The organism is Rhodococcus sp. Ni2 (assembly GCF_021352185.1).
Classification (GTDB): Bacteria; Actinomycetota; Actinomycetes; order Mycobacteriales; family Mycobacteriaceae; genus Rhodococcus_F; species Rhodococcus_F qingshengii.
In genome coordinates, this window is sequence record NZ_WOXZ01000001.1 from 1,199,077 (window position 1) to 1,314,419 (window position 115,343).

Here is a 115,343-nt window from a genome sequence, read left to right on the forward strand (position 1 = left end):
GCATCGGCATTCCAGTCACTCATTGTCCTTCTCCTTCTTCGGTCGACGTTGCTTCAGCTCACGTAGACGCTCGTCGAGGAGGTCGAAGCGTTCGTTCCAGCGTCGCCGGTGTTCGTCGACCCAGGCGCTGGCGTCGTCGAGACCCTCTGCGCGAAGGGTGCACGTGCGCCATTGCGCGGTGGCGGTTCGTTCGATGAGACCGGCTCGCTCGAGCACCTTCAGATGCTGAGAGATGGCAGGTCGACTCATTTCGAACGGCTCGGCCAACTCACCGACGGTCATCGAACCATCAGTGAGGCGAGAGAGCATTTCACGCCTCGTCGGGTCGGCCAATGCGCTGAACACTGCATCGAGTCGGCCACTTCGCTCGTCCATGTAAGCAACTCCTTAATTAAGGAATAGCTTAAACATAGGACTCGACATCTTGCGCGTCAACCCTTTCAGCTCCAGGTATATCGAAGCCGCTCGACGGTTGTCGCCTCGTCCATCTGGGAGAAAGTCTCGCGCTCAACTCCCTTCACTGACACCATCGCTTCGATGATCGGCTCCCCGAAGATTTCCTTCGCCACCGAGGAGGAGTTGAACTTCTGCACTATCTCGCGCAGATCGGTGGGGACTCGGGTCACCCCGCGCTCATCACGTTCCGCCTCCGTGAGAGTCGACGGGTTCACCACAATTTCCGGCGGCAATGGCGAGGCATTGCCGATACCGATATGCGAAAGGCCAAGTATCGCAGCGGTCGCCAGATACGGGTTGGCCGATGGATCGACGATTTTCACTTCGGCGTTGGCGCCGTGTGGATTCGACGGTGACTCGGCGCAGAACCTCAGTGCCGCTTCCCGGTTCTCGAGCCCCCAACAGACGTAGGCCCCCGACCAATTGTCCGGTCGCAGCCTGACCTCGGAGAGCGGTGAGGACGCAAAGATGGCCGTGAATTCCGTGAGGTGAGAGAGGATTCCACCCAAAGCTGACGATCCTTTGTCGGTCATCCCGTACTCCTGCCCGCCACCGGAGAAGACGGGTCGCCCACCTGAGTTCAATGAAAAGTGCTGGTGTGCACCGTTCCCTGCACCTCCGACCGTAGGTATCGGTGAAAACGAGGCCGCCAATCCATGGGCTCTGGCAGTGCGGCTGATCAAGATCCGGGCCAGTATCACCAGGTCGGCAGCCTGAACAGGAGTTGCCGGAGCGATGGAGATCTCGAATTGATCCGGTCCGTACTCTGCATGCACTTGCTCGATATGAAGTTGTGCGCGTTCGGCATTGCGCAGAAGGTCCTTGAGGAAGTCCTCGCGGCGCAGGACTGCACCTAACCCGTACGCCGACCACGCTCCGTCACACGCATCACCGAAAAGAGTGAACTCGATCTCGTGACCCACCCGAGCTTCCAGTCCGTCGGCGGCAAGCCGCGCCACGACGGCAGTGAGTGCGGACCGAGTACACACGGCAGCCGTCGCACCGTCTTGATCGTGCAACGTCGCCGGCGCCCACGACACGCCCCCTCCGAGATCACGGAGGTCGGAGCGGTCGATACGCAACCGGAGATCACCCACGACGGAAAAGGAATCGGTGAAGGCAATCCGATCGTCGCTACAGAAGACGTTCCAGCTCGGTGAGACTCCCGCACCGGCTTTCTCGAAGACACCGGTTCGGCCGGCCGGCATCACCTTCGCGCGCGCGACACCCGCCATGTCGACGATCGAGCCGATGGTCAGAGCCGGTACTTCCCTCATCCAAAGGCAAATACCCCACCCGGTGACGCGCCAACCCGTCAGATCAGGTTGTCCTCCACCGGCAGTCCGAACGCCGCCCGGCCGTAGAGCGCCAACGCGCGCTCGGGTTCGTTGGCAACGTGAACGCTGCCCGCATGAACGTCACGCCACGCACGCTCGATCGGGTTTCCGCGAGAGAGGGAGTTCCCGCCTGCCGTCTTGAAAAGCATGTCGATCGCTTCCACCGAGCGTTCCGTCGCACGAACCTGATCACGACGCGCACGCAGCCTCATCGAGAGTGGGAGCTCCTGACCGGCCACAGCAAGTTCGTACATCTCCCGGATATTGCGATCCATCTGCAAAATCGCAGCATCGATCTCCGACGACGCACGTGCGACGGCGACCTGAGCGAACTGATCCTCGCTGAACCGTCCACCACCCAAACTCAGACGGACGCGCTCACGCATCACGTCCAGGTACCCCTCGTAACAACCGGCGACGATGCCCACACACGGCGCGGCAACCGTCGAGGTGAAGATGCTCCCGAACGGAAGTTTGTACAGCGGGCCAGGATTGACCGCTTGGCCAGGCCCACGCAGTTGTGCGGTCTCGTAGTTGCGCTTCAATCGGTGCTCGGGAACGAAGGCCTTCTCGACCACGATCTCGTTGCTCGCGGTGCCCCGCATACCCACGACATCCCACACGTCACGGATTTCGTAATCGGTGCGCGGCACCAACACCGTCATGAAATCGACGGGACGACCATCCATGCCGACCACCATCGCTCCCAGCAACGCCCAACTCGCGTGGTCGCAACCGGAGGAGAAACCCCACTGGCCCGATAGCTCGTAGCCTCCGTCCACCGCCGTCAGTCGACCGACCGGCGCATAGGCGGACGAAATGAGCGTCGTCTGATCCTCTCCCCACACGTCGGCCTGCGCTCGGTCGTCGAAAAGTGCAAGATGCCACGGGTGCACCCCCACCACCGACGCGACCCAACCGGTCGAGCCGCAGGCAGCCGAGATGGCCCTGACCACTTCGTAGAACTGAACCGGGTCGCTCTCGGCACCTCCGTATCTTTTCGGCGCCAGCATGGAGAAGACGCCGGCTTCGGACAGCTCCCGGATGGTCCGTTCGGAGATCTTGCGCGAATCGTCGACCTTCTGAGCGCGGGCCGCGATCTTCGGGAGCAGATCACGGACTGAACTCAGAACCTTGTTGACCATGGGAGACACTCCTCGCACCGAACCGTGAGGGAGCGGATCGGCAGATAGACATAACGGCTGCCCCGTCACGATATGTCGGTCACGCGTTCCGGTGATCGGAAGTCCCGGAGGCCGGGATCAGCCGCCGGATCCTCGCGCTCGCCGCTGGTCCCGGCCAGTGAGACGAGACCCCAGAGGCAATTCACGCTCCCCTAGCGTCGGGCGTCGACACTGCCCCTGGAAAGGACGGGACTCATCGTGACGATCACTCAGTCCGACAACGACGAGGTTCGCGAGATCCAAGCTGGAACCGCGCCTACACGCTTTGCGCGTGGATGGCACTGCATTGGACTCACGGAGTCCTTCAAGGACGGCCAGCCGCACTCCATCGAGGCGTTCGGCACCAAACTGGTCGTCTTCGCCGACAGTGAAGGCAACGTCAAGATCCTCGACGCGTACTGCCGTCACATGGGTGGCGACTTGAGCCAGGGCACCATCAAGGGCGACGCCATTGCCTGTCCGTTCCACGATTGGCGCTGGGGCGGCAACGGCAAGTGCCAGAAGATTCCGTACGCACGCCGCGTCCCCCCGCTGGCCAAGACGCGCGCCTGGCAAACCCTCGACCAGGACGGCATGCTCTTCGTCTGGCACGACCCCGAGGGCAACCCGCCGACCGACGACGTGGCTATCCCCCGCATCGAAGGCGCGCTCAGCGACGAGTGGAGCGACTGGGTCTGGTACACCACGACCGTCGACACCAACTGCCGCGAAATCGTCGACAACATCGTCGACATGGCGCACTTCTTCTACGTGCACTACTCCTTCCCGACGTACTTCAAGAACGTCTTCGAAGGCCACGCCGCAACGCAGTACATGCGCGGCGTCGCTCGCTCGGACATGCGTCCCCACGCAGCAGGCACCCCGAAGATGGTCGGCAGCAACTCGGTTGCCACGTACTTCGGCCCCTCCTTCATGGTCGACGACCTGACCTACGAGTACGAGGACTACAACGTCGACTCTGTGCTCATCAACTGCCACTACCCGGTCAGCGCTGACAAGTTCGTGCTCCAGTACGGCATCATCGTCAAGAAGTCGGATCGCTTCCAGGGTGAAGCCGCCGACGCGATGGCCGCGAACTTCGGCACGTTCATCGCCAAGGGCTTCGAGCAGGACGTCGAGATCTGGAAGAACAAGACTCGCATCGAGAACCCGCTCCTGTGCGAAGAAGACGGCCCGGTCTACCAGCTCCGTCGCTGGTACGAACAGTTCTACGTCGATGTCGCGGACATCGCTCCCGAGATGACCGAGCGCTTCGAATTCGAACTCGACACCGCGCGACCCGTCGCAGCCTGGCAGAAGGAAGTCGAAGACAACCTCGCTGCAAAGAAGGCAGACGAAGATGCAGCCTCTTCAGTGCGCTGAGTGCAAGGCTCAGGTCCTGGTCCAGAAGAACAGTTGGGAACACACCACCGTTCAGTGGAGTGACCAGGCCCGCGCCCAGTGCCTCGAAATCGCCGACGACCGTGAATTCGGGCAGCGAGAGGGACGACCCGGTGCCCCTCGCAAGCAGTGCGGCGCCTTGATCGCGTCCATCGTGAACGCTGCAACAGCGGGCGAACTCGAGATCCTCAACGACGAGCCGGTGCCTCAGCCGATCGTCGACGACAGCGAACCCGTACCGACTCCGTTTCACTAGTCAAGCCAACATCTTTCGAAGAAGGTAGTAATGATCGATCCTCAGTACTACGGCCCGTGGGCAGTCATCGCCGGCGGTTCAGAAGGTGTCGGCGCAGGGTTCGCCGACGAGCTCAGCAAGATCGGCATCAACCTCGTTCTCATCGCCCGCAAGCCGGGCCCGCTCGAGGAGACCGCGGCCAAGGCCCGCGCCAACGGCGTCGAAGTACGCACTCTCGCATTGGATCTGCTCGTTCCGGACGCGCTCGATCAGATCAAGGCTGTCACCGACGACGTCGAGGTTGGTCTCCTCATTTTCAACGCCGGCGCCAACAGCTACGGCCACGAGTTCGTCACCGGAGATCTGACGGGATTTGCCGGAGTCATCGAGCTGAACATCAACAAGCAGCTCGAACTCTCGCACCACTTCGGCGGATTGATGAAGGATCGCGGACGCGGCGGCATCATGCTGCTCGGTTCGCTGGCCGGATTCATGGGCTCCGAGCACCAGAGCATCTACGCGGCGTCCAAGGCATTCGGGCGCATCTTCGCCGAAAGCCTGTGGCTCGAACTCCAGCCGTACGGCGTTCACGTCGTCGAGTTCATTCTCGGTGTCACTCGCACACCCGCTATGATTCGCGCGGGACTGAACTTCGACATCCCGGGCATGAACGTCGCAGAGCCCGAAGATGTTGCACGTGAAGGTCTCGAACACCTTGCCGACGGCCCGATCTGGGTGGCTGCAGGAAACTACGAAGGCGCCAAGAAGCGCAGTGGCTTCCCCCGAGACAAGATGGTCAAGGGTGCTGCCGAAGCGATGCGCAAGCTGCTCAACCGCTGACATCTGCTGTGCGCCTTTATTAACCCCCCGACGTTAAGAAAGGCGCACAGCATGAGCATCGACATCACCACTCTTCTCGACGAACGCGAGATCACCCGCTCCATCTTCGAGTTCGCCCGAGCCATGGATGCGCGAGAGTGGGATGAACTCCACCGGATCATGACGCCGGACGCTACGGCAGAATTGGGCACCGGAACTCTGCGCGGACCCGCCGAGGTAGTGGCGTCCATCCGCTCGTTCCTCGACGAGTGCGGTCCCACCCAACATCTGATCGGAAACGTGCTGGTCGAGGTGGTCGGCGATCTCGCCACCAGCCGCTCCTATGTCAGCGACATGCATGTGGGCACCGGGAGCAAGGCTCACCTGAACTTCTTCACCCTCGGCGACTACCACGACTCATGGGCGCGGATCGACGGAAAGTGGCGAATGACGCACCGCACCAAGCATTCACACGCCAGTCAGGGATCCATCGAGGTTCTGGGCGCCGGCCCCAGCGGTTGGCGGAGCTGATTCAGCTCAACATCGACGAACGGCCGGTCGCGAGCGGACTCTTGCTGGTGAGTCCGCCGTCGACCACCAGGGTCTGCCCCGTCATGTAGCGAGATTCGTCCGAAGCCAGGTAGACCATGGCATGCGCGATGTCTTCGGGTTCGCCGAGGTAAGGCAGGGCGTTTGCCTGCTTCATGCCGTCGATGACATCAGCGGGGATGTTGTCCACGAGAGCGGGTGTCATGATCGCGCCCGGCGCTACGGCATTGCACCGAACACCGTTTGCTCCGTACTGGACTGCGATGTACTGCGTCAGACGAATGACTGCCGCTTTGGCGGATCCGTAGGCAGACTGCAGGGAATCCCCGATCAATCCACCTACCGAGGCCGTGTTGACGATCGATCCTCCACCGGCACTGTTCATGTGCGGAATGGCAAGTCGTGAAGCGACGACAGTGCTGCGGACGTTGAGCGACATCACGCGATCCCACTCGTCCAAGTCCATCCGGAGCAGGTCGAGATCCTTGCGCGGGTTACTACCGCCCACGTGATTACACAGGACGTTGATGCCGCCGAATTCGGTGACCGCCTTTTCGATCATCGCTGCCAGAGAGTCCTCGTTCATGACATCGACGCCGAAACCCACTGCATTGCCACCCGTCTCGCGAATCGCCACCGCCGCTTCCTCTGCACGCGCAGGATCGAGGTCGGCGACCAGCACCTTGGCGCCCTCTGCCGCCATGAGTTGTGCTGCTGCACGCCCGATTCCACTTGCGGCGCCTGTAATCACTACATTCTTGCCTTCGAGCCTGTTCATATCTGTTCCTTTCGCGGAGAATCGCCGTACCCGGATCTCACGTGCCCGGAGTTGACAGCTCGGCGATTGCCCGATCACTACCAGTCAACGCAGGATCGACAGCCTCGTCCAACTTTCTTGAATGAACTCACAAGTACGTGACCACGGCCCGCGCACCTGCTACACCGCCGAAATCGAGTGGCGACGGAAGACCTCACTGTGCTGAAGTGGCACTATGCAGAATTCTGTTCGACCGCTGTCCATCGACGACCTCGACCGTGCCGCCGAGGTTCTCGGCGAGGCGTTTGCCGACTACCCCTGGACGAACTGGTGCGTCGCCGAAGACTCCCACGTGGAACGCGTCGCGACTCTGCAACGGATCTACCTCGAACACCTGGCACTACCGTTCGGGCGTTCCTACATAGACGATTCCGGCAACGGCGTCATCGCAGTCCTGCCGCCGGACACTCCAGAGCCTGATGAAGCGACCGTCGAGAAGATCGTCGAACTGCACGGAGATCGGTTCGAGCGCGTTCTTCAGGCTGACGAACAACTGTCTGCGCTTCCCGTCCCCGACAACGCGTGGTCGTTGGCAACGATCGGTACGACGCCGCGCTCACGCGGAACCGGATTGGGTTCTGCGCTACTGAAACATGCTTTGGCGGAACTGGATCGAACCGAACAGAATTGCTGGCTCGATACGTCGACCGAACGAAATCTACCGCTGTACCAACGGTTCGGTTTCACGATCGTCGGCCAGACCTCGCTCCCCGACGGACCGGACGTATGGCGGATGCATCGACTTCAGGGCTGATTGTTCGACTTCAGCACTCGCCGAATCATTTTCGACAACGACGCGTATTGGGTGATCGTGTTGACGGCGATCCACCTCGAGACCGGCCACGTCCGGGTCCACGAGAAAACCCCGACCGACAGCAGTTGATCGTCGTCAAGGGCCTCGATGTAGTTGCGCAATATCGCAACAGCAGCTCCCAAGCGGTCACGAAGCTCCTGAGCCGGAATGTCGATGCTCGCGTCGACAACCGACTGGTTCAGTGCGGGTGTTTGCGTCCACTTGTAACCCGCCGCCGGCGTCTGCGGAGCCTCGTCTCGCAGCCCGGCACCTATCCACTCTGCGACGGCCTCTGCCCACCAGACACGCACAGCGAGTATGTCGTGCACCGTCCACGCGTCGACGGCAACGGCGTCGAACGCATCGGCCTCGGCGACGCCGTCGAGTAACGCTTCGAGTTTCGAATACGCCGAGTCCAGCTCGCTCACCAGTTCTTCGCGTGACCAGGTCTGCGCCACAATGCCTCCGAACGATCAGTGGAGAAGAAAGAAGCGGGACCATCTCGACTCGATGGCCCCGCCTTCAACTTTAACGTCCTCCCGGATTCAGTTCAGCTCACCCAAGAACCTTCCGAGGTTCTCGGCGATTTCCTTCGACCTGGTGTGGTGCAGGTAGTGGTCTCCGTCCAGCAAGATCACCTCTCCGTGATCGACGGAGGCTGCCTGCCCCTCGTGCAGCTCTGTCCAGCCCTGAACTTCTGAATTGTTCACGGCGAACAACAGAATCGGAAGATCGGCTGGGAACGTCTTGCCGATTGCTTCAGCGAAGTTACTGGAAAGATGATCCATCTCGTTGAGATAGGTATCGCTGAAGTTGTTCTTCGCAGTCAACTGTCGCATCTCGTCCTTTGCGGCGGGATCGAGGTACTCGTCCGAGGCTTCACCACCGACGACCTTGGACAGCAATTCCGCCAAGCCCAATTGCCTTCCAACTCGGAGTGCGTCGATCGGGAATTTGGTATCCATGTTCGGCTGCCCTGGAACACTGCTGTCGATACCCACGAATGCGGTGACCTCGTCACGGTACTTCGCGGTGTAGTCCAGCGCATAGAGACCAGTGATCGAGTGCCCCATGAGGATGTATTCGTCAATTCCCAGCGACTGTACTGCCGTATGAATCTCTTCGACGATGTTCGCAGTCGTGCGGTCCTTGTCCGTTCCGTCACTGTAGCCGTAACCGAAGGGCTCGATCGTGACGACGCGGTAGTCGGGTGCGAGCTCGTTGACAAGCGGTGTGAAGTCGAGAATCGGTGCGGACGTTCCGAACCCGGGTAACAGCACTATGGTCTGATCGCCGTTGCCGCGGATCGAGTAGCTCATGTTCTTTCCGTCGACGGACACGAACTGGTTGCCCGTCTCCCCGGCCGGAACGCTCGCTTTGCTGGAGCCGACATTGAATACGAGCGCTATCGATACCAGCACAACCAGAACTACGGACACCGAAGCAACCAGCTTCAGTGCAACGGTACGAATCTTCTTCATTCTCATCCTCATCTTCTCGGGCGTCGATACGGCTAGGAAAGGCTCGACATCGAGGCCGCGCTGGTCTCGTCGAGCACACGCAACACGTTGTTGCCCATCAGCTTTGCCAAGTCCTCCGCGGACCAACCGCGTTCCGCCAGACGGTCTATCAACACCGCGAAACCGGATACGTCCTGCATACCGTCCGGAAAGTCGTCGAACCCATCGTAGTCACTGCCCAAACCGATGTGGTCGATGCCCGCGACGTCTCGGGCATGCTCGACGTGGTCGGCGAGATGGTCCACTGTCATCGCCGGTCGTGGGCCGACTCGCCCGCCTTTGAACCACTCGTTGTACTCGGCAGAAAGGAACATGGGTACAAAGGCGATCATGATGACCCCGCCGTTGTCCGCGAGCAGTCGCATGACGTCGTCGGGAACATTACGGGGGTGACCGCATAGCTGAGAGCACGACGAATGGCTGAAAATCACCGGCGCCGACGACGTCTCGATGGCATCTCTCATCGTTTCCACCGAGACGTGCGACAGGTCGACGAGTACGCCGAGCCGATTCATTTCGCGCACGATCTCGCGACCGAAGTCGGTCAGCCCGCCGTGTACTCGAGTGTCCGTCGCGGAGTCCGCCCACCCGGTGTTGTCGTTGTGCGTCAGCGTCATGTACCGAAGACCAAGGCGCGCCATCATTCTCAGGACACCGAGCGAGCTGCCGATGCTGTGACCGCCCTCCGCGCCCAACAAGGACGCGACCTTGCCCTCGCTCCAGATGCGACGCACGTCGTCACCTGTACGCGCGAATTCGAAAGTATCCGGATATCGCTCGATCATCCGGTACACGTAGTCGATCTGTTCGAGTGTGTACTGAACCGCCTCTGGCTCCGTCCTGTCACACGGGGTGTAAACCGACCAGAACTGCGCACCGACGCCGCCGCGACCGAGTTTGTCGATGTCGGTTTGGAAGATGGAATCCTTCTCGAGATTCTCCACCGAGTATGCGGCAGTTTCGCGAGCCGTCCAGGCCAGATCGTTGTGACCGTCGATGACCGGCGCAAGGCCGTAAGCATCCAGTGCCGCGGGGTGATTCACGTCCGGAAAAGGAGCGAGAGGTTTCATCATGAGTTTTCCTCGAAAAGTAGTGCGGGCAGGTCGAGGGCCCTCATCGCCTTCGACCTGCCCGAGATTTCATTCAGCGGAGAGAATCATCTCGCCGCGACTAGTCGGAAATCTTCTTGAAAAGCCTTGTCATGTAGAGATATTGCTCGCCATCGATCGTGAGATGAGCCATCTCACCCGAAGCGCTCTCGTTACTGATCAAGAACCTGGAGGCGGACAGAGGTACGACCTTGGTGGGCGGAGCCGGCGGCTCGCCGTCGATCTCGACCTTGGCGAAGTTCTGCACCTGGAATCCGCCGTCCTCGCCGCGCGTGAGTTCGATTCGCACGGTTGTCGATTCATAGGTTCCGAGAATGTGCGACAGGTCGATGTCTTCCGCATTCGGCTCGGACTTCGGTTCCGGCAGAACGAGATCGAGCTCCTGGGCGATCTCCTTCTCGATGTCGTGGGCCAGGGCGCCGCCGCCACGCGAGTTGGTCACCACGGCCATGGCGAGACCGAGCTCGGGGAAGGTGTGAAAACGAGTGATCTGGCCGATCGTCGCACCACCGTGCTGCGCGGACGTCACGCCGCCCCAGTCGGACAGGATCCAGCCGAGGCCCCAGGCCTGATCGACGCTCGAGACCGCGGTCAGGTCGAATTGCGGAGTGCGCATCAGGCGCGCGGATTCTTCGGACAGAATGCGTTCACCCGTCAATGCGAGTCCGTCACGCATGTGTGCAGCACCGAAGGTCAGGAGCGAGCTGACCGATCCGGTGATGATCCCGGCCGGACCGATACCGCGCGGAAGCAGCCACTGCTTGGTCGGAATCACCTTGTCCGGCGACGTCCGATCCGGGTTGGCCACGTGGCCGACGGCCGTGCGGAACAGCGGCGCGTCCTTGGCCTTGGTGATGATGTGCGTCAATCCGAGTGGCTTCCAGAGATATTCGACCAACGCCTCGTCCCACGTCATCTCACGAAGGACCTCGACGATGCGGCCGGCAACGGCAAAACCCGCGTTGCTGTAACTCAGATGCCCGCCGGGCTCGGTGACGCTGATCGCGGTCGCGAGTTCGTCGACGTACTTCTCGACGCAGTCGTCACCGTCACCGGTGTCGTTGAACAGGTCTCCGTCGATACCGCTTGTGTGCGTGAGCAACTGGCGGATCGTGATTTCCTTCGTGTTGGAAGGATCCGCGATCGTGAACTCCGGAAGCACCTCCACCACCAGGGTGTCCAGCGTCAGCTTGCCCTCGTCGACGAGCTGCATGATCAGCGTCGTCGTCCAGATCTTGCTCGCGGATCCGTACTGGAACAGGGTGTCTGCGTCGACGTCAACGCGCGTGTTCAGGCTCGTCACTCCGGTGGTGATGACACGGATGTCCGCTGCGCCGTCTTCGCCCAGCGCGATCACACCGACCTGCGCGCCCGGTACCGAATGCTTGGCTGCCAGTTCGTCGAGGCGTTCCTGCCACTTCGGGGCGACAAGTAGGTCCTTGGGCAAGTCGGTCACAGGTCGAACTCCTTCGATCATGGAAGCGAGCGGCGTAGACGGCGTTGCTGGGATCCGCTCAGGTCTCACTCGTCGGGAAGTGAGGTTGCGGAAGCAATAACCGTCCACCCATGATCTCAGTGTGCTCGCAGTCACGTCCTGGTCGATTGCACCGAAGTCGGCCCCGAAAATGGTGCAATCCGACGAGCGAGTGTTCAGGATTCGCCATTCGAAACGATCAACGCTCGAAGGTTCCTTCCAAGCGATTGCGTGAACCCGGATGGATCAAGCGCGCCGCGCTGACCAATCCGTTAGCCGACCACGTGCGGCGGCGAATCAGCAGGCACGGTTCCCCGCGATCGATGCGTAACAGCTCGCATTCGTCCGGGCTACCCAACACCGCTTCCACGACATGCTCGCCGCGAACCAGAGGCGCAACGTCACTCAAGTAGTTGTTGGGGGTGATCGCGGTGAAGTCCTGGCGCAGATAGTCTGGCGCCTCGTTCGGATTCACGAATCGGTCTTCCACCTGAATCGGAGTTTCGTCCTCGAAGTGCACCATCAGCGAATGGAACACCCGTTTGCCCACCGATTCACGAAGGAACGTCTGCCCGTGGTCGGTTTCTTCCTCACGAACGAAGACGACCTCGGTTCGATGACGGTGGCCGCGGCGCTGAATCTCGTCGGCGATGTTCTTGACTTCGAACAGCGGGGACGCGGTCTTCGTGGCGGCGACAAAAGTACCGACCCCCATCATCCGCACGATCAGACCGTCGCTGGTGAGTTCGCGAAGCGCTCGATTGATCGTCATTCGTGACAACCCCAGCGCACTGACCAGTTGATTCTCCGAAGGCAGCTGATCGCCTTCGGTCCACCGACCCGAGTTGATCTGCGAGACCACGAGGTTCTTGACCCGTTCGTAGGCAGGGGCGGACTCGCCGCCTGCCTCGTTGAACAGCACGGCGAGTTCTGCGTCCACTTCGGCAATCGCCATCGCCACCACCCGTTCGTCGAAAACCACCGAGTCGGTTCTCCCGTTCGGCCTCCGAAGTCTATCCGCCTCGTGCACCTTTCCGATCCATCCGCGAGCGTCCGCGCCGGACCTAACCCACCATGCGCCGCAATTGGCTCGTCGCAACCGAAAGCGCAGCAAGATCGTGTTGCCCGGACGCCTCGATCTCTGCGAGCGCGAGAGTGGACCTCTCGATTCTCGACGCATTCCTTTCTTCCCACCTCGAGAGTTTTTCCGCTGTCGTGTCACCCGCTTCCGCGTCGGCCAAGACGTCGAGGGTCAGGGCCCGCACCGTCGAGTACAACTCGTCCCGCAACGACAACCTCGCCAACGCGTTCCATTTTCCGTCCTTGCTCAATGCCGACACTCGATTGAGCATCGGGACGAGCCCAACATGCTCACCGAGCCGGAAATAGAGTTCGCCGGTCTCCGAGATCGTCCGATCGGCAAGGTCCGCGATCTCCACCACGTCGAGCAGTCCGAACTGATCGAGCAATATCTCCACTCGCCTGACCAGGTTCTCCGGCGCGCCCTTGTCCGTGATGAGGACCGTTCGCGCAGCCAGGTTCCGCTGATCTGCGCCTACCAGCCAGTCATCGAGCTCTGCCGACGCCTCCGCGATGCGATCACCGAATCTGCTGATCTCGGCCCCGACGGCCAGCGGTTGCGGACGACGTGTCAGCATCCACCGTGACGCCCGGTCGAGCAGTCGCCTGGTGAGCAGGATCAACTCGTCGGACACTGCGGTCGAGAGCGAGGCTTCGCTGATGTCGTGCCACAACTTCCACAGTCCGAACACCTCGGAGACCACAGTGAAGGCACGTACTGCGTCTTCCGGATCAGCGCCGACTTCTTCACCGAGCCGATACACATAGGTGATGCCGCCTCGATCGATGACGTTGTTCGTCAGCACTGTCGCGACGATCTCGCGACGAAGTGGGTGCCGGTCGAGGGCGTCACCCCCTGCAACTCGAACGCCCTCCGGAAAATAGTTCGCCAGCACCTGGCGGTAGATCTGGTTGTCGATCGAGCTTCCCGCCAACAGCGTGGATTTCAGATCGAGCTTGACGTGGGCCATCAGTGTGGCGAGTTCCGGCGACGTCAGCCCCGTTCCCGACTTCTCGGCCGCGGCGAACTGCTTCTTGGTCGGAAACCCTTCGATGACACGGTCGACGATCCCGCGCGATTCGAGGTTGGAAATCACTCTGCCGTGCACACCGATCATCGCCCCCGCATCCGCCCGCGTGGTACCCATCAGTTCGTTCTGCGAACGGTTGTCTGCGAGAACGAGTTCTGCGACCTGGTCGGTCAGCGATTCGAGTAGTGCGTCACGACGTGAGTCCGTGACGACGCCTGAGCTGATCAGGGAGTCGAGAAGGATTTTGATGTTCACCTCGTGGTCGGAACAATCGACTCCGGCCGAATTGTCGAGGGCGTCTGTGTTGATCCGTCCACCGCCGCGTGCGTATTCGATCCGTCCGGCCTGGGTGAGGCCGAGATTGCCTCCTTCACCGATCACTCGGGCACGCACTTCGTTGCCGTTCACCCGAACGGCGTCGTTGCTCTTGTCGCCGACTTCGAGGTCGGACTCACCGGAGGCCTTGACGTACGTTCCGATGCCGCCGTTCCACAACAGATCTGCCGGGGACCGCAAAATCGCCCGAACCAGTTGCGGTGGAGTCAGGTCGGTGACGTCGTCCTCGAGGCCCAGTGCCTCTCGTATCTCGTCACTGATCGGAACGCGCTTCGCCGAGCGTTCCCACACTCCGCCGCCGGCACTGATCAAGGTCGGGTCGTAGTCGGCCCACGAGGATCGGGGGAGCGCAAAGAGACGTGATCGCTCGTCGTACGAGCGCTCAGGCGACGGGTCCGGATCGACGAACACGTGCCGATGATCGAACGCCGCGATCAGGCGAATGTGCTTGCTGCACAACATACCGTTGCCGAAGACGTCGCCACTCATGTCTCCGATCCCCACCGCGGTGAAGTCATCGTGCTGGGTATCGACGCCGAGCTCACGGAAGTGCCGCTTGACACTTTCCCAGGCGCCCTTCGCCGTGATACCCATGGCTTTGTGGTCGTAGCCGACCGACCCGCCGGACGCGAAGGCGTCGCCGAGCCAGAATCCGTACTCCGCGGCAACCTCGTTCGCGATGTCGGAGAACTTCGCAGTTCCCTTGTCCGCGGCGACAACAAGATACGTGTCGTCTCCGTCGTGGCGAACGACCCGCCGCGCCGCGACAACGGCCCCGCTCTGCTTGTCGACGTTGTCGGTCAGATCGAGTAGTCCGCGAATGAAGGATCGGTAGCAATCGATCCCGGCCGCCAACGCGGCTTCTCGGTCTGCGTCTGCGCCCAGCCCTGGAACCGGTGGGCGTTTGACGACAAATCCGCCCTTCGCTCCGACAGGCACGATGACTGCGTTCTTGACTGCCTGCGCCTTCACCAATCCCAGTACCTCGGTGCGAAAGTCCTCTTTCCGATCCGACCAGCGCAAGCCGCCGCGAGCCACCGTACCGAAACGAAGGTGCACACCTGCTACATCGGGTGAGTACACGAATATCTCGAACTTCGGTCGAGGGAAAGGCAATACGGACAGCTTCTCCGAATCGAACTTCAACGAGAGCGCGCCGAGCGATTGAGTGGGATACACGAAATAGTTGGTACGCAACGTGTTACGGACCAGTTCGGACAATGCGCGCAGGATCCGATCGGCGTCGAGTCCTTGCACCTGCGCCACGGCCGTTTCCACGTCCGCTGCTGCACGTGCACCTCGATCTCCGTCGACGACGCCAGGATCGAAACGGCTCTCGAACAATTCGCACAATCTGCCGGCGATCTCGGGATGATCGGCAAGTACCTCGGCGACGCGACCGGTGCTGTAAGGAAATCCCGCTTGCTGCAAGAACTCCGCGTATGCCCGCAGCACCACTACCTGTTTCCAGCCGAGTCCCGCGATCGCGACCAATTCGTTGAACGAGTCCGGCTCGGCGTCACCGTTTCGAACCGCGGCAAACGTCGCCGCGAATCGCGCGGCAAAGTTGTCGAAGCCTTCGACCGGAGCACTCGGATAGTCGAGCGTGAACTCGTAGATCCTGGACTGTTCGGTTCCCACCGGTGCGATCTCGTACGGACGTTCGTCGACCACTTCGACGCCCAGGCTCTGCAATACGGGCAGCACCTCGCCCAGCGAGAGCGGATCACCCGAGACGTACAGCCCGAGACGGTGAGTACCCGGTCCGTCGACAGATCGGGCCAACCGTGGACTTACTTCTCCGGGCGCGAGGCCCTCGAACACCGCCATGTCCTCGGCGGCTCGGACAGCGTCGAAATCCTGCTTGTATGCCGCCGGAACTCGCTCGGCGAACCGAGCACGCCTGCGCCGCTCGTCGTAGTGCGAAGCATCCAGAACGAATCGTTCGTCCCACGTCAGGCACGCGTCGACGACGAGGTCCCGAATCTCCCGTGCTTGTCGCGCCGACGCGAAGTTCGCGCCGCCGCCGACTGTGGCCGTGAAATGTACGACGGCCAAGGGGGATTCCGAGACTCGACTGGAGAACTCGATATTGTGGGCACCGAGTGCGTCGGCGAGTACCGACTCGGCCGTTGTTCTGATCGTCGTACTGAATTTCTCGCGCGGAACGAAGAGCAAAGCCGACAACTCTTGATCTCGCCCTGTCGCCGGGGAACTTCCCACCGGTTGCAAGAACAGATGGATCGATGTGCGGCCGTCCACGGAAGTGAGTTCGTCCAGCGCGTCCGCGATTCGGGCCGGCTCGGCCGCCAGGAGCACTGTGACCGGAATCGACTGAATCACTGCCAGCATCGATTGTCCGACAAACGAATCGACGGTGGATCCTGAGGCCTCGAAGATGTCTGCGACGCGTCCTCGCACGAGCGGGGTTAGCCTGACGTCGGCGACGATACCGGTCGCGGTGAAGAACCCGACGAATCGGTACGCACGGTCGCCGACGGACACGTCGATCTCGGTGGCGTATTCGGATCCACCGAACCCTTGCCGGAGGTACACCACTGCAATCGCGAGGGGCGCCGCTTTCGAATCCGAAGAGCCGGTTGGATCGGGGAGCACGCCGATGGCGTACGGCTCGTCACTGTCGACAGTTCGCGCACCACCGATGACACTGAAGTTTCCGGCGCTGCACCACCGGAGAAAGTCAGCTTCTTCGGCGTAGCCGTTCGAGTCCAGTTGCTCGCGCGCCTCGTCGACGAGGTCCCGCAGGGGCACGGAATCGCGGAAGGCACGCGCGATACGGTCGAGGATTCCGGCGACGTCGTCCGCGATCACCTGCGCCTGCGCGTCCGAACAGTGTGCGGGTAGTCCTATGTGGATCCATGATTCGGTGCGCTCCCCGGCCCGGGCGTCTTCGGTGCTGTGCGCCGGTTGTACGGCTGTGCGAAGCACGGGGTGCACCACGAATTCAGGTTCCACGCGGGCACGGGCAAGTGTCGCCAAGACCGCTTCGACGAGCTGCGGCATGTCGTCGCCGACGTATTGAATCGCGGGGCCATCCCCTAACTCCCCGGCCGGCGCGAGTCGCGAGATCGACGAGTTGTGTCCTCGTCGACGCGAAAGGTCCATGTGCGCGGCGACAATCGCCAGCTTGCGGTCTTCGGCGAGCGCAGCGTATCGATCCGCCGACAAGCCCTCGAAATACGTACTGGACACCCTCCTCACATTCTCGGAGTCCGGTGTCGTGTCGACTGAAACGAGGCTCATGTCAGCACCTTCCGTCGAAAGCCACGCTGCTTCCGACTTGTAGTGGGTTCGATCCGCAATCAACTTGTCTATACAGGCTTAGACAAGTTGATCATTGCAGAACGTGAGCCGCGACACAACAAATTCACCCCTGGACAAATTCGCCACCCTCGGCCATAGTCAGTCCATGCCAACTAGTGGCAATTAGATTTCATTAGATGAAATTCGTAACTATTCCGCCTCGAAGGAGCCCCCGTGACTACCCAGACCGCGCCCGACACCGACAGCGTCGATCTCGCAGAGTTCCGCAGCACTGTCCGAGCCTTCGCCAACGCCGAGATCCACCCAGGAGCAGCCGCACGCGACGAGTCCAAGGAGTTCCCGGCGCAGCTGGTCAAGCGCCTCGGGCAGCAGGACCTCATGGGCATTTCCGTGCCCGAGGAATTCGGCGGCCTGGGTCTGTCGACACGAACCCAACTGGTCGCCATCGAAGAAGTTGCACGCACCGACGCCGCGCTGGCATCGATCTACACCGCCCACTACCTGGGCCTCGAGCCGATTCTCGTCGGCGGCTCCGAAGAGCAGAAGCATCGCTGGTTGCCCCAGCTCGCGTCGGGCGAACTACTGGCCGGCTTTGCACTCACAGAACCCGATGCCGGCTCCGACATCGCCTCGATGCGTACCGTCGCCCGACGCGAGGACGACGGCTGGCATCTCTCCGGATCGAAGACGTACATCTCCAACGCCAAGGAAGCCGACCTGGTCGTGCTCTTCGCCAAGACGGACCCGAGCGCAGGATTCCGAGGCATCACCGCCTTCGTAGTCCCCAAGGGAACTCCGGGAATCAGCTACTCGGAGCCGCAGGACAAGATGGGAATTCGTTCGGCCCCGACGTACACCGTCTACCTCGACGACGTCGTTCTGCCGCTCGACTCCGTGATCGGCACCGAAGGTCGCGGCGGCAACATTGCCTTGACCGCCCTGAACCGAGCACGCATCGACGTAGCGGCAATGGCAAACGGCATCGCTCTGCGCGCTTGGGAACTGGGACGCGAGTACGCAACGGAGCGAAAGCAGTTCGGCACGCCGATCTTCGACTTCCAGGCAATCCAGCTACTCCTCGGTGGCTGCGACGCGCAACTTGTCGCATCACGCGTCACCGCAGACTGGGCCGCCGACGTCAAGGACGCCGGTCAGGACATCCGCCGCGCCGCATCGATTTCGAAGTACGTCGCCACCGAAGCCTGCTTCTCGATCGTCGATCAAACCGTACAGATCCACGGTGGCGCAGGTTTCATGCGCGAATCGGAAATCGAACGCCTGTACCGCGATTGCCGCATTCTCCGCATCTTCGAGGGCACCTCGCAGATCCAGTTGCTCACCATTGCCGGCAATGCTCCGTCGCCGCGTTCCACCGAGTTCTGAAAGGCGCGGACATGACTGCACTTCCCCCACTCGACGGCATCCGGGTCATCGACCTCTCGCGCGTCCTTGCCGGACCCTACTGCACCGCACTGCTTTCCGACGCCGGTGCGGACGTCGTCAAGATCGAATCCGAACACGGTGAAGACTCTCGGCACCTCGGCCCGTTCCGCGACGGCGAGAGCATCTACTTCAACGTGCTCAATCGTGGCAAGCGTTCGGTGGCACTCAACCTCAAGAACGACGAGGACCGTGAGGCGCTGCTGACGCTCATCGAGACCGCCGACGTCGTCGTCGAAAACTTTCGCCCCGGCGTCACCAAGCGCCTGGGAATCGACTACGAGGCTGCGCGGGCTCGCAATCCGCGCATCGTGTACGCGTCCATCTCCGGTTTCGGACAGGACGGGCCCATGTCCGGAGCCGCCGCCTACGACCTTGTAGTCCAGGCTCTTTCGGGAATCATGAGCATCACCGGTTCGGAGGAATCCGGGCCGACACGGTTGGGTGAGTCGTTCGGAGACCTGGTCGCCGGGCTGTTCGCCGCCTGGGGAATCAGTACCGCCCTGCTGAGTGCACGGGCGAGCGGACTCGGGCAGCACCTTGACGTCGCGATGTTCGACAGCATGCTCGCCATGCTGCCGACAGCACACAGCCAACTGCAATCCACCGGGCTCACTCCCCCACGCGTCGGCAACCGTCATCCGGTGTCAACACCGTTCGACACCTACAAGGCCGACGACGGACTCTTCGTCCTCGCAGTTGCGAGCCAGTCGGGTTTCGAGAAGCTGGCGCAGACGATGGATCGCGTCGACCTGATCGCAGATCCCCGATTTGCCGACGACACCGCCCGGACCGAGAACGAACCGGCACTGCGCAAGGAGATCGAAAACTGGGCTGCCGGAAAGACCGTCACCGACGTGGTCGGTATTCTCGGCGACGCGGGCCTCGCCGGCTCGGAAATCTGGGACGTCCAGCAGGCACTCACCTCCGCGCAGGCCGAGTATCGCGGAGTCGTCGAATCGTTCGAGCACCCGGTAGCAGGAAAAATCTCCTACGTACGACAACCCGTCGTGTTCGGTGATAGCCGACGCCCCGATGTCCGCCGCAGTCCCCTGCTGGACGAGCACCACGGTGAGGTACTGCCGGGCTCGCGATAGATTCAGCGCAGACATCCCTCGGCACTTGGAGTAGGACATGGCCCCCGGCGACGTGACCCGCAGCGCGAATCGCACGTTCGAACTTCTCGGTGCGATCGTCGAGCACGGCGGGTTGACGCTCGGCGACGCCGCCAAGGCAACCGATCTGGCAACCAGTACCGCGCTTCGCCTGATCAGAAGCCTCGAACAAACCGAGTTCGTCGTCCGCGGCGAGGACAACGTCTATCGCGTCGGCCCGCGGCTACTACAGATCGGGGCTCGCGCACTCGGTGACAATCAACTGTTGCCGAGAGCGCGGCCCGCGATGAAGGCCATCGCCGAAACCACGAGAGAGTCGACCTACCTGTCGACGAAGGGACCGAAAGACACTGCGCTGTATCTCGATCAGATCGAGGGCACGCACGCGATCCGCCACATGGGGTGGGTGGGCCAGAGCGTTCCCCTGGACGGCACCGCCGTCGGCGCAGCGTTGAGCGGCAAGGTAGGCGAGAGCGGGTACGCCATTGCGCACGACACCATCGAGGATCACTCGACCGGAGTTGCCGCGCCGATCTACAACGCGGTCGGTCAGATAGCCGGAGCGCTCAGCGTCGTGGGCCCGACCTTCCGTCTGACGGACGAGGTCTGCGCCAGCCACGGCCGCGTCTTGGTGGAGCACTGCGCCCGGTTGTCCGCGGAACTCGGCAACCAGACTCCCTGACCACCCCGAGCACTTGGCGATTCAGTCTCGTATCCGAGCACTTGGCGATTCAGTCTCGTATCCGAGACAATGTGGTTCCCCGCTCCCACCTCAGCCCTACCCGTAAGGACACACCCCATATGACGACGAGCCGCGTGAAATCTGCTGAGCGCGTGCTCGACGTGCTCGATCTCCTGGCCCGCCGGGGTGTGCCGCTGGCGACGGCAGAAATCTCCAGCGCCCTCGAGCTGCCGAAGAGTACGACGCATCACCTCCTCAATGTCATGCGGGATCGACGGTTCGTCTCGTACTGGGCTGATCAACGCGCCTGGACCCTGGGTGTCTCGGCGTTCGAAGTCGGTGCGTCGTACATGCGGTCCGGCCCACTTCACCGTGAGGGCCAACGATTCATGCTGGCACTCACTCAGTCGACCGACGAGACCTCCCATCTGGCGGTACTTCAGGGTTCTGACGTCATCTACCTCGACAAACGTGAACCTCTGAAGCCCGGCGTTCGGTTGGTGACCGAGATCGGGACCCGCCTTCCGGCGCATCTCACCGCAGTCGGGCGGGCGATTCTGAGCCGTCTGGATGCGGAACAGATCAGCGCGCTCTACGAGGGGTACACCTGGCCGACGCGGACCGGAACGGGTCCGTCGACGCTCGCCGAACTGCGAGAACTGCTCGCCGCAGCACGTGAGAGCGGATATGCGGTCGAAGAGAATGCGACGACATCCGGGATCAACTGCATCGCCAGCCCCGTGATCACACGGGACGGTCGTCCGGTCGCAGCTCTCGGCGTCACCTTCCTCTCCGGCTCCAAATCGGCCGAGGAGAGTGCCCTGATCGCCGACCGAGTGCGCGCCGTCAGCGCCGAGTTCTCCGCCGATCTCGGAGATCGAATGGTGGAGACCCCGACCGCAGACATGTAGCCAATTTCTCCGTTCCGTACTTTGCGGGCCTTGTTTTCGTCTCATATTCAAGACTAGAGTCTCGTATACAAGACTTTGTTAGATAGCCACGCATCATCATTGGAGTCCCATGAACGCCACCCCTGCCACCCAGACAGCCACCCGAACCATCGAGGTCGGAATCGGCGCTGTCACCATCGCCGACGTCGTCGACGTCGCGCGCAACGGATACGGCGTTGCATTGACCGCGGAATCACTGGCCGCGATCGCCGAAAGTCGTGCACGCATCGAAGCGCTGGCCGCAGACCCCACACCGGTCTACGGAGTTTCCACCGGATTCGGCGCACTTGCCACCCGGCACATTCCGGCGCATCTGCGGACACAGTTGCAGCGCAGCCTGATCCGCTCACATGCGGCAGGTTCGGGACCGGAAGTCGAACGCGAAGTGATCCGGGCCTTGATGCTTCTGCGTCTGTCGACGCTCGCCACCGGGCGAACCGGAGTGCGCCCTGTAGTCGCACAGGCGTACGCCGACCTACTCACCGCAGGCATCACCCCGGTGGTGCACGAATACGGCAGCCTCGGATGCTCGGGAGATCTGGCACCACTGGCGCATGTGGCGATGGCAATCATCGGTGAAGGTTCCGTCCGCACCGCCGACGGTGAACTCACCGATGCGGCAACGGCATTGGCTGCCCATGGTCTCGAACCGGTGGTTCTGGCCGAGAAGGAAGGCCTCGCCCTGATCAACGGTACCGACGGGATGCTCGGTCAACTGGCCCTTGCGATCACCGATCTCGATCATCTGCTCAAGTTGGCCGACATCGCTGCCGCCATGAGCGTCGAGGGCTTGCTCGGCACCGATCAAGTGTTCGCCGCCGATCTTCAGGCGCTTCGCCCCCACCCCGGACAGGGCGCGGCCGCCTCGAACATGGTGCGCTTGCTTGCCGACTCCCCGATCGTCGCCAGCCACGCGGGCCCTGACTGCACCAGAGTTCAGGACGCGTACTCACTGCGGTGCGCACCGCAGGTCGCCGGCGGCGCACGCGACACCGTCGATCACGCCCGACTGGTTGCCGGGCGCGAATTGGCCAGTGCTGTCGACAATCCCGTCGTCACTCTCGACGGAAGGGTTCGGTCGAACGGTAACTTCCACGGAGCTCCCGTGGCTTACGTCTTGGACTTCCTCGCCATCGTGACCGCGGATGTCGCGGGGATCAGCGAACGCCGAACCGACCGCTTCCTCGACGTAGCACGCAATCACGGTCTGACCCCCTTCCTCGCCGACGACCCCGGTGTCGACAGCGGACTGATGATCGCGCAGTACACACAAGCTGCCATCGTGTCCGAACTCAAGCGACTCGCGAGCCCGGCCAGTGTCGATTCGATTCCCTCCTCGGCCATGCAGGAAGATCACGTCTCCATGGGATGGTCGGGTGCACGCAAGCTCCGCCGGTCCATCGACGGTCTCACCCGAGTTCTCGCGATCGAGATACTGACTGCAGCAAGAGGAATCGATTTGCGCTCCCCACTCGAGCCCTCCCCCGCCACCGGAGCCGTCCTTCGGACCCTGCGCGAGAAGGTGCAGGGGCCGGGTACCGATCGCTTCCTGTCCCCCGAGATCGAGGCCGCGGTGGACTTGGCGGCATCGGGTGCACTTGTTGCGGCCGCGGAGAACGCGATCGGCGCCCTGGCATGAGCGCGCCCGGTGCGCTGAGGCCTCGCCCCCGACCCGAAATCGAAGCGCTCCCTCGATACTCCAAAGCCGCCGGCCTCGAGCAGGTTCGGTGGCGGGCGTCGAGCAACGAGTCGACGGTTGCACCCTCGGCGGCCATTCTCGAGGCCGTCAATCTCGCGGCCTCACACTCACACTTGTATCCGTCGCTGTTCGGCGACACACTGATAGCCCGGTTGAGCGACCGTCTGGGCGTGGGCGACGACCAGGTACTGGTCGGCGCCGGGTCGTTGGCACTGCTCCAGCAGGTATTGACCGCATACACGGGCCCTGGCACCGAAGTCGTCTACCCGTGGCGCAGCTACGAGGCGTACCCGATACTGATCGGAATCGCCGGGGCGAGCGGTGTACCCGTCGCACTCGATTCCGAACATCGGCACGATCTGAGTGCAATGTCGGCAGCCGTGACTCCGCGGACCCGCGCAGTACTCGTCTGCAACCCCAACAATCCGACCGGAAGCGAGTTCTCGACCGCCGAGTTCGTCTCGTTCGCCCGCTCGATCCCGGGTGACGTCCTCATCCTTCTGGACGAGGCTTACCGGGAGTTCGCGACCAGCGATGTCGACGGCGTCGACCTGTTTCGAGCCTTTCCCAACATCGTCGTCTTCCGAACCTTCTCCAAGGCTTACGGATTGGCCGGACTTCGTGCCGGCTATGCCGTCACCAACTCGGCGATCGCAGCGGATCTTCGCAGCGCTGCACCGCCCTTCGGGCTCAGCGCCGTTGCCGAGGCCGCAGCCTGCGCGGCCCTGACCGATCCGGCACACACCGATTCGATAGTCGAAACGGTGACCGCGGGTCGCTCTCACCTATGTGAGCAATTGGCTCTGCGCGGCGTCGAGACGGTCCCGAGCGGTGCCAACTTCGTGTGGATCCCTCTCGGCAAGAGAGCTTCTGCACTCGAAGCGGCCTGCGTCGCGCAGGGTGTCTCGGTCCGGATGTTCCCCGGCGAGGGTGTGCGGGTGACCGTAGGTGAGCGGGCAGCAGAAGACGCCGTGATCGCCGCTGTGGATGCACTCGCACACAACCATTGACCGACTGGAGAAAAGAATGTCCGTCCACGAACTTGCTCGGTCGATCGGTTCGAGTCGCCTGATCACCGACCCTGCGGTAATGGACTCGTACCGCCGTGACGAGGCCCATCTCGCCGAACCCGGCCATCCGGTAGCCGTCATGCTCGCCGAAACTGCGGCCGACATTTCCGAGGCTCTGAAATGGGCTACTGCTCACCGTGTCCCGGTGGTAACCCGCGGTGCGGGAACCGGTTTGGCGGGCGGCGGGGCAGCCGTCGAGGGCTGCCTGGTCATCTCGACCACTCGTATGCGCTCGATTCTCGAGGTCAATCCGGACGATCAGCTCGCTGTCGTGGAAGCCGGGGTGATCAACGCCGACATCAGTCGAGCAGCAGACGAGTACGGGCTGATGTACGCCCCTGATCCGAGCAGTTTCGAGATCTCCACGATCGGCGGAAACATCGCCACCAACGCCGGTGGACTGCGTTGCGTGAAGTACGGCGTCACCCGCGATTCAGTCCTGGGTCTCGAGGTTGTGCTCGCCGACGGTCGGATCGTGCGGACAGGCCGAAGGACCGTCAAAGGTGTTGCGGGATACGACTTGACCAGTCTTCTCGTCGGTTCGGAGGGAACACTCGGAGTCGTCACGAGTGCCACGCTGAAGTTGCAGCCCAAGCCCAAGAGAGCACCGGTCACCGTCGTCGGCAGTTTCGATTCTCTCCGCTCCGCAGCGGACGCAGTTGCCGCGGTCGTTCGCGACGGGATCGGACCGAGCCTGCTGGAGCTGATCGATCGAGCAACGCTGCGCGCAGTCGACGACTGGAAACGAATCGGATTGGAAGACAACACCGCCGCGATGCTGATCGCACAGGCCGACGGGGTCGATGCCGACGCAGCAGCCGCGGCGATGCAGAAACACTTCGAGAGGGCGGGCGCCGATTTTGTCGCCGTCTCGCAGGACGCGGCAGAAGCCGCACAGCTACTCGAGATTCGCCGACTCGCCTATCCGGCTTCCGAACGACTCGGGCAATGTCTCGTGGAAGACGTCGGGGTCCCGCGGTCGAAACTGCCCGACATGCTCGAGAGTATCGACCGAGCGGCCGCCGAGCACATGGTCAAGATCATGACTGTCGCGCATGCTGGTGACGGCAACGTCCATCCGACCTTCGTCTTCGACCGCGCTGCCGACGGCTCGGTCCCCGAAGCCGTGTGGACCGCCGCGGACGAGGTCTTCCGGCGTGCTCTCGAACTCGGCGGAACTCTGACCGGAGAGCACGGCGTCGGCGTTCTGAAGCGTCGCTGGCTCTCTCTCGAGCTCGGTGAGGACAGCATGCAACTGCACCGATCGATCAAGGCTGCCTTCGACCCGCTCGGAATCCTCAACCCGGGTAAGGGTTTCTGATTTCTCGCGCGGTGTTACACAGCATTTACGCGAAAACGGGTCCCGGGTATTGACGCCTGTATATACAGGCATATACATTTATCCGCAGTGACAGTGACCCAGCGCACAAAGCACAAGGCGCAAAGCACCAAGCACGAAGAAGGTGGGCAATACCCCGACGTCGATTCCGTCGCTCGACGGGCTCGCAGCAGAAAGACAGGCCTATGACTCACGATGGACCGGCCGAGGTCATCCTCACTCCGGAACGACGCACTATCGACGTCGTCCCGGATGCAGAACGACACGGCACCCCGCGCAGCCAGTTCACTCTCTGGTTCGGCGCCAACATGCAGATCACTGCAATCGTCGACGGCGCTCTCGCCGTCGTATTCGGCGCGGACGCCATCTGGGCGATCGTCGGACTTCTGATCGGCAACATCTTCGGTGGCGCTGTCATGGCGCTTCACTCCGCACAGGGCCCGCGTATGGGTCTCCCCCAGATGATCTCGAGTCGCGCCCAGTTCGGCGTCAAGGGAGCAGTCGTACCGCTTGTTCTCGTCATCCTGATGTACCTCGGCTTCGCTGCCACCGGCACCGTGTTGGCCGGACAGGCCGTCAACAAGATCCTGCACATCGACAGCCCCACCGTCGGCATCGTCGTCTTCGGTCTCCTCACCGCATTCGTCGCGGTCACCGGCTACAAGCTGATCCACATCGTCGGCAGGATCGCCACCGTCGTGGGCATCGTCGGATTCTCCTACCTGGCCGTTCGACTGTTCCTCGAGTACGACGTCGCCTCGTACGTCGGCATCAAGGGCTTCGACATAGTCACCTTCCTGCTCGCGATCTCGCTGGGTGCCGGTTGGCAGCTCACCTTCGGCCCGTACGTCGCCGACTACTCGCGTTACCTGCCGCGCAGCACTTCCGAGAGCACCACGTTCTGGTCGACGTTCCTCGGTAGTGTCATCGGATCGCAGTGGTCCATGACCTTCGGCGCTCTCGTCGCGGCCTGCGCCGGCGACGCGTTCCTGGGTAACCAGGTCGGCTTCATGGGAGATCTGGCCGGACCCGCTGCCATTGCCTTCCTGATCTACTTCGTCATCCTGGTCGGCAAGCTGACGGTGAACGTGCTCAACGCCTACGGCGGATTCATGTCGATCCTGACCACCGTCACCGCCTTCAACGGACAGTCGCGAATCTCGAGCACCGCGCGCACCCTCTACATCCTCGGTTTCACTGCGGTCTCGGTCTTGATCGCCATCGCCGCCAGCGCCGACTTCCTGGACAACTTCAAGAACTTCGTCCTGGTGTTGCTGATGGTGTTCACGCCGTGGAGTGCGATCAATCTGATCGACTACTACCTGATCTCCAAGGAACGCATCGACATTCCGGCGCTGTACGACGTCAACGGTCGATACGGTGCATGGAACTTCACCGCATTGGCTTGCTACGCCGCCGGCGTTCTCGCCCAGATCCCGTTCCTCGCCCAGAAGATGTACACCGGCCCCGTCACGGACATGCTCGGCGGCGCCGACATCTCGTGGCTGGTCGGCATCGTGTTCACCGGGCTGATCTATTACCCACTCGCCAAGCGCACGAGCAATCCCCCTTCGTCGATGATCTACCCCGATCACACCGCGATGACCGACTCTCGCGTCTGATCCCCCAACGTCTTTCGAACTTCAGCAAGCTAGGAGAACACAATGGAAATCAGCACCCCCGGCCACGAGCCGCGCCCCGTCCGCGCTCCCCGCGGCCCCGAGCTCACGACGCTCGGTTGGCAGCAGGAGGGTGCCCTGCGCATGCTCATGAACAACCTCGACCCCGATGTTGCCGAGCACCCGGACAGCCTCGTCGTCTACGGCGGAACCGGTCGCGCAGCGCGTAGTTGGGCTGCCTTCGACGCCATGGTCGCCACGCTGAAGACGCTGAAGAACGACGAGACCATGCTGGTGCAGTCCGGCAAGCCGGTCGGTGTCTTCCGCACCAACGAGTGGGCACCGCGAGTGCTGATCGCCAACTCCAACCTGGTCGGTGACTGGGCGAACTGGGAAGAGTTCCGCCGTCTCGAAGACCTCGGCCTGACCATGTACGGCCAGATGACCGCAGGCTCCTGGATTTACATCGGCACCCAGGGAATCCTGCAGGGTACGTACGAGACCTTCGGCGCCATCGCGAAGAAGCGCTACAACGGCTCACTCGCCGGAACGATCACCCTCACTGCGGGTCTCGGCGGCATGGGCGGCGCTCAGCCTCTCGCCGTCACTATGAACGACGGCGTCGCGATCTGCGTCGACTGCGACATCACCCGCATCGACCGTCGTATCGCCCACAAGTACCTCGACACCAAGGCAGACAGCATCGAGCACGCGCTCGAACTGGCGACCGCGGCACGCGATGCCAAGAAGCCACTCTCCATCGGCCTCGAAGGCAATGCGGCAGAGATCTTCCCGGCGCTGCTGGAGATGAAGGCCCCCATCGACATCGTGACCGACCAGACCTCGGCGCACGATCCCCTCGCCTACCTGCCGATCGGCATCGACTTCGGCGACATGAAGACCATGTCGGAGAAGGATCCGCAGAAGTTCACCGAAGATTCCCGCAACGCGATGGCCGCACACGTCAAGGCCATGGTCGGATTCATGGACGCCGGCGCCGAGGTATTCGACTACGGCAACTCCATCCGCGACGAGGCCCGCAAGGCCGGCTACGACCGTGCATTCGACTTCCCCGGATTCGTTCCCGCCTACATCCGTCCGCTCTTCGAAGAAGGCCTCGGCCCCTTCCGCTGGGCAGCGCTCTCGGGTGATCCCAAGGACATCGAGGCCACCGACAAGGCCATCCTCGAACTCTTCCCCGAGAACGAGCACCTGCGCCGCTGGATCACCATGGCCGGCGAAAAGGTTGCCTTCGAAGGCCTTCCGGCTCGTATCTGCTGGCTCGGATACGGTGAGCGCCACCTCGCCGGCCTCAAGTTCAACGAGATGGTGGCCTCGGGCGAGCTCTCCGCACCGATCGCCATCGGCCGCGATCACCTCGACTCCGGATCGGTCGCCTCGCCGTACCGCGAAACCGAATCGATGATCGACGGGTCCGACGCGATCGCCGACTGGCCGCTGCTCAACGCCCTGGTCAACACCGCGTCCGGCGCTTCGTGGGTTTCACTCCACCAAGGCGGCGGCGTCGGGATGGGGCGCTCCATCCACGCGGGACAGGTGTGCATCGCCGACGGCACCGAACTCGCAGCCAAGAAGCTCGAAGCAGTTCTCACCAACGATCCCGGGATGGGTGTCATCCGGCATGCGGATGCAGGATACGACCACGCCATCGACACGGCAGCCACCCGCGGCGTCCGCATCCCGATGACCGAGAACTGAAACAGCTCCACGACCTCACCCTGAGTTAGGAATTACATTGACCACGAATGGTTCTCGAACCACCGTTCTGACCAACATCGGAACCCTCGTCACCAATGACCCGACTCTGGGTGAGGGCAAGCTCGGCGTACGACACGACGCGGCAATCGTTTTCGACGAGGGCGATGTTGCTTGGGTCGGCGATTCCGCCGACGCCCCGGCTGCCGATATCGGTCAGGATATCGGCGGTCGGGCCCTGCTCCCCGGATTCGTGGAGAGTCACTCGCACCTGGTGTTCGGTGGCGAGCGGGCCGAGGAATTCGCAGCTCGCATGGCGGGCGAGAAGTACGCGGCGGGCGGTATTCGCAACACCATCGAAGCGACGCGCTCGGCCACCGACGAACAATTGCAGGCCAATGTTCGACGCCTACTCGACGAATCCCTGCGCTCGGGCAGCACAACCGTCGAATGCAAGACCGGATACGGGCAGAACACCGAGAGCGAACTACGCAGCGCACTGATCGCCGGACAGTTCACCGACGAGGTCACACTGCTGGCCGCCCACGTTCCACCACCCGAATATGCCGGCCGCGCCGATGACTACGTCGCCATGGCGTGCGACGAGATGATCCCTGCCTGTGCGCCACACGCGAAGTGGATCGACGTCTTCTGCGAACGAGGGGCGTTCAACCGCGAACAGGCACATGCAGTCCTGAGCGCAGGCGTCGCCGCTGGACTGATCCCCCGCGTCCACGGCAATCAACTCGGCGAAGGGCCAGGAGTTCAGCTCGCCGTCGAGATGGGAGCCGCGTCCGTCGATCACGTCACCTACGTCACCGCCGAGGACATCGACGCCCTGGCTCAGAGTTCCACCGTCGCAACACTGTTGCCCGGCGCCGACTTCTCCACCCGCAACAAGTACCCCGACGCCCGCGCACTGCTGGACGCCGGCGTCACAGTAGCTCTCGGCGCCGACTGCAATCCCGGCACCTGCTACACCACCAGCCTCCCGTTCTGCATAGCAATTGCGGTGCGAGACATGCACATGACACCCGCCGAGGCAGTCTGGGCAGCCACTGCAGGAGGCGCCCGGGCGCTGCAGCGCACCGACGTCGGAACCCTTTCTCTCGGAACACGTGCCGACGCCATCGCGCTCGATGCACCGTCGTACCTCCACCTCGCCTACCGCCCGGGCGTCCCTCTGGTGCGCGAGGTCTGGAAAAACGGCGCACTCGCCACAAGCTACTGAAATACACTCACCGGGAGGCCGTCGTGGCACATCAGATCGCAGTCGACATCGAACCCAAGCCGTGGACCGGGCGCTCCGACGGCACCACTGCCGAGCATCTGCGGTGGCATCATGCCGTGCAACCGTATTCAGCCGAAACAGCTCCCGGCGACTGTGTTCTGATCGGATTCTCCAGCGACGAAGGAGTCCGCCGCAACAAGGGCCGCCGCGGTGCCGCGGATGGCCCCGACGCTTTGCGAGCCGGGTTGGCTTCCATGGCGCTGGCCGAACCACTGCAGATTCAGGACGCCGGAACCGTTGCCGTGTCGGGTGAAGAACTCGAGGCCGGTCAGGCTGCACTCGGGAACGCCGTCAGCGCTGCGCTTGATTCGGGACACTTCCCCGTGGTTCTCGGGGGAGGACACGAAATCGCCTACGGTACATACCTCGGCGTCGCGGGCTCCGAGTTGCGAACCGCTGGAGCCAAACTCGGAATCCTCAACTTGGATGCGCACTTCGACCTGCGGGGCGATCCGATACCCAGCTCCGGCACACCCTTTCGTCAGATCGCCGAGGACGAAGCCGCGGCAGGCACCTCGCATCAGTACAGCGTGATCGGAATCAGCCAACCGAGCAACACCACGGCACTGTTCGACACGGCTCACCGCCTCGGTGTTCGCTATCTGCTCGACGAAGAATGCGGAGCGATCGGCCGAGGCGTCGTGGATCAGTTCCTCGCAGACTTCCTCGACGACGTCGATCTGGTCTACCTGACCATCGACCTCGATGTCCTGCCTGCAGCTGTGGCGCCGGGCGTCAGCGCACCTGCGGCCTACGGAGTCAGCCTCGAAACCATCCAATACGTATGTGACCGAGTCACGTCCAGCGGAAAACTCGCGGTTCTCGATGTCGCCGAACTGAACCCGAGCCTAGACGTCGACAATCGCACTGCCCGAACGGCTGCTCGTCTGATCCACCGGATAGTCACGAAGCACGTGCCGGTTCAGCGCTAGCCTCGGCGCGCCTCGAGCGCATCGAGGATGAGATCGAGACCGTAGGCGAACTCATTCGTGTGGTCGTAATCAGGACTCAGACCGTGATCGACGATCATCTCGTGAAGGAAGGGCAACTCTTCAGCCGGAAGGCGCTCGAGGATGTCACTCGCAACTTCTTCGACGTCGCCGGGTGCGCTCATCGGTAGATTCGCCTCCTGGAGAACATATCCGCCGATATAGCTGTCGATCAGCGAGGCTCCGTGCGCGGCCATCGGGAGTGTGAACCCGGCCTTCCGGAGCACTCCGAGCACAGCGTCGAGATGACGCAGGGTCGCCGAGCCAGGGCTGCGTCGCGAATCCAGCAGACCGAGAGCCCAACGGTGCTGCGACAGGACTGTGCGAGCGGAAAAGGCGCGTCCACGGATTGCATCTCGCCAATCCGCACACTCACTGTCGGGCAGGTCGATCGCCTCGAAGACCGCATCGACGAGGCCGTCGAGAATCGCATCTTTGTTGGGCACGTGGTGGTAGAGCGACATCGCCTCGATGCCCAGCTCCTGGGCCACCCGTCGCATCGTGACGGCCTCGACACCACCCGCGTCGGCAACGCGGATCGCACCCTCGATTACGCGAGTCCTGTTCAGCGACTGTCGCGGTTGCCGTGACACACAGACTCCCCTCGGCGGAACGAATACGTTGACAACCTTACATGCGTAAGTCACCCTTACAGGTGTAAGCCAGCCTTACGTTCGTAAGGCGCTCGCGAAGGGAGATCGCAATGCCGATGCCGAGATGGTGGGGACATGTCAACAAGCGAGTGTTCAACCCGCGTGCAATTTCGAGCGGTAAATGGCCGGTACTGACTCACGTCGGACGCACATCCGGCACGACCTACCGGACGCCCCTCGACGCCTATCCGGTCGAGGGTGGCTACGTCTTCATTCTGGTGTACGGATCAGGCTCGGACTGGGTGCAGAACGTCTTGAGAGCGGGAAGCACTCGACTGTCCGTCGACGAGACGGAGGTGAGCCTCGGCACCCCGCGCCTCGTCGCGAAAGGCGAAGCATTTCAAGCACTTTCCTCAGACGTGTCCGAGCCTCCGAGGCTGCTCCGCATCACCGAGTACCTTCGGATGGATCTGATTACGGCCTGAGGCTGCCACTCACGCGAGGACCTCACGCACGGCGGACCTGACTTCGTCCATGCTGCAACCGGATTCGATCAGTTCGGTACCCGTATGCACCAGCGAGTTGATCAACTTGGCGGTGAGCTTCGGGTCCGACACGCCACGGAGGCGGAGGGCCTCGACCAGCGGAAGCACAAGACTGTCGTGCATTTCCATGATCCGCGAATCTCGAAATGTTTGCGGGGTCAGTGTCGCCAGCGCTCCGACTATCGCATGCTCTCCGTCGGCAACCAGTTGGAGGTTTGCCTCGACGTACGCCCATACCGGATCGTCTGCGCCTGCCATCGCCTCGACGATCTTGTCGTTCCAGCGCGGGAACATGTCTTCGACGACGGCACTGAGGAGATCTTCCCGGGACCGGAAGTAGTGGTAGGCACTCGACCTGGCGAGCCCTGCCTTCGCTGCCACCTCACCGAGCCCCGGCGGCCGGTCCGGGGCCTCGGACAGAAGAGCGTGTGCAGCGTCGAGGAGGGCACGGCGCTGAGCAGCACGATGCTCGACCACAGTGGGCGCATCGATCCTCGGCACCGAATCTCCTCCAGTCCCCTCGCGGGCTTACTCGCTCTGACGCAACCGACCGTCAACCATTTCGAGGATGCGGTCGCAGTGCCCGAGCACGTCGTGATCGTGGGTCACCATGATCGTAGCGACGCCTGCCTCGTGAGTTTCGCGCGAGAGCAGTTCGACCACCTCATGGCTGCGTTTGCGGTCGAGAGCAGCCGTCGGCTCGTCGACGAGCAGTAGTGAGGGATTGCTCATCAATGCCCGAGCGATACCGACGCGCTGGCGTTCACCGCCGGAGAGTTGACCGGGTCGACGATCTGCACGGTGACTCATACCGACCGAGTCGAGCAACTCCTCGGGATCGCGACCCGGCCGCCCCGTGAGCTTGGGAATCAGCCGAAGCTGATCGCGCGCCGTCAGCGCTGGAATCAGGTTGCCGGACTGAAAGACGAAGCCGACCTTGTCTCGTCGAAGTTTGGCGAGAGCACGGGCCGGCATCGCCGACACGTCCACGCCGTCGATGACAATCGTTCCACTCGACGGCCGACCGAGTCCGCCGGCCACAGCGAGCAAGCTCGACTTTCCAGCGCCTGACGGTCCGACGATCGCGACAAGTTCGCCGCACGAGACCTCCAGGTTCACGTTGTCGAGGGCGAGCACGGTGGAGTCACCGTCACCGAATCGAAGACTGACAGCGGTCAATACCAATCCGGTTGTGGTCTTTTCGACTGTGGTCATCGGTTTTCTCCCAATGCGGTGAGCGGGTTGACACGGGTAACACGGACGATGGCAACGGCTGCGCCGACCAGCCCGAGTACCGCCAAGAGCACTGCGCCGTTGACGACTGGGCCGGACTCGAGGGCGAACGGCATCCCCCCGCCTTCGAGCCCCGAACCGAGCCCCAAGCCCAGCAACACACCGAGGCCGATGGAACCAAGCAGCACTACCAGTGCCTGCGCCATGCCGTCACGAAGCAGGAAGCCGGTAGAGGCTCCCATCGCGCGCAACACTGCGAGTTCACGACCGCGCTGAACCGTCCAGATACTGAAGAATGCACCGACCACCAGGGCCGAAATCGCGTACAGAAACGCCTTGATCATCGACATAGTCATCATTTCCGCGGAGAACCCTGGTGAGGAGTCGAAAGATTCCTCGAGCGTCTTTGCGGACGTTCCCGCCGCCGCATCGCCCGACACGAGATCCGGTAACGCGCCACCAATGCCCCGAATCGCAACAACACTTGCTTCGGAATAGGCACTGGCATTGGCGGTTTCGCCGATCTTGGCACCGGCGTGAACCTCCTGCCAAGTACGCAGGGGCAGGTAGGCGACGTCGACGTGACCGAAAGTGCGCTTGTCTTCGGTGAATCCGACAACTGTCAGCTCCGTACCGAGTCGATCGAGTATCACGGTGTCACCGATCGCAACACCGTCGTCACGGAAGGTAGAGCTGACGATGATGTCCGTGTCGGCTTGCAGCCCCCTCCCGTCGGCGGAGACGGGCTCGAGGAAGGAGCCAGGTTCGATGCCGAAGAGCGTGAGATCGACAGGCGTGCCACTGCGAGTTTTTGCATTGACGATCATGTTGCCGAAGAGCTCGGCATCTTGGACATCGGGTTGCATACGCCATGCCTGCGCCTGCTCCTCGGTGACGACCGAGCGCGAAAACGCCGAGTCGGCTTTGGTGTCCGGCGCGAAGGCAAACGCCTGAATCGGCGTCCGCTGCAAAGCGGAGACACCGTCATTTACCAGTCCGGACGAGAGGCCGGACAGAATCACCATCAGGATCGAGATGAGGGCAACCACGGCACCCATCAAGAGGAATCGATTTCGCGCAAACCACAGTTCACGCAGGGCGAGGAACATTCGGGAAGCTCCAAAGTCGTCGATACGAGTCACGCCGACTTTTATCGACGCCTTGTCGAAATCATATCGACAAGGCGTCGAAAAGCTATGTGAGGTGCGTTACTACTTCCCGTAGTAGACACTCGAGGCGCTGAGCGTCGTATCAGCCCCCGACGCCCACCGGTCGATCCCCGACAATCGAGATTCGATCCATCACACGACGAGCCGGGAAGTAGTCACTGGCCGCGTAGTGCTGGCAGGTCCGATTGTCCCAGAAGGCAACAGTATTCGGCTCCCACTTCAAACGGACCTGAAATTCCGGACGATTGACGTGGCGATACAGCATCGTGAGAAGTTCGTTCGATTCTTCTTCTGACACACCCAAGATCCGTTGCGTGAAGGTCATGTTGACGAACAACACCCGCCTGCCACTTTCCGGAATGATCCGAACCACCGGATGCTGCACAGCGGGGAACTTCGGACGCAACATCTCGACCGCATCCACCGGCATCGACCTGCCGAACGAGTTGATCCAATCGTGTTCTGCAACAAGCGGGTCGATACGCTTCTTGATGTCTTCAGGAAGCAGATCGTAGGCAGCTGCAGTATCGGCCCACAAAGTGTCACCACCCACCTCCGGCACCTCCACCGCACGAAGAACTGCTGCGAACGAAGGAAACTCGTGCCACGTAACGTCGTTGTGCCAGTTGTTCTCGACTCCGCCGACCATCGCATCCTTCGCCAGTGTCGTGACATCGACGTCCGTCTGCCCGGGCTGCGTGTACTTGAAGAACGGATGCTGTTCGAGATCGCCCCAACGCTCGGCAAAAGCTCGATGTTCCGCTCGGTCGAGGTCCTGATCGCGGAAGAAGAGGACTTTCCATTCGAGGAGAGCTCGGCGGAGTTCCGCAATCACGGCATCAGACAGACCCCGGCCGAGTCGAATACCGGAGATTTCCGCTCCGATCGTCGGCGCGACCGCCTTGACCGCAAGGTGTTCGTACGGTGCCGGAACTACCGACTCGGGATTCCGGCGAGCAACGAGTGGACCGTACGCAGCAAGCGGGTCGGTGGGGATCGGAAAGATTGTTGCCGCAGGAAAAAGGGTAGCCATCAGGGCACTTCCTCGAAATCGACGATGTCGTAAAGGACAAAGGTCAGATTAAGTTCGCCTCCTTAAAGTGTCAACGGTCACGTTCTCCGGCGCGAATCTTGACCCTGACGCCGCGTCAAGGTTGGAGAATGGTTTTCACAGACGGAATCCGATTCGATCACGGGAGGGCAGGGCGATGATGACCATCGGCGAGCTGGCCAAATTGGCCGGCACCACCGTCAGATCCGTGCGCTACTACCACTCGAACGGCCTTCTCGAAGAACCACAACGCCAACCCAACGGCTACCGCATGTACCGGGCGGTGGACCTGGCACGACTGAGTCGCATCCGCCGCCTGCGCGATCTTGGGATTCCTGTCGCCAAGATCGCCGAACTACTCGACGGCGACGCTCACGACACTCGGTCCGCACTCGATGCCCTCGACAAGGAATTGGCGACGAAAGCCGAACAGATCGCTGTTCAGCGTGCGCACATCGAGTCGCTACGCCGCAATGCCGATCCTGAACTACCCGACGCGTTTTCGGAAGTGCTCGCACAGTACGTCGTTGCCGGTGCGCCGACAGCGTGGATCGACAACGAGCGTGAACTTCTGATCCTCGCACTCACGGTCTCCGGGGGCGATCCCGAGGTCTGCGATTCACTCCTGTCCGCCCATCGCCGGGTATTGGCCGAGCCGAACCGCGAGCAGGCCATCGAATTGATAACTCGCATGTATGCCCTCGCCGACGCACCAGCAGACGCGGACACGATTGCGGCCCTTGCCATTCAGTTCTGCGACTTCACCGAGAGCGTGCTACCCGAACAGGCTGCACCGGAGGACGCTTCCCCCACCCGACTGGTAGCGGTACTGCGCGAACACCAAGCGGATCGACGAACCGTCACCCAGGAAAGATTCGCGAAGGCCGTGGCCGCGGAGTTCGCCGCCCGCCAATCCCGAACCTGAAAACCCCTGATCAACCCCCACATTCGAAGTGGGGTGACCAACACTGCCCGAAAATGGGCTCAACACAAGGACACGACAATGACTGGATTCACCATGCCCAGATCACGCATGCCTCGACCACGAAGGTGGCTGGCTACCACAATCGCCGCTGCCGCACTCGCCGTACCTGCATTGGCGGCGTGCTCGGATCCTGCTACTCCGCAGGAAGATCCACAATCGAATCTCAGCGCGTTCTACGAACAGGATCTCGAGTGGGGGCCATGCGCCACAGATACCGGAACGTCGACCGCAAGTGAATGCGCCATGGTCACAGTACCTTTGGACTATTCCGCCCCTGGCGGCAAGACGATCGAAGTGGCGATCTCGCGGGTCGCATCCACCGACCCCGCACAGCGACGCGGGATCCTGCTCACCAACCCTGGTGGCCCGGGTGGCCGAGGACTGGGATTGCCCGAGATTCTGAATGCGGGCATGACACCGGAAGTCGCAGCGGCATACGACGTCATCGGCATGGATACCCGAGGACTCGGCAAGAGCACACCGATCGACTGCGGCGTCGAACAGATGACATGGATGCGGTCACCGGGCACCACGGACGAGGGATGGAACGAGAGTGTTGCGCTCGCACGCAAGGCCGCTGACACATGCTGGGACAAGTACCCGGACTATCTGCCGCACATCAATACTCAAAACATCGCCCGCGACCTCGACGTGATTCGTGGCGCCCTCGACCAGGAGAAGGCGTCGTACTTCGGGTGGTCGTACGGCACATACCTCGGTGCAACCTATGCTCAAATGTTCCCGGACAGGATCGACCGTGTGGTTCTCGACAGTGCACCGGATCCGAAGAAATACGGATACGAGATGTTCCAGGACATGGGCCCGGCCAACGAGAAAGCGATCGACGGATTCTCGCAGTGGGCAGCAGAACACAACTCCACCTATGCACTCGGATCGACGCCCGCCGAAGTTCGCGCCCTCATCGAGAAGCTGATCTCGGACGCGGCCACCACTCCGATACAGATCGGTGATCATGCCGTCGACGATCACGTCCTTCCATTCCTGATGTACGTCAACGGAACCGGCGACACCGAGAAGGAAAGTGAGGCATTCGCACAGGTATTGGTTCAGTTGCGCGATCTCGCCGCAGGCAAGACCGTCGAGAACATCCATCCCCAGCTGACGGGATTGATGCAGGCATGGTTCCAGACCGAACTGGGAACCGGTCCTGACTATGCCGGGACAATCGCCATCGTCTGCGGAGACGTATCGATGCCGAGCGATCCCCAGTGGTACCGCAACAAGTTGGAGGAGCACCGTGATGATCAGCCGATCTTTGCCGGCACACACAACACGATCATGCCGTGCGCGTTCTGGCGCAGTGAGGCCCCTACGCGGATCGACATCGACAACAACGTTCCGGCATTGCAGATCCAGGCAACCGGTGACACCCGCACGACGTACGACGAAGGCCTCGGCATGCATGAAGCGATGAAAGGCTCACGGCTCGTGACAGTTCCAGGCCGCACTCATGCGGTGTTCCCCGGCTACGCGAATACTTGCGCGAACGCCGCCGTCAACTCGTACCTGCTCGACGGCTCACTGCCGGCCGAAGACGTGGTGTGCGAGTCGTGACCTCAGCCCGTCAGCTCGCTCTTGATCTCGTTCTTGAGAACTTTGCCGACCTTGGAGCGAGGTAGATCGTCCCAGACGATGACTTGCTTCGGAGTCTTCACACTTCCGATGCGAGCCTTCACGAAAGCCATCACCTCGGCGCCGTCGATGTCGGCGCCGAGGTGCGGTTGCACCACTGCCACAACGCGTTCGCCCCACTTGTCATCCGGCAACCCGATCACTCCGCAGTCCTGAATCCCCGGATACGCCATGAGTGCCTGCTCCACCTCGACCGAATAGACGTTGAAACCGCCGGTGATGATCATGTCCTTCGCACGGTCGACGATGAACAGGAAATTGTCCTCGTCCAGGTATCCGATGTCGCCGGTGTGATGCCAGCCGTGGGCTGACGCTTCCGCGGTTGCGTCGGGGTTCTTGTAATAACCCGCCATCACCAACGAACTGCGAATCACCACCTCACCACGCTCGCCACGTCCGAGCAGCGTGCCTTTGTCGTCCATGATCCCCACGGTCACCAGCGGCGACGGTCGACCGGCCGAGGAAAGTCGTGACGTTGCGACAGTGCCGTCCGGGCCGAAGTGCTCCTTCGGTGACATCGTCGAAATCATCATGGGGGCTTCACTCTGCCCGAACAGCTGAGCCATGACCGGGCCGATCTTGTCGATCGCTTCCTCTAGCCTGGTCGGGGAGATCGGCGCCGCTCCGTACCAGAAGCATTGCAGCGAGCTACGATCCGTTACCGCGAGGTCCTCGTGCTCGAGCAACATGTAGATGAGCGTCGGCGGCAGGAAGGTGTGAGTCACCTTGTGCTTCTGAACGTTCGCGAGGAAGTACCCGAGGTCGGGCTTCGGCATGATCACTACTTCGCCGCCGAGGGCCATGATCGGGAAGCACAGAACACCGGCGGCGTGAGTCAGCGGTGCCAGCGCCAGATACACCGGGCGCCCCTCGAACGGATAACTCATCAAGGTGATTGCGGTCATCGTCTCGATGTTGTGCCCGGTCAACATCACTCCCTTTGGCCGTCCAGTTGTACCACCGGTGCCGACCAGCATGGTGACGTCGTCGGGCGCCGCGGCGTCGAGTTCTTCTTCCCCGAGCCAGCTTTCGAGGGACTGTGCCGAATCCCACTCGCCGTCGATACAGACGAGCGTCACCAACTGGGGAAGAGCATCCTTGATCTGGTCGACGAGCGGCGCATAGGACTTCTGGAAGAACAGAGCGCGACAATCGAACAGATCCAACAGGTCTCGGTTTTCCGCAGCTTCGTTGCGAGGGTTGATCGGGCACCAGACTGCGCCAGCCCTACTGATACCGAATACGCAGGAGAACGAGATCGGGTCATTTCCGGACAAAATCGCGACCTTCTCGCCCGCCGCGATGCCCGAAGCCGCGAGCGAAGCTGCGAAGCGTCGGCTGAACTGTTGCACCTCGCCGTAGGAGAGAGTGCGCTCCCCCATCGTCAAACACGGTGCAGTGGAACCAAGAGAGGCTCCCTTGTCGAGATAGTCGGTCAAACGCATGGGGAGCCTCCAGGGCGGGGCCCCCGGCGTGCTACACGCCGGGAGCCGTGAACATGATGACGAGGACGACGAGTTAGGCGTTGATGGTTACTTCCGGCTCCAGAGCCAGCCCGAAACTACGTAGCGCGCCGAGCAGTTCGCGATGGCCGAACGCCTGGCAAGCCGAGGCAAGCCCGGTCCGCTTCGGCGCCTGCTGGAGCAGAGAATGCGCTGCATAGGCGTGCAGGAGGCCCGTCTGCTTGTAGTTACAGTTTCCGTGGATCACGACGTGCGAGCGACCCAGCGGGCCCGACGCGTATACGGAGTCGAGTGAGGTGTTGATGCGCGGATTTTCACGAGGGGGCATACCGGCCTGAACCGATCCGGCGATCTCGGCCAAGGCGGCTTCCTGCTCGTCGGCGGGCAGGGTCTTGATCTGCTCCTCCACGATCTTCTGCGTCGCGACAACGCCTTCCATCACGGTGCGGTCGAACACTCCGCCCGCAGCCTTGACGTTGGAAACTCGCGGATCGTTCTTGAACCACACCGGGTGGCATGTTCCGCCCCACGGCAATGCAAGCGCAGTTTCGTGCTGGCCCGGAACGACGACGTCGAAAGTCTGGCCGGGCGCCCACTGCACGTACTTGTTCTGCTCGAGGTAGTACCAGTTTGCCTTGAGGATGGTGAAGATCGTCTGAGTGGACGCGTAGGTGGGAAATCCCTTCCACAGCACGAGGATGTCGAGCGTATCGAGGCCCGGTGTTTCCAGTGCGATATTGGCCGCGATCTCACCGGTGGTGTACATCTGCGCGATACCGGGCGAGAGGAGCAGGCCCTTCTCCTGGTACTTGTCGCTGAACTTCTCCTGGACGTCGAGTACCCAGTCCTGCTCACCGGTTGTGTCCATGTAGTGGCAACCGGCATTCAACGCGGCCTCGACGACGGTCCCGCCGAGCTTGATGAACGGCCCGACCATGTTGCTGACAACCTGTGCACCGGTGAACAATTCGGTGAGAGCCTCGACCGTGTGCTCGACCTCGACGACTTCGTGATCGACGGTGTCCAAACCGGGGATCTTGTCGAGGACCTCTTGGATGCGAGCGGCGTCGCGGCCGGCTGCGATGAACGGGATGTTGAACTCGCGCAGGTATTCACACACCAGACGGCCGGTGTACCCGGAGACGCCGTAGACGATGACGGGCTTCTTTTCGGACATGTTCGTGGAACCTTTCGAAGACGTGAGAAGGGTGTACGTACGAATGAAGGGCGAGCTACATGCCCATGCCACCGTCGACGGGGAGGCCGATACCGGTGATGAATCGCGCGGCGTCGGAGGACAAGAACACAACGGCGTCAGCCATGTCGTTCACTTCACCGAGGCGGCCGAGCGGGGTGAGGCCGATGACGTCTCCGACTGCTGCTTCGGCGCTGGGCCAGAGACCGAGCTTCTCCATGTCCGCCGCGAGTCCGAGACCCATCTCCGTGGCGACAAGACCCGGGTAGATGCAGTTGACGCGGACTCCGTAGCCGAGCTTGCCCGACTCGGCGGCGGCAACTCTGGTGAAGCGATCGACCGCGGACTTGGTCGCGGAGTATCCACTGATCCCGGGAAACGGAATGGTGGCGGCCACTGAAGAGATGTTGATGACGGAACCGCCGGTTCCGGCTACGCCACCCGGACGCATGCTGCGCAGTCCGTGTTTGGTTCCGAGCGCCGTTCCGAGGATGTTGACCTCACACATACGGCGGATGTCGTTCGGATCGAGGTCGACCACCAGCGAGGAAATCTCGATGCCTGCGTTGTTGACGAGGATGTCGAAGCCGCCGAGAGTCTCCGCGGTGGCGGCGACTGCCTCTTCCCAGTTGGCGTCGTCGGTGACGTCCAGCTTTACGAAGCCGGTTTTGACTCCGCCCGAACCAACAGCCTCTGCGGTGGCACGACCCTCGTCTTCGAGAACGTCGCCGATCATCACTGACGCCCCCGCCTTCGCCAACGCCTCAGCCATTCCGGCTCCGAGCCCCTTGGCACCACCTGTGACCAGTGCTTTTCGTCCCTCGAGATCAAACACGCTCATTTTCGACTGCCTCCATGACTGAAACGACTCTCGCGATGCCACCGTTCACAGCGACGCTGCCAAGTGGTGTGAGTCACAGAGTATTCAACTTTGGACGAGTGTCAAGATAAATCTTGACGACTGTCAAGATTTTGTTACACGCTCGTCAAAGACCAGGGGTTACACTGATTCGGACGCGGTGATCGTGCCGCTGTGGAAACCGCAGGGAACAGGACGTGCCATCGTGACCACGACAGTCGAGAAGCCTAGTGAGGCAGGGAAAAAGGCTGCACCTAGCTCACCGGGCCAGCAGTCCGACTCCGCCAAGCGGTCCAACGCAGACAAGGTGTCGCGTCGCCAGGTCGACAAATTCTCCGAGCGACGTGATCAACTCGCCGAGGCCGCACTGCAAACCCTGGCCGAATTGGGCTACGCACGCACGAGCCTGCGCGAAATCGCCCAGAATTCGGAGTTCTCCCACGGCGTCCTGCACTACTACTTCAGCGACAAGGTCGATCTCATCACCCACTGCGTGCGCCACTACAAGGCACGCTGCGTCACCCGCTACGACGGCATCGTCGCCACCGCGAAGACACCGGAGGAACTGAAAACCGGTTTCGGCGCACTGCTCGCCGAGACCATGATCGAAGAACCCACGATGCACCGCCTCTGGTACGACCTGCGCGCGCAGTCGATGTTCGAGGAGTCGTTCCGAGCCGACGTCGCCGCGATCGACGAGAGTCTCGAAAACATGATCTGGCGCATTGTTTCTCGCTACGCCGAGCTTCTCGACGTAGAGGCATCGGTCACCTCGGCGGCGATGTACGCAATCTTCGACGGCCTGTTCCAGCAGAGCCTGCTGCGCCATCTGTCCGGCGATCAGACTGCCGCAAACTATCTTTCGGTGAGCGTCCAGCAGATGCTGCCCCTGGTAGTGCCCACTCCCTGATCAGCGAGCAGCGATGCCTTCCGCGACGTACCTGGCTCCGCGATCGAATTCTCCGACCACGTCGTAATCGGCGTCTTGCCGCCAGAAGCGGACCAACGCTCCGTACGTACCACCGATCATCTGTGCGAGAAAGAGCGGCGGGTAGTCCGATCTCACTTCGCCGGCTTCGATACCGGCAGTGACGATCCGCAGAAGTTCCACGTGGAACCGATGATCGTGGGCCGCCCCCGCTCCGGAGGAGGCGAAGTCGCGCTCGAGTTCTGCAGTCACCATGCGCAGATAGCGCGGGTGCATGATCGCTTGCTGCGCAAAGTCCTGAAAAATCCGGGAGATCCGATCAGAAGTCGGCATCGGCGATTCCATGAGCTGATCCACCAGTGCCGCAAGCTGATCGAGATGATCACTGTGCAACGCCTCGAGAACCGAGTCCTTGCCCTGGAAGTAATTGAAGAAGGTGGCTCGCGACACCTCGGCTCGCTCGGCGATGTCGTCGACGGTCGTGCTGGCGAAACCCTGCGCCGAGAACAGAATTCGAGCAGCCGAGAGCAACCTGTCGTTGGTGTCGCGCTTGTTCTGTTCTCGTTTGGAAATCACGTCGACCTGCCCTTCTCCGCCTCAGAACACAGTCTTCGCCACAGTCCGGAATGTGTCCAATGTCCGTCCCGTCAGGTGACGCACCTCCGCCTCCGATAGGTGGACTACAGTCCAATTATGTCGACTGTTTCCACCGAACGCCATGACCGCGTTCTCATCGTCAGGATCGAACGCGAAGAACGCCGTAACGCGATCAACCGTGAGACTGCCGAGGGAATCGAAGCCGCGCTGAATCTTCTCGACGACGACCCTGATCTGTGGGTCGGCATCATCACCGGAACCCCCAACATCTTTTGCGCCGGAACCGATATCCGAGAGCGGGCCGACCTTCGCATGCCTCGCGGCGGTGAGTACGGCGTCATTCGGCGCCGGCGGAACAAGCCCCTGATCGCTGCAGTCGAGGGCTATGCGCTTGGTGGCGGTTTCGAAATTGCACTGACCTGCGATCTGATCGTCGCCTCTGCCACAGCGCAATTCGGCCTTCCCGAAACCAAACGCGGTCTGGTTGCGACGTCCGGCGCACTCTTTCGGGCTCCTCGCGCGCTTCCGATCAACGTCGCCCGTGAACTCTTGATCACCGGCCGCACACTCGATCCCGAACGGGCAAAGGACCTCGGCGTCGTCAATGCAGTCACTGCCCCTGGTAAGGCACTCGACGAGGCACTGGTGATGGCAGCGGAGATCTGCGAGTCCTCCCCCACCTCCGTGAGTCTGAGTCTGAAGGCCATCGAGGCTCTCTACGCCGACGCCGACGCCGACGGATGGAAGGTCACCGACGACGCCAAGGACGCAGTGTTGCGCTCTCCGGACATCGCCGAAGGACTCGACGCTTTCGCCAATCGTCGGACACCCCGGTGGAGCGGACTGCCGCCCGCATGACAGACCACAATCCGAGACAGATTTCCTATACGTCTGGTCGGAAAGGGTATGAACCGGTTACAGTCTCTCCTGTGACGGGAATCGGCGCATACGAGACGGGCACGCTGCTGACGCGGCGGCGCCATGTCGACTTTGCGCATGTCTGTACATCCGGGTGTCCGATCTACTGATCGGACCTACGACGTGAGCGCCGCTCACGTCGATACTCGTATGTACACCCAGATCAGGGGACATTTCTGTCATGACCACCGCCTCCATCTCACACCTGAGTTCCGTCGTAGCAGCCAACGCCGACGCCATCGACAAAGACGCCAGCAAAGCGCACGTCGTATTCAAGGCTTCCGCCCAGGCGCACGACGCCGTTGCCAGCACCATTTCTCTCGGTAAGTACAGCGTCGAGGTCGACGAGCCGCCGGCCCTCGGCGGCGAGAACACCGCAGCCAATCCTGTCGAGTACTACCTTGCTTCCCTGCTCTCCTGCCAGGTGGTCACCTACCGCGTCTGGGCGGACAAACTCGGTATCGCTCTCGACGACATCTCGGCCAGAGCCGAAGGTGACCTCGACGTTCGTGGATTCTTCGGCTTCGACGACGCCGTCCGTCCGGGATTCTCCGAGGTCCGCGTGGTCGTCACCCTGACCGGCCCCGAAACCCGCGAGCGCTACCTGGAACTGCAGGAAACGGTCGACGCCCACTGCCCCGTACTCGATCTCACCCGCAATCCCGTCCCAGTGCATACAGTCGTCGAAACCGCCTGACCCGCACCAACCCACCTTCACCACGGAGTATGAATTCATGAGCGAGAACACCCCCGTCGATACCGATCCGACCGCCGATTGGTCGTTCGAAACCAAGCAGGTCCACGCCGGACAGGGCCCGGACAGCGCTACCAACGCTCGGGCGCTTCCGATCTACCAGACCACCAGCTACGTCTTCGACAACACCGACCATGCGGCGGCGCTCTTCGGCCTCGCCGAGCCGGGCAACATCTACACCCGCATCATGAACCCGACGCAGGACGCCGTCGAGCAGCGCATCGCCGCCCTCGAAGGCGGAGTCGCGGCTCTGCTGGTTGCGTCCGGTCAGGCCGCCGAATCCTTCGCGATCCTCAACCTCGCCGAGGCCGGGGACCACATCGTCTCAAGCCCTCGCCTGTACGGCGGCACGTACAACCTCTTCCACTACACGCTGCCCAAGCTCGGTATCACCGTCGACTTCGTCGAGGACCCGGACAACCTCGATCACTGGCGTGAGGCAATCCGTCCGAACACCAAGGCGTTCTACGGCGAAACCATCTCCAACCCCAAGAACGACGTGTTCGACATCCCCGGCATCAGCGCAGTCGCCCATGAGCACGGCATCCCGCTCATCGTGGACAACACGGTCGCAACTCCGTACCTCATTCAGCCGCTGAAGCACGGCGCCGACATCGTCGTCCACTCCGCCACCAAATACCTTGGCGGACACGGCACCGCGATCGCCGGCGTCATCGTCGACGGTGGCACCTTCGACTGGACCCAGGGACGCCACACCAACTTCACGACCCCCGACCCCAGCTACCACGGCGTCACCTTCGCCGATCTCGGCGCACCCGCCTACGCCCTCAAGGCACGCGTTCAGCTTCTGCGCGACCTCGGCTCGGCCATCGCACCGTTCAACGCCTTCCTCATCTCGCAGGGTATCGAGACACTGAGCCTGCGCATCGAGCGCCACGTGTCCAACGCCCAGAAGGTCGCGAAATTCCTCGAGGGCCGCGCCGAAGTCACGTCGGTCGCATACGCCGGACTGGAATCCTCGCCCTGGCACGAGCGCGGAAAGCAGCTGGCTCCCAAGGGAACCGGCGCCATCGTCGCGTTCGAGCTCGCCGGTGGAGTCGACGCAGGCAAGAAGTTCGTCAACGCACTGACGTTGCACAGCCACGTCGCCAACATCGGCGACGTTCGCTCACTCGTCATCCACCCCGCGTCGACGACGCACTCGCAGCTCACCCCCGAGGAGCAGCTCGCTTCGGGCGTCACCCCGGGGCTCGTCCGCCTTGCGGTCGGCATCGAAGGGATCGACGACATTCTCGCCGACCTCGAAACCGGTTTGGCCGCAGCAGCTTCCTGATCTATCGCACGAAAAAGCTCGGCCCCGATATGCATTGGGACCGAGCTTTTTCGTTGCGTAAGAGCTAGCTCTTGGGAGTGAACGCGGCCAGCGGTTCACTCTCGGACCAGTCATGGCCCCAGTAGCTGTCGGCCGTGATTTCCTCAGCGGTGTAGAAGGCTTCGTCGACAAGCATGCCTTCGCAGCCGAACTCCAGATCCCATCCACCCGGTGCGCGCACGTAGAACGACACCATCTTGTCGTTCGTGTGGCGACCCAACGTCGAGGAGATCGAGAAGCCGAGCTTGGCAACACGATCGAGAGCCTGACCGACGGCGTCGAGAGTCTCGGCTTCCATCATCAGGTGCACGAGACCGGGCTCGTCAACCGGCGGCGCCGGGCACAACGCCAGGCTGTGGTGGCGCTGGTTGACACCCATGAAGCGAACGCGGCGAGCCGGCGGCGGCGCATCGATACCGCCGAGACGGATGGAACCGCGCGGGAGGAATCCGAGCACCTCGGTGTAGAAGGTGTATGCCTCGTCGAAACGCGTAACCGGAAGCACCACATGGCCGAGGCCCTGATCGCCGGTGACGAAACGGCCGCCGTGCGGGGTGACCAACGGGCTGTGGTCGAGTACCGGTCCGAAGAAGACCTCGACTCGGTTGCCGTTGGGATCGTCGAATGCGATGACCTGCTCGGCATCGCGGTAGCTGGCGTCGACCTCGGAAAGAACCTCGACCTCGACTCCGGCCTTCTCCACTGCTTCACGAACACGCTGGAGCGCGAACTGATCTCGCACTTCCCAGCCCACTGCGAGAGCCTTGTCCGTCTCACCGGGCAGGACGATCAGTCGCGCACGACGCTCGTCCAGGCGCAAGTAGAGGCCGTCGGCTTCCGGGCCACTACCGACCGCGAGGCCGAGTCCGTCGACCACGAGCTCGCGCCAGCGAGCCACGTCCTGCGTTTGGATCCTGAGATACCCCAGGCCCCGAATTTCAGTCATGCCTAACCGTCCTTGCTTCGAAAGTATTTGTGGGACTAGATCATCGAGCGGTGGATACCCTGCGGTTCGCCACCGAGCTGCGAGAGCGTCGACGCATGGAAAATGGAACCGGGTACGTGGATCGCATGCGCGAGACCGGCATGAGCGTCACGCCAGAACCGCTGCATCGGCGTGTTCAACTGCAAAGCCCCACCACCGGAACGAGCAAAGATCTCGTCCACCGCACGCACCGCCCGCCACGCAGCAGCAGTCTGCGTACGCCGACCGATCGCACGAAGCTCGAACGAAACTTCCTGCCCCTTCTCCGTCATGTCCCAGAAACGATCCACCGTCTCCAAGATCGCAGCCCGAGAAGCAGCGATCTCGGCCGCCGCCTCACCGATCGCGAACAGCACGTACGGATCTTCCTTGATCGGAACACCACTGACCGTCACCCGCTCACGCTGCGCCGCCATGTTGCACGCCAGCGCACCTTCGGCGATACCGATCAACGACGAGGTGATCCCCAACGGGAAAATGCACGAGAACGGGAACTTGTACAACGTCTCCGTACGACCCGCTTCCTTCCACGCCGTCCCGTCGTACACCTTTCCGGCGTCGATCGTGCGGTAGGTGGGCAGGAACGCGTCCTTGACGATCAGGTCCTTCGACCCGGTTCCGCGCAGGCCCACGACATTCCAGCTGTCCTGGTCGATGTCGTAATCGGAGCGCGGCAGCAGTACGTGCAGGTGCTTCGGCGGCATCAACGGCTTGCCGGACTCGTCACCGACCATCGCGCCGATCATGATCCAGTCACAGTGATCGGTGCCGGACGAGAACGACCAACGACCGTTGAGGATGTACCCACCCTCGACCGGCCTCGCCACGCCCATCGGCGCATACGGTGACGCCATCCACGTATCGGGATCGGTTCCCCACACCTCTTCCTGAGCCTTGCGGTCGAAGAACGCAAGCTCCCACGGATGCACACCGACGATGCCGCTGACCCAGCCCGTGGCACCGTCCATCGCGCCGATAGCCATTGCCGTCTCGGCGAATTCACGCGGATGCGCCTCGAGGCCACCGAACTCCTTCGGCTGGAACATCCGGATGACGCCGGAGTCGCGCAAGCGCTTCGCGCTGCCGTCCGTCAAGCGCATCAGCTTGTCACCCTCGACTCCGTCGGCGCGGATCTCGTCGGCGAACTGTGAGATGTTGTCCAGAACCTGACCCATGATTTTTCCGGCTTTCTGGTTTCGCTACCCGGCGAGTGCCTGGGCAGAATGAAAATCTGTTGGTGAAACGGTGGCAGGTAGCCCACCGAAGTGCAGAAACGCTTCCCGGTGAGTGGGAGCACCCCTGTGCGCCTTTTTGGTAGTGGGGGCTACCAGAAAGGCGCACGGGCCTTACTTGCCTTCTGGACGCGTCAGAAATGCCAGAACGGACGCGACCCAGGCGTCGCGAGCTTCGATCATCGTCCAGTGTCCGCAGTTGGGGAAGATGTGAACTTCGCCGTTGGGGATGTCGCGCATCGGCAGAATCGCCATGTCCACGGGGCTGACGCGGTCGTCGCGTCCCCAGGTCAACAGCGTCGGCGCCTTGATCTTGTTCAGCTGCGCCCAGTACGGCACGGCGGTCGACGCAGCGGCAGCCGCGCCCATGGCGGCCATGGCCTTGCTGCTGTACATACGACGGGCGATCTCGAGCGTCGTCGGCTCGGTGGCCAGGGCCCAACGCTCTTCGATGAGCTGCTCGGTGACGACGGCACGGTCGAAGACCATCGAATGCAACCAGCGGACCAGAGCTTCGCGGGTGGGGTTGTCGGTGAACTCCATGAGGAGTTTGATGCCTTCACCGGGCCCCGGCGAGAAGGTGTTCTTTCCCATGCCGCCGATGGTGACGAGCTTGCTCACCCGGTGCGGCTCGTCGATCGCGACCTTGGTGGCGACGATGCCGCCCATGGAGTTACCGATCATGTGGACCGGGCCGAGGCCGAGGCCGTCGAGGAACATCCCGACCGACGCCTGCGCCATCATCATCGGATGGTCGGGGCCGGGATCGCTGACGCCGAATCCGGGGAACTCGAGAACGTAGCAGTGGAAGTGCTTCGCGAAGTCCGCGAGAACGCCGCGGTAGTTACGCCAACCGGTGACGCCGGGGCCCGATCCGTGCAGCAGCAGGAGCGGCGGGCCGTCGCCGGCTTCGTGGTACCGGAGCACACCGAGATCGGTCTGCAGTTCCTTCAGAGTTCCCTCGTAGCTCAGTTCAGTCGTCATGGTCCGAACGGTGCCATCAGTACCGCTGAGCTGCTATGACTCGTCCCGATCAGCGAGACAAGTCGATCAAAATACGTCAGATCCAGTGGTCGGACGACGCTGCCAGCAGGCGATCCATCGTCTCCGCCGAGAACGTATTGGTCGGAACGGGAGGCGTTTTGCGGCCGCGGCGAGGAGCACCCAGTTCGGGGTACAGCGTCCGTGAGACCTCGCGAGCCGCGTCGACGACCAGCGGAGCAACTCGCTCGAGCTGAGCGGTCCGCATGTCACCACACAACGCGATGCTGCCGACGGGACCCTCGTGTCCGCGAATTGCCGAAGCCACACAAGCGACTCCACGCGCTGACTCCCCGCGTTCGAAGGCCAGTCCCCGACGCTGACGGATGCGGTTCAGTTCCTGGTGGAGCACAGCGACGTCGGTGATCGTGTTCTCGGTGCAGCGGGGAAGAGAAGCCCCGAACAGAGCGTCGACGCGCTCGGGGTCGATCCACGCCAGCATCGCCTTGCCACCAGCCGTCGAATGAGCGAGCACTCTGCCGCCGACGCGGGACGGGAGCGCCGCGGCGAATCGTCCGCCGACCTTGTCGAGATAGACGCTCTCGCGTCCGTCGAGCACCGACAGGTGAACGACCATGCCGGTCTGCAGGTGCAGTTCGTGCAGAAGCGGTGCAGCGGCTTCGCGGATCTGGCTGTGGCCGCCGTCGCCACCACCGAGGCCGAGCGCGCGACGCCCGAGGCAGTAGCCGAACGATGCGTGATCGACCCAGTCCAGCTTGACCAGCTGATCGAGAATGCGGTGGACCGTGGAGCGCGGCAACTGAGTACGGCACGCGACCTCTTCCAGCGTCAGCCGCGCGGCGCGGCCGTCGAATGCGTCGAGAATCAGTGTCATCCGCTCGACCATCGACGGCGGCAGATCCTTCTTGGGTTGCCCACCGGCAGTCTGGACGGTGGACAGTGTGTCGTTCATGTCAACAATGGTCATGGACGCCTCCCGAAAACTGGAATTGATTCTACCGACTATAACCCAGGTCACAGTTTCTGGAAAGTGAATCGATCTTTTCGATCCCGATCAGCGGTAATTCACCTGCCGCTGGGCGAGTGGGGACGCTATAAACGCCCGATGCACCTGGGAATCGTCACGCCGGTCCTGATTCAGCACCCGAGCACGCGCTCGGAGTGGGAGGCAAGTGCTGACATCGGCGAGATCGCCACAGTGGCCGCCACGGCGGATCGACTCGGTTTCCATCATCTGACCTGCAGTGAACACGTGGCGGTCCCCGAGGAGATTGCCACCGAGCGCGGCGGAACCTACTGGGATCCGCTCGCCACCCTTGGTTTTCTCGCCGCGCGTACATCACGAATCCTGCTGGCGACCCAGGTGCTGGTGTTGGGCTACCACCACCCCCTCGAGATCGCCAAGCGTTACGGAACGCTTGATCGCGTCAGCAATGGACGCCTGATACTCGGCCTCGGGGTGGGGACTCTGAAACAAGAATTCGATCTCATAAATGCTCCATTTCCCGACCGAGGAGCGCGCGCTGACGATGCCTTGGCCGCACTTCGGGCATCACTGTCGACGCCGACTCCGGAGTATCACGGCGAGTTCTACGACTACTCCGGATTTGTCGTCGAACCCCACGCCGTCCAGAAACGGGTGCCGCTGTGGATCGGCGGCCGGACCAAGAGATCGCTGCGCCGGGCCACCACACACGGCGACGGGTGGGTGCCGTTCGGGCTGCGATTCTCCGAACTGAAGGAAATGCTCGACGCCACGACGCTCCCCGACGGATTCGACGTGGTGCTTCCCGCCGGTGCGCCGCTCGATCCTCTCGGCAATCGCGAATCCACCCTTCGCGCCTTGACTCGCGTCCGTGACGCCGGGGCGACCATCGCCAGCTGCTCGGTCGGCGCTCGAAGCGTCGAGCACTACTGCGAACAACTCGAAGAACTTCACCGAATCGCCCTCGCCGAGGGCTTTTCTTTCACCACTTCCTGATTCCCCGACAATTCAATGCAAAGGACGTACCGATGACCGACTCGACCGCCCTGATCGAATCCCTGCTCGCCCGAGTGGAATTGCTCGAGGACAAGCTCGCGATCACCGAACTGCTGACCACATACAGCCCTGCCGTCGACAGCGGATCAGCCGACGAGGTCGCGAACCTGTGGCTCGAGGACGGCGTCTACGACGTCGATACCGGTGCGATGCACGGCCGCGGCGAACTGCGCGCGATGGTTCACAGCGCCTCGCACCAGAACTGGATCATGAACGGCGCGGCCCACATGATGACACCCGCGCACATCCGCATCGACGGCAACAAGGCCGTCGCGACCTGCCATTCGCAGTTGGTCATCAAAGACCCCGAGAACCCGACGGGATTCAAGGTCCTCCGCATCACCGCGAACCGCTGGGAACTGATCAAGACGGACGGCGAGTGGAAGGTCGAACTGCGTACCAACGCCCTCCTCGACGGCCGACCCGAGGCTCGCGCTCTCCTGGCTGCCGGCGTGACGGCCTAACCGGCCTGTGCGCGGTTAGGGACCCTCTGCGGTCGCTAACCGCGCACAGCTGTTGAAAGTTCGGCTCCCCGAACTCTATAGTTCACTTATTCGAACCAACAGGTCCGAGTACGTGTGACCAGGAGACCGATGAGCACCAGTACGCAAGAGCCGACGACTCCGCGCCGACGACCCACGGGGAGATCCATCGCCCTGCTCGGTCCGGCGTTCGTCGCGGCAATCGCGTACGTCGATCCGGGCAACGTCGCCGCCAACCTCACCGCCGGCGCCAAGTACGGCTACCTCCTCATCTGGGTACTCGTACTCGCCAACGCGATGGCCGTCCTCGTGCAGTATCTGTCCGCGAAACTCGGTCTCGTCTCCGGCAGATCCCTGCCCGAAATGCTGGGTCAGCGCCTGCGTAAGAACAACCGCCGCGCCTTCTGGCTCCAGGCCGAGATGATGGCGATCGCGACCGACGTCGCCGAAGTCATCGGCGGCGCCATCGCACTCAACCTGCTCTTCAACATCCCGCTCTTCCTCGGCGGACTGATCACCGGATGCGTGTCGATGGTCATCCTGACGATCCAAAGTCGGCGCGGACAGCGCACTTTCGAGTTCGTGGTCATGGGATTGCTGGCCATCATCACCATCGGCTTCCTGACCGGGCTCGCCTTCACCGACGTCTCCGGCAGCGAGGCCGTCGCCGGACTGGTCCCCCGCTTCGAAGGAACCGAGACCGTACTGCTCGCCGCCAGCATGCTCGGAGCAACGGTCATGCCGCACGCGATCTACCTTCACTCCGCATTGGCACGTGATCGCCACGGCCACATCAAACCCGGCCCACGGTTGCAGCGACTACTCAAAGTCACCCGTTGGGATGTCGTCGTCGCGTTGATCATCGCCGGTGGCGTGAACATCGGCATGCTGCTTCTGGCCGCTTCGGCGCTGCGCGGAGTACCCGGCACCGACACCATCGACGGCGCGCATGCCGCGATCGAGAATTCGCTCGGCCCGGGCGTAGCCGTGGTGTTCGCGATCGGCCTCCTCGCCTCCGGACTCGCGTCGACCTCCGTGGGATGCGCGGCCGGCGCCGAGATCATGCATGGTCTTCTGGCCATTCGGATTCCGGTGATCACACGCCGGATCGTCACGCTCATCCCGGCACTGATCGTGCTCGGACTCGGCGTCGACCCGACGCTGGCGCTCGTGCTCAGCCAAGTGGTCTTGAGCCTGTGCATCCCCTTCGCGATCATCCCGCTGGTGCGAATGACCTCGGACCCCGAACTCATGGGCGACGCGCGCAATGCCCCGCTCACGACCGTCGCGGCGTGGATTGCGGCGGGCTTGATCGTTGCACTCAACGTCGCTCTGCTGGTTCTGACGGTGACAGGCTAGAGCACCGGAGCCACCCAACGCGTCCCTCACAAACGCGCTGGACGGCTCCGGCCGGACTAGGAGACTTGCTCGGCGAGAGTGGCCTTGGCCCAGCGATAGTCGGCCTTTCCGCTGGGAGAACGCCTGATCGACGGAACGTTCATGACGGTGCGCGGCACTTTGTACCGAGCGACCTGCGACGCGCAATGCTCACCGATCTCGGCAGCGTCCGGGACGTCGAAGCCTTCGCGGGTCGTGATGACCGCAGCGACGCGCTCACCGAACTTCGCATCCGGAATTCCCGCGACCAAAGCGTCGAGCACCGCCGGGTGACTCTTGAGCGCCTGCTCGACCTCTTCCGGATACACCTTCTCCCCGCCGGTGTTGATGCACTGAGAACCACGTCCCAGCAAGACGATCGAGCCGTCGGCTTCCACGCGTCCGACGTCGCCGAGCACCGACATCCGCACCCCGTCGATCACCGGGAACGTAGCCGCGGTCTTGACCGGATCATTGAAGTAGCCGACCGGCACGTGACCGCTGCGAGCGATGTAGCCGGTCTCGGGCGATCCCGGCTCCAGCGGCCGCATCCTTTCGTCCACGACGCGGGTCTCGTCGCGAGCGGCGATGCGCATCAGGCCGTCTTCGCCGATCTCCAGATTGCCGTCGACGCCCGACTCCGAGGAGCCGAATCCGTCGCGGATCACCAGGTTCGGAAGCATCGACTTGAGCTGCTCCCGCAGTGAGAGCGAGAACAAGGCTCCGCCGGACGAGACCATTCCGACCGTGCTGAGGTCGTAATCTGCTGCGTTTGCTGCCAATTCGTCTGCGAGCGGACGTGCCATCGCGTCTCCGACGACGGTGATGGAGACGGCCTTCTCACTTCCGGCGAGCTGCAGCGTCGCCTTCGCGTCGAACCGCGCCATGAGAATTGCGTTGGCGCCCATGAAGAATCCGGTGAACAGCGAGTACGACGCCGCACCGTGCATCAGGGGTGCGGTACTGAGCATGTTCATCGCGGGAACGTTCGGCACCGCGGCGAACAGAGCCTCAGCGGTCGTATGCGGCGGACCGAACGGATTTCCGCCGGTGAGCGCCGCGAAGTAGAAGTCTTCATGACGCCACATGACACCCTTGGGCATCCCCGTCGTGCCGCCGGTGTAGATGACAAAGAGGTCGTCGTTGCTGCGGGGCGCGAAGTCACGAGTAGCGGGCTGCTCCGCGGCAGCGTCGGCGTATCCAACGACGTCGACACCTTCGATGTCGCGGACCACGGACTTGCCGACGACAACGACGTGTTTGATGCCGGGCGCGGCCGGGAGAACCGTCTCCACGACGGAAACGAACTCCTCGTCCACGATCAGTGCCACCGACTGCGAATCGTTGTACAGATAGGTCAGTTCGGCGTCGACGTAGCGATAGTTGACGTTGATCGGGACCGCGCGAATCTTGAGGCACCCGAGCAAACTCTCGACGAACTCGATGCTGTTGCGCATGTGCAGAGCAACGTGATCGCCGGGCCCGACACCGACACTCGCCAGGTGGCGGGCGATGCGATTCGAGCCCTCGTCCAGCTCGACGTAGGTGCGACGACGGCCATCGCACACGAGCGCCGTGCGGTCCGGAATCAGATCCGAGATGCCCTCGTACAGATCTGCCAAATTCAGTGACACTGCTGGTGCCTTCCTTGATGTCCGGCCCGGTGAATTCGGGGCCGACCGTACTGCGTTTTCGGTGAGAACTATCCGACCCTGGAGCCGACGAATGCGGCCGAGAACTGAGCGGATCGGTGGTGACGCAAACGCGTACGCGGTGGGATCGCCGCGTCGACCCAAGGTGACATGCAGCGCTCGTGACCCAGATCACCGCTCCCGCTGAGTGAGACTCCTCCTCAGTCGGCCAAACTTCTGTTCAAAACTAGAACTAATTCTGATTTCGCTCGAATGATTTTTTCGGAACGACTACCGAACTCTCGACTTCAAATTAGAATGAATACTAATTTTGCAAGACGTACCCGACCGCCCGGATCGAAGGAGCACGACATGACGCAATCACTGAGCTTGGAAGGCAAAGTTGCCGCCGTCACCGGCGCCGGCGCCGGCCTGGGTCGCGCCGAAGCACTCGGACTCGCGGCTGCCGGTGCAGCCGTCATCGTCAACGACATGGGTGCAGCGGCCAACGACGTGGTCGACGAGATCAAGGCCGCAGGTGGACAGGCACTCGCCATCACCGGCGACGTCTCCGACTGGTCGCTCGGCGGGCGCATCATCGAAGAGGCTGTCAAGAACTTCGGATCCTTCGACATCCTCGTCAACAATGCAGGCATCCTGCGCGACAAGATGATCTTCAACCTGACCGAATCCGATTGGGACGACGTCATCCGCGTGCACCTCAAGGGCCACGCGGCCACCTCGCACGCAGCCGCAGTCCACTGGCGCGCAGCCAGCAAGGCAGCCGACGCACCGGTCTACGGCCGCATCATCAACACCTCTTCCGAGGCCTTCCTCTTCGGCAGCGCCGGACAGCCCAACTACTCGGCAGCCAAGGCCGGCATCACCGCTCTGACGCTCTCGAGCGCAGCAGGTCTCTCCCGCTACGGCGTCCGCACCAACGCGATCTGCCCTCGTGCCCGCACCGCCATGACGGCAGAAGCCTTCGGCGAGAACAACACCGGCGTCGTCGGCCTCGATCCGCTTGCACCCGAGCGCGTCGCGACCCTGGTCAGCTACCTCGCATCCCCGGATTCCGACGAGATCAACGGACAGGTCTTCGTCGTCTACGGCAAGATGGTGGCGTTGATGGAAGCACCCAAGGTCGAGAACCGTTTCGACGCAGCCGGATCCGCGTTCACCGTCGAAGAACTCGGTGGCCAGCTCTCGTCTTACTTCTCCGGCCGTGGGCCGTACGAGACCTACGCCGCCTACAGCATCGCCGGCCTCGAAAAGATTGCACTTGCAGTCGACGAGACCGCAACAGTTTGAGCAGCACTTACAAAGAGGAGCGTTTCATGAGGTTGAACGGCAAGGTAGCGATCGTCACCGGCGGCGCCGGTGGAATCGGTCGTGCCATCACCCGAGTCTTCGCCCGTGAAGGCGCGAAGGTCCTGTTCGTCGACATCAACGACGAGCAGGGCCAGGCCCTCGAACAAGAACTGGCCGGCTCCGGCAAGTTCCTGAACGTCGACCTTGCTGCCGCCGGTTCGGCCGAGCAGATCCGTGACGCCGCGCTCGAGGCTTTCGGCAAGCTCGACATCCTGGTGAACAACGCTCACGCGTCCCGTCAGGCTCCGTTGCTCGAAACCACGCAGGACATGTTCGACCTGTCCTTCAACACCGGTTTCTACCCCGTTGTCCACCTCATGCAGGCGTGCCACGACGAACTCGCGAAGACCAAGGGTTCGGTCGTCAACTTCGCGTCGGGTTCAGGTTTGGACGGAATGCCGACCCAGACGTCCTACGCTGCGGCCAAGGAAGCTGTGCGAGGCCTGACGCGCGTCGTCGCCAACGAGTGGGCGCCGGAAGGCATTCGGGTCAACGTGGTCTGCCCGTTCGCCGCCACCGAAGGCGTCGTCAAGTGGCAGGAAGCCTTCCCTGAGCGCGCAGCCGCATCGGTTGCCAAGGTGCCTCTCGGACGCATCGGTGATCCCGAAACCGACATCGCTCCCGTCGTGGTGTTCCTGGCGAGCGACGATTCCAAGTATATGACCGGACAGACGTTGATGGCCGACGGCGGCAGCATCAAATTGCGATGAGCGAAATACTTCTCGGTGGGCTCAGCTCACCGAGAAGAGTTTCGCAGCGTTGTCGTGCACGACGGCTCGCAGCCATTCGTCTCCGAGATCGAAGCGCGTAACCGCTTGCAAGGCTGTGAGATACGGGTACGGAATGTTCGGGAAGTCGCTACCGAACAGAATCCGGTCCTGCATGTCGACGAGCCGTGATACGTCCGCCTTCGGGAAGGCACACTGCTCTTCCGTGAAGTCGGTGAACGCCATGGTCGTATCCAGGCGGACATTACCGTAAGCCTCTGCCAGATCGAGGAATTCGCTGTACTCGGGCATCCCCATGTGGGCGACGATCAACGACAGGCGCGGGTACCGTGCGAGCAGCGAAGCAATGCGATCAGGTCCCGTGTACTCCCCCGGCGCCGGTCCCGATCCACAATGGATCACGATGGGCGTCTCGGAGTCCTCGAGCTGACCCCAGACCTTGTCGAGCAGAGGGTCGTTCGGGTCGTAGTTTCCGACCTGGATGTGGGACTTGAAGATTCGCGCGCCCGAATCCAGGGCCTTTCCGACGTACGACGCCGCCGACTCCTCGGGATAGAACGTGGCCGTGTGCAGGCAATCGGGCGTTTGCGCGGCAAATTCGACGGCCCACTGATTGAGCCACTCGGCCATCGCGTGCTTGTGCGGGTAGATCATCGACGTGAAAGCCCGGACACCGAACTCGCGGAGACGGTGTACCCGCTCCTCCTCGGCAAGTCGGTAGGCGATGGGCCAAGGACGACCGATCATCGGTCCCGCCGAATCGAAGTAACCCCACACCTTGTCCATGACGCTCTTCGGCATGAAATGGGTGTGGACGTCGATCACGCCAGGAACACCCAACTCGCGCCAAAAAGCCCGAACCTCGGCGATCTCCTCCGGTCCGGTCGATGGGACCTCTTCGGTACACACGTCTGACACCCCTTTCGTTCGCTCGACCATACCGAGTGCCGTCGCGCTCACCGGGACAGGTCGTTGACGGCCCGCCCGGAGCACCCGAATGTGAACCCATCTTGCCGATCACCGTTGGAGGTTGAATGTCTCAGGCCGAGTCCGAAGTGGGGTCGATCAGTGCCGTCGAGGAACTGCTCGCAATCGAGGAAATCAAGCGTGTGTTCGCCGCGCGCCTACGCTGCATGGACACCAAGCAGTGGCACGTCTACCCAACCCTGCACACCGCAGACGTCGTCAGCGAGACGTGGGGCGGACTCCCGACAGACAAGCAACCCAAGACCGGCGACACCTCGAACCAGGTAGTGGGCATCGACAAACTCACCGCGGCAATTCGGAACATGCTCGACGGCGACATCCCCCTCACCACGGCGCACCACGCACACACTCCCGAAATCGTGCTGACCTCGCCCACCACCGCAACCGGCATCTGGGCGATGGAGGACATGCTGTGGTGGAACGACGGCGAGAAAGAACTGCACCTACACGGCTACGGCCATTACCACGAGAAATACCGCAAAGAAGACGGCAAGTGGCTGATCAGCTACCGAACCCTCACCCGGCTCCGTGTCGACCAGGACCCCGGATTCTTCCGATTCATGAAAGCGCTGTGACGAAGTGACCAACCCGCTGTTCCAACCGCTCCGCATCCGTTCGCTCGAACTGTCCAACCGCATAGTCATGTCGCCGATGACGCGCACGTACTCCATCGAGGGCGTGCCCGGCCGCGACGTTGCCGACTACTACCGCCGACGAGCTGAGGGCGGCACCGGACTGATCGTCACCGAAGGCGTCGCGATCGATCACGAGACTGCTGTCGACCACGCCAACGTCCCCAACCTCCACACTCCCGCTGCTCAGGCCGGATGGCGGAAGGTAGTCGACGACGTGCACGCTGCGGGCGGCAAGATCGTGCCTCAACTCTGGCACGTCGGACCTCTGTGGGGCGCGATGACGCAGATGGACCCCTCACTCAAGCCGATGCGCCCCTCTGGCGAATGGGGCCCGCTCGGCGTCACCTCGTACTCCGCTGCCTACGTCGAACGCGCACAGGCGAGCACCGAAGCGATGACCGAGCAGGACATCCAGGACGTCATCGACGCGTACGTCCGTAGCGCGAAGCACGCCGTCGAACTCGGCTTCGACGGCATCGCGATCCACGGCGGTCACGGCTACCTCCTCGATTCCTTCTTCTGGGAGGGCACCAACCAGCGCGACGACGCGTGGGGAGGCGACCTGGAGCGTCGTACCAGGTTCCCGGCCGCCGTCGTCGCCGCGATCCGCGCGGCCATCGGACCGGATCTGCCGATCATCTACCGTTTCTCACAGCACAAGCAGCAAGATTTCACCGCGAAGATCGCCGAAACCCCCGAAGAGTTGGGCGTCATCCTGGGCGCGCTGGTCGACGCCGGAGTCGACGTTCTCGACGCCAGCATCAGGCGTTTCGACGTGCCGGCCTTCGAAGGCAGCGATCTCTCGTTGGCGGGTTGGGCGAAGAAGCTGACCGGCGCCGTCACGATGGCCGTCGGCAGCGTCGGTATCGGAAAGTCGCTGCGGGACAGCCGCATCGAAGGCGTCGCACCTGTAGTCGACAACATCCCACAGCTCGAGGAGCGCATCGGCAGCGGAGAGTTCGATCTGATCGCGATCGGCCGTCTCCATCTCGCCGATCCTGCATTGGCAACTACCCTGCGCGCCGGTGGCCCGCTACCGGCGTTCGATCGAGCGGTGCATGAGGGCAGCTTGATCTAGGGGCTCCGCCCCTGTGCGCCTTTCCGGTAGTTCGCACTACCAAAAAGGCGCACAGGGCCGAAGGCCTTTATGTTCGACCCATGACTACTTTCAACGCCTGGGTCGCCCGCGACAGCGACGGCACCATCGACTTCGCCCCCGAAACCGTCGACGAATCCTTCCTCCCGGCAGGTGAGGTCACCATTCGCGTCGAGTATTCGAGCGTCAACTACAAGGACGCGCTCGCGGTCACGCCGAAAGGCGGGGTGGTTCGCGAGTACCCGATCGTCCCCGGCATCGACGTCGCCGGCGAGGTCATTGCCTCCGAGTCCGACGCATTCGCCCCGGGAGACAAGGTCGTCGCACATGGCTACGAGATCGGGACCGCCCGCAACGGCGGCTACGCCGAGATCGCCCGTTTGCCTGCCGAGTGGGTCGTGAAGCTCGACGGCATTTCCACCGCCGACGCTGCCGCGATCGGCACGGCAGGATTCACCGCGGCCATGAGTGTCCAAGCCATTCTGGCCAGCGGAGTGAAGCCCGCCGACGGTCCCGTCCTGGTGACGGGTGCGAGCGGCGGAGTCGGCACCGTCAGCGTCGACCTTCTGGCAAGCGCAGGCTTCGACGTGGTCGCCTCCAGCGGTAAGCCAGGCGCGGCAGACCTTCTGACGTCACTCGGTGCGTCTTCGGTGATCGGCCGGCTCCCCGAGGATCCCGACGCCAAGCCTCGCCCGCTCGGAAAATCTCAGTGGGCGGCGGCCGTCGACTGCGTCGGTGGAAAGACCCTCGCTCACGTTCTGAGCACGATCAACTACGGCGGTGTTGTGGCCGCCAGCGGATTGACCGGCGGCGCCGCGCTGCCTACGACCGTGCTGCCGTTCATTCTCCGCGGAGTCTCACTGCTCGGCATGGACTCGGTATTGATGCCGATCGAACCCCGTCGCGCGCTGTGGGCCCGTCTGGGCTCCGACTTGGCCCCACGTCATCTGAAGGAGATCACGAACCTCGTTGCCGTCCGCGACGTCGTCTCGGTGATCGATCAGGTCCGCGAAGGCAAGTACACCGGCCGGGCGCTGGTTCAGGTTGCCGACGGATTCTGAACCGCTCAGAAAAGTGTGAACAGATCTGCCGGTTCTTCGACCGTCGTGGACTTCTCCTTGTAAGGAGAATTCACGGCGGTCGGTTCTTTCTTCACCGGGGCAGCAAGCGGGACCGATGCGATGTCCCCCGAGACGATGGCGCGTGCGGCTTCGCCGGCCAGCTTGTCCGCCATTTCGTTGTAGTGGTTGCCGACGTGCCCGCGCACCCAGCGAAAGCGCACCGGTCCGACACGATCGGTGATGGCTCGATCGATACTCTGCACCAGTTCGAGGTTCTTGACCGCCCCGCCGCTCGCGGTCTTCCAGCCCTTGCGCTTCCAACTGGGCAACCATTCGGAAGCGCACTTGATGGCGTACTGCGAGTCGGATTCGATGAGCAGAGGATCAGCACCGGGATGGGCGACGACGGCCTCGAACAGAGCACGCAACTCGGCAATCTGGTTGGTGCCGGACGCTTCTCCGCCGGACATGCTCGGACCCTCGTGATTGACCCACGCCCAGCCGATAGCCCCACCGGGGTTTCGCAGACAGGATCCGTCGGTGCTCACGATGATCATGGCTCGGACAATACGTTGCGCCACCGACACACGCCTTAACGGAGGATGGACGGTGGCGATACGCTGACCTCGATGACGCCGCTATCTCCGGTCGACGAAGTCACGGTGACTTCTCAGCGACCACTCGATGCCGCGCTGACGCTCAGCCCGCATCAGCGCGGACCCGGCGACCCCGCACATCGACGGTCAGCCGACGGAGCGATCTGGCGAGTTTCCCGCCAACTTTCGGGTCCTGTGACCTACCGCATCACCCAGTCGGATCGCCATACGGTCCGGGTACAGGCCTGGGGTCCCGGCGCCACGGAATTCCTGAACGGAGCCGAAGCGCTGCTCGGTCTCGACGACGAAGCCGAAGATTTTGCCCCCGAACATCCCAAGCTCGCCGAAGCTCATCGACGCTTCCCTCATCTGCGCATCGGCCGCACCGGCCGCGTCATGGAAGCTCTCGTTCCCGCGATCCTCGAGCAACGAGTCCACGGCATCGACGCATTTGCCGCGTGGCGCCGCCTGCTGACCAAGTTCGGGGAGCGCCCACCCGGCCCCGCGCCCGACGGAATGCGAGTTCCACTCACCGCGGACCAATGGCGTCGAATGCCGTCATGGGAATTCCATCGCGCGAACGTCGATCCAGCGAGGTCCAAGACGATCGTTCAGTGCGCTCGCGTCGCCGACCGCCTCGAGCAGGCATCCACGTTCCCCAGGACCGAGGCGACCAAACGGTTGCGAGCGGTACCCGGCGTCGGGATCTGGACTGCCGCCGAAGTGGCTCAGCGTGCATTCGGCGATTCCGATGCACTCTCGGTCGGCGACTACCACCTCGCTGCCGTCGTCGGGTGGTCACTGCTGGGTGAACCGATCGACGACGCCGAGATGGTGCAGTACCTCGCTCCCCTTCAACCGCATCGATACCGCGCCGTGAGGCTCCTGCAGGTCAGCGGGCAAGCCGTCAAACCCAAGTTCGGTCCGCGAACTGCCGTTGCCGACCACCGTTGGCACTGAGCATCAGGAGTTGGAAAATGTCGACCCGATACGCACACATCGCCTTCTCCCCCGCTGCGGTGGAGCGTCAGCGGTCGACCGGAAGTTTCACCGTGTACGGTTCGAAACTCGATCAGCCCGACGAAGGCCCGATGGAATTCGATTTCCGCGCGCAGGGATTCGTGAAATCCGTGGATTCCTTCTTCATGTCCACGGTGACGCCCGACGGTTGGCCGTACGTCCAACATCGCGGCGGCCCGCGCGGATTCCTGCATGTGTTGGGCCCGAATCGAATCGGATTCGCCGATCTCCCCGGCAATCAGCAATTCGTGACGCTCGGCAATCTGGAAGAGAACAATCGCATCTCGCTGTTCGTCATCGATTACCCGACGCGAACGAGATTGAAGATCTACGGGCGTGCGCAGGTGATCGAAGCGGACGAGGACCCTGCACTACTGCAACAGCTCTTGCAAGTCCCCGGCGGCACCATGACGGCAAAAGCCCAGCGTTCCATCGTCATCGACGTCGAAGCGTTCGACTGGAACTGCAGTCGAAACATCACGCCACGCTTCGACAAGGAGCGCATGGACGAATCCCTCGCTCTGGCACGCCAACCCCTGCAAGCCGAGGTAGATCGGCTTAGTGCCGAGGTCGAAGAATTGCGTGCGCGGTTGTCGAAAAACGAATGAGACTAGGCGGTTTCAGGGCACTCGGAGTCGGGTAGCCACCAAACACGGCCCGTCGCGCGGAGACGACGGGTCCCGTTGTGCCCGAGGAGGTCCGCACGATCGATCCAGACGGTGGAGTTCTGGTTAACGAACTGCACCGCCACCATTCACGACTGGTTCCACACAGACAGATTGGCCGTCCCCATGAAACTGTCCCGAACTCTCACCATGTCCGTTCTCGTCGTCGCCGCAGTCGGCGCCGGAGCCGGCACCGCGGTCGCAGCGCCCCCGAATGCGGGCTTCGATCCGTCCCAACCCCTACTGACACCGACCGCAGAGTCGAACAGCCAGGCGGCGTTGATGCTCTTCCCCGGTAACGATCCGAAGCAGGCCGCGTTCGACACGATGGCCAACGAGGTCAATATCGGCTGGAACAACGGTGGTCTGCAGTCGACCCTGATCGGAGCCAACCTCGGCGTCGGAATCGGCTGCCTGTCGATCTTCCCGAACTTTATCGCCGGCTGCATCGTCGGTGGAGTCATCGGCACGGTTGCCGGAGTCGGCGCAGGAATCACCAACGGAAACCCGAACGCTGCGCCGGCCGTCGAGAAGTTCTTCGCGACTCCTTGAGTAGCGCTCAGCTGTGCGTGTGCCCGGGGGTGGGTGTCTCGTCGTGAAAATGTGTGGCGCCGATCGAATGCAGCAGCTGGTGAACGGTGTCGTCCGCCAGTTGGTATCGCATCGATCGGCCGTCGCGGGTCGCGCTCACCCACCCCTGGCTACGCAGTAGCCGCAGCGCATGTGAGACGGCTGTGCCGCTCATCCCCAGCGCCACGGACAAATCCGTGACGCAGATACCCGGTGCGTGATGAAGGCAGAGCAACAGACGCAGACGATTGGTGTCGGAGAGAAGCTCGAAGCGACCGGACCAACTGGTGACGTCCAAACCCTCGAGTGCGGCCCTGGCGCGACGAACATCCTCGACGCTCAGCGCGCCACTGGTGTCTGCTGCGCCTGCATTCGTCAACCGACTGCCTCCGTAGAACTTCCGATCCCCCGCCGCAAGTGTACCCAGAAGCGAACCTCGTCAGGCAGACTCCACCACGGCCGCCATACCCTGGCCACCGCCGATACACATGGTCAACAGCGCTTTTCCGCCGCCGCGTCGGCCGAGTTCGTGAAGCGCGGTTGTTGCCATACGCGCACCCGTCGCTCCCACGGGGTGCCCGAGCGAGATGCCGGAACCGTTGACGTTCAGGCGATCGAGGTCCTCGAATCCCCATTCCTTCACGACGCCGAGAACCTGGCACGCAAACGCCTCGTTCAGCTCGACCAGATCGAAATCGGCAAAGCGTGCCCCGGTGCGAGCAAACAGTTTCGAGACGGCGGCAACCGGCCCGAGGCCCATCAGCGCCGGTTCACAACCGGCCGCGGCCCAACTGTCGAGGAACCCGATGGGTTCCAGCCCCAGCTCGTCCAGACGATCCTCGGCGACAACCAACATCGCTGCCGCAGCGTCGTTCTGCTGGCTGGCGTTACCGGCGGTCACGACGCCTCCCTCGGTCACCGCACGCAGCCGTGCCAGGGTTTCGAGTGAGGTATCCGGACGAATCCCCTCGTCAGCACGAAACTGTGTGACGTTCCCTTTTCGATCCGTCAGTTCGACGGCGACGATTTCGGCATCGAAGCGGCCGGATTCTCTTGCCAGTGTTGCCTTTCGGTGACTGTCGACGGCGAAGGTGTCCGACTCTTCCCGCGTGATCCCGCAGCGTGTCGCGACGTTCTCGGCCGTTTCGATCATTCCGCTGATCCGACCGAATCGCCACTCGGGTTGCGAGCGCTCGCGGCCACGATCGAGGCGGTCGAACAGTTGCAGCCCACCGGATCTGGTGCCCCACCGCGCTCCGGTGGTGTAGTGCTCGATCCCGCTCATCGATTCGACGCCACCCGCGAGAACCACGTCGGCCGCACCCGTCTGGACCATCATGGCCGCGGAAACGATGGCCTGCAGACCCGTTCCACATCGGCGATCCGTCTGGAAGCCGGCTACCGAAATCGGCAACCCGGCCTCGAGCGCCGCCCACCTTCCGATGCACGGTGCCTCCGAATTGGCATACGACTGCCCCATCGCGACGTCGTCGATGCGGGACGGATCGATTCCGCTACGACGCACGGTCTCCTTGACGACGGTGGCAGCCAGACTTTCCGCAGGCACGTCACGAAGTGCCCCTCCGAAACGGCCCACCGCGGTTCTGACCGGCGCGACCAATGCTGCTCGTTTCACAACTGACCTCGAATCTCGTTCTGGAAGAATGGAAAAGGATTCAGGAGACCAACAGGCGCACGGTATCCGCTACCAGCGCAGGTTTACCCGCTCCTTCGATTTCGATCGTGTACCGCACGACTATCGTCGCGCCCTTCGCGGTGCGCTCGAAGGAAAGAATCTCCGCACCTGCCCGCACCGAAGAACCGACCTTGACCGGTTCGGGGAATCGCACCTTGTTGCTTCCGTAGTTCACGGTCATGGAGATTCCGTCGACACGCATCACCTGAGCGCCGAGCACCGGCAACAACGAAAGAGTCAGATAGCCGTGGGCGATGGTGCCGCCGTACGGACCCTGCGCTGCGCGCTCGGGATCCACGTGAATCCACTGGTGATCCTCGGTGGCGTCGGCGAACTTGTCGATCCGATCCTGTGTGACCGGGAACCACGCGCTGTAGCCCAAGTGCTCACCGACAGCCGTCTCTACTTCGTCGATTCCGTTGAAAATTCGCATAGTTCTCTCCTGAAAGGTGTTGAACAGCAAAGAAAAGTGCAGCGCTAATGTGCGCCGCGGCGCAGCGTCAATGTGCGCCGCGGCGCAGCGTGACCCGATACGTGTACTGCTCCGGCAAGAAATAGCTCACCGACAACTCGTTGGCAACGCCCTGCGCGTTGGAGTACAAACGGTCCACCCGCAACATGGCGTGGCCGATTTCGCAATCGACGTCCCTGGCAACGTCCGCCGTGGCCGGGGACACCGTGATCGATTGTGCTGCTTCGACAATCGGACTGTCGATCAGCGGTTCCAGCAAGCCGATCACCGTATTGGCGCTCACCGCACCGGCCGCCATGGCGGGCAGGTCGATGATCTGCCGCGCGATCGCCTCCGGCAGATGCGCCGTCGTCTGCACGAACGGAACTCCCTCGTGTATCCGCCGGAAGACCACGGTGTACACGACGTCGGTGTCGAGCCGAAGCCGACTGGCCGCCTCGATGTCCACGCGCCGTTGCAGCGGTGACACAACTTCCATCGTCGTGTCCCGCGAAAGGTTCATGAGATCTTCGATGGATCCGAGATGACGGAGATAGCGGCCGCTGTTCTCGGTCACGAACGTTCCGCGCCCGGGTACTCGGTACACGATGCCCTCGGCAACCAGATCGTGAAAGGCTCGGCGGACCGTCTGCCGACTCACGCCGTGATGCTGCGCCAGTTCGGATTCGGTGGGCAGTTGAATGCCGTCGCGGTAGGTACCGGCAGAGATCTGCTGACGAAGCTCACGAGAGAGGCGTTGGTACGCCGGCTCCGTCTCTCTTTCCTTACCGCTCATAGCGACATGATCCTACTTGCTCACCGGTCCGTCACAGACCGCCGCGGGCAACCAGCTGCGAAACGATCACGTTGCGCTGAATTTCGTTGGTTCCCTCCCCGACGATCATCAGTGGTGCATCACGGAAATACCGCTCGACGTCGTACTCCGTCGAGTAGCCGTAACCGCCGTGGATGCGGACGGCGGACAAAGCGATTTCCATCGCCACCTCGGAGGCGTACAGCTTGGCCATGCCTGCCTCCATGTCGCACCGCTCGCCGCTGTCGTACATCTGCGCCGCGTGCCACGTCAGCTGCCGTGCGGCCGTCAGCTTCGTTGCCATGTCGGCGAGGTAATTGCCGATCGACTGGTGCTTCCAGATCGGCTGGCCGAAGCTCTCGCGCTGCTGCGCGTAGGCAAGTGAATCCTCGAGTGCGGCCGTGGCGACGCCCAGTGCGCGGCAAGCCACCTGGATACGGCCGGTCTCGAGCCCCTTCATCATCTGCCCGAAACCCTTTCCGGGAGTACCGCCCAGAATGGCCGACTCGGAGATGCGGTAATTGTCGAAGGACAGTTCACAACTCTCGACGCCCTTGTATCCGAGCTTCGGGAGGTCGCGGGAGACGGTCAGCCCTTCGCCGTGCTCGACGAGAACGATCGAGATGCCCGCATGACGAGGGCTTGCGCTTGGATCGGTCTTGCACAGCAAGGCGATCACGCCGGATCGGCGGGCATTGGTGATCCATGTCTTGGCGCCGTTGACGACCAGATCTGTGCCGTCGCTCTTGGCGTTGGTTGTCATGGCCTGCAGATCGGAACCTCCGCCGGGCTCGGTGAGGGCCATCGTTGCCCGGATCTCGCCGGTTGCCATTCGCGGCAGGTACTTCACCTTCTGTTCTTCGGTACCGAACAGCGAGATGAGCTTGGCGACCACAGTGTGCCCGCCCATCGCTCCCGCCAGGGACATCCATCCGCGCGACAGTTCTTGCGTCACCTGCGCATAACAGGGCATGGACACCGGCGATCCGCCGTACTCCTCGGGAATCGCGAGCCCGTAGATCCCGATCTGCTTCATCTGATCGATCCACTTCTCGGGATACTCGTTCGCGTGCTCCACCTCCTGGACCGTGGGCTTGACCTCTCGGTCGACGAACCGGCGCACGGTTTCGATCAGGAATGTCTCTTCGTCGTTGAGCTTGAGCATGAATCCGCCTCGACTTGAAATAAGTTTGTACGGCCATATTTCGATATTGTTCGCGCAATGTCAATACCGCGCCTTGACATCGATACGCAGCAACTGCCAGCATCGAGGCAGTTCGGTGCACATCAACGCCGTTCACGGCAGCTCATCCACTTCACAACTGGCCGTACATTTGATTTCCAGATCGAGGTAATAGACACACTATGGACGAGAACCACTACCGCGCCACCAGACGTCGCGCGTCCCTGGTCGCGCCGGGTTCTGACGAGCGCAAGGCACGCAAAGCACTCTTCTCGAACGCAGACGAGGTGATTCTCGACCTCGAAGATGCCGTCACTTCGGCGAACAAGGACCTGGCGCGAACCCTCGTGAGCACCTTGGTGCACGAGTTCGGTAGGGCGCGCACCATCTCGGTCCGAATCAACGGCCTGACCACACCATGGGCCCGCGACGACCTGATCGCCTGCGGCGCCCTCGGAGAATCGCTGACGAGCGTGATCGTCCCGAAGGTCGAGTCCGCCGACGAACTACTCGAGGCCGAGCACATCCTCTTCACTGCCGGTGGGCACCACACCACCCTGCAAGCCCTGATCGAAACTCCGCTCGGCGTCCAGAATGCCGACTCCATCGCCCGCGCGACTCCTCGTCTCCAAGCCGCAATCATCGGATACGCCGATCTCGGTGCAGCGCTCGGCCGTTCACGCTCGGCACTGCCTGAACACTGGCTTGCCGTCCAGGACAGAATCCTGATCGCCTGCCGCGCAGCCGGCGTCGCAGCCATCGACGGGCCCTTTCTCGGCATCACCGACGACGACGCTTTCCGCCGCGCCGCGCACTGGACCAGCGCTCTCGGGTTCGACGGCAAATGGGTCATCCACCCGGCGCAGATCGACTCGGCCACTACCGCATTCACTCCTTCGGACGACGCCGTCAATGACGCCCGACGGGTACTGACCGCACTCGAAGAAGCCGAAACCCTGGGTTCGGGTGCCGCCCAACTCGACGGCCAGATGCTCGACGAAGCTGTGGCCGTGGCAGCGCGTCGTACGCTTGCCCGAGCCGAAGGAGTCACCGTATGAGCGAGCACTACGTGGGAGGCCCGTACTTCGACGAGCTCACCCATGGTCAGATCTTCGACGAAGCCCCCGCGGTGACGTTGACCAGTGGACTCGCCGCCTCCCATCAGGCGATCCTCGGTGACCGCATGCGCTTGCCTCTCGACGCACACTTGTCGTCGAGCGTCACGGGTTCCGGTGCACCAGTGGCAAATCCAGGACTGGTCACCGACATCGCCATCGGCCAGTCAACCGTGGTCACACACCACGTCAAGGCGAACCTCTTCTACCGTGGACTGCGATTCCACCGTTTCCCGGTACTCGGCGACACCCTGTATACGCGCACCGAGGTTGTCGGTCTACGCGAGAACTCGGCCAAGCCGGGACGCGGCGCCACCGGACTTGCCGCGCTACGGATGACGTCTGCTGATCAGAACGGCAACACGGTCCTCGACTTCTACCGCTGCGCCATGCTCCCCCTGAGCCCCGACCCGATCGAGGCGAGAACTCGCCACGCCGACGACCTCGGGGCGATCGGTCCGTCCGAACCGGCTCCGTACGTATCACCTGACGGTTGGGACCTCGACACGTATCGAGAGCGGGTACCCGGCAGGCACTTCGATTCCGATTTGGTGGGCTCCGTCTTCCACAGCAGCGGCGACGTCGTCTCCAGCGCACCCGAACTTGCCCGGCTGAGCTTGAACATCGCAGCGACGCACCACGACGATCGCGTCGGCGCCCACGGTCGCCTCGTCTACGGCGGCCACACCATCGGGATCGCACTCGCCCAGGCGACTCGCGCTCTGCCCAACGTGGTGACGGTTCTCGGGTGGCACTCGTGCGATCACACCGGACCCGTTCACGAGGGCGATACCCTCACGAGCGAACTGCACGTCGAAAACTCGTCGCCCCTCGAACACGGAACCGCAGTGCAACTGCGTTCGCTCGTGTTCTCCCACAATGCTTCTGCAACACAAACTCCGGTTCTCGACTGGCGTTTCACCGTGTTGATGGCATGAGCACACACTCTTCTATCACGGAGGACCACACATGACTCAGAGCCCAGGCCCGCTGTCCGGGCTTCGCATCGTCGAGGTCTCGAGCTTTGTCGCTGCGCCGCTGTGCGGACTGACGCTCTCCCAACTCGGCGCCGAGGTGATCCGGATCGACCCGATCGGAGGTGCCTCCGATTACAATCGCTGGCCCGTCACAGACAAGGGCGAGAGCATCTACTGGACCGGACTCAACAAAGGCAAACGGTCACTGTCAGTGGACATGCGCGCCGAACGCGGCCAAGAACTGATACGCCGACTGGTCACGGCGCCGGGACCTGGCGGCGGAATCCTGGTCACCAACGCCGGCGGCCGTAAGTGGATGAGCCACGACTCCCTGGCCCAGTTGCGTAGCGACGTCATCACCCTCGAGATCCTCGGACGCCGCGACGGCAGCCCCGGAGTCGACTACACGGTCAACGCCGCCTTGGGATTTCCACAGATCACCGGTCCCGCCGACTACGCCGGAGTTGTCAACCACGCACTGCCCGCCTGGGACGTCGCATGCGGGCTCTACGCCGCCCTGTCGATCACTGCCGCAGTGCGCCAACGTGACTCGACCGGACATGGATCTCGGATCACGCTCCCACTCGAAGACGTCGCATTGGCCACCGCGGGAACCCTCGGTTACCTCACCGAGGTACAAGTGAACGGTCGCAGTCGCGAGTCCGGCGGAAACGCCGTCTACGGCACGTACGGAATCGATTTCGTCTCCAGCGACAACGAACGGTTCATGATCGTTGCACTCACTACCCGCCATTTCCGCGACCTTGCGTCGGTCACCGGCACCACGGCGGCTGTCGACGCTGTCGAATCTGCGCTCGGAGCCGACTTCTCCACCGAAGCGGATCGCTACCGTCATCGAGAGGTACTCACTGCTCTGTTCTCACATTGGTTCCGGGAACACAGCGGCGCCGAGATCGCTGCAGCGCTGGACACATCGTCGGTTCTGTTCGAGAGGTACCGCAGTTTCGAGGAAGTGGTGAAATCTGGCGAACTGGAGAACAACCCGATGTTCTCCGCACTCGATCAACCTCGAATCGGAAGCTACCTGGCTGCCGCCAATCCTGCCTCGTTCGACGGCGCACACCTGGGTACCGGACCCGCCTCCGAGGTCGGCGGCGATTCGATCGCGGTGCTCGCCGACATCCTCGGAACCAACGCCGATCACGCCTCGACGCTGATCGCGGACGGCGTCGTCGGGGTTCCGGCGAACTGACCTACCCGGAAGATGTTTTCGGCCTCGGAACATTTGTTCCGAGGCCGAGAACATGTCGAGAGTGCGTCAGAGACCAAGATCCTTCGCGATGATGGTCTTCATGACTTCACTTGTGCCACCGTAGATTCGTGTGACACGCGTGTCTGCGTAAAGACGCGCGATGGGATACTCGGTGATGTAGCCGTACCCGCCGTGCAATTGGAGGCACTTGTCGATCACTCGACCTGCCGCCTCGGTGCAGAACAGTTTCGCCTTCGCTGCGTCGGGAATCGTCAGAGTGCCGCGGTCATGACATTCGAGTGCGTTGTCGGACACCAGCTGGATGGCATCAACCTCGGTAGCGCATTCGGCCAGAACGAATTTGGTGTTCTGGAAGGCCGCGACCGGCTTGCCGAACACCTTGCGGTCCTTGACGTAGTCGATGGCAAAGCGAAGCGCTGCACTGGCAGTGGCGGCCGCTCCGAACGCGATGGTCAACCGCTCCTGAGCCAGGTTGTGGGTCAGATAGCTGAAGCCGTCGCCCTCTTCTCCGAGTCGGTCCTCGACGGGCACCTTGACGTCGACAAACGAAAGCTCCGCAGTGTCGGAGGTCTTGAGCCCGATCTTGTTGATCTTGCGCCCCACCGAGTATCCGGGCGACGACGTATCGATCACCAGAATCGACAACCCCGTGCGCCGGTTCTCCGCTGTGCTGGGCGCGGTACGGCACACCACCAGGACGCGGTCGGCAAGTACTCCACCGGTGATGAACGTCTTGGAACCATTGACCACGTAGTGCGTACCGTCCTCCGACAGCTTGGCCGTGGTCGCGATGTTCGCCAGATCCGATCCTGTTCCCGGTTCGGTCATCGCAATCGCGAACATCAGATCTCCGGAAGCGAAGCCCGGCAACCAGCGGCTCTTCTGTTCTTCGTTCGCGTACTCGAGCAGGTAGGGCAGGATCAGGTTCGTATGCACCGACTGCGAGCCGAATGACGCCCCGGCGGCAGCAACTTCCTCGGCGACGACGACGTTGAACTTGAGCGACTTCTCGCCGCCTCCGCCGTATTCTTCCGGCACCTGAATTCCGAGTACGCCCAGCTCTCCGAGTCGTCGGTAGAAGTCACGGGGCGGGTGACCGTCCTCTTCCCACTTCTCGTGGACCGGGGTTACTTCCTTCGCGATGAAATCGCGAACGGTTGCCCGGAATGCCTCGTGATCCTCGTTGAACACGGTGCGCTGCATGTATGAACTCCAGTCGGTCAAGGGGACAGGGTGATCCTGATCTCACCTTGCCTCAATGTTCCGCATTCGATCCAACACTCATCGGCTATGCGTCCGATAGGGCGTACCAATATGGCCTGACCTGCGATACATAGGCAACCGCTATCGTTCCGATCATCGACGCGACATTGCTCAAAGTGATCCAGAACACGTTGAATGAGTCAGCCGGCAAACACACCACCATCGATCGCTTCGAGGCCGCGCTTCGAGCACGATCGCATCCGCCCACCAGTCTCGAAGGGACGCCACGTGACCCCCATCGCGCCACAGCGTAACGACGTCCAGCCCGAAGCAACAGCAACGCCAGATTCGTCAGCAGTTCCCGTCTTCGGTACCCGCAAGCGTGCGTGGACGATGACCGGGCTCGTCGTTTTCCTCTACATCGTCAACTACGCGGACAAGGCAGTCCTCGGAATCATCGCTCAGCCCCTCGCTCGTGAGCTCGGACTGAAGTCTTCGCAAATCGGCATGGTCGGCTCGCTCTTCTTCCTGATGTTCTGCATCGGTGGATTCCTCGCCGGACCGCTCAACAAGTACCTGACCCTGCGTTGGGCGCTGTTGATCCTGGCCGCAATCTGGTCCGTGGTCATGCTCCCCCTCGTTCTCGGCGCCAGCCTCGCGATGTTGATCGTCTCGCGCATGCTCCTCGGATTTGCCGAAGGCCCCAGTTCGGCGCTGATGCACACCGCGGCGTACTCGTGGCACCCGCCGGCCAAGCGCGGCCTTCCCGGCGCAATGCTCGCCGGATCCGCCTCTGTCGCAAAGATCGCCCTCGCGCCGGTACTGACCTTCATCGCCGTTCATTACGGCTGGCGCGCAGCAGTTCTCTCGCTCTCCGTTCTCGGTCTCGTGTGGATGGGTTGCTGGCTGGCCGGTTGGTCCGAGGGCCCGTACACGAGCAAGGCCGTCAAGGCGACCAAGACTGCAGATACAGAAGCAACCGAGGCAGCCGGGACAGCCACGAAGGCGGTCACCGAGCCCAACGTGCCGTGGCGCAAGATCCTGCTCTCCCGCACCTTCGTCAGCTGCTGCTTCCTCATCGCGACCATCTACGCGCTGACCACCGTCGTCCTCACCTGGTTGCCGTCGTACTTCGAGGTCGGCCTCGGATACAGTGCGATGCAGGCCGGTTCGATGTTCGCGCTGCCCTCGATCGTCGGTCTCGTCCTCATGATCACCTCCGGTTCCGTCACGGACAAGTTGATCGGCCGCGGCTTCACCTCTCGTACGGTTCGCGTCATCGTTCCCTGTGTCGGCGTTCTGATCTGCGGATCGATTCTCCTGTTCCTGCCACAGATCTCCACTCCCATCGTCGCTGTCGCCATGGTCTCGATCGGCTACGGGTTCTCGGCAATCACCTTCCCGCTCATCAACGCTGCGATCTCGGAGCTGTGCCCGCCGCAGCAGACTGCCGGAACGATGGGATTCTTCCTCGCCATCATGTCGATCGGTGGCCTGATTGCTCCTTACGCAACGGGAGTCATCGTGGACAACGCTGCAACCCCGGCCGACGGTTACGCCCAGTCCTTCCAGGCAATCGGCGTCATCGGAGTGATCGCCGCGGTTCTGGTCCTCGTCTTCGCCAATCCCGAGCGCGATCGCAAGCTCATCCGAGGCTGAGTACTCCACGTATAGCCATTCGCTAACAAAGCCATTCACCGAAAGACATTGCCGGGTCGACCCGCTCGTGATCGACTCGAGACACGCCCCGACCGCACAGTCGCAGAACCGGGCACGAACAGCAGGAGAGATACATGCGAGATGCCGTCATCGTCGACGCAGTACGTACACCGATCGGCCGTCGCGGCCGCGCCCTCTCGGAGATCCATCCGGCCGAGTTGTCCGCCCATGTACTGCGTGCGCTCGCTGAACGGACCGGACTCGACGCGGCGACGGTCGACGACGTGATCTGGGGTTGCGTCAGTCAGGTCGGCGAGCAGGCCGGAAGCATCGCCCGCACAGCGGCACTCGCTGCCGGCTGGCCCGACAGCGTTCCCGGCGTCACACTGACCCGGGCCTGCGGATCGAGCCAGCAGGCAGTTTCCTTTGCTGCGGCCACCGTCATCTCCGGTCAGAACGACGTGGTCGTAGCCGGAGGCGTCGAATCGATGTCACGAGTACCGATGGGTACCGCCAGCAAGAACGGTGAGCATTTTCCGGCTTCGGTACTCGAACGCTACGGGGTGGACGGTTTCAGCCAGGGGACCGGCGCCGAGATGATGGCCCGCAAATGGGCACTCACACGAACAGCTCTGGACGAATACTCCCTCCGCTCACACGAACTCGCGGCCCGTGCCACCGATGAAGGGGCATTCACCGGGCAGATCACTCCGATCGCGGGCTTGTCCCAGGACGAAGGCATTCGGCGAGGCGGAAGTGTGGAGTCGCTCGCGAAGTTGCCCCCGGCCTTCGACGCCGACGGTGCCATCCACGCCGGCAACTCTTCTCAGATCTCCGACGGGGCGGGCGCCACACTCGTCACGACCAGCGAGTACGCCCGGGCACGCGGGTGGAAGCCGCTCGTTCGTATTCACACCGCAGTGGTCGCAGCCGACGACCCGGTCATCATGCTCACCGGTCCGATTGCCGCCACCGCAAAGGCATTGGATCGCTCCGGATTGTCCATCGACGACATCGGCGCCTTCGAGATCAACGAGGCATTCGCCCCCGTCCCGCTTGCCTGGCAGGCTGAAACCGGCGCAGCCATCGATCGTGTGAATCCGCTCGGCGGCGCTATCGCGGTCGGCCACCCACTCGGCGGATCAGGTGCGATCTTGATGACTCGCCTGGCACATCACATGCGTGACAACGGAATTCGCTACGGTCTCCAGTCGATGTGCGAGGCCGGCGGCATGGCCAATGCGACCATTCTCGAATTGATCTGACCCGACAACGCTTTCGGGCCGACACGTCATCCAGCAGGAAAGAAGAATTGATCCATGAAACTCGAGGGACTTTCCACCGCGATCACCGGCGGCGCTTCAGGCCTCGGCCTGGCAACCGCTCGACGGCTGCTCGACGCCGGAGCGCAGGTCACGTTGATCGATCTGCCTTCGTCCGACGGTAAGCAGGTGGCGGCCGATCTCGGTGCTGCCGCACAATTCGCCCCGGCCGACGTCACCGACAGCGAACAATTCGCCGAAGCACTCGACGCGGCGCACGAGCGCGGCGGCCTCCGCGGCGTCGTCCACTGCGCGGGTGCCGGGCGTCGTATGCGCATTCTCGACAAGGACGGAAAAGCCGGATCGGTCGAAGATTTCGAGTTCGTCGTCAAGCTGAATCTTGTCGGTTCGTTCAACGCACTCCGTCTCGGCGCCGAGCGGATGGCGGAACTCGACGCCGTGGACGGTGAGCGAGGTGCCATCGTCATGACGGCGTCGGTCGCAGCATTCGAAGGTCAGATCGGTCAGATCAACTACACAGCGTCCAAAGCCGGCATCGTCGGTATGACGGTCACCGCTGCCCGCGATCTCGCCAGCCGCGGAATTCGCGTCAACACCATTGCTCCCGGCATCATGGACACTCCCCTGCTGGCGCGCCTACGCGAAGACGTGCGCACGGCCCTCGAAGCCTCTGTTCCCAATCCCTCACGACTGGGTCGTCCGGACGAGTTCGGCCAGCTCGCCGTCTCGATGCTCGAGAACGGCTACCTCAACGGCGAGACCATCAGACTCGACGGCGCTATCCGAATGGCTCCCCGGTGACGGGCACCAGCGTGATCGCCAATCCACAACTGCGGCACAACATGCAATACCCGGATACCACCATGGCGTACTGGGCGCCCAGCATGGCGGCGCTCTACGGTGACCGCCTCGCCGTCGTGGACGGCGAGCGTACGTGCACCTTCCGCGAACTCGGTCAGCGCAGTGCGCAATTCGCCGGCGCACTGCGGCAAGCCGGGGTGGGCGTCGGCGACGTGGTGTTGATGCACCTCGGGAACTGCGTCGAGTTCCTCCAGGCTTACTACGGATGCCTACAGGCCGGGGCGACAGTCACATTGGTCAACCCACTGCAGCCAGAGCTCGGCCTGCGCAAGCAGATCGAAGAGACGTCCGCCGTTGCTGCAGTGACTCAGAGTTCGCAGCTGCACGTACTGCTCGCGGCCGCTTCAGGAACCTCCGTGCGTACGATCGTGATGGTCCAGGACACCGAGGGCGCGCTCGACACACCGGAGTCGGTCGTCGCATTCGACTCCTTCATCGCCGATCTACCCACCGAATTCACCCCTGCCTCGGTTCGTAGCGACGACATCGCACACATCGCGTTCACCGGCGGAACCACCGGAGTCTCCAAAGGTGTTCGTGTTCTTCACCGCAACGTCGTCGGCAACATCACGCAGATGTGTGGGTGGAGAACCGGTCACGAGTTGGAAGCAGGTCCTGACGGTCTCGTCACGCCTCGACGCATCGACGGCCTCGACGTGCTCGGTCCGACGCCCGGGACCGGGGCGACCATCGTGGTCTCCCCTCTCTTCCACGCACATTCGTTGCTCAACACGTCGTTCCTGTTGATTTCCGGTCTCACCCAGGTGTTCGCCGGTCGGTTCGAACCCGGCCGGATGCTCGAGCTGATCGAAAAGCACGAGGCCACCTATCTCACCGGGTCTCCCGCCATGTGGCACGCACTGTCGGTTCATCCCGACGCTACGGTGCGCAACACCGACAGCGTGTGCGTCGTGTCTTCGGGTGCCGCCCCGATCGACAGTGTCACGCTCGCCGCACTCCGCCGGGCATTTCCCAAAGCGCTCGTCGTCGAAGGGTACGGGCTGACCGAGGCCACCTGTGTGGTCACGGCCGCTCCGCTGATCAACGGCTCGGAATATCGGCAGAGCAGCGTCGGCCTCCCGATCTTCGACACCGAAATCCAGATTCGCGATCAGCTCGACCGGAAGACCGTTCTAGGCGAGAACGAACGCGGCGAACTCTGGGTGCGTGGACCTCAGGTCACCGACGGCTATCTCGGACACCCGGAAACCACCGCAGAACAGTTCGTCGACGGCTGGTTGGATACGGGAGACATCGCGTACCTGGACTCGGACGGATACCTCTTCATCTGTGACCGGGCCAAGGACATGCTCATCTACAAGGGGTACAACGTCTATCCGCGTGAACTCGAAGAGATTCTGGTCTCGCACCCGGCGATCTCGACTGCCGCGGTTGTCGGCCGCGAAGTGGGGAGCAACGGCCAGGAGCCCGTAGCCTTCGTCGTGATGATTCCGGGCGCCGAGTTCGACGCCGAGCAGATCAAGGCGTTCGTCGCCGAGCAGGTGCTGCCGTACAAGAAGATTCGCGAAGTCGTCGAGGTAGAACTCCTTCCGACATCGGCTGCCGGTAAGGTCCTCAAGACCGACCTCCGCTCGAGACTTCTCGAATCCGTCGATCAGAAAGGCGGTTCCAGGTGACAACCTTCGCAGACCTGACGTCGCAACTGCGTGTCCCGGTTCTCGCTTCACCGATGTTCATCATCTCGACCCCTGACCTCGTCATCGCGCAGTGCACCTCTGGCATCATCGGGTCCTTCCCGGCACTGAATGCTCGTCCGCAGTCAGCACTTCGGGATTGGCTCAAACTGATCACCGTGGCTCGTGAGGAACATGATCGTGAGCACCCGGAGAATCCGTCGGCGCCATTTGCCGTCAACCTCATCGTCCACCGGTCCAACAACCGCCTGGAAGAGGATCTGGCGACCATCGCCGAGTTCGAGGTTCCGATCGTCATCACGTCCCTCGGCGCTCGCACCGACATCAACGACGCAGTCCACGCATACGGCGGAATCGTTCTCCATGACGTCATCGACAATCGCTTTGCACGCAAGGCGATCGAGAAGGGCGCCGACGGACTGATCGCGGTAGCTGCCGGGGCCGGTGGTCATGCCGGTAGGCAGTCGCCGTTTGCCCTGATTCGGGAGATTCGTGAGTGGTTCGCCGGTCCACTGCTGTTGTCAGGTGCCATCGCTCATGGTGATTCGATTCTCGCTGCGCTCGCGGCCGGGGCCGATTTGGCATACGTCGGATCAGCTTTCATCGCAACCGAAGAGGCTAACGCGGATCCTGCGTACAAGGAGATGATCGTGGGTTCAGGGGCCTCCGACATCGTCTATTCCAACCTGTTCACCGGAGTACACGGAAACTACCTGCGGGGCAGCATCGTTGCCGCCGGCTTGGACCCCGACAACCTGGCCGAATCCGATCCATCCGCAATGAGTTTCGCGACCAACGACACCGATACCAAGGCCTGGCGTGACATCTGGGGCGCCGGACAGGGCATCGGAGCGATCGATGCAGTCCTTCCGACGCATGCAGTAGTAGAGCGTCTCGCCGCCGAGTACTCTGCCGCGCGAGAACGTATCTGCCGACTCTAGTGCTGTGACCGGCGTTCGTCGGACAGGTACTCGTGGATCAGGTTCACGAATACCTGTCCCACCGGCGACAACGTCGAGGGGTCGAAGGCGAGACCGTACGCACGCAGGAATCTCGGCTCGCAGGCCCGTTCCACCACCTGACCAGGCATCGATTTCGCCACCGAGCGCTCGACCAACGAGCCGCCGAGTCCGGCGATGACCATCGGGAGCCGCGACTCCCGTTGCTCGGTCACCACCGCGAGTTCCGTTCTGGTACCGGCCTTTCGGATCGAATCTTCGATCGCGTCACCCATCGCTGCCCCGCGAGGAACGAATACCATGGGAATGTCCGGCATTTCCGAAAGGCGTACCGGCCCCTCGGGTAGTTCCGTTCCCGCCGGGTAGACCAGGCGGTATTCCTGCTCCCCCAATTCGACGATTTCGAGCCCTTCGCCCGCCTCGAGCGGCAGATGAGCCACCGCGAATTCGCAGTGGCCGTCCCGGATGAGACTTTCCAGATTGTCCTCACGCTCGAGTTCCGAGAATCTGACTCGCGCTTGCGGATACCGTCGACAGAACTCCGCAATCAGATCGACGATCGTCCCCGAGGTCAGTGCAGGGAAAGCCATGATGTCGAGGCGACCGACGATGGCGCCATCGGATGCCGTCAACTGTTCAGCCGCCGCAGCTACGTCTCGCAAAACCTGTCGACTCGGGCCGACCAGACTGCGACCGGCAGCACTGAGCACCATGCCGCGCCCGATGCGGTGGAACAGCCTCACTCCCAGTTCACGTTCGAGCCCGCGCAACGCTTGTGACACGGTCGGCTGAGCAACGCCGAGAGCCGCTGCGGCGCCGTTGATCCCCTTGTTCTCGACCACTGCGAGGAAGTACTCCATCTGCCGGAACTCCACAGTTCACTCCTCTTCCGTGGACGGAACGGCGGAGGTGGCCATTTCCGCAGCCGTCGCGATGAATGCAGCGGCCGCCGGGGATTGCTCGCCCGAGCGATAGACGATACCGACGTCGCGTGCCAGCGGCGGATCGAAGGAGAAGGCGCAGACGTCTGTCATCTGCTGTTGTGCAACCCTTCTCGGCACTACAGTGGCGCCGATTCCTCGACGCACGAGTTCCCACGTGGTCACAGGGTGGACACAGTCCACGACTACGTTCTCGGCGCCTTCGCTGAGCAAGCCCCGGAACTGATTCGATTGATCACCGAGATCGACCACAAGCGGCAAACTGTGCAAGAGCGCTCGCGGAACCGGATCCGCCAACGGCGTTGCAAGTCGGCCGGACAACGACGCATGGGTGGCGAGCACCAACTCCTGAGTGGCAATCGGAGCCGTGACCAAACCTTCGTACCCGATACTCAGATCGGTGACGCCGACCTCGGCCGACCCTCGCCGCAACGCATTGTCGACCCCGGCCGGGCCGTACGTGTCGAGAACACGCACGACGATCTTCGGGAAGTTGGCCCGGAATCGCCGGACCAACTCGACCATCGGATCGATCGAGAACGCCGAGTACGAGACGACGTCGACACGACCGAACTCGAGTTCGCGAACGGCGGTCACTTTCGCCTTCGCGCGCTCGACGTCGGCAAGGATTCTCCTGGCCGCGAGATCGAACGTGCGGCCCGCGTCGGTAAGAACCAACCGCCTGCCCGTCCGGTCGAACAGCGTGGCGCCGAGTCGACGCTCGAGCGTACGAATTGCCTGTGACAGCGAGGGCTGCGAAATGTAGAGAGCCTGAGCGGCCTTCGTTATCCCACCGTGGTCGACAACAGCGACGAAGTAGGTGACGAAGTGCAGATCCACTCATCCATCATACGACCAGCGATCCGTCGCTCACTCCACCCGAGTTGCCCCTGGTACGGCCCACTCTCCGGTGAAGATCGGCTCCCGCTTTTCCACGAAGGCACGAACCGCGTCGGTGGCATCCGTCGCAAAATTGACCGCTTGCGCCCTCGCCTCGTTGTCCAAGGCCTCCCGCAACGAGAGGGAGGTGTGACGTTCGAGCATGGCGGCAGACTGACTCAGTGCGGCCGGCGGGCCGGCGGCGAGCCGCTGCGCCAGTGTTGACGTGTGTTCGTCCAGCTCGGCCGGTTCGACCAGATAAGTCACCAACCCGAGCTCGTAGGCTTCCTGTGCGTCGATCGTCTCGGCAAGCATCACCAGTCGCTTGGCTTGTTGGAGGCCGACCAGTCTCGGCAGGATCCACGAACCACCGAAGTCGACAGACAGCCCCCGTTTGGCAAAGATCTGGCTGAACTTCGCACCCTTGGCCGCCACGACGAAGTCGCAGAGCAACGCCATGTTCCATCCGGCTCCGACGGCAAACCCGTCGACCTTCGCCACCAGAGGTTTGGGAAACTCACTCAGTGCGATTGCCGTTGCGTTGATGACACGCATGCGATCGAGCGGGTGCGACGAGCCACGCTTGTCCAGATCGGAGCCCGCGCAGAAGGTCCCATCCGCGCCGGTCAGGATCACCGAGCGAATCTGCGCGTCCTCTTGAAGTTCGAGGACTGCTTCACGTAGAGCGATCCAGGCGTCGAGATCGAGAGCGTTGCGGCGGTGCGGCCGACAGAGAACAATCGTCGCGACAGCACCGTCTCGTTCGATGCTTACGGCCGCACGCTCGATCGTCTCGGCACTCATGAACCACTCCACACGGGAGAGCGCTTCTCGGCAAATGCCGTGGCGCCCTCCTTGGCATCACGAGAGGTGAAGACCGGATCGATGAATTCGCGTTGCGCGACAAAGGCATCCGGATCGGTGTACTTGGCGGACATTGCCAGTACCTGCTTGGTCGCGCGAACAGCCAGTGGACCGTTAGCCGCTGCTCGGGCCGCAAGCTCGCGTGCGACGGTCAGCGCGTGTCCCGGTTCGGCGAGCCGATTGACCAAGCCGTGATGATGCGCCACGGTGGCACTGAGTGGATCCCCCGTGATCGCGATTTCCATGGCCAACTGATACGGAAGAATTTTCGGCAGACGTAGGAGTCCGCCGGCGGCCGCGGCAAGTCCCCGCTTCACTTCGGGCAGGCCGAATTTCGCGTCCGTGGACGCCACGATCAAGTCGGCCGCCAAGGCCAGTTCGCAACCGCCGGCGAGTGCCCAACCTTCGACGGCTGCGATCAGCGGCTTCGACGGCGGTGCCTCGGTCAGACCGGCAAAACCACGACCCGGTAGCGATGGCCGCTCTCCGCGCGCAAATCCCTTCAGATCCATACCGGCGCAGAAGGTTCCACCAGATCCGGTCAGAATGCCGATGGTGAGATCGGCCCGTTCCTCGAACTCGTCGATGGCCGCAGCCAAGGCTTCGGCAAGTTCGAGATTGACCGCGTTCTTGGCCTCGGGACGATTGAGGGTGATGACGGCAACGCCGTCGGCGAAGTCGGTGAGCACGACGCTCATGTTCGGTTCCTACTTCCGTGATGAGATTCTTGAAAGGTCACTGCGCGCGAATGCTCCAGCGCACGGGTGTGCCGCCGGACGGTGTCACGATCTCCCGCTTGGCCAAAACAACAAGATGAGCATGGGTTTCGCGGACTGCCAAGCGAAGTAGTCGCGGCGACATCTGTTCGAACGGGCGAGACCAGGAGATCGTGCGTGAGAGTTCCCAGGCCGTGGATTCAGGCTCATCCTGCACCGCAGCCACGATCTCCGCCAATCGCTCCTCGTGATGCCCCATCAATTGACGTGCACGATCGGCGATCCCACGGAATCGATATTCATGTGCCGGAAGCACTTCGCACTCGCCCAGTGTTGTCGTCGCCTCGAGCGAGAGAAGATAACGATGAAGTGGGTTCTCGAGTTCACCGGGAATCGTGGAGATGTTCGGGCTGATCCTCGGCAGCATGTGATCGCCGCTGAACAACAAGCCTCTGTCCTCTTCCACGAAACAGAGATGTCCGGGAGTGTGCCCCGGTGTCCATTGGGCGCGGAGATTCCAACCGGGTAGGTCGAGTGAATCCCCTTCTCCCAGAACAATGTCGATGGTTTCGTGCTCAGCGAACCGCACCAGGTCGACCCGAGACGCGTCGAGCACTTCGGCCGGTGCGCCGAGTTCGGACAACTGCAGGTTCCAGCCACTGATGTCGTCGCGGGTCTGTTCGGGCCCGTGGTACCCGAGGAGCGTCGCGTCGGCCACGTGCATCGCAAGTGTCGCGCCGCTGACCTGCCGAAGACGCGGCGCCAGGCCGAAGTGATCGGGATGCAGGTGCGTGATTGCCGCATAGCGCACTTCGGAAACGTGGTATCCGATCGATGCTATGCCGTCGACGAGAGCCTGCCACGACTGTTCGTGATCCCAACCGACGTCGATGAGGGCAAGTCCGTCGTCGAGCGCGAGTGCGTAGACGAGTACGTAGCGCAAAGGGTTGTCCGGCATAGGAACAGGGATCGACCACAATCCGTCCCGCACCTGTTCGACCGGTGGAAGGACTTTGTTCGCCCATGCCTCACGTTGTGCGACACCGACGTCTTCGGTCACGATCATGATGCTTCTCCGCTCGCGTTCAGCATGGTCCGCAGGCTCGACTTGAGCAGTTTTCCGCTCGCGTTGCGAGGTAGGGAGTCCACGAAATGGATCTGGCGAGGTTTCTTGTACGACGCCAACTTCGCTGTGCTGAAAGCGATCAACTCGTCGACGCTCGGCACGTCGGCACCGTCGACCAGTTTGACCACTGCGGTCACGGATTCACCCCAGCGCTTGTCGGAAACCCCGACCACCGCGACCTCGGCGACCGAGGGGTGCTCGGCCAGAATGGATTCCACCTCGATCGGATAGACGTTCTCTCCGCCGGAGATGATCATGTCCTTGAGTCGATCGGTGACGAACAGATACCCCTCGTCGTCCAGATGGCCGGCGTCCCCCGTTCGGAGGAAACCGTCGAGGGTGAACAATTCGGCGGTCTCACGGTCACGTCGCCAGTATCCGCGAGTGTTGTTTCTACTGCGCGCGACGATCTCACCGGAATTATTGGGCGGCAATTCCTCACCAGTGGTGACGTCTCGAATCGAGATCTCGACGCCGATCATCGGCTTGCCCGCAGAGCGAAGCAACTCCGAACGCGGCCCGCTCACATGATGGTCGTAAGCACGAAGGACGGATACCGAACCCGTCGTCTCGGTCATCCCGTATCGCTGAACGAATTTGCAGTTCAAGACAGTCATCGCGTGGGCGAGGAGCGCCGGAGTGATCGGTGACGCCCCATAGGCGACCACCTCCAGGCTGGTCAGATCGAAACTGTCGAGAGTCGGCAGATCTACCAGCGTCTGAATGACTGCAGGCACCAGAAATGCGTGGGTGACGCGGTGGGTCGCGATGGCATCAGCGACCCGAGCAGGCGCCATGTCTCCGAGCAGCACCAAAGGCACTCCGGCCGACAAGCATGTACTCATCCAGCCGGCACCGGCGATGTGAAAGAGGGGAAGTGCATCGAGTGCGACTGCATTCGAACCGAATTCGTAGACATCGAACCCCTCGGGCTCGTTGTACAGATTCCGGTGCGTGGCCACGACGCCCTTGGGCCGGCCGGTTGTCCCGGACGTGTACAGCTGCAGAACTGCTGCGTCCGGATCGTGCCCGTGTCCGGGATCGACACCGGTCCCTGATGCCACGAACTCCGCCCAGGTTCGCGAATCCGGCAGGCCCCCTGCAGCTCCCACGGTTATGACCTCGATGTCCGGCAACGCTGCGGACATCGCCGCCGCCCCCGCGGCGAACTCGTCATCGACGATCAAGACGTCGAGCTCCGCGTCCTCGGCGATGTCGACGAGTTCGAGTGGGTTGAGCCGCCAGTTCAACGGTATGAACACAGCGCCTGCCTTCGCACATGCGATGAAGGTTTCCGCACCTTCGAGCCCCATACGCAGTAGCGCACCGACACGAGCACCCGTTGTGGTCACTTCTGCCAGCGCACTCGCCAAGGTGCTGGTCTCGCCATCCAGCTCAGCCCAAGTCAACGTTCGGTCGCCGCACGTGATTGCCGGATCGGACGGCCGTGTCGACGCCGAGTGGCGTATCCGGTTGGGTAGGTGAAGCTCGCTCACATCACGCTCCTGTGTTCCAGGTACTCACCGAGCACGAACCGCGGTCGGTGGTACTGGAACAGTCGACCATCGCTATGGCCTGCGCCACAAAGACGAGAAGGCGCACAGAGCCATAGCTCAGACCTATGTCCGCAGGTCGCAGCAAGTCACCGCCGCCAAGGCTCCGTCATCTGGGAGAATTCGTCAGATGCAGGCACCCGGCATGGACATACGCAGCGCGCAGTATCTCGTCGCGGTCGTCGATCACGGCAGCGTCACTGCCGCCGCGGACGTCCTGCGTATCTCGCAACCGTCCCTCTCGCAGGCCGTGCGCAACCTCGAACGAGCTCTCGGAGCCACACTCTTCGAGCGCACCACTCGCGGTCTGGCTCCCACCACGGTCGGACTGGCAGTTGCCGATTCTGCCCGTACGTTGCTCGCCGACGTTACTCGGGCCGAGGCCGCGGTGGCTGCGGTAACCGCTTTGCGCGCCGGGGAACTCGCCATAGCAGTTCAGTCCGATCTCGCCATCGACCCTGTTGCAGAGGTCGCCGGACGCCTCCATCTGACGGCACCCGGAATTCGGTTCTCCACGAACGCCTCCGCCAACGCACAGGACGTGCGCGCGCTCGTCAGAGCAGGTACGTGTGAACTCGGGTTTCTCGAGACCCACCCGGGTACCGAAGTCTCCGACGGGCTTCGAGAAATTGCCGTGAGCACCCAGGAAACGGTCTTGTCGATCCCCATTCGCCTGGCCACAGACCTCCCCGATCCGGTTCCGCGCACCGTGGTCGCGCGCCTGCCGATGGTGGTCGAGGCATCCGCAGTTCGGCGCGGGCACTCGATCGACGACGATCTGGAACTCACCGACGTCGTCGTGGAAGTACCTGATCGCCTTGCTGTCCGGGAAATGGTCGGGCAAGGTGTAGGCGCCGCGCTGCTGCCCAGATCGATCGCCGAACAAGACTCCCCGGCATCTGAGGTTCGCTCGCTTTTCCCACCGATCACCCGGCAGACGATCTTGGTCTACCGCGACGGCCCGCTCTCACCGGCCGGGTCTGCGTACATCGAGAACATCTCCCCACGTCACAAGCCCTCCACGAACAGCCTGCCCAACGGCGAGAGCGTCTCCGGATCGAACTCGACGCCGTAATTCAGTGAGATCGCCGGCTCCACCGGAAATATCTCCGCGCCGGACGCGACCGATCTCTCGGCCAACGAACGCTCCATGAATGCCATGCCCAAACCAGCAAAGACGAACGCGCCGACGGTCTCCCGCTGCGCCAACTCCGTCGACATCCGAGTCCGGGCCCCGGCGGCCTGCAGAGACGACTCGATGGCAAGCCGAGCCCGCGAGTGTTTGAGCACACCCACCACGGGGAGATCGGGCAATGCCGTCAATGACACCGGCTCTCCCGCAGCGGGTTTCACACCATTCGGCCAGACGTCGGGATGAACCCCCGACGGCACTGCCAGCCAGTACTCGTTCACCCCCAACACTTTCGTGGACAGCGCCGACATGTCGGGTGGCCAATAGCTGAAGACCACCTCGCACGCGCCGTCTGCCAACACCTGCTCAGACGTTGCACCCTGCGGCAACTCACCGACCCGAACGGTCACAGCAGGCCACCGCTCACGAAAGTCCGCCACGATGCGTGCGATCGGACCTTCGAGACCATGTGCCGCGGAGCAGATGTCGAGCCGGCCACGAGGCTCGTCGGCCGTACCGATCGCGACGTCGAACGCGGCCGCGCTGCTGCGAGTCATCTGCCTCGCCGGCCCTACCAATGCCCGACCTGCTGCCGTCAGCACCAAACCGCGACCGACGCGGTGAAACAGTTCGACTCCGAGTTCACGCTCGAGGCCACGAATACCCTGCGACAGCGACGGCTTGGTGACCGACAGATTCTGCGCAGCCGTCGACAAGGACTCACCACCGGCAACGGCAAGGAAGTACTCGATCTGACGTAGGTCCACTCCATCGACTTTGCCATAAACGCAGCCGGGTATACCGGTACCAAGCACTGCAGGGTGTTCACACACGCTTCATTAATCGGACATTCAGGACACACCTTCTTCTACCCGGCGCCACCTACCGTAATTGGTCCAGACCAATTACGGATAGGTCTGAACCACCGCGTCGAAGACAAGGAATCCTCGTGAGACGTACGACCATCGCGATAGCAGCCGTGACAGCGGCTCTCGCCGTTCCCGGCATCGCCCCCGCCGAATCCCACGCCGAACCCGGCTGGGGCAGTTCGTCCTTCGAATGGGGCAGCTCTTCGGGCGAGAACAACACGCCGCCCGCAGCGCCCGGCGTCAGCGTCCCCGGCGGACGGTACGAGCACCCCGTCGACCTGACCTTCACCGCCGAGCGCGGCGCCACCGTCCGCTACACCCTGGACGGAACGACACCCACCACCGACAGCCAAGCTGCCACGCCGGGACGTCCGCTGCACATCGCACAGGACACCAACGTCACTGTCGCAGCTTTCCGAGGCGATCACGCGAGTGCGGCCGTCTCGTTCGGCTACCTGATCAAGACCTCGGAAAAGCCGCTGGCTCAGGTCGTCGTGATGTCCGACGTCCACGTCGGCGATCACGCGAACAACGACAAGAAGTACGAAAGCTTCTTCGACACAATCGGTTCCATCTTCCCGAAACCCGACGCTATCCTCTCCAACGGGGACATGATCAACGACAACGGAGACGGCAAGGGGCCCGACCACAAGATCGTCGCAGAAATCTTCCAGGCAAACCTCGCCCGGAAGGGCATGAACGACACACAACTCCTGATCTCCAACGGCAATCACGATGCAAGTCTCGCGGCGATCAGAGCCGGATACCCGGCGGAGTGGTTCCCGGATTCCGGTGGCGGATACTACGAATCCGACGTCAATGGTGTCCATCTCTTCACGGTCAACACCGAAACCTACAACAATGATTCAGCGCAACGCAATTGGCTGAAGTCCCGCCTGACCGAAATCACCGCGGAGTCCGGGAACCTGACCAAGCCGATCCTGGTCCAGGGACACCGGCCGGCAAGCAACACAGCCATGGACGGGCAGCAGGCGTCGAACCCTCGATTGACCGAAGACCTGAGTGCCTTCCCTCAGGCAATCTTCTTCTCCGGGCACTCACATCTGAACAACAACGACGACCGGTCGATCCATCAGCGTGACTTCACGTCGGTCAACGACGGCTCGATGTCGTACATCGAAATCGATCACGGCTACCAGATGGTGACCGAGTCCGGTCTCGCGAACCGTTTCGAATCACCCACTGCCCAAGCGCTCTTCGTCGAGGTCTACCAGGACCGCACGGAAATCAACCGAATCAACATGGCGGCAGACAAGCACGACATCTACGCCGGTGGCGCGTGGTCAGCCAACTGGCAGCCGCCGTACTCGAGCGCGGGCACGCTGAGCGGTTCGGGGTGGACGGTCGAACTCGACGGGTCGACCAACCAGCAGATCAAGGACAACTTCCGCTACACCTCGGGCGCACGGAACACGCACGCGCCGGAGTTCACCTCGAGCACTCCGCTCTCGGTGACGACCGGCGAAAACGGTGCGACCGCACTGAGGATCGCGCAGGCCAAGGACGATCAGATGGTGCACCACTACGCCGTCGAGGTCACGGACACAGCCACCGGAGCGAAGGTGGTCTCGTCGAAGGTGCTCTCGGACTTCTACTTCATGCCGCGGCTGAACAGCCTCGACATTCCGATTCCCGATGCCGCAGCGGGCACCGCATACGAAGCCCGCGTCGAAGCCGTTGACGCATACGGCAACCGGTCACCGGTGACAACCCTGGCCTTCACCCGCTGACGTCCTCCCGCTGACCCGACACGACTAAGCGGCACCGCGCATATTCGCGGTGCCGCTTCTCGGCTCAGTTGTACGTGCGAAGCAGGCCCTTGCTGATGATCTGCTTCTGGATGTCGCTGGTGCCTTCACCGATCAGAAGGAACGGCGCCTCACGCATCAACCGCTCGATCTCGTATTCCTTGGAATAGCCGTATCCGCCGTGGATACGGAAGCTGTCCTGGGTGACCTCCGAGCAGAATTCACTCGCCAGATACTTCGCCATACCCGCGGCGACATCGTTGCGCTCACCCGAGTCCTTGAGCCTGGCAGCGTTGACCATCATCAGATGTGCCGCTTCGACTTTGGTGCCCATCTCGGCGATCCGGAACGCGATGGCCTGATGCTCGGCGATCGGCTTGCCGAAAGTCTCGCGTTGCTTGGCGTAGGTGACAGCCAGTTCGAAAGCGCGCTGGGCAATTCCGCAGGCACGCGCGGCGACGTTGACCCGGCCGACCTCGACGCCGTCCATCATGTGCCGAAATCCCGAGCCAGGGGTGCCACCGAGAACCTCCTCGGCTCCGATCTCGAAACCGTCGAAGATCATCTCCGTGGTGTCGATTCCCTTGTACCCCATCTTCTCGAGCTTGCCCGGAATGGTCAGGCCCGGGAGTACCTCGCCGAAACCTGCGGGTTTCTCGATCAATATCGTCGTCAGATTGTTGTGCGGCTTCTCCGCGCCCTCGTCCGTCTTGACCAGGACTGCCACCAAGGTCGAGGAACCCCCGTTGGTCAGCCACATCTTCTGGCCGGTGATCACGTAATCGCCGGAGTCCGTCCGCTTCGCCTTGGTCGATATGGCAGCAACATCGGAACCGAGGGCAGGCTCCGACATGGAAAATGCACCGGTGAGTTCCCCGGAAGCCAAACGCGGCAGGTACTTCGCCTTCTGTTCCGGCGTCCCGTGCGCCGAAATCATGTGAGCCACGATGAAATGCGTGTTGATGACACCGGACACGCTCATCCATCCACGGGCCAATTCTTCGACGCACAGCGCGTAGGTGAGCAATGATTCGCCGATACCCCCGTACTCGGGGTCGATGGTCAGTCCGAACAGACCCATGTCCTTCATCTGCTTGACGATGTCGGTCGGGTACGTATCCGAGTGTTCGAGTTCCTGCGCCGCGGGGATGACCACACGATCGACGAACTCGCGTACCGCCCCGACGATATCGGTCTGAGTTTCGGTCAATCCCGCCGTCTGCGCCAAACGAGTCACTGTTCCACCTGTCAGTCGGTACTTCGTGCCCTCCCGGTCGACGAAATTGATTCGACTCCAGGAACTTTCATCCCGCCGCGACGTGTGTGCGGCAGAGACGCTGTATCCATTCAATCCCCGAAGGGTATATGTGTCAAAGTCGATTTCGCATACGAACCGTATGGCGGAAACTATGTCCGAACAGGTCGTTCCTGCTGTTGACAACCGCGCCACGCGTGCTGGATATTCGAGTGGCCAGGTCGCGACGGGCCCTTCGATCGGCCCGTTCACGCGACGCATTCCCCACCTCTCCTCGAGACAGGCGCATTCCATGCACGACGCAGTCATCTGTGAACCCGTTCGCACCCCGGTGGGCGGATTCGGCGGAGTCTTCAAGGACGTTCCCGTCACCACTCTCGCCGGCACTGTTGTGCGTGGCCTCGTCGAACGAACCGGCATTGCGTCCACCGATGTCGACGACGTCATCTTCGGTCAGGGGTACGCCAACGGAGAGGCCGCGGCCATCGGGCGAATCGCGGCACTCGACGCCGGTCTCGACGTGTCCGTTCCCGGAATACAACTCGATCGCCGTTGCGGTTCGGGATTGCAGGCGATCATCTACGCCGCGATGCAGGTACAGACCGGGATGAGTGATCTGGTCATCGCCGGCGGCGCCGAGAGCATGAGCGGAACCGAGTTCTACTCCACCGACATGCGTTGGGGCACAAAGCGCCCTTCCGTCGAGTTCCACGACCGATTGGCCAAACCGCGCACGAACTCCGGCGGAGTCAACTTTCCGGTGGAAGGCGGCATGATCGAGACCGCTGAGAACTTGCGCCGGGAGTACTCGATCACCCGCGACGAGCAGGACCGATACGCGGTGCGATCGCACGAACGGGCCGTTCACGCCCAAGACAGTGGGTACTTCGACGACGAGACCATTCCCGTTTCGGTGCCCGGACGCCGTGGTGAGCAGACAGTCGTCACCCAAGACGAGCATCCGCGCCGAGGGATACAACTGTCCGATCTTGCTGCACTGCGCCCCATTCGAGGTCGCGTCGACCCTGAAGCAACAGTCACCGCCGGAAACGCCTGCGGCCAGAACGACGCCGGAGCCGCGGCCATCGTCACCACTGCGGCCAACGCCGAACGGCTGGGCCTGCGGCCGTTCGCGAAACTGGTCAGCTGGGGTGTGGCCGGTGTGGAGCCGAACCGGATGGGCATCGGACCGGTGCCTGCCGTGGCGAAGGCTCTCTCCCGTGTCGATCTGTCGCTGGACGACATCGACCTCATCGAAGTCAACGAGGCCTTCGCCGCCCAGGTTCTCGCGTGCGCCAAAGCCTGGGGATTGAGCGCGCAGGACATCGAGGAACGCTTCAACGTCAACGGTTCCGGAATCTCGCTCGGACATCCTGTCGGCGCTACCGGTGGGCGGATCCTCGCCAATCTGCTGCGCGAACTCGACCGGCGCCAGGCACGGTACGGGATCGAGACCATGTGTATCGGTGGCGGACAAGGGATTGCCGCGGTGTTCGAGAACCTGCGACGCTAGAAGCGTTAACCGATCGATCCGTCGCGGCGAAGTTCCGCGATCCGGTCGCCCGTAAGTCCCAACTCGGCCAGCAGAGAATCCGTCTGCTGGCCGAGTGCCGGAACGTCACCCATGCTCATTTCGACATCCGAATACGTCATCGGAGGCAGCACGGCATCGATCGGACCGTTCTCGGTGCCCACGGACCGCCACCTGGCACGCTTCTCCAGCTGCGGATGTTCCAGCAGACCGGCCATGTCGTTGAGTGCCGCGGCCGGAACACCAGCGGCGGCCAGACGCTGATCCAGATCTGTCGTCGAGTACAGACGCGTCAGAGAGCCCACCAATTCGTCCACCTCGCCACGGTTTTCGACGCGCACGATGTTGGTGCGGTAACGCGGATGATCGACCAGATCCTCTCGCTCGAACACGTCCACCATCAGCGCTCGCCATCCACGATCGTTCTGGACGCCGATCAGGATTTCGCCGTCGGCCGTGGGATACGAATCGTAGGGAACAATCGCGGCATGGCCGAGACCGACACGTGGAATCTGCTTGTCCGCATACATTTTCATGTACATCGGATGGCCCAGCCACTCGACGGTGGAATCGAACATCGAGACCTCGACGAGCGCTCCCTTGCCCGTTCGCTCTCTACGGAACAGGGCGCTCAGAATCGAAGTCAGCGCGTACATTCCTGCCGCGATGTCGGAGACCGGGATGCCGGTCTTGGTGGCCGTCTCCGGTGTGCCTGTCACGGAGATCATTCCGGTCTCGGCTTGGACCAACATGTCGTAGGCCTTACGCTCGCGCCGCGGGCCGGCACTGCCGTAGCCGGACATGTCGATCACGATGAGCCGTGGGTATTTATCGCGCAGTTCCTCCGCGCCGAACCCCAGTCTCGCGGCTGCGTCGGGAGCCAGGTTCTGCAGGAACACATCGGCTCGCGCGACCAGATCGAGAAGGATCTGCCGGCCGGGGTCCGACTTCACGTCGACGGCGATCGATTCCTTGGAACGGTTGAGCCACACGAAGTGTGATGCCTGACCGTGAACCGCCTGGTCGTAGTGACGCGCGAAGTCACCCTCGCCGACGCGTTCTATCTTGATCACCCGCGCACCCATGTCCGCGAGATGTCTGGTGGCGAGCGGTGCCGCCACCGCCTGTTCGAGTGCAACTACGGTGATTCCGTCGAGCGGAAGATCCGAGTTCGGCTGTCCCATGTCAGTAGTCACCCCAGAAGTTTTACACCCAGAATTCTCACACTCTGAATTCTTGCACTCGAACAGGACGGATCAGATGTGGCGGCCGCCGGTGATCTCGAGAACCGTGCCGGTCATGTAGCTCGAGAGGTCGCTCGCGAGGAACAGCACAACCGAAGCAACTTCCGAAGGCTCGGCTGCGCGCCCCATCGGAATCTCGGCAAGCTTCTCGTTCCAGATCCGTTCGGGCATCGCCTCGGTCATCGCCGTGCGGACCAGTCCGGGCTGAACGGCGTTGACGCGAACGTTCTTGAACGCGACCTCTTTTGCCGCGGCCTTCGTCAGACCGACGATCCCGGCCTTCGCGGCCGAGTAGTTGGTCTGCCCGAGCATGCCCACCTTGCCGGAGATCGACGAGATGTTCACGATCGCGCCCGTCTCACGCTCGCGCATGCGGGCGGCGGCAGCGCGTGTTCCGTTCCAGGCGCCCTTGAGGTGAACGGCGATCACGTCGTCGAAGTCCTGCTCGGTCATCTTCCGCATCGTGGCGTCGCGCGTCATGCCGGCGTTGTTGACCATGACATCGACTGGACCGAAAGCGCTTTCGGCCAGATCGAGCATGGCCTCGACCTGTCCGGAGTCACGCACGTCGCAGGAAGCGAAACGGGCGACCGACTCTCCACCGAGTTCGGCGACCGCAGCCGTTCCCACGGTTTCGTTGATGTCGCCGAGAACGACGGTCGCGCCTTCCTTGATGAAGGTGCGCGCAATTTCGAGCCCGATGCCCTGTGCTCCTCCGGTCACTACCGCAACCTTGCCGTCCAACAATCCCATGTCCACTCCGTTCGTGAGGTTAAAGCTCGTCTGGAAAATGTGTCAGCGCTGGTTTTGCTTTTTCGCTTGCGCCACGAGCCCACCACCGAGAATCAGACGCTGGATCTCGCTGGTTCCCTCGTACAGGCGCAACAGGCGAACTTCACGGTAGATGCGTTCGACCGGCACACCGCGCATGTACCCGTTGCCCCCGTGGATCTGCACGGCGAGATCTGCGACCTTGCCCACCATCTCGGTGCAGAAAAGCTTTGCCGCCGAAGGCCCGAGACGGCGATCCTCACCGCTGACGTACCGCGCGGCCACCTCGCGCACCATCGCGCGCCCTGCCATCACACCGGCTTGCTGGTCTGCCAACATCGCTTGAACCAGCTGGAAGTCGCCGATCGCGGTGCCGCCCTGTTCCGTGACCACGGAGAACGCGACAGATTCGTCGAGCGCTCGCTGTGCTGCTCCCACCGAGAGCGCCGCGATATGGACTCGTCCGCGCGCGAGAGACGTCATCGCTGCGCGGTATCCGGTGTCCTGGTCGCCACCGACGAGGGCCGACTCGGGAACCCGGACGTTGTCGAAGGTGACCTCGGAGGTCCAAGCACCTTCTTGACCCATCTTCTTGTCCTTGGGACCGACCGTGACACCTGGCGTGTCAGCCGGAACCAGGAACACTGCAATTCCCGGACCATCGGAATCCGCCGGGCGAGTGCGCGCGAACACCACGAACAGCTGCGCCAGTGGAGCATTGGTGATGAACCGCTTGTTGCCGTCGATCACCCAGTCGGATCCATCCAGCACTGCCTTGGTCCGAAGGCCGGCCGGGTTGGAGCCCGCGCCCGGTTCGGTGAGAGCAAAGGAAGCCACGACATCACCGGAGGCGATGCGCTCGAGCCACTGAGCCTTCTGCTCGTCGGTACCGAAGCCGACCAGCACCTGTCCGGCAATTCCGTTGTTGGTACCGAACATCGAACGCAGCGCCAGAGACGTGTAGCCGAATTCCATTGCCAGTTCGACGTCTTGGGTGAGGTCGAGTCCGAGCCCACCCCATTCCTGAGGGATCGCGTAACCGAAGAGCCCGATAGCTGCGGCCTTCTTGCGTATGTCCTCAGGAATGGCGTCGGTGTCGGCTATCTCCTGCTCACGCGGAACTACTTCCTTACGGATGAACTCCCGCGCAGTCGCCAAGATATCTGCGAAGTCATCTGCGTCGACCTGCATTCCCACCACTCACCTTGCTGTTTCCGAAGTCCATGCCGTCCCCCGAAGTCAATACCGTGAGGCAATCGGAGTCAAAGACCTGAAAACGAACCGAAGGTAAGGCAGAACCTATAGCAAGCTTCAGACGGTGCGCAGTTCCCGCTTCAGTAGCTTGCCGCTCTGGTTGCGCGGAAGCTCGGCCACGAAACGGACATGCTTGGGCACCTTGAACGGAGCGATTCGCTCCTTGACGTGGGCAATCAACGCCTCGGGCGTCAACTCGTCGTTGCCGTCCTTGAGCACGACGATCGCGGTGACGGCCTCGATCCACTTCTCGTCGGGCGTACCGATCACGGCAACTTCTGCCACGGCGGGGTGCGTGTAGACCGCATCTTCGACCTCGCGTGACGCCACCAGGATGCCGCCGGTGTTGATGACGTCCTTGATCCGGTCGACGACCGTGATGAACCCTTCTTCGTCCCGCACGACCAGATCGCCCGAATGGAACCAGCCGTCACGGAAGGCCTCGGCGGTGGCTTCCGGATTCTCCCAGTAGCCGTTGCACAGCTGCGGTGAGCGGTAGAGAACCTCGCCGGCCTCACCGTCGGCGACATCGTTTCCGTCGGCGTCGACGACGCGGGTTTCGACGAAGAACACCGCGCGACCACAGGAAGACGGGCGATCAGCATGCTCGCTGGGCTGGAGAACTGTTGCCAGTGGGCCGATTTCGGACTGACCGAAGCAGTTGTAGAAACCGATGTCCGGGTAGCGCTCGCGCAGACGATTGAGCACGGTGACCGGCATGATCGAGGCGCCGTACTGCGCCTTCTTCAGCGAAGACAGATCGCGGGTCTCGAGGTCCGGATGGTTGGCCAGCGGTACCCACACGGTCGGCGCCAGGAACAGCGATCCGATCTTTTCGGCTTCGACGCGGCGCAGGATTTCCGGGATGTCCGGCGCCTGCATCAGACTGACCGTCGCGCCGACGGACAGGTACGGCAGCATGAAGACGTGCATGCCCGCGGAGTGGTACATCGGCATGCAGATCAGCGGGTTGTCGTTCTTGTCGAGGCCGAGCGCGATCACCGAGGACACGTACTCGTGAACCAGTGCACCGTGAGACATCATGGCGCCCTTGGGCTTCGAGGTGGTGCCCGAGGTGTACAGGAGTTGCGCCAGATCGGTCGACGTCGCACGCGGTTCGAAGACCGGCACCTCGCCTGCCTCACCGATCGTGACGACGGACAGTTCCGCGTCCCGCAGTGCGATCACGTGATCGAGATCGAGGTCGGAGCGTACCGAGTCGAGCGTCGGCGCCAATGCCGGATCCACCAACACCGCGCGGGCGCCTGACTGCGCCACGAGGTACCGGAGTTCCTCCCCCTTCAGTGCGTAATTGACCGGAACATGCACCAAACCTGCTCGTGCACAGGCAAGAAATCCGATTGCATAGGCGTCGGAGTTGGTTCCGTATGCCGCGACGCGGTCGCCGTGTTCGAGCCCCAGACCGAGCAAGTAGGCGGCGACCCGCGTCACCGCGTCGTCGAGTTCGCGGTAGGTGCGAGTGCGATCTTCGAAGACGACGGCTACACGGTCGGGGTACTTGGCTGCCGAGCGCCGAAGCACTCCGTCGACAGTGTTGGTGCGTGGATCCAGGCTCATGCGCCTCAGGTTATAGGACGTCCAACTAAACCGGAAGAGCGATCGTTACTTATTGCGCCATTCGGGCTTTCGCTTGTCTACAAAGGCCTGCATACCTTCCTGAGCGTCGCAGGTCACGGCGTTGGTTGCCATAGTTTCCGCCATCGCCTCGTACGCCTGCGCTTGTGGCAGATCGATCTGGCGATAGAACGCCTGCTTACCGATCTTCACCGTCAAGGGGCTGGCCGTCGTGATCTTGGCGGCCAGTTCGCGCACCTCTCGGTCCAGGTCTTCGGGCGCGACGACGAAGTTCACCAGACCCCAGTCCGCAGCGGTGTCGGCGTCGATCGTCTGCCCGGTGAGCAACATCTGCATCGAGCGCTTGCGCCCTACTGCCCTGCTCAGCGCCACCATGGGCGTCGAGCAGAACAGTCCGATCTTGACGCCCGGCGTGCCGAAGACAGCATTCGACGCAGCAACAACCAGATCACACGACGCGGCCAGTTGGCAGCCCGCCGCGATAGCCGGGCCCTGTACTGCGGCAATCACCGGCTGCGGAATCCGCTGTACGGTCTCCATCATCTCGGTACAGCCGTCGAAGATCGCCCGCTCGTCCTCGAGGGTTCTCCCGATCATCTCCGTCAGATCGTGTCCGGCGGAGAACACCGGGCCTTCGGCGCGCACGATCACGACCCGCACGCGCTCGTCTACAGACAATTCGACAAGGGCAGCCGTCACCTCACGCATGGTCTCCGCCGAGAGCGGATTGCGCCGCGCCGGCCGATCGAGCGTCAGGAAACCGAGTCCCACCGATTCCTCGACGGAAATCTTCACTGCAGTGTCTTCTACCTGTGTCTGCGACATGTGTTCTCTCTACCAATCGAATCCGTCCCGGTCAACGAGACGAAAAGGACATCCACTCGCACCGCGTCGATACGGTCCGGTCAATACTTCGCCACTACGAGGAGTGCCCATGAGCACCGATGCCGCCGTCACCACTGATCTCGAAGAGATTCTGCGCGCTCAGCAGGAAGCAACTCGAGCCGCTGGTCTTCCGTCCGCGCAGACACGACGCGAGCGCATTCAACGCGTCGTCGATCTCCTGGTGGCAAACCACAAGGATCTGACCGAGGCGATCAACGAAGACTTCGGCGGCCGAATCCCGGCCTACTCGGTGATGAATGACGTTCTCGGGTCGATGGTTTCACTCAAGCACGTTCGTGATTCGCTCGAAGAGTGGATGATTCGCTCACCGAGAGCTACCGGAGCGATGCAGGACCAGTTGGGTGCCACGGCGTACGTGTCGTACCAGCCGAAGGGTTCGATCGGCATCATCGGAACCTGGAATGCTCCCCTGTTCACTCTCCTGAGCCCGCTCGCCTGCGCCCTCGGAGCAGGAAATCGCGCCGTTCTCAAACCGTCGGAGATCGTGCCCAATACTGCGGCCGTCCTGGCCGAGGCGTCTCGTCGAACTCTCGACCCCGTGGAGGTCGCGGTGGTGACCGGCGGCCCGGAAGTCGCTGATCTGCTGACGTCGCTGCCTTTCGACCACCTCGTCTTCACCGGCAGCACGACCGTCGGAAAGCTGGTCATGGCCAATGCTGCGAAGAACCTGGTGCCGGTCACCCTCGAACTCGGCGGCAAGTCACCGAGCGTCTTGAGCCGCAGTGCCGATATCAGCTCTGCTGCTTCGCGTTTGGCTATCGCGAAGTCCACCAACGCCGGTCAACTCTGTGTCTCTCCCGATCTGATCTACGTTCCGCGCGAGAACACGGAAGCATTCATCGACGCGTTCACCGACCAGTTCACGGGACTGTTTCCCACGATCGCCGACAACAAAGACATGGTCTCGATAGTCAGCGATCGTCACCTCGCACGCATCGAGGGGTACATCGCGGACGCCGAAGAACGTGGGGCACGGATCATCACCGTTCCCGACGAAGAACTCTCCGCAGACACTCGTCGTCGCCCACTGCGAATCGTGGTCGACCCTCCGACCGACGCGCAGATCATGAAGGAGGAGATCTTCGGGCCGGCCGTCGTCGTCTTGCCGTACGACCAACTCGACAACGTCGTCGCCGACATCAATTCACGACCGAAACCGTTGGCGCTGTACTACTTCGGAACCGATCTGGACGAGAAGGAATCCGTACTCGAACGCACCGTCTCGGGCGGCGTCACCATCAACGACGCGATGTCTCACCCCGGGCTGAGCGACGCACCCTTCGGCGGCGTCGGGGCTTCGGGCATCGGGCACTACCACGGCCGTGAGGGTTTCCTGGAGTTCAGTCACGCGCGAACGGTATTCGAAGCAGCGCAGCATGACCCACGCGGTGAATGGGGAATGCTCCCGCCGTACGGTGAGGGTTTCGAGCAGATGATGTTGGCTCAGGTAACGCCCTAGGGCCTCCGGCCCCGTGCGCCTTTTTGGTAGTTCGCGCTACCGGAAAGGCGCACCGGCAAGGCCGCGGCTGAGGAACTCCACCAGCTGACCCGGTTCGGTATCCACCGACTCGATCAGTTGGATCAACTCCTTCTTGTCTTCTACCGCAAGCGGTTCGATGCCACCGAACGTGCGCATCGTGGACCCGGCCGGAAGAACACGAGCACACACGAGTGTGCCTGGCTCGAGGTTCAGCGAGCCCCACTCGTCCGTGACCTTCACCAGATGCCCGTTGCGGACGTCGCTGAGGGTCACCAACTGTCCCGGCTCCGTCGAGGCGACCTTGTACACCGAGCGCGGAATCGACAACCACTGATCGGCCAGTTCGCGTTCGTCGGCAGGCAGCAGTTCTCCGCGGCGCTCGACAAAAGCTGCGAAAATACCCGCATCGAACAAGGCAGCGTCGACGGCCAAACCACCTTCGACGGCCAGCGTCAGTGCTTCTTCGCTGTTGAACTGCTCGGCACGGATGAGCGCAAGATCGAACACGGCGTCGAAGTACTCCGGCGTGCGCGAGAACAACTGAGCCTTGACGTAGAGCCAGCTGGCCCGGTCGTCGAACGCCACCTCGGACTTACCGAGATGGCAAACCTTGAACTTTCGACCGGAACCGCACCAGCACTTGTCATTTCGTCCGAGTTCGGGGTGCTCGGCCGGGGCGTAGCGCTGAAGAACCTCGTGCAGAACCTCGGACTCGCCACCCTCGATTCGGCCCAGCAAAGCCAGCGCGCGCGTCACATCGCTTCGATCGGCGGCCAGTAGCGCCAGATCGAAGATCGCGGGAGTCCAGTCGGGATCGAGATCGTGCGCTGATTCGTACGACGCCTCAGCGGCCAGGATCTTGCCGAGACGATCCGAAGCCTTGCCCGCCAGCCAGTGCGCTGCCGGCTTGACACGACGCGACCCTTTTTCGGCGAGAGCAGTTGCAACAGAATGCAATACGGAATCATGATCGTCGAGTTCGGACAACAGCTCCAACGCTGCCGCAGCCGCGGGCGGCTCGGCGAGGCCGGCGAAGGCCTGCGGATCCTCCTTGATCTGCTTGCGCGCCCAGTCCGAGACATCGTCGACGCCTTCGGCTTTCGCGGCCATGACCACATCGACGAAGGCGATCACCGACGCGGCTTCTTCGGGGTGCAGATTCTCGCGGACCTCGAGCATGCGAGCCCGGTTCGCCAGGTGGTATGCCTCGAAATCGAATCCGTCGACCGCAACGTAGTCACCGTCGCGGACGTAACCTGACGCCTCGAGCATCTCGCCCAGCGGGGCGGTCGGCTGACGGAACAGCGACGGCTCGTCGAGCATCAACTGCCAGACAATGGCATCGAGGGTGTCAGCACCGATGTCGGCAAGGACCGTCGCCAGGTGCTCGCCGAATCCGGGTGCGGGATCCAGTACCTCGGGGATGGTGCAGAGCGTCAGCTCACGGTCAGCGACGAACAATCCGATCAAGTCACCTGCCGAGCACTCGGCAAGGGTGTCGGTGTCGAGTAGAAAGCCTTCGTCGTGTGGGAACTCCGGATCTTCGATCCCACGATCAGCCAACAGGTCGTCGTCTATCCCGCGGTGCACGACGCTGATGCCATGAATCTCGTCGTCGTCACGATCGAGGAACACCCGCAGCATCATCAGATCGGGGTTCGCGTCGAGAACGCCGGACTTTATTTCGGCTTCGGTGAGCCGATGGGTCAGCACTCGATGCTCGAACAACGTGTCGAGGGCGGCGTACCGTTCCTCACTCAAGTATCCGAGCAACGGGTCCTCGACGTACTCGACGAATTCGGTCATGTCCTCGGCTGTACCGTGCCCGGCGTCAGCCAACAGAGTGCCCCAGTCCGCCGCTGTCTGCGGGCCGTGCTCACGCAACAACTCCATCGCGGCTTCGGCGATCAAGTCATTGGCATCCATCGGTTCGTTCACCTATCCAACTTTAACGGGGTCGACTCGATACATCGTCACCGGTCATCGGTCGAGTGATCGGCGCCTCCACGCAACTCGCGCACCAGTTCTTCGGCCTCGAGATCTTCGGAAGCGAGAACCTCGAGCACCCTCGCAGCCTGCGATTCCGTTGCCATGACCACAACACCCACCGCAAACGCGCCAGTGGGGGCCGTCAGGACCCGAGCACTGATCACATCACCTGGCTTGCCTTCGACCGAGTGAGCAACCGTGACGGTCTCCTTGGACCCACGATCGAGCAGCACGACGCCGGTGTCGGACGTTTCGATCACCTCGTACACCGACCTCCGGATTCCGAGCCACTGTGCGGCTGTCACAACTTCCGCCTCCGGAAGTAGTTCGCTGCGTCTGGCCAAGAATTCGGCAAAGATTCCACCCTCGAACAGAGCGACGTCCAGTGCCGAGCCGTCGAAGATCGTGGCCGCGATCAGTTCGTCCTCGGAGAGATATTCGTTTTCGAGATCGTCGAGCCCGGTCACGATGTCGACGAATTCGGAGGCGAACGCAAACAGGCATGCCTTCTTGTACAGCCACCGACCGTCCGCCTTGACGGAGTCATCGGTCTTTCCGAGGTGGCAGACCTTGTACTTGCGGCCGGAACCGCACCAACACTTGTCGTTTCGTCCGAGTTCCGGGTGATCGGCTGGGACGAAGTCCTGCAGTACGGCGTAGAGATTCTCTTCGGTTCCGCCGTCGATCCGCCCGAGCAGTGACAGCGCCCGGGTCGCGTCGCCCCGGTCCGACGCGAACTGAGCCAGCTCGAACAAAGCCGGACCCCAACCGGATTCGGCAAGGACCGCTTTCTCGTAGTGCGCTTCCGCTTCGAGGACGCGTCCCAGCCGATCGACGGCCTTACCGGCGAGCCAATGAGCCGCCGCCCGCACCGACCGTGGCCCTCGCTCGGCCAGTTCGGAGGCAAGCGCTTCGAGGATTGCGTCGGTCACCGGGTCCTGATTCCGAAATCCGAGATCGAACACGGCCACTGCAGCACCCGGATCTGCCAGTGAGACAAAAGAGTCCGGAGCAGCGCTCACATGACGGTGGGCCCAGTCCGCGATATCGAAGTCGGCGATGACCGCGTCGGTGTATCCGCGGTCCGCCAGATCGACAAACGCAACGGCAGAGACTGCCTCGTCGTGGGTCAGGTCGTAGGTACTGGCCGCCAAGGCTGTCCGAATCTGCAGGTCGTAGGCGTCGAAGTCGAATCCCCGCCGAGCCAGTAGCTCACGCTCGTGCTCGTAACCTGCCACCTCGAAGATCTCACCCAGCGGCGCAACAGGAACCGTGAAGAGTGACGGATCCTCGATCAGGAGTTGCCAGCACACAGAATCCAGGGCCTCGACTCCGTCCTCCTCGAAGAGTTCGCCGAGCGCCGGAGCAAGATCGGGTTCGTCCTCGATCTCGACCAGACGAAACGCAAGTGTTCCGTCTTCGACAGCCAAGCCGACGAGATCACCGTCGGCGCACTCGCCGAGGGTTCCGGCCGGAAGTACCACAACTCGTCGACTCCGGAAGGGAGCAGCTCCGCGTTCGGAGGCTGCTTCTTCCGCCAGGGCCACCCGGATCGCCCCGTCGTCGTCGCCGAATGCCAAGATCGGTTCCAGGTCGGGGCTCGCGTCAAGGATGTCCGACGCAATTTCGACTTCGCTGAGCCGGTGAGTGAACACGAGCCCTTCGAGGACCGTGTCGAGAGCGACGTACTTTCCGTTGGGCAGGTACCCGAGCATCGGTTCGGACAGGTACTCGAGTACATCGGCCAACTCGGTCGCAGTTCCGTACTCCTCGAGATGGGTCGCCCACTCTTCGAGACTCAGCGGGCCTTGCTCGCGCAGAACAGCCAAAGCAGCGGAGGCAATGGAACCGGCAGCGTCGTCGTCGAAATCAGTCACCCGCCAATGGTAGGCGACCTATTGCAGCCCACTGAGCCCCTCGCCCAGCACGGTCGCACCGAGGATCGTCAGGATGACCGTCATCATCACCGCGTTGTTGGCGGTCATCCATGCCTTCGCGGACGCGAGGATCTCGTCGGCACGCTTGCCGGAGAACACCTTCACCAGGATCGGCGACGCGATGCCGACGCTCGCGATGACCGTGAAGATCACCGCGGCAACAATCTGTTGGGCAACGACATTCGTGGCGACCGCGATAGTGGCCGCACCGGATACCGCCAGCGCTGCATTCTTGGGATTGACCGCCGCGGACAAGAACGCCAATCCGAACGCCTTCCGCGGAGTCAACCCGTCGACGCTCTTCATCCACTTCGGAACTGTCGGCTCACTCCCGTTTCGCGGACGCGCGCGCCACTGCTTGTATGCCAAGCCGAACAGGACAAGACCCAACACGATTCGTACGACGCTCGACCACACCGAAGTCTGCGACGACTCCGACTCCGCAAACGAATAGTCCGCGATCACGATGGTCACCGCGACGACTGCCGAGATTCCGAGGACCCACCCGAGTAGAAAAGATGCCGCCCCTCGATGTGCTCCAGCGGTGATCATGACGAGCACGATCACCGCCATGGGCATCGAGACGAAAAGCAGGCCGAGGGCAATCGGAAGAGACAAACCGATCGCAGCTAGCACCGAAAACCTCCAGTTGAATGCACGATCGACGATCGATTCGAGGTCGAAATCACGACGTCGGAGGCAGCATGACCTCGATGAGATGCGGGCCGGGTTCCGCCAGCGCTGCGGCAAACTGTTCGGCCAACTCCTCCGCTGTGTTCGCCCGCGACGCGGGCACTCCCAACCCCTCGGAGATCTTGACGTAGTCCATGTTCGGAGATGACAGATCCAACATCGACTGTGCGACGACGCCGCCACCTTCTGCGCCGACTCGTTGCAGTTCGCCACGCAGGATGGCGTATGCGCGATTGTTGAGCAGAATCGTCGTGACGTTCAACATCTCTCGCGCCTGCGTCCACAACGCCGTGATGGTGTACATCGCGCTTCCGTCGGCTTCGAGATTGATCACCGGTCGCTCCGGCGCTGCCACAGCGGCGCCCGTCGCCACCGGGATGCCCTGGCCGATGGCACCTCCGGTGAGCGTGAGCACGTCGTGGCGCGGCGCTCCGGCAAGGGCAATCGGGATCGCCCAACCGGAAGTCGCCGCCTCGTCGGAGATGATGGCGTCGCCTGGCAGCAGGGCGCCGATCACGTCGGCCCAATTTCGAACGTCCAGAGGCCCGCTCGGCAGCGCCGGCCGATTCGCTTCCTGCAAAACAGGTTCGACTCCCGGTGCCACGAGTTCGGCCACTGCCTCCAGTGCACCGGCAACATCGTCGCCGACGCTTGCCAGCGTTGTCACCGCAGCACCCTCCGGTGCCAGATCGCTCGGTTTTCCGGGATACGCAAAGAACGAGACCGGCGAAACCGCTCCGGCCAGAACCAGCTGAGTTGTTCCGCGAAGTTGTTCGGTGGCGTGCTCGGCGAAGTATCCCAAGCGCTCGAATGACGGTAGCCCCGCACCGCGTTGAAGCCTGGCTGGAAAAGTCTCGATCAGAATCTGTGCACCGGTCGCGACCGCAATTCGGGAAGCGGCGCGCAGCCCAGCTTCGGAACAGGCTGCGCCGCCCAGCAGTAGCGTGGCGCGACCCTCGGCATTGAGCGCGCCCACCACCGAGTCGATCTGTTTTGCAGAAACTTCCGCCCGCGGCGGTATGTCCCGAGGACCCGCAAGAACTCCACCTTCGCCCCACGAGACGTCGGCAGGGAGGACAAGTGTGGCAATGTGCCCGGGCGGATTCATCGAGGCGGCAACGGCGTCGGCCGCGTCGCTACCGACGGTCGCGGTGGATTCGGAACGTCGACTCCACCCCTCCAACCATTCGGTCAGCGCATCGATGTTCGATTCGAGAGGAGCGTCGAAACCGTGGTGGTAGGTCGCGTGGTCCCCGACGATGTTCACGATGGGGGTGTGGGCGCGGCGCGCGTTGTGAAGGTTCGCCAGTCCGTTCGCCATACCGGGGCCCAGATGGAGCAGCGTCGCGGCGGGCTTTCCGGCGATCCGTGCGTAGCCGTCCGCGGCACCGGTCACGGCGCCCTCGAACAAGCCGAGTACCGCACGCATCTGCGGAACGGAATCGAGTGCGGCGACAAAATGCATCTCGGACGTTCCTGGATTGCCGAAGCACACCTCGACGCCCGAGTCGACCAGGCTTTGGATAAGCGACTGTGCACCGTTCATTTCGATCACCTCTTCTTCATGAAAAGCTGCGAATGCTTCCTGCGCTTCATCGTGAGCAACCGAACTCCCGGTGCGTGCTCCTCGATCCGAACAGTCATCCGTACCTCCGTCGTGGCCGAGAGTCTCGATTCAAGCTACTCGGTCGGGAGTTCAGCGTTCGTAGCCCTTGCGCATATCGTCGACGATGCGTGGCCGGTCGAGCGTCGAGGGCTCCAACTCCCGCCTCGGGCGATCGCGAGGAAACACCGAGGCCGACGCCAGCGTCGGCTCGTCGAGGAACCGTAGTTCCGGCACATCAGCGGGCAGACGAAGGTCGGGTGGAGTGGATCCCGCTTGCGCGAGCACATATCCCCAGTCACCGAAGCTCGGCACGAAAACGTGGTAGGGCGAGACACTCAGTCCGACAGCCGATACCGTCGACACCGTTCGCCAGTACGCATCCGGCGTCGAGTACGGGCTGCCGGATTGGACGACCATCAGCCCGCCCGGATTCATCGCGGCAGCGGCAAGTCCGTAGAACTCCATCGAATACAAGCGGCCAAGTGCGGGGGTGTCGGGATCTGGGAGGTCGACGATCACCGCATCGAAACCCGGTTCCGGACGCTCTCGCAGCCACCGAAACGCGTCGTCGAGTACGACGTCCACCCGTGGATCCTCGAGCGCTCCCTCGTTCAGATCACGAAGACGCGTGTTGGCCAACTCGATGACTGCCGGATCGAGTTCCACTTGAACGATCTGCTCGACGCTGTTCATTCGCAGCACTTCCCGTGCAGCGAGGCCGTCACCGCCGCCCAGAATCAGCACGCGCCGGGGGTCGTTCACCAGGGCCGGATACACCAGCGACTCCGTGTACCGATGCTCGTCGACACTGGAGAACTGCAGGTCTCCGTCGAGGAACAGGCGCACGTCGTTCCCCCGCTCGGTGACGACGATTTCCTGGTACACCGATCGCTCGGCGGCCACCACGGGATCGGTGTAGAGCCGCTGCCTCGACGTGGTCTCGATGTCCGATGCTGCGATCAGCAACCATCCGATCAAACTTGCTGCCAACAGCATTGCGACGACGGCGATCGATCGTGCGCGCAGGCTGAGCTGCCACCGAAGGAGTATCAGCGCGACCACTGCCGCAGCCACGAGATTGATCATGCCGGTGAGTGCGGCACCGCGAATCATTCCCGCCCACGGCAACAGTACGAACGGCCACAGCAGACCACCGATCAATGCGCCGAGGTAGTCGGCGGCATTGAGGTTGGCCAGTACCTTTCCGGTGCTCTGTGCGTCGTTGTCGCTGCGACCGGACTGCAGGAGCGTCATCAGCAGAGGCACTTCGGCACCGACGAGGATGCCGATCAGCGCGGTCGCCGCCACCAGAACTGCTGCGCTGGAACCGAAGAACGTGAAGGTCACGTACAGCGTGACGGCACTGAATCCGCCGATCAGCCCGAGCAGTATCTCGACCGTCACGAACGAAACGGCAGCGTGTCCCAGCAGAGGTTTGGCGGCCAGCGCTCCGATACCCAGAGCCGCAACAAATCCCGCGACGATCAACGACGTCTGGGTGATGCCGCCGCCGGTCAGACTCACGCTGAGTGTCAACAGGGCCAGCTCGTAGATCAGGCCACACGCAGCGCACGCCGCAACAGCCGCAAGGAGAAGGACGCGTGCACGCGGGCCGAGCATCGTCGAACGCTCGTCAACTGTCACATCGGGATCAGCGGCAACCATCAGGTGAGCGCTGCGGCGTTCACCAAACCGATGGACAGCAAGCTCACACCCACAGCCCACGCGGCGCCACACATCTTCGGATCCTGCACCAGCGCAACCAACTTGCCGGGAAGGAATGCGTTCATCAATCGCAGCGCGATCGCTTGCAACACGATCGCGAACAGTCCGTACACCGCGGAGTCGGCGAGTCCCTGAGCAAAGCCGTCCGAACTGGTCAGGATTGCCGTCACCACGATGATCGCCAGCGCAAGATGATTGGAGGCCAACAGAATCGCAGCGTTCGGGTTCTTGTCGACGTAAACCTGGTGGCGGAGATTTCCGGGTGTCATGAGGTCGAGGACCAGGAATCCCGTCGCCAGAACCGCTGCACCGACGACGAAGTAGGCGAGGGTGCCGAGAACGCCCCCGACGAGCAATGCCGGATCCACCGTCCCGATCTCGACGGAAGTGGATGCAAAGATGTTCGTCACGCCGTTCTCCTTCTCATTGAGCATTACCGTCATTTGGCACTACCCGAGCCGCCGCTGCCACTGCTTCCACCCGCCGGGGATCCCGGGTTGAAGCCCGGTCCCAGGTACGCGTATCCGCCGCTGCGATACGTGCCGTCGATGTCCTCTACCTTGATGGTGCTGCCACCGCCCGAAGCCGAACTGACAGTGACGATGTCGTCGTCGTAGCGCAGGTATTCGTTGCCGCCGTCAGCACTTCGCGCCGCTGGTTCGTCCGCGTCGACAATCCGTGAGACGGTCGTGCCCACTGGATCTTTCGACGAGTACAACACGACGTCGCCATCCTGGGACGTCTTGGAATAGTTGTCCGCGATGAAGTCTTTGGCTCCACCACCGCACGCCGACAAGACAATTGCGGCCGCCAGCATCACCGGAGCCAACCACGTCCGCCCCCTCACGGCTGCCACCTGCTGCGTGTCTTCACGATCACTCCTGTCCCCTCCCCCGGGTACAAATGCCAACTCTGCCAACTCCACCCCTGGCGGTCTCGCACGCCATACAAAGCGGTCAAAGCCGTGTCGTCACCGGGAAAGGATCCGCAGATCCAACCGTCGTGGCCGGCGGACTCTTTCAACGACGCAGCTTCCGAGTCGAATTCGACCCGGTCCATCACCAGTGAGGAAGACTCGAACCGGTAGTTTTGCGTGGACTCCACTGCGGGCAGTAGTTCACCGCCGACTGCAAGAGCATCGCACGAAACCTGTTCGGTCAGTTTCTTTCCCGACGCCCAGGCCGTCACCACGTGCGAAGCCCCCAGCACTCCGAGGGTCAGCGTCGCGTCGGAAGTTCCGATCACCAACTCGGCGAGGGTCGGTGGCGCAGGAGCTCCCAGTACCAACCCCAGTGCCGAGGCATCCACGTCGGTCGGCTCCACGTCGAGTAGATACAGGCTCATTCCGGGGGGCCCGAGTGGATGACAGTGAGTTCGCTGCGAGTGACCGCCCGTCCCGTGGAAACCTCCCACGACTGTCCGCGCGCCCACTTCTCGAATGCAATCAGGCCGGTCTTGTCTGCGGTCGCATAGTCCGCGTATTCCATCGAGCCGGAAGGGGCCGTACCCGTCGTACCCTCGGCCGTGAACTTCGCCGTTCCACTTTCGATCTTGCGGTGAACCTTGTCGTCGAGAATGACGTCGCCGTTCGGGACCAGGTTGGTTCCTTCTCGACGCATCCAGAGAGTCATCTCCAATTCGCCCTCGTCGTCCTCGACCGTCAACCAACGACGACCGGTCGAACCGTCGAGAAGGTGCTCACGCCAGATGTACCCCTCTTCGTCGAGCGTGATGGTCCCTCGAACAACATGGTCGATACCCGCGTACGTGATGATGTCACCGACCCCGATCTTGTGGGGGTCGTACACCTCGGGATAGTCGGCGAGCGGGTCGACGCGAGCATTCGGCTTGCCCTGGCGTCCACGCAGGACCACAAACACGACGGCAGCGATCACTACGAGTATCAGGACAACTATCAGCACGTTGGTCAACGGTTTCTCCGAAATCGTCTCGGCAGGGTTGCCGCGGGCCATACCCTACCGATCCGTTCTCAGCCTTTTCGGATGAGACTGCCGGCAATCCGGCCTGTCGCCGACCGGACAGGTCTCCAGCGCCGCGGGCAGATCGAAAGACTGCCCCGGCGCACCTTTGCGTTTACGCTCAGCCCGAGGAACTCCGCGCGAACGAAAGCCGGTCGACTGACGATGAGCAAGAACACGGAGCCGTCTGCCCGCACCGTCATGCACACACCACGATTCTGGTTGACACCATTGATAGTGGTCACCCTCTTGATGTCTGCGCTGGCAGCGTTGTACATGGGCGGAATACTCGACCCCAAGAAACACCTGGACCAGTTCCCGATCGCCCTGGTCAACCAGGACGAAGGCGACACCCTCCCCGGTGGCGACCCCGCCGACCGCAAGAACTTCGGAAACGACATCGTCGCCGGCCTCGAAAGCGGAATCGACCACCAGAAGATCGACCTGCAGCAGATCGGTATCGCCGAAGCCCAATCGCGGTTGAGCTCCGGCACGCTGTACGGCGCGATCGTGATTCCCAGTGATTTCACGAAGAGGACGATCATCCTGGCGGAGGCCAGCGTCGTCGCCGGTGACGTAGAGCAACCGATCATCACGATCTACACCAATCCTCGCGCCGGTTCCGTCTCGGCATCGCTGGTCCAGTCGATCGGAACCACAGCCCTCGCCTCGGTCAACAAGAACATGGGCGAGCAACTCACCGCCCTTGTCACCGCGCAGTTGGAAGCGGGAGGCACCGGAGCCCAGATCTCCGGAGCGAGCCGCCTGCTGCTCGAAAACCCGGTGAACGTACTCACGGTTGCCCACGATCCACTTCCCGACGGAACCGGATTCGGTTTGGTGGCATTCTATTTCGCGCTGCTGTTGGTCCTTGCGGGATTCACCGGAGCAACCGTGGTCAATTCCTTGGTGGACGGCATGCTCGGATACGCGCCTACCGAATTCGGTCCACTCTTCGTTCAGAACGACGTTGTGGGTATCAACAGGTTTCGAACGCTGCTCGTCAAATGGGCATTCATGATCGTGTTGTCCGGCATAGTCTCCGCGTTGTTCCAGTGGATCAGTCGCGCCCTCGGAATGCCGGTCACTCACGGGCTTGCATTGTGGGAGTACGGCGCGCTGGTCATCACAGCGGTGGGCATCACGGCGATGTCGGTGATGGCCGCGTTCGGCTCGTTGGGCATGTTGATCAACCTGTTCGTGTTCGTCATTCTCGCGCTGCCCTCGTCCGGTGGCACCATCCCCCTCGAAGCCAGCCCCAGGTTGTATGCCTGGCTGGCGCAATTCGAGCCGATGCACCAGATCTACATGGGCACGCGATCGATCCTGTTCTTCGGCGCACGCGGTGAGGCAGGCCTGCTGCATGCCGTCTGGATGACGTTGGTGGGGCTACTGATCGGCGTCGTACTCGGCATCGTGACCACCCGTTTCTACGACCGCAAGGGCTACGAGCGCACCCATCGTCCCAAGGTGGCGTGACATGGTACCCAGCCGGGATTTGATCGAAACCTGTTGAGCCGATTCAATGTGATTGCGCGTTTCGGGAATCTTCGAGCCCCTTCCGCACGTTGTACAACTATGGCTAATTACAAAACAGTCAATCCCGCGACAGGTGAAACCGTCAGGGAATTCGATACTTTGGATGACGCCGGAGTTGAAGCCGCACTTGCGAACACGCATCGCGGCTACTTGACCTGGCGCAACAGTGCGCCACAGCAGCGTGCGGCAGTCCTGAGCAAGACCGCCGAACTGTACACAGAGCGCGCAGACGAACTGGCCCGAATGATCTCCTTGGAGATGGGTAAGCCGGTCCGCGAGGCCAAGGGCGAAGTACAACTCTCGGCCGCGATCTATCAGTGGTATGCAGACCACGGTCCGGCATTGCTCGAGGAAGAACGACTCGACGTTCCCGGGGCCGAGGAGTCGGTTGTGTACCGGCGACCGATCGGCGCTCTCATCGGCGTCATGCCGTGGAACTTCCCGTACTACCAAGTCGCCCGCTTCGCGGCACCGAATCTGATGCTCGGTAACACGATCATTCTCAAGCACGCATCGAACTGTCCGCAGTCGGCGCTGCTGATGGAAGAGATTCTGCGACAAGCCGGATTGCCGGACGACGCCTACGTCAACGTCTTCGCGACCAACGAGCAGATCGCGGACATGATCGCCGATCCCCGAGTTCAAGGTGTGTCACTGACCGGCAGCGAACGCGCCGGAACCAGCGTCGCCGAAACTGCCGGACGCAATCTCAAGAAGGTCGTCCTCGAACTCGGCGGATCAGACGTGTTCATCGTCCTCGATTCCGACGACATGGATGCCACCGTCAAGTCCGCAACCAAGGCACGTCTGTCCAATGCCGGCCAGGCCTGCAACGCGGCCAAGCGTTTCATCGTCACCGAAGATTTCTACGACGACTTCACCAACAAGTTGGCGACGTCCTTCGAATCCGTCACTGCCGGTGACCCGTTGGACGAATCCACAGTGTTGGGTCCACTCTCTTCGCAGAGCGCGGCAGATACTCTGATCGAGCAGATCGACGACGCTGTGTCCAAGGGTGCCACGCTGCTGACCGGTGGAAAGAAGATCGACGGCCCGGGCGCCTACGTTCAACCGACATTGCTCGCAGACGTGACACCGGACATGCGGGCCTACAGCGAAGAACTGTTCGGACCTGCCGGAGTCGTCTACAAGGTCAAGTCGGCCAGCGAGGCTGTGGAACTTGCCAATTCGTCGGTCTACGGCCTGAGCGGATCCGTCTGGAGCAGCGATCTCGATTCCGCCCGGTCGGTCGCTGCAGATCTCGACGTGGGAATGGCGTTCGTCAACGAGCACGGAACGACGTTGCCCGGTCTGCCCTTCGGCGGAGTCAAGCGCTCCGGAGTCGGCCGCGAGCTGGGTCCGTGGGGAATGGACGAGTTCGTCAACAAGAAGCTGCTCCGCGTCTCGAAGAAGTAGTTCGACACAGAAGTAGTTCGACACAGAAGTAGCTCGACACAGAAGTAGCTCGGCGCAAAGAAAGGCCCTGACCTCGATGGAGGTCGGGGCCTTTCCTCATAACCCACGGACCAGCAAGCGGGTCCGCTGCCTGGTCACTCGCTTGCCGGCGTGGCACCCCCACGAGTGAGGCTCCACCCGAACCTCGTCGCGATGACAGCTGACCCCCAGCCCAACAGTGCACCCACCAGTGGAGCAGCGACGGCGGTGTAGATCGCCTCGTTGGAAACACCAACCGACACGGCGGAGTCACCGACGAAGGCGAAATCGGTTCGGGAGGCGAAGGACGCCCACTCGATCAGGCCGGAGACAACAATAATCAGGAACCCCAGCAGGAAGCCGAAGCCGGCCAGCAGAACGTGAAGTGCGCGCATCCGGTCAGTCTGCCTGTAACACCCACCCAGATAAAACCGACCTGCTGGTATGACACTTTCACGAATCGCTCGAACTACCGTAGTCGCCGCTGCCCTCTGCGCGAGTGCAGCCATCTGTTCCGCGACGTCAGCTTCCGCGGACGTAGTCGACGTCACGATCCTTCCGGGTCTCAGCAGCGGGCCGACGACGTCGTACGGAGCGGGCTGCACGTATCTGGTGGTTGCCAGGACAGCAGCGTTGAACGAGCCGAACGTCTCGATTGTCGACATGAACCGAGCGTCGACCATGTTCCCGCAGGAACTGATCTGGGACACCGTCAATCCCTACTTCACCTTGCCGGTCGTACTCGGCCACGCCGTCACGCTGTGGACTCCGACTGCACCGGGCGAACACTCTCTGATGGCCTACCAGACGTCCGCGGGCGGGCCGGTCACAACGGTCGATGTCAATCCGGCGACACCGATCGGTCCGGGGTGCGTCGTCGCACCCTGATCCGCTAGCCCTCCAAGAAGTCGACGAGCACCCGGTTGATTTCATCGGCGGGAACCATCGGAATGCTGTGATGCGAAGAAGCTTTCAGCACCTCGACACGCGCTGCGGGAACCCTCTCCCGCACTGACTTCGACACGGTTTCCGCATCATGCACCCGTCCGTCTTGTGCGAGGACCACCAGCAACTCGACATCCAGTGCGCTCAAGGCCTCCTTCGAAGGACGTCGAGGCACTACGAGATCGGGTCGCGGTAGATCCGAAGTGCCCACTTCCACAAGAGACAGCCAGTCGGAGTCGATACTCAACTCACCTGTCTCCCAATCCAACAGTCGCCGTCGGCGCGCTCGCGACGGGGAGAGCAACAGCGGAAGCGCACGCAGAAGGTAGCCCGCCTTCATGCCGGAGAAACTCGAATTAGGATCGAGCAGAACAAGTTTCCCGACACGATTCGGTCGATGCAGCGCAAAGGCCAACGCAATCATTGCGCCATAGGAATGTCCGATCACATCAACGGTGCCGGCCCCGGTGCAATCGACTATCGAGTCCATCCACTCGATCAGATCGTCGACGGACTTCATCGGATCACCATTCGGAACGCTCCGCCCGGCATCGCCCATGGTGTCGACAGCAAAGACACGCCGGGATTTCGACAGCGCCCCAACATTGTCGAACCACACCGTCGAAGTGGCACCTCCCCCGGACAGAAGGATCAACGGCCGCGAGTCTGCATGCCCACAGACGTTCACATGCGTGTTACCGAACCGCCCCGCGAGATCCACACCCAGCGGTTTCTGCGGCCATTTGGTCAGTACAGCGTCGTATGCGCGATTGAAGTCCATCCCCCACCCCCATTTCTCTCGATTATCGAGATAGTAGACAATCGAGAGACAACACACCAGGGCTGGAGGCATCCTTGAGCGTCGGCGATGCAGAAGACGAAGCGATGGCGATCGTCCACTCGCTTCGCGCACTGACCGTCGACTTGAACGTGGCGGTTTCCGGCTTTGCGAACAAGTACAAAATGCACTCCACCGACGTGCGCGCGTTGATCTGCCTTCTCGATGCCGAGCGCTCGAACACATCGGCGACGCCAGGTTGGTTGGGCTCACAGCTCGGGATCAACTCGGCGTCGGTGACTGCACTGGTCGACCGGATGGTCAAAGCGGGGCACGTAGCTCGGGAGCGGGACTCAGCAGACCGTCGACGGGTGCTCTTGCAGGTCACACCATCGGCGGTCACTCTGGGCGAGAGCTTCTTCGGCCCCCTCATTTCACGCGCTGCGAGCACCGTCGGGAATTACACCGCCACAGAGCGAGCCACCATCGAGAGTTTCATCGCCGCGATGCGAGCGGACGTGGAGCGGACTCGAGTCGATAGGGAGCCCTCCCTGTGACTCGCATACTTCCCGCGGGAGAACGCGCATTGCTCGTGGACTTCGATTCCGAAGCTGGCGTTCTCGCGTTCACCGAAGCACTGACGCGTAACACCCCGGTCGGGGTCGAAGACTTCCTCCCCGCAGCTCGCACGGTCCTGGTCACGTGCACCCCGGCGGCAGATCTCACGTACGTCCGAAAGCGCTTGAACGATCTCGAGCAGACCGATTCTGCCGCGACCACAGACGAGCATTTCGAGATGGATGCACTCACCATCGCCGTCAGGTACGACGGGCCCGACCTCGACGACGTCGCACAGTCACTTGGTATGAGCCGATCCGAGGTGGTTGCGGCCCACACCGGGGCAATGTGGCGTTGCGCCTTCATCGGATTCGCACCCGGCTTCGCCTACCTGACTTCAGGCGACACTCGGCTCGACGTTCCGCGTCGAACGCAATCACGAACCGCTGTGCCTGCCGGTTCCGTCGCCCTGGCCGCTGGATACAGCGCGGTCTACCCGCGTGCATCACCGGGTGGCTGGCAGATCATCGGGAGCACCGATGCCGTGATGTGGGATCTGAACGCCACACCACCGGCCACCGTTCAGCCCGGCAGACGCGTGCGCTTCGTGAACGAGGAACAACGATGAACGGCCTCGAGATACTCGACACCGGGCCGCTGAGCCTGATCCAGGACCTCGGACGGATAGGTCATCTTCGCTCGGGTGTCGGGGTTTCCGGTGCGGCAGACAGGCGATCTCTCAGGCTTGGCAATCGGCTCGTCGGCAACAACGAGGGCGCAGCCGGTGTCGAGGTCCTCCTGGGTGGGCTGAGTCTTCGGGCGCAGCAACCGACAACGATCGCGTTCACCGGTGCGCCTGCACAGGCCTACCGCGACGGCATTCCGGTCGGGCATTCGAGCGTGATCGATCTGCGGGCTGGGCAGACCGTCCGCCTGGACTACGCACCGAGTGGACTGCGGACGTATCTGACCGTCCGAGGCGGCATTGTGGTTCCCGAGATCCTGGGATCGCGCAGCACCGACACGATGTCCGGGATCGGTCCGGCGCCTCTCGAGCCTGGTGTTTTTCTCCCGATCGGGCCATCGCCGACCACGTTCTCAGCCGTCGACCTCG

The 115,343-nt window shown here is 62.4% G+C and carries 109 protein-coding genes (2 of these 109 only partly in view); 52 read left to right on the forward strand and 57 right to left on the reverse strand.

Annotated features, from left to right (window positions below):
* The 4 genes from GN300_RS05710 to hsaA form a co-directional block, all read right to left on the reverse strand.
* Nucleotides 1-23: the beginning of an SRPBCC domain-containing protein gene (locus GN300_RS05710; protein WP_063315772.1), read on the reverse strand. 439 nt of this gene lie to the left of the window's left edge; only the first 23 of its 462 coding nucleotides appear in the window; the start codon lies at nt 21-23; its stop codon lies beyond the left edge, outside the window.
* Complete coding sequence (locus tag GN300_RS05715; RefSeq protein ID WP_063315771.1) at nt 16-375, reverse strand: helix-turn-helix transcriptional regulator; 360 nt, start codon at nt 373-375, stop codon at nt 16-18. Before GN300_RS05715 ends, GN300_RS05710 begins: the two co-directional genes overlap by 8 nt.
* 65 nt (nt 376-440) lie before the next feature.
* The gene (locus tag GN300_RS05720; RefSeq protein WP_063315770.1) at nt 441-1,733 is read right to left on the reverse strand and encodes a glutamine synthetase family protein; all 1,293 of its coding nucleotides are present in this window, start codon (nt 1,731-1,733) and stop codon (nt 441-443) included.
* 38 nt (nt 1,734-1,771) lie between these two features.
* Nucleotides 1,772-2,938, reverse strand: coding sequence for a 3-hydroxy-9,10-secoandrosta-1,3,5(10)-triene-9,17-dione monooxygenase oxygenase subunit (gene hsaA / locus GN300_RS05725; protein ID WP_003940567.1), 1,167 nt, complete (start codon nt 2,936-2,938; stop codon nt 1,772-1,774).
* Nucleotides 2,939-3,175: 237 nt separating this feature from the next.
* On the opposite strand from hsaA, the gene GN300_RS05730 reads away from it, so the two are divergent.
* The 4 genes from GN300_RS05730 to GN300_RS05745 are packed head-to-tail and all read left to right on the forward strand — an operon-like array spanning nt 3,176 to nt 5,942.
* Nucleotides 3,176-4,339, forward strand: a complete 1,164-nt coding sequence (locus GN300_RS05730) for a Rieske 2Fe-2S domain-containing protein (RefSeq protein WP_003940257.1) — start codon at nt 3,176-3,178, stop codon at nt 4,337-4,339.
* Complete coding sequence (locus GN300_RS05735) at nt 4,317-4,613, forward strand: hypothetical protein (protein ID WP_003940353.1); 297 nt, start codon at nt 4,317-4,319, stop codon at nt 4,611-4,613. Before GN300_RS05730 ends, GN300_RS05735 begins: the two co-directional genes overlap by 23 nt.
* Nucleotides 4,614-4,643: 30 nt before the next feature.
* On the forward strand, nt 4,644-5,432 hold the full coding sequence (locus GN300_RS05740) for an SDR family oxidoreductase (RefSeq protein ID WP_020909164.1): 789 nt from the start codon (nt 4,644-4,646) through the stop codon (nt 5,430-5,432).
* A 51-nt stretch (nt 5,433-5,483) separates the two neighbouring features.
* On the forward strand, nt 5,484-5,942 hold the full coding sequence (locus tag GN300_RS05745) for a nuclear transport factor 2 family protein (RefSeq protein WP_003940631.1): 459 nt from the start codon (nt 5,484-5,486) through the stop codon (nt 5,940-5,942).
* Nucleotide 5,943: 1 nt separating this feature from the next.
* Here GN300_RS05745 and GN300_RS05750 read toward each other — a convergent pair whose 3' ends face one another.
* Nucleotides 5,944-6,738, reverse strand: coding sequence for an SDR family NAD(P)-dependent oxidoreductase (locus GN300_RS05750; protein WP_042448434.1), 795 nt, complete (start codon nt 6,736-6,738; stop codon nt 5,944-5,946).
* A 214-nt stretch (nt 6,739-6,952) separates the two neighbouring features.
* On the opposite strand from GN300_RS05750, the gene GN300_RS05755 reads away from it, so the two are divergent.
* Entirely contained in the window at nt 6,953-7,531 is a 579-nt protein-coding gene (locus tag GN300_RS05755; protein ID WP_058037659.1) for a GNAT family N-acetyltransferase, read from the forward strand.
* On the opposite strand, the gene GN300_RS05760 is transcribed toward GN300_RS05755, so the two are convergent.
* The 6 genes from GN300_RS05760 to GN300_RS05785 all read right to left on the reverse strand — a co-directional run bounded on the left by GN300_RS05760 (nt 7,522) and on the right by GN300_RS05785 (nt 17,384).
* Complete coding sequence (locus GN300_RS05760; RefSeq protein WP_063315769.1) at nt 7,522-8,028, reverse strand: ClbS/DfsB family four-helix bundle protein; 507 nt, start codon at nt 8,026-8,028, stop codon at nt 7,522-7,524. The two genes, GN300_RS05755 and GN300_RS05760, sit on opposite strands and share 10 nt — an antisense overlap.
* An 87-nt stretch (nt 8,029-8,115) precedes the next feature.
* Nucleotides 8,116-9,051, reverse strand: coding sequence for an alpha/beta fold hydrolase (locus tag GN300_RS05765; protein WP_007732711.1), 936 nt, complete (start codon nt 9,049-9,051; stop codon nt 8,116-8,118).
* A 32-nt stretch (nt 9,052-9,083) separates the two neighbouring features.
* A complete protein-coding gene (locus GN300_RS05770; RefSeq protein WP_007732718.1) occupies nt 9,084-10,163 on the reverse strand; it encodes a dipeptidase in 1,080 nt (359 codons plus the stop codon).
* 97 nt (nt 10,164-10,260) lie between these two features.
* Nucleotides 10,261-11,655 carry a serine hydrolase gene (locus GN300_RS05775; protein ID WP_003940270.1) on the reverse strand — a complete coding sequence of 465 codons (1,395 nt, stop codon included), beginning with the start codon at nt 11,653-11,655 and terminating at the stop codon, nt 10,261-10,263.
* Between the two features lie 217 nt (nt 11,656-11,872).
* A complete protein-coding gene (hutC, locus tag GN300_RS05780) occupies nt 11,873-12,628 on the reverse strand; it encodes a histidine utilization repressor (protein WP_024487384.1) in 756 nt (251 codons plus the stop codon).
* Between the two features lie 109 nt (nt 12,629-12,737).
* A complete protein-coding gene (locus tag GN300_RS05785; RefSeq protein WP_233405575.1) occupies nt 12,738-17,384 on the reverse strand; it encodes an NAD-glutamate dehydrogenase domain-containing protein in 4,647 nt (1,548 codons plus the stop codon).
* Nucleotides 17,385-17,618: 234 nt separating this feature from the next.
* Here GN300_RS05785 and GN300_RS05790 point away from each other — a divergent pair, with 234 nt between their 5' ends.
* The 11 genes from GN300_RS05790 to hutG all read left to right on the forward strand — a co-directional run bounded on the left by GN300_RS05790 (nt 17,619) and on the right by hutG (nt 31,258).
* Nucleotides 17,619-18,788: an acyl-CoA dehydrogenase family protein gene (locus GN300_RS05790; RefSeq protein WP_007732726.1), complete on the forward strand. Its 1,170-nt coding sequence runs from the start codon at nt 17,619-17,621 to the stop codon at nt 18,786-18,788.
* 11 nt (nt 18,789-18,799) lie between these two features.
* Complete coding sequence (locus GN300_RS05795) at nt 18,800-19,942, forward strand: CaiB/BaiF CoA-transferase family protein (RefSeq protein WP_063315768.1); 1,143 nt, start codon at nt 18,800-18,802, stop codon at nt 19,940-19,942.
* Between the two features lie 37 nt (nt 19,943-19,979).
* Nucleotides 19,980-20,642, forward strand: a complete 663-nt coding sequence (locus GN300_RS05800; protein WP_030536970.1) for an IclR family transcriptional regulator — start codon at nt 19,980-19,982, stop codon at nt 20,640-20,642.
* Nucleotides 20,643-20,761: 119 nt separating this feature from the next.
* Entirely contained in the window at nt 20,762-21,553 is a 792-nt protein-coding gene (locus GN300_RS05805) for an IclR family transcriptional regulator (protein ID WP_007732728.1), read from the forward strand.
* 109 nt (nt 21,554-21,662) lie between these two features.
* A complete protein-coding gene (gene hutH / locus GN300_RS05810) occupies nt 21,663-23,231 on the forward strand; it encodes a histidine ammonia-lyase (protein ID WP_007732730.1) in 1,569 nt (522 codons plus the stop codon).
* The gene (locus GN300_RS05815; RefSeq protein WP_063315767.1) at nt 23,228-24,301 is read left to right on the forward strand and encodes a histidinol-phosphate transaminase; all 1,074 of its coding nucleotides are present in this window, start codon (nt 23,228-23,230) and stop codon (nt 24,299-24,301) included. Before hutH ends, GN300_RS05815 begins: the two co-directional genes overlap by 4 nt.
* Nucleotides 24,302-24,317: 16 nt before the next feature.
* Nucleotides 24,318-25,682: an FAD-binding oxidoreductase gene (locus GN300_RS05820; RefSeq protein ID WP_007732738.1), complete on the forward strand. Its 1,365-nt coding sequence runs from the start codon at nt 24,318-24,320 to the stop codon at nt 25,680-25,682.
* Between the two features lie 203 nt (nt 25,683-25,885).
* On the forward strand, nt 25,886-27,322 hold the full coding sequence (locus GN300_RS05825) for a cytosine permease (protein WP_003940251.1): 1,437 nt from the start codon (nt 25,886-25,888) through the stop codon (nt 27,320-27,322).
* A 42-nt stretch (nt 27,323-27,364) separates the two neighbouring features.
* The gene (hutU, locus tag GN300_RS05830; RefSeq protein WP_007732742.1) at nt 27,365-29,038 is read left to right on the forward strand and encodes a urocanate hydratase; all 1,674 of its coding nucleotides are present in this window, start codon (nt 27,365-27,367) and stop codon (nt 29,036-29,038) included.
* 37 nt (nt 29,039-29,075) lie between these two features.
* On the forward strand, nt 29,076-30,266 hold the full coding sequence (gene hutI, locus GN300_RS05835; protein WP_063315766.1) for an imidazolonepropionase: 1,191 nt from the start codon (nt 29,076-29,078) through the stop codon (nt 30,264-30,266).
* Between the two features lie 23 nt (nt 30,267-30,289).
* Nucleotides 30,290-31,258: a formimidoylglutamase gene (hutG, locus tag GN300_RS05840; RefSeq protein WP_042926100.1), complete on the forward strand. Its 969-nt coding sequence runs from the start codon at nt 30,290-30,292 to the stop codon at nt 31,256-31,258.
* On the opposite strand, the gene GN300_RS05845 is transcribed toward hutG, so the two are convergent.
* Nucleotides 31,255-31,908 carry a TetR/AcrR family transcriptional regulator gene (locus GN300_RS05845; protein WP_063315765.1) on the reverse strand — a complete coding sequence of 218 codons (654 nt, stop codon included), beginning with the start codon at nt 31,906-31,908 and terminating at the stop codon, nt 31,255-31,257. The genes hutG and GN300_RS05845 overlap by 4 nt on opposite strands.
* Nucleotides 31,909-32,018: 110 nt before the next feature.
* Here GN300_RS05845 and GN300_RS05850 point away from each other — a divergent pair, with 110 nt between their 5' ends.
* The gene (locus GN300_RS05850) at nt 32,019-32,393 is read left to right on the forward strand and encodes a hypothetical protein (RefSeq protein WP_063315764.1); all 375 of its coding nucleotides are present in this window, start codon (nt 32,019-32,021) and stop codon (nt 32,391-32,393) included.
* A gap of 9 nt (nt 32,394-32,402) precedes the next feature.
* Here the strand turns inward: GN300_RS05850 and GN300_RS05855 are convergent, their stop codons facing one another.
* The 4 genes from GN300_RS05855 to GN300_RS05870 form a co-directional block, all read right to left on the reverse strand.
* Complete coding sequence (locus GN300_RS05855) at nt 32,403-32,954, reverse strand: TetR/AcrR family transcriptional regulator (protein ID WP_007732757.1); 552 nt, start codon at nt 32,952-32,954, stop codon at nt 32,403-32,405.
* 27 nt (nt 32,955-32,981) lie between these two features.
* Nucleotides 32,982-33,668: an ABC transporter ATP-binding protein gene (locus tag GN300_RS05860; protein WP_003939803.1), complete on the reverse strand. Its 687-nt coding sequence runs from the start codon at nt 33,666-33,668 to the stop codon at nt 32,982-32,984.
* A complete protein-coding gene (locus tag GN300_RS05865; protein WP_030536958.1) occupies nt 33,665-34,795 on the reverse strand; it encodes an ABC transporter permease in 1,131 nt (376 codons plus the stop codon). Before GN300_RS05865 ends, GN300_RS05860 begins: the two co-directional genes overlap by 4 nt.
* 142 nt (nt 34,796-34,937) lie before the next feature.
* On the reverse strand, nt 34,938-35,888 hold the full coding sequence (locus tag GN300_RS05870; protein WP_063315763.1) for a TauD/TfdA family dioxygenase: 951 nt from the start codon (nt 35,886-35,888) through the stop codon (nt 34,938-34,940).
* A 175-nt stretch (nt 35,889-36,063) separates the two neighbouring features.
* Between GN300_RS05870 and GN300_RS05875 the strand changes: the two genes are divergently transcribed.
* Nucleotides 36,064-36,831, forward strand: coding sequence for a MerR family transcriptional regulator (locus tag GN300_RS05875; RefSeq protein ID WP_063315762.1), 768 nt, complete (start codon nt 36,064-36,066; stop codon nt 36,829-36,831).
* 78 nt (nt 36,832-36,909) lie between these two features.
* A complete protein-coding gene (locus tag GN300_RS05880) occupies nt 36,910-38,466 on the forward strand; it encodes an alpha/beta fold hydrolase (protein WP_063316038.1) in 1,557 nt (518 codons plus the stop codon).
* A gap of 2 nt (nt 38,467-38,468) precedes the next feature.
* Here the strand turns inward: GN300_RS05880 and GN300_RS05885 are convergent, their stop codons facing one another.
* The 3 genes from GN300_RS05885 to GN300_RS05895 form a co-directional block, all read right to left on the reverse strand.
* Entirely contained in the window at nt 38,469-39,989 is a 1,521-nt protein-coding gene (locus GN300_RS05885) for an AMP-binding protein (RefSeq protein WP_063315761.1), read from the reverse strand.
* A 73-nt stretch (nt 39,990-40,062) separates the two neighbouring features.
* Nucleotides 40,063-41,184, reverse strand: a complete 1,122-nt coding sequence (locus GN300_RS05890; RefSeq protein WP_003940189.1) for a DUF5938 domain-containing protein — start codon at nt 41,182-41,184, stop codon at nt 40,063-40,065.
* Nucleotides 41,185-41,239: 55 nt separating this feature from the next.
* A complete protein-coding gene (locus GN300_RS05895; protein WP_007732778.1) occupies nt 41,240-42,043 on the reverse strand; it encodes an SDR family NAD(P)-dependent oxidoreductase in 804 nt (267 codons plus the stop codon).
* 325 nt (nt 42,044-42,368) lie between these two features.
* On the opposite strand from GN300_RS05895, the gene GN300_RS05900 reads away from it, so the two are divergent.
* Complete coding sequence (locus GN300_RS05900) at nt 42,369-42,971, forward strand: TetR/AcrR family transcriptional regulator (RefSeq protein ID WP_030536953.1); 603 nt, start codon at nt 42,369-42,371, stop codon at nt 42,969-42,971.
* On the opposite strand, the gene GN300_RS05905 is transcribed toward GN300_RS05900, so the two are convergent.
* The gene (locus GN300_RS05905) at nt 42,972-43,565 is read right to left on the reverse strand and encodes a TetR/AcrR family transcriptional regulator (RefSeq protein WP_003940428.1); all 594 of its coding nucleotides are present in this window, start codon (nt 43,563-43,565) and stop codon (nt 42,972-42,974) included. It abuts the gene before it with no gap.
* Nucleotides 43,566-43,682: 117 nt separating this feature from the next.
* On the opposite strand from GN300_RS05905, the gene GN300_RS05910 reads away from it, so the two are divergent.
* The 3 genes from GN300_RS05910 (at nt 43,683) to GN300_RS05920 (ending at nt 46,552) form a co-directional block, all read left to right on the forward strand.
* Nucleotides 43,683-44,444, forward strand: coding sequence for an enoyl-CoA hydratase-related protein (locus GN300_RS05910; RefSeq protein WP_063315760.1), 762 nt, complete (start codon nt 43,683-43,685; stop codon nt 44,442-44,444).
* A gap of 241 nt (nt 44,445-44,685) precedes the next feature.
* Nucleotides 44,686-45,201 carry an OsmC family protein gene (locus GN300_RS05915; protein WP_007732784.1) on the forward strand — a complete coding sequence of 172 codons (516 nt, stop codon included), beginning with the start codon at nt 44,686-44,688 and terminating at the stop codon, nt 45,199-45,201.
* 37 nt (nt 45,202-45,238) lie between these two features.
* Nucleotides 45,239-46,552: a bifunctional o-acetylhomoserine/o-acetylserine sulfhydrylase gene (locus GN300_RS05920; RefSeq protein WP_019745377.1), complete on the forward strand. Its 1,314-nt coding sequence runs from the start codon at nt 45,239-45,241 to the stop codon at nt 46,550-46,552.
* Nucleotides 46,553-46,616: 64 nt separating this feature from the next.
* On the opposite strand, the gene bphC is transcribed toward GN300_RS05920, so the two are convergent.
* The 4 genes from bphC to GN300_RS05940 all read right to left on the reverse strand — a co-directional run bounded on the left by bphC (nt 46,617) and on the right by GN300_RS05940 (nt 50,777).
* A complete protein-coding gene (gene bphC, locus GN300_RS05925) occupies nt 46,617-47,537 on the reverse strand; it encodes a biphenyl-2,3-diol 1,2-dioxygenase (RefSeq protein WP_003940493.1) in 921 nt (306 codons plus the stop codon).
* 35 nt (nt 47,538-47,572) lie between these two features.
* On the reverse strand, nt 47,573-48,751 hold the full coding sequence (locus GN300_RS05930; protein WP_003940250.1) for an acyl-CoA dehydrogenase family protein: 1,179 nt from the start codon (nt 48,749-48,751) through the stop codon (nt 47,573-47,575).
* A gap of 171 nt (nt 48,752-48,922) precedes the next feature.
* Nucleotides 48,923-49,792, reverse strand: coding sequence for an alpha/beta fold hydrolase (locus GN300_RS05935; protein WP_003940235.1), 870 nt, complete (start codon nt 49,790-49,792; stop codon nt 48,923-48,925).
* Nucleotides 49,793-49,868: 76 nt separating this feature from the next.
* The gene (locus GN300_RS05940) at nt 49,869-50,777 is read right to left on the reverse strand and encodes an IclR family transcriptional regulator (protein ID WP_007729442.1); all 909 of its coding nucleotides are present in this window, start codon (nt 50,775-50,777) and stop codon (nt 49,869-49,871) included.
* A gap of 138 nt (nt 50,778-50,915) precedes the next feature.
* Between GN300_RS05940 and GN300_RS05945 the strand changes: the two genes are divergently transcribed.
* From GN300_RS05945 to GN300_RS05955, 3 genes are all read left to right on the forward strand, one after another.
* Nucleotides 50,916-51,791, forward strand: a complete 876-nt coding sequence (locus GN300_RS05945; RefSeq protein ID WP_063315759.1) for a TIGR03619 family F420-dependent LLM class oxidoreductase — start codon at nt 50,916-50,918, stop codon at nt 51,789-51,791.
* Nucleotides 51,792-51,823: 32 nt separating this feature from the next.
* The gene (locus GN300_RS05950; RefSeq protein WP_003939809.1) at nt 51,824-52,315 is read left to right on the forward strand and encodes a nuclear transport factor 2 family protein; all 492 of its coding nucleotides are present in this window, start codon (nt 51,824-51,826) and stop codon (nt 52,313-52,315) included.
* Between the two features lie 129 nt (nt 52,316-52,444).
* A complete protein-coding gene (locus tag GN300_RS05955) occupies nt 52,445-53,692 on the forward strand; it encodes an Nramp family divalent metal transporter (protein WP_020909201.1) in 1,248 nt (415 codons plus the stop codon).
* A gap of 56 nt (nt 53,693-53,748) precedes the next feature.
* Here GN300_RS05955 and GN300_RS05960 read toward each other — a convergent pair whose 3' ends face one another.
* Nucleotides 53,749-55,344 (reverse strand): acyl-CoA synthetase, encoded by a 1,596-nt coding sequence (locus tag GN300_RS05960; protein ID WP_007729448.1) that lies wholly within the window; start codon nt 55,342-55,344, stop codon nt 53,749-53,751.
* A gap of 369 nt (nt 55,345-55,713) precedes the next feature.
* On the opposite strand from GN300_RS05960, the gene GN300_RS05965 reads away from it, so the two are divergent.
* Complete coding sequence (locus GN300_RS05965) at nt 55,714-56,652, forward strand: 3-oxoacyl-ACP reductase (RefSeq protein WP_007729451.1); 939 nt, start codon at nt 55,714-55,716, stop codon at nt 56,650-56,652.
* A 26-nt stretch (nt 56,653-56,678) separates the two neighbouring features.
* On the forward strand, nt 56,679-57,422 hold the full coding sequence (locus tag GN300_RS05970) for an SDR family NAD(P)-dependent oxidoreductase (protein ID WP_030537180.1): 744 nt from the start codon (nt 56,679-56,681) through the stop codon (nt 57,420-57,422).
* Nucleotides 57,423-57,443: 21 nt separating this feature from the next.
* Here GN300_RS05970 and GN300_RS05975 read toward each other — a convergent pair whose 3' ends face one another.
* Nucleotides 57,444-58,349 (reverse strand): amidohydrolase family protein, encoded by a 906-nt coding sequence (locus GN300_RS05975; protein WP_172403435.1) that lies wholly within the window; start codon nt 58,347-58,349, stop codon nt 57,444-57,446.
* A 125-nt stretch (nt 58,350-58,474) separates the two neighbouring features.
* Here GN300_RS05975 and GN300_RS05980 point away from each other — a divergent pair, with 125 nt between their 5' ends.
* The 3 genes from GN300_RS05980 (at nt 58,475) to GN300_RS05990 (ending at nt 61,219) form a co-directional block, all read left to right on the forward strand.
* On the forward strand, nt 58,475-59,002 hold the full coding sequence (locus GN300_RS05980) for a nuclear transport factor 2 family protein (RefSeq protein WP_003939692.1): 528 nt from the start codon (nt 58,475-58,477) through the stop codon (nt 59,000-59,002).
* A gap of 4 nt (nt 59,003-59,006) precedes the next feature.
* Nucleotides 59,007-60,140: a 12-oxophytodienoate reductase gene (locus tag GN300_RS05985; RefSeq protein ID WP_003940612.1), complete on the forward strand. Its 1,134-nt coding sequence runs from the start codon at nt 59,007-59,009 to the stop codon at nt 60,138-60,140.
* 80 nt (nt 60,141-60,220) lie between these two features.
* Nucleotides 60,221-61,219, forward strand: coding sequence for an MDR family oxidoreductase (locus GN300_RS05990; protein ID WP_042923998.1), 999 nt, complete (start codon nt 60,221-60,223; stop codon nt 61,217-61,219).
* 5 nt (nt 61,220-61,224) lie between these two features.
* Here GN300_RS05990 and GN300_RS05995 read toward each other — a convergent pair whose 3' ends face one another.
* Nucleotides 61,225-61,776, reverse strand: coding sequence for a ribonuclease H (locus GN300_RS05995; RefSeq protein WP_054188389.1), 552 nt, complete (start codon nt 61,774-61,776; stop codon nt 61,225-61,227).
* Nucleotides 61,777-61,821: 45 nt separating this feature from the next.
* Between GN300_RS05995 and GN300_RS06000 the strand changes: the two genes are divergently transcribed.
* The 3 genes from GN300_RS06000 to GN300_RS06010 all read left to right on the forward strand — a co-directional run bounded on the left by GN300_RS06000 (nt 61,822) and on the right by GN300_RS06010 (nt 64,052).
* Nucleotides 61,822-62,775: a DNA-3-methyladenine glycosylase gene (locus tag GN300_RS06000; RefSeq protein ID WP_042923994.1), complete on the forward strand. Its 954-nt coding sequence runs from the start codon at nt 61,822-61,824 to the stop codon at nt 62,773-62,775.
* 17 nt (nt 62,776-62,792) lie between these two features.
* The gene (locus tag GN300_RS06005) at nt 62,793-63,443 is read left to right on the forward strand and encodes a pyridoxamine 5'-phosphate oxidase family protein (protein WP_063315758.1); all 651 of its coding nucleotides are present in this window, start codon (nt 62,793-62,795) and stop codon (nt 63,441-63,443) included.
* A gap of 111 nt (nt 63,444-63,554) precedes the next feature.
* The gene (locus GN300_RS06010; RefSeq protein ID WP_003940625.1) at nt 63,555-64,052 is read left to right on the forward strand and encodes a hypothetical protein; all 498 of its coding nucleotides are present in this window, start codon (nt 63,555-63,557) and stop codon (nt 64,050-64,052) included.
* Nucleotides 64,053-64,059: 7 nt separating this feature from the next.
* Here GN300_RS06010 and GN300_RS06015 read toward each other — a convergent pair whose 3' ends face one another.
* The 5 genes from GN300_RS06015 to GN300_RS06035 form a co-directional block, all read right to left on the reverse strand.
* On the reverse strand, nt 64,060-64,449 hold the full coding sequence (locus GN300_RS06015; protein WP_003940184.1) for a metalloregulator ArsR/SmtB family transcription factor: 390 nt from the start codon (nt 64,447-64,449) through the stop codon (nt 64,060-64,062).
* A 60-nt stretch (nt 64,450-64,509) separates the two neighbouring features.
* Entirely contained in the window at nt 64,510-65,706 is a 1,197-nt protein-coding gene (locus GN300_RS06020; RefSeq protein WP_063315757.1) for an acetyl-CoA C-acetyltransferase, read from the reverse strand.
* 40 nt (nt 65,707-65,746) lie between these two features.
* Nucleotides 65,747-66,199, reverse strand: a complete 453-nt coding sequence (locus GN300_RS06025) for a MaoC family dehydratase (RefSeq protein WP_003940415.1) — start codon at nt 66,197-66,199, stop codon at nt 65,747-65,749.
* 67 nt (nt 66,200-66,266) lie between these two features.
* On the reverse strand, nt 66,267-67,013 hold the full coding sequence (locus GN300_RS06030) for a GntR family transcriptional regulator (protein WP_003940169.1): 747 nt from the start codon (nt 67,011-67,013) through the stop codon (nt 66,267-66,269).
* 31 nt (nt 67,014-67,044) lie between these two features.
* Complete coding sequence (locus tag GN300_RS06035; RefSeq protein ID WP_003940468.1) at nt 67,045-68,196, reverse strand: acyl-CoA dehydrogenase family protein; 1,152 nt, start codon at nt 68,194-68,196, stop codon at nt 67,045-67,047.
* 200 nt (nt 68,197-68,396) lie between these two features.
* Between GN300_RS06035 and GN300_RS06040 the strand changes: the two genes are divergently transcribed.
* From GN300_RS06040 to GN300_RS06050, 3 genes are read left to right on the forward strand one after another with little or no spacing between them, the layout of a single operon-like run.
* Nucleotides 68,397-69,272, forward strand: a complete 876-nt coding sequence (locus tag GN300_RS06040; protein ID WP_030537187.1) for a CoA ester lyase — start codon at nt 68,397-68,399, stop codon at nt 69,270-69,272.
* A complete protein-coding gene (locus GN300_RS06045) occupies nt 69,269-70,267 on the forward strand; it encodes a MaoC family dehydratase (RefSeq protein ID WP_030537188.1) in 999 nt (332 codons plus the stop codon). Before GN300_RS06040 ends, GN300_RS06045 begins: the two co-directional genes overlap by 4 nt.
* Nucleotides 70,268-70,298: 31 nt before the next feature.
* Entirely contained in the window at nt 70,299-71,519 is a 1,221-nt protein-coding gene (locus GN300_RS06050; protein ID WP_063315756.1) for a CoA transferase, read from the forward strand.
* Nucleotides 71,520-71,585: 66 nt separating this feature from the next.
* On the opposite strand, the gene GN300_RS06055 is transcribed toward GN300_RS06050, so the two are convergent.
* Nucleotides 71,586-72,743 carry an acyl-CoA dehydrogenase family protein gene (locus GN300_RS06055; protein ID WP_003940617.1) on the reverse strand — a complete coding sequence of 386 codons (1,158 nt, stop codon included), beginning with the start codon at nt 72,741-72,743 and terminating at the stop codon, nt 71,586-71,588.
* 195 nt (nt 72,744-72,938) lie between these two features.
* Here GN300_RS06055 and GN300_RS06060 point away from each other — a divergent pair, with 195 nt between their 5' ends.
* From GN300_RS06060 to GN300_RS06080, 5 genes are all read left to right on the forward strand, one after another.
* Complete coding sequence (locus tag GN300_RS06060) at nt 72,939-74,402, forward strand: MFS transporter (protein WP_174519483.1); 1,464 nt, start codon at nt 72,939-72,941, stop codon at nt 74,400-74,402.
* Nucleotides 74,403-74,536: 134 nt separating this feature from the next.
* On the forward strand, nt 74,537-75,667 hold the full coding sequence (locus tag GN300_RS06065; protein ID WP_003939840.1) for a thiolase family protein: 1,131 nt from the start codon (nt 74,537-74,539) through the stop codon (nt 75,665-75,667).
* 54 nt (nt 75,668-75,721) lie between these two features.
* Nucleotides 75,722-76,486 (forward strand): SDR family NAD(P)-dependent oxidoreductase, encoded by a 765-nt coding sequence (locus tag GN300_RS06070; RefSeq protein ID WP_003939944.1) that lies wholly within the window; start codon nt 75,722-75,724, stop codon nt 76,484-76,486.
* Between the two features lie 41 nt (nt 76,487-76,527).
* Nucleotides 76,528-78,183, forward strand: a complete 1,656-nt coding sequence (locus tag GN300_RS06075; RefSeq protein WP_166503000.1) for a class I adenylate-forming enzyme family protein — start codon at nt 76,528-76,530, stop codon at nt 78,181-78,183.
* 53 nt (nt 78,184-78,236) lie between these two features.
* Complete coding sequence (locus tag GN300_RS06080) at nt 78,237-79,142, forward strand: nitronate monooxygenase family protein (protein ID WP_202427117.1); 906 nt, start codon at nt 78,237-78,239, stop codon at nt 79,140-79,142.
* Here GN300_RS06080 and GN300_RS06085 read toward each other — a convergent pair.
* Genes GN300_RS06085 through GN300_RS06110 form a run of 6 tightly spaced genes read right to left on the reverse strand, consistent with a single transcriptional unit; the run spans nt 79,139 to nt 85,182 of the window.
* Nucleotides 79,139-80,035: a LysR family transcriptional regulator gene (locus GN300_RS06085; RefSeq protein WP_003939949.1), complete on the reverse strand. Its 897-nt coding sequence runs from the start codon at nt 80,033-80,035 to the stop codon at nt 79,139-79,141. The two genes, GN300_RS06080 and GN300_RS06085, sit on opposite strands and share 4 nt — an antisense overlap.
* Before the next feature lie 3 nt (nt 80,036-80,038).
* Nucleotides 80,039-80,941, reverse strand: coding sequence for a LysR family transcriptional regulator (locus GN300_RS06090; protein ID WP_063315755.1), 903 nt, complete (start codon nt 80,939-80,941; stop codon nt 80,039-80,041).
* Nucleotides 80,942-80,971: 30 nt separating this feature from the next.
* Nucleotides 80,972-81,784, reverse strand: a complete 813-nt coding sequence (locus tag GN300_RS06095; RefSeq protein ID WP_030537193.1) for an enoyl-CoA hydratase/isomerase family protein — start codon at nt 81,782-81,784, stop codon at nt 80,972-80,974.
* Nucleotides 81,781-82,542 (reverse strand): crotonase/enoyl-CoA hydratase family protein, encoded by a 762-nt coding sequence (locus GN300_RS06100; protein ID WP_063315754.1) that lies wholly within the window; start codon nt 82,540-82,542, stop codon nt 81,781-81,783. The genes GN300_RS06095 and GN300_RS06100 overlap by 4 nt, the downstream gene beginning before the upstream one ends.
* A gap of 37 nt (nt 82,543-82,579) precedes the next feature.
* Nucleotides 82,580-83,626 (reverse strand): MBL fold metallo-hydrolase, encoded by a 1,047-nt coding sequence (locus GN300_RS06105; RefSeq protein ID WP_030537195.1) that lies wholly within the window; start codon nt 83,624-83,626, stop codon nt 82,580-82,582.
* Nucleotides 83,623-85,182, reverse strand: coding sequence for a long-chain-fatty-acid--CoA ligase (locus tag GN300_RS06110; protein ID WP_063315753.1), 1,560 nt, complete (start codon nt 85,180-85,182; stop codon nt 83,623-83,625). Before GN300_RS06110 ends, GN300_RS06105 begins: the two co-directional genes overlap by 4 nt.
* A gap of 187 nt (nt 85,183-85,369) precedes the next feature.
* On the opposite strand from GN300_RS06110, the gene GN300_RS06115 reads away from it, so the two are divergent.
* Nucleotides 85,370-86,314 (forward strand): LysR family transcriptional regulator, encoded by a 945-nt coding sequence (locus tag GN300_RS06115; protein ID WP_063315752.1) that lies wholly within the window; start codon nt 85,370-85,372, stop codon nt 86,312-86,314.
* On the opposite strand, the gene GN300_RS06120 is transcribed toward GN300_RS06115, so the two are convergent.
* Nucleotides 86,248-87,138, reverse strand: coding sequence for a LysR family transcriptional regulator (locus tag GN300_RS06120; protein WP_030537198.1), 891 nt, complete (start codon nt 87,136-87,138; stop codon nt 86,248-86,250). The genes GN300_RS06115 and GN300_RS06120 overlap by 67 nt on opposite strands.
* Before the next feature lie 182 nt (nt 87,139-87,320).
* Here GN300_RS06120 and GN300_RS06125 point away from each other — a divergent pair, with 182 nt between their 5' ends.
* Nucleotides 87,321-88,991: a chitobiase/beta-hexosaminidase C-terminal domain-containing protein gene (locus GN300_RS06125; protein ID WP_063315751.1), complete on the forward strand. Its 1,671-nt coding sequence runs from the start codon at nt 87,321-87,323 to the stop codon at nt 88,989-88,991.
* Between the two features lie 64 nt (nt 88,992-89,055).
* Here the strand turns inward: GN300_RS06125 and GN300_RS06130 are convergent, their stop codons facing one another.
* Complete coding sequence (locus GN300_RS06130; RefSeq protein ID WP_007729528.1) at nt 89,056-90,246, reverse strand: acyl-CoA dehydrogenase family protein; 1,191 nt, start codon at nt 90,244-90,246, stop codon at nt 89,056-89,058.
* A gap of 310 nt (nt 90,247-90,556) precedes the next feature.
* On the opposite strand from GN300_RS06130, the gene GN300_RS06135 reads away from it, so the two are divergent.
* Nucleotides 90,557-91,777: an acetyl-CoA C-acetyltransferase gene (locus GN300_RS06135; RefSeq protein WP_007729531.1), complete on the forward strand. Its 1,221-nt coding sequence runs from the start codon at nt 90,557-90,559 to the stop codon at nt 91,775-91,777.
* Between the two features lie 5 nt (nt 91,778-91,782).
* On the opposite strand, the gene GN300_RS06140 is transcribed toward GN300_RS06135, so the two are convergent.
* From GN300_RS06140 to GN300_RS06160, 5 genes are all read right to left on the reverse strand, one after another.
* A complete protein-coding gene (locus GN300_RS06140) occupies nt 91,783-92,979 on the reverse strand; it encodes a CaiB/BaiF CoA-transferase family protein (RefSeq protein WP_063315750.1) in 1,197 nt (398 codons plus the stop codon).
* A 72-nt stretch (nt 92,980-93,051) separates the two neighbouring features.
* On the reverse strand, nt 93,052-93,792 hold the full coding sequence (gene fabG, locus GN300_RS06145) for a 3-oxoacyl-ACP reductase FabG (protein WP_003940214.1): 741 nt from the start codon (nt 93,790-93,792) through the stop codon (nt 93,052-93,054).
* A 42-nt stretch (nt 93,793-93,834) separates the two neighbouring features.
* Nucleotides 93,835-95,001 (reverse strand): acyl-CoA dehydrogenase family protein, encoded by a 1,167-nt coding sequence (locus GN300_RS06150; RefSeq protein ID WP_007729538.1) that lies wholly within the window; start codon nt 94,999-95,001, stop codon nt 93,835-93,837.
* A 120-nt stretch (nt 95,002-95,121) separates the two neighbouring features.
* A complete protein-coding gene (locus tag GN300_RS06155) occupies nt 95,122-96,642 on the reverse strand; it encodes an acyl-CoA synthetase (protein WP_063315749.1) in 1,521 nt (506 codons plus the stop codon).
* 45 nt (nt 96,643-96,687) lie between these two features.
* Nucleotides 96,688-97,485 (reverse strand): enoyl-CoA hydratase, encoded by a 798-nt coding sequence (locus GN300_RS06160; protein ID WP_003939812.1) that lies wholly within the window; start codon nt 97,483-97,485, stop codon nt 96,688-96,690.
* Nucleotides 97,486-97,594: 109 nt separating this feature from the next.
* Here GN300_RS06160 and GN300_RS06165 point away from each other — a divergent pair, with 109 nt between their 5' ends.
* Nucleotides 97,595-99,025, forward strand: a complete 1,431-nt coding sequence (locus GN300_RS06165; RefSeq protein ID WP_063315748.1) for a coniferyl aldehyde dehydrogenase — start codon at nt 97,595-97,597, stop codon at nt 99,023-99,025.
* Between the two features lie 36 nt (nt 99,026-99,061).
* Here GN300_RS06165 and GN300_RS06170 read toward each other — a convergent pair whose 3' ends face one another.
* The 9 genes from GN300_RS06170 to GN300_RS06210 all read right to left on the reverse strand — a co-directional run bounded on the left by GN300_RS06170 (nt 99,062) and on the right by GN300_RS06210 (nt 108,969).
* Entirely contained in the window at nt 99,062-100,984 is a 1,923-nt protein-coding gene (locus GN300_RS06170) for an SEC-C domain-containing protein (protein WP_233405576.1), read from the reverse strand.
* A gap of 35 nt (nt 100,985-101,019) precedes the next feature.
* On the reverse strand, nt 101,020-102,912 hold the full coding sequence (locus GN300_RS06175; RefSeq protein ID WP_063315747.1) for an SEC-C domain-containing protein: 1,893 nt from the start codon (nt 102,910-102,912) through the stop codon (nt 101,020-101,022).
* An 18-nt stretch (nt 102,913-102,930) separates the two neighbouring features.
* The gene (locus GN300_RS06180) at nt 102,931-103,608 is read right to left on the reverse strand and encodes a GAP family protein (protein WP_030537205.1); all 678 of its coding nucleotides are present in this window, start codon (nt 103,606-103,608) and stop codon (nt 102,931-102,933) included.
* 49 nt (nt 103,609-103,657) lie between these two features.
* Nucleotides 103,658-105,211 (reverse strand): acetolactate synthase large subunit, encoded by a 1,554-nt coding sequence (locus tag GN300_RS06185; RefSeq protein ID WP_063316036.1) that lies wholly within the window; start codon nt 105,209-105,211, stop codon nt 103,658-103,660.
* 150 nt (nt 105,212-105,361) lie between these two features.
* Nucleotides 105,362-106,936, reverse strand: a complete 1,575-nt coding sequence (locus GN300_RS06190) for a polyamine aminopropyltransferase (protein ID WP_007729559.1) — start codon at nt 106,934-106,936, stop codon at nt 105,362-105,364.
* Nucleotides 106,936-107,439: a DUF350 domain-containing protein gene (locus GN300_RS06195; protein ID WP_042448576.1), complete on the reverse strand. Its 504-nt coding sequence runs from the start codon at nt 107,437-107,439 to the stop codon at nt 106,936-106,938. The genes GN300_RS06190 and GN300_RS06195 overlap by 1 nt, the downstream gene beginning before the upstream one ends.
* Nucleotides 107,436-107,852, reverse strand: a complete 417-nt coding sequence (locus tag GN300_RS06200; protein ID WP_037128670.1) for a DUF4247 domain-containing protein — start codon at nt 107,850-107,852, stop codon at nt 107,436-107,438. The genes GN300_RS06195 and GN300_RS06200 overlap by 4 nt, the downstream gene beginning before the upstream one ends.
* A complete protein-coding gene (locus tag GN300_RS06205; RefSeq protein WP_063315746.1) occupies nt 107,840-108,340 on the reverse strand; it encodes a DUF2617 family protein in 501 nt (166 codons plus the stop codon). The genes GN300_RS06200 and GN300_RS06205 overlap by 13 nt, the downstream gene beginning before the upstream one ends.
* Nucleotides 108,337-108,969 (reverse strand): DUF4178 domain-containing protein, encoded by a 633-nt coding sequence (locus tag GN300_RS06210; RefSeq protein WP_050654601.1) that lies wholly within the window; start codon nt 108,967-108,969, stop codon nt 108,337-108,339. Before GN300_RS06210 ends, GN300_RS06205 begins: the two co-directional genes overlap by 4 nt.
* Nucleotides 108,970-109,140: 171 nt before the next feature.
* On the opposite strand from GN300_RS06210, the gene GN300_RS06215 reads away from it, so the two are divergent.
* Both GN300_RS06215 and GN300_RS06220 read left to right on the forward strand, forming a co-directional pair.
* Nucleotides 109,141-110,454, forward strand: a complete 1,314-nt coding sequence (locus tag GN300_RS06215; RefSeq protein WP_063315745.1) for a YhgE/Pip domain-containing protein — start codon at nt 109,141-109,143, stop codon at nt 110,452-110,454.
* A 99-nt stretch (nt 110,455-110,553) separates the two neighbouring features.
* Nucleotides 110,554-111,930 (forward strand): NAD-dependent succinate-semialdehyde dehydrogenase, encoded by a 1,377-nt coding sequence (locus GN300_RS06220; protein WP_039973099.1) that lies wholly within the window; start codon nt 110,554-110,556, stop codon nt 111,928-111,930.
* 134 nt (nt 111,931-112,064) lie between these two features.
* On the opposite strand, the gene GN300_RS06225 is transcribed toward GN300_RS06220, so the two are convergent.
* A complete protein-coding gene (locus GN300_RS06225; RefSeq protein ID WP_058037626.1) occupies nt 112,065-112,343 on the reverse strand; it encodes a hypothetical protein in 279 nt (92 codons plus the stop codon).
* 49 nt (nt 112,344-112,392) lie between these two features.
* Between GN300_RS06225 and GN300_RS06230 the strand changes: the two genes are divergently transcribed.
* Complete coding sequence (locus GN300_RS06230; RefSeq protein ID WP_030537213.1) at nt 112,393-112,836, forward strand: hypothetical protein; 444 nt, start codon at nt 112,393-112,395, stop codon at nt 112,834-112,836.
* Between the two features lie 4 nt (nt 112,837-112,840).
* On the opposite strand, the gene GN300_RS06235 is transcribed toward GN300_RS06230, so the two are convergent.
* Nucleotides 112,841-113,674, reverse strand: coding sequence for an alpha/beta fold hydrolase (locus GN300_RS06235; RefSeq protein ID WP_058037625.1), 834 nt, complete (start codon nt 113,672-113,674; stop codon nt 112,841-112,843).
* Nucleotides 113,675-113,748: 74 nt separating this feature from the next.
* On the opposite strand from GN300_RS06235, the gene GN300_RS06240 reads away from it, so the two are divergent.
* The 3 genes in view from GN300_RS06240 to GN300_RS06250 are tightly spaced (each overlapping or abutting the next) and all read left to right on the forward strand, a layout consistent with a single transcriptional unit that may run on beyond the window.
* Nucleotides 113,749-114,228, forward strand: a complete 480-nt coding sequence (locus GN300_RS06240) for a MarR family winged helix-turn-helix transcriptional regulator (protein ID WP_054781681.1) — start codon at nt 113,749-113,751, stop codon at nt 114,226-114,228.
* The gene (locus GN300_RS06245; RefSeq protein ID WP_058037624.1) at nt 114,225-114,857 is read left to right on the forward strand and encodes an allophanate hydrolase subunit 1; all 633 of its coding nucleotides are present in this window, start codon (nt 114,225-114,227) and stop codon (nt 114,855-114,857) included. Before GN300_RS06240 ends, GN300_RS06245 begins: the two co-directional genes overlap by 4 nt.
* Nucleotides 114,854-115,343: the 5' portion of a biotin-dependent carboxyltransferase family protein gene (locus tag GN300_RS06250; protein ID WP_058037623.1), read on the forward strand. The gene runs 374 nt beyond the window's last position; only the first 490 of its 864 coding nucleotides appear in the window; it begins with the start codon at nt 114,854-114,856; its stop codon lies beyond the right edge, outside the window. Before GN300_RS06245 ends, GN300_RS06250 begins: the two co-directional genes overlap by 4 nt.

What these genes read in the sequence shown, in the direction of transcription:
- GN300_RS06140 (WP_063315750.1), bottom strand. Translation starts at nt 92,979, where the DNA reads ATGGGACAGCCGAACTCGGATCTTCCGCTCGACGGAATCACCGTAGTT.
- GN300_RS05865 (WP_030536958.1), bottom strand. Translation starts at nt 34,795, where the DNA reads ATGTTCCTCGCCCTGCGTGAACTGTGGTTTGCGCGAAATCGATTCCTC.
- GN300_RS06005 (WP_063315758.1), top strand. Translation starts at nt 62,793, where the DNA reads ATGTCGACCCGATACGCACACATCGCCTTCTCCCCCGCTGCGGTGGAG.
- GN300_RS05825 (WP_003940251.1), top strand. Translation starts at nt 25,886, where the DNA reads ATGACTCACGATGGACCGGCCGAGGTCATCCTCACTCCGGAACGACGC.
- GN300_RS06105 (WP_030537195.1), bottom strand. Translation starts at nt 83,626, where the DNA reads ATGATCGTGACCGAAGACGTCGGTGTCGCACAACGTGAGGCATGGGCG.
- GN300_RS05875 (WP_063315762.1), top strand. Translation starts at nt 36,064, where the DNA reads ATGATGACCATCGGCGAGCTGGCCAAATTGGCCGGCACCACCGTCAGA.
- GN300_RS05795 (WP_063315768.1), top strand. Translation starts at nt 18,800, where the DNA reads ATGACTGCACTTCCCCCACTCGACGGCATCCGGGTCATCGACCTCTCG.
- GN300_RS06210 (WP_050654601.1), bottom strand. Translation starts at nt 108,969, where the DNA reads ATGGCCCGCGGCAACCCTGCCGAGACGATTTCGGAGAAACCGTTGACC.
- GN300_RS05945 (WP_063315759.1), top strand. Translation starts at nt 50,916, where the DNA reads ATGCACCTGGGAATCGTCACGCCGGTCCTGATTCAGCACCCGAGCACG.
- GN300_RS05890 (WP_003940189.1), bottom strand. Translation starts at nt 41,184, where the DNA reads ATGTCCGAAAAGAAGCCCGTCATCGTCTACGGCGTCTCCGGGTACACC.
- GN300_RS05955 (WP_020909201.1), top strand. Translation starts at nt 52,445, where the DNA reads ATGAGCACCAGTACGCAAGAGCCGACGACTCCGCGCCGACGACCCACG.
- GN300_RS05995 (WP_054188389.1), bottom strand. Translation starts at nt 61,776, where the DNA reads ATGATCATCGTGAGCACCGACGGATCCTGTCTGCGAAACCCCGGTGGG.
- GN300_RS06040 (WP_030537187.1), top strand. Translation starts at nt 68,397, where the DNA reads ATGGACGAGAACCACTACCGCGCCACCAGACGTCGCGCGTCCCTGGTC.
- GN300_RS05970 (WP_030537180.1), top strand. Translation starts at nt 56,679, where the DNA reads ATGAGGTTGAACGGCAAGGTAGCGATCGTCACCGGCGGCGCCGGTGGA.
- GN300_RS05800 (WP_030536970.1), top strand. Translation starts at nt 19,980, where the DNA reads ATGGCCCCCGGCGACGTGACCCGCAGCGCGAATCGCACGTTCGAACTT.
- GN300_RS05820 (WP_007732738.1), top strand. Translation starts at nt 24,318, where the DNA reads ATGTCCGTCCACGAACTTGCTCGGTCGATCGGTTCGAGTCGCCTGATC.
- GN300_RS06035 (WP_003940468.1), bottom strand. Translation starts at nt 68,196, where the DNA reads ATGCTCAAGCTCAACGACGAAGAGACATTCCTGATCGAAACCGTGCGC.
- GN300_RS06215 (WP_063315745.1), top strand. Translation starts at nt 109,141, where the DNA reads ATGAGCAAGAACACGGAGCCGTCTGCCCGCACCGTCATGCACACACCA.
- hutU (WP_007732742.1), top strand. Translation starts at nt 27,365, where the DNA reads ATGGAAATCAGCACCCCCGGCCACGAGCCGCGCCCCGTCCGCGCTCCC.
- GN300_RS06030 (WP_003940169.1), bottom strand. Translation starts at nt 67,013, where the DNA reads ATGAGCGGTAAGGAAAGAGAGACGGAGCCGGCGTACCAACGCCTCTCT.
- GN300_RS06235 (WP_058037625.1), bottom strand. Translation starts at nt 113,674, where the DNA reads ATGGACTTCAATCGCGCATACGACGCTGTACTGACCAAATGGCCGCAG.
- bphC (WP_003940493.1), bottom strand. Translation starts at nt 47,537, where the DNA reads ATGACTGAAATTCGGGGCCTGGGGTATCTCAGGATCCAAACGCAGGAC.
- GN300_RS06225 (WP_058037626.1), bottom strand. Translation starts at nt 112,343, where the DNA reads ATGCGCGCACTTCACGTTCTGCTGGCCGGCTTCGGCTTCCTGCTGGGG.
- GN300_RS06115 (WP_063315752.1), top strand. Translation starts at nt 85,370, where the DNA reads ATGCAGGCACCCGGCATGGACATACGCAGCGCGCAGTATCTCGTCGCG.
- GN300_RS06205 (WP_063315746.1), bottom strand. Translation starts at nt 108,340, where the DNA reads ATGAGCCTGTATCTACTCGACGTGGAGCCGACCGACGTGGATGCCTCG.
- GN300_RS05880 (WP_063316038.1), top strand. Translation starts at nt 36,910, where the DNA reads ATGACTGGATTCACCATGCCCAGATCACGCATGCCTCGACCACGAAGG.
- GN300_RS05885 (WP_063315761.1), bottom strand. Translation starts at nt 39,989, where the DNA reads ATGCGTTTGACCGACTATCTCGACAAGGGAGCCTCTCTTGGTTCCACT.
- GN300_RS06135 (WP_007729531.1), top strand. Translation starts at nt 90,557, where the DNA reads ATGCACGACGCAGTCATCTGTGAACCCGTTCGCACCCCGGTGGGCGGA.
- GN300_RS05815 (WP_063315767.1), top strand. Translation starts at nt 23,228, where the DNA reads ATGAGCGCGCCCGGTGCGCTGAGGCCTCGCCCCCGACCCGAAATCGAA.
- hutH (WP_007732730.1), top strand. Translation starts at nt 21,663, where the DNA reads ATGAACGCCACCCCTGCCACCCAGACAGCCACCCGAACCATCGAGGTC.
- GN300_RS05980 (WP_003939692.1), top strand. Translation starts at nt 58,475, where the DNA reads ATGTCTCAGGCCGAGTCCGAAGTGGGGTCGATCAGTGCCGTCGAGGAA.
- GN300_RS05930 (WP_003940250.1), bottom strand. Translation starts at nt 48,751, where the DNA reads ATGGGTCAGGTTCTGGACAACATCTCACAGTTCGCCGACGAGATCCGC.
- GN300_RS05785 (WP_233405575.1), bottom strand. Translation starts at nt 17,384, where the DNA reads ATGAGCCTCGTTTCAGTCGACACGACACCGGACTCCGAGAATGTGAGG.
- fabG (WP_003940214.1), bottom strand. Translation starts at nt 93,792, where the DNA reads ATGGGATTGTTGGACGGCAAGGTTGCGGTAGTGACCGGAGGAGCACAG.
- GN300_RS05935 (WP_003940235.1), bottom strand. Translation starts at nt 49,792, where the DNA reads ATGACGACTGAACTGAGCTACGAGGGAACTCTGAAGGAACTGCAGACC.
- GN300_RS05720 (WP_063315770.1), bottom strand. Translation starts at nt 1,733, where the DNA reads ATGAGGGAAGTACCGGCTCTGACCATCGGCTCGATCGTCGACATGGCG.
- GN300_RS06100 (WP_063315754.1), bottom strand. Translation starts at nt 82,542, where the DNA reads ATGAGCGTCGTGCTCACCGACTTCGCCGACGGCGTTGCCGTCATCACC.
- GN300_RS06190 (WP_007729559.1), bottom strand. Translation starts at nt 106,936, where the DNA reads ATGGTTGCCGCTGATCCCGATGTGACAGTTGACGAGCGTTCGACGATG.
- GN300_RS06070 (WP_003939944.1), top strand. Translation starts at nt 75,722, where the DNA reads ATGAAACTCGAGGGACTTTCCACCGCGATCACCGGCGGCGCTTCAGGC.
- GN300_RS06055 (WP_003940617.1), bottom strand. Translation starts at nt 72,743, where the DNA reads ATGCAGCGCACCGTGTTCAACGAGGATCACGAGGCATTCCGGGCAACC.
- GN300_RS05850 (WP_063315764.1), top strand. Translation starts at nt 32,019, where the DNA reads ATGCCGATGCCGAGATGGTGGGGACATGTCAACAAGCGAGTGTTCAAC.
- GN300_RS05715 (WP_063315771.1), bottom strand. Translation starts at nt 375, where the DNA reads ATGGACGAGCGAAGTGGCCGACTCGATGCAGTGTTCAGCGCATTGGCC.
- GN300_RS05745 (WP_003940631.1), top strand. Translation starts at nt 5,484, where the DNA reads ATGAGCATCGACATCACCACTCTTCTCGACGAACGCGAGATCACCCGC.
- hutC (WP_024487384.1), bottom strand. Translation starts at nt 12,628, where the DNA reads ATGGCGATTGCCGAAGTGGACGCAGAACTCGCCGTGCTGTTCAACGAG.
- GN300_RS05940 (WP_007729442.1), bottom strand. Translation starts at nt 50,777, where the DNA reads ATGACCATTGTTGACATGAACGACACACTGTCCACCGTCCAGACTGCC.
- GN300_RS05895 (WP_007732778.1), bottom strand. Translation starts at nt 42,043, where the DNA reads ATGAGCGTGTTTGATCTCGAGGGACGAAAAGCACTGGTCACAGGTGGT.
- GN300_RS05870 (WP_063315763.1), bottom strand. Translation starts at nt 35,888, where the DNA reads ATGGCTACCCTTTTTCCTGCGGCAACAATCTTTCCGATCCCCACCGAC.
- GN300_RS05965 (WP_007729451.1), top strand. Translation starts at nt 55,714, where the DNA reads ATGACGCAATCACTGAGCTTGGAAGGCAAAGTTGCCGCCGTCACCGGC.
- GN300_RS06155 (WP_063315749.1), bottom strand. Translation starts at nt 96,642, where the DNA reads ATGAGCCTGGATCCACGCACCAACACTGTCGACGGAGTGCTTCGGCGC.
- GN300_RS06045 (WP_030537188.1), top strand. Translation starts at nt 69,269, where the DNA reads ATGAGCGAGCACTACGTGGGAGGCCCGTACTTCGACGAGCTCACCCAT.
- GN300_RS06065 (WP_003939840.1), top strand. Translation starts at nt 74,537, where the DNA reads ATGCGAGATGCCGTCATCGTCGACGCAGTACGTACACCGATCGGCCGT.
- GN300_RS06080 (WP_202427117.1), top strand. Translation starts at nt 78,237, where the DNA reads ATGTTCATCATCTCGACCCCTGACCTCGTCATCGCGCAGTGCACCTCT.
- GN300_RS05915 (WP_007732784.1), top strand. Translation starts at nt 44,686, where the DNA reads ATGACCACCGCCTCCATCTCACACCTGAGTTCCGTCGTAGCAGCCAAC.
- GN300_RS05765 (WP_007732711.1), bottom strand. Translation starts at nt 9,051, where the DNA reads ATGAAGAAGATTCGTACCGTTGCACTGAAGCTGGTTGCTTCGGTGTCC.
- GN300_RS06075 (WP_166503000.1), top strand. Translation starts at nt 76,528, where the DNA reads ATGCAATACCCGGATACCACCATGGCGTACTGGGCGCCCAGCATGGCG.
- GN300_RS05740 (WP_020909164.1), top strand. Translation starts at nt 4,644, where the DNA reads ATGATCGATCCTCAGTACTACGGCCCGTGGGCAGTCATCGCCGGCGGT.
- GN300_RS06165 (WP_063315748.1), top strand. Translation starts at nt 97,595, where the DNA reads ATGAGCACCGATGCCGCCGTCACCACTGATCTCGAAGAGATTCTGCGC.
- GN300_RS05755 (WP_058037659.1), top strand. Translation starts at nt 6,953, where the DNA reads ATGCAGAATTCTGTTCGACCGCTGTCCATCGACGACCTCGACCGTGCC.
- GN300_RS05920 (WP_019745377.1), top strand. Translation starts at nt 45,239, where the DNA reads ATGAGCGAGAACACCCCCGTCGATACCGATCCGACCGCCGATTGGTCG.
- GN300_RS05750 (WP_042448434.1), bottom strand. Translation starts at nt 6,738, where the DNA reads ATGAACAGGCTCGAAGGCAAGAATGTAGTGATTACAGGCGCCGCAAGT.
- GN300_RS06050 (WP_063315756.1), top strand. Translation starts at nt 70,299, where the DNA reads ATGACTCAGAGCCCAGGCCCGCTGTCCGGGCTTCGCATCGTCGAGGTC.
- GN300_RS06060 (WP_174519483.1), top strand. Translation starts at nt 72,939, where the DNA reads ATGAGTCAGCCGGCAAACACACCACCATCGATCGCTTCGAGGCCGCGC.
- GN300_RS06230 (WP_030537213.1), top strand. Translation starts at nt 112,393, where the DNA reads ATGACACTTTCACGAATCGCTCGAACTACCGTAGTCGCCGCTGCCCTC.
- hsaA (WP_003940567.1), bottom strand. Translation starts at nt 2,938, where the DNA reads ATGGTCAACAAGGTTCTGAGTTCAGTCCGTGATCTGCTCCCGAAGATC.
- GN300_RS06185 (WP_063316036.1), bottom strand. Translation starts at nt 105,211, where the DNA reads ATGAACGGTGCACAGTCGCTTATCCAAAGCCTGGTCGACTCGGGCGTC.
- GN300_RS06095 (WP_030537193.1), bottom strand. Translation starts at nt 81,784, where the DNA reads ATGAGTGCCGAGACGATCGAGCGTGCGGCCGTAAGCATCGAACGAGAC.
- GN300_RS06025 (WP_003940415.1), bottom strand. Translation starts at nt 66,199, where the DNA reads ATGCGAATTTTCAACGGAATCGACGAAGTAGAGACGGCTGTCGGTGAG.
- GN300_RS06000 (WP_042923994.1), top strand. Translation starts at nt 61,822, where the DNA reads ATGGACGGTGGCGATACGCTGACCTCGATGACGCCGCTATCTCCGGTC.
- GN300_RS05805 (WP_007732728.1), top strand. Translation starts at nt 20,762, where the DNA reads ATGACGACGAGCCGCGTGAAATCTGCTGAGCGCGTGCTCGACGTGCTC.
- GN300_RS05860 (WP_003939803.1), bottom strand. Translation starts at nt 33,668, where the DNA reads ATGACCACAGTCGAAAAGACCACAACCGGATTGGTATTGACCGCTGTC.
- GN300_RS06160 (WP_003939812.1), bottom strand. Translation starts at nt 97,485, where the DNA reads ATGTCGCAGACACAGGTAGAAGACACTGCAGTGAAGATTTCCGTCGAG.
- GN300_RS05735 (WP_003940353.1), top strand. Translation starts at nt 4,317, where the DNA reads ATGCAGCCTCTTCAGTGCGCTGAGTGCAAGGCTCAGGTCCTGGTCCAG.
- GN300_RS05910 (WP_063315760.1), top strand. Translation starts at nt 43,683, where the DNA reads ATGTCGACTGTTTCCACCGAACGCCATGACCGCGTTCTCATCGTCAGG.
- GN300_RS06195 (WP_042448576.1), bottom strand. Translation starts at nt 107,439, where the DNA reads ATGACGGTAATGCTCAATGAGAAGGAGAACGGCGTGACGAACATCTTT.
- GN300_RS05990 (WP_042923998.1), top strand. Translation starts at nt 60,221, where the DNA reads ATGACTACTTTCAACGCCTGGGTCGCCCGCGACAGCGACGGCACCATC.
- GN300_RS05770 (WP_007732718.1), bottom strand. Translation starts at nt 10,163, where the DNA reads ATGATGAAACCTCTCGCTCCTTTTCCGGACGTGAATCACCCCGCGGCA.
- GN300_RS06220 (WP_039973099.1), top strand. Translation starts at nt 110,554, where the DNA reads ATGGCTAATTACAAAACAGTCAATCCCGCGACAGGTGAAACCGTCAGG.
- GN300_RS06150 (WP_007729538.1), bottom strand. Translation starts at nt 95,001, where the DNA reads ATGCAGGTCGACGCAGATGACTTCGCAGATATCTTGGCGACTGCGCGG.
- GN300_RS05950 (WP_003939809.1), top strand. Translation starts at nt 51,824, where the DNA reads ATGACCGACTCGACCGCCCTGATCGAATCCCTGCTCGCCCGAGTGGAA.